This window comes from Mycobacterium hainanense, from assembly GCF_041890355.1.
Lineage (GTDB): Bacteria > Actinomycetota > Actinomycetes > Mycobacteriales > Mycobacteriaceae > Mycobacterium > Mycobacterium hainanense.
Genome location: NZ_CP169059.1, coordinates 3,028,850 through 3,144,192 on the forward strand (window position 1 = coordinate 3,028,850; position 115,343 = coordinate 3,144,192).

The 115,343-nt window shown below is 68.9% G+C and carries 91 protein-coding genes (2 of these 91 running past the window's edge); 38 read left to right on the top strand and 53 right to left on the bottom strand.

The genetic code is table 11. The features are described 5' to 3' along the window. The 5 genes from ACEL92_RS14190 to ACEL92_RS14210 form a co-directional block, all read right to left on the bottom strand. On the bottom strand, positions 1–2,085 hold the 5' portion of the coding sequence (locus ACEL92_RS14190; protein WP_374021379.1) for a CaiB/BaiF CoA transferase family protein. Its footprint begins 249 nt before the window's first position; only the first 2,085 of its 2,334 coding nucleotides appear in the window; its start codon is at positions 2,083–2,085; its stop codon lies off the left edge, out of view. Between the two features lie 19 nt (positions 2,086–2,104). Continuing rightward, positions 2,105–3,073, bottom strand: coding sequence for an enoyl-CoA hydratase/isomerase family protein (locus tag ACEL92_RS14195; RefSeq protein WP_374021380.1), 969 nt, complete (start codon positions 3,071–3,073; stop codon positions 2,105–2,107). Between the two features lie 30 nt (positions 3,074–3,103). Continuing rightward, complete coding sequence (locus ACEL92_RS14200; RefSeq protein ID WP_374021381.1) at positions 3,104–3,952, bottom strand: mycofactocin-coupled SDR family oxidoreductase; 849 nt, start codon at positions 3,950–3,952, stop codon at positions 3,104–3,106. Then, a complete protein-coding gene (locus tag ACEL92_RS14205; protein ID WP_374021382.1) occupies positions 3,952–5,154 on the bottom strand; it encodes a cytochrome P450 in 1,203 nt (400 codons plus the stop codon). The genes ACEL92_RS14200 and ACEL92_RS14205 overlap by 1 nt, the downstream gene beginning before the upstream one ends. A 204-nt stretch (positions 5,155–5,358) precedes the next feature. Continuing rightward, positions 5,359–6,045, bottom strand: coding sequence for a TetR/AcrR family transcriptional regulator (locus ACEL92_RS14210; RefSeq protein WP_374021383.1), 687 nt, complete (start codon positions 6,043–6,045; stop codon positions 5,359–5,361). A 120-nt stretch (positions 6,046–6,165) separates the two neighbouring features. Here ACEL92_RS14210 and ACEL92_RS14215 point away from each other — a divergent pair, with 120 nt between their 5' ends. Next, positions 6,166–6,780 carry a preprotein translocase subunit SecD gene (locus tag ACEL92_RS14215; RefSeq protein ID WP_374021384.1) on the top strand — a complete coding sequence of 205 codons (615 nt, stop codon included), beginning with the start codon at positions 6,166–6,168 and terminating at the stop codon, positions 6,778–6,780. Between the two features lies 1 nt (position 6,781). Next, on the top strand, positions 6,782–7,615 hold the full coding sequence (locus tag ACEL92_RS14220; RefSeq protein ID WP_374021385.1) for a sugar phosphate isomerase/epimerase family protein: 834 nt from the start codon (positions 6,782–6,784) through the stop codon (positions 7,613–7,615). On the opposite strand, the gene ACEL92_RS14225 is transcribed toward ACEL92_RS14220, so the two are convergent. Continuing rightward, positions 7,608–8,840 carry an FAD-dependent oxidoreductase gene (locus ACEL92_RS14225; protein WP_374021386.1) on the bottom strand — a complete coding sequence of 411 codons (1,233 nt, stop codon included), beginning with the start codon at positions 8,838–8,840 and terminating at the stop codon, positions 7,608–7,610. The two genes, ACEL92_RS14220 and ACEL92_RS14225, sit on opposite strands and share 8 nt — an antisense overlap. 10 nt (positions 8,841–8,850) lie before the next feature. Beyond that, positions 8,851–10,452, bottom strand: a complete 1,602-nt coding sequence (locus ACEL92_RS14230) for an arylsulfatase (protein ID WP_374021387.1) — start codon at positions 10,450–10,452, stop codon at positions 8,851–8,853. 110 nt (positions 10,453–10,562) lie between these two features. Between ACEL92_RS14230 and ACEL92_RS14235 the strand changes: the two genes are divergently transcribed. Continuing rightward, complete coding sequence (locus ACEL92_RS14235; protein WP_374021388.1) at positions 10,563–11,582, top strand: NAD(P)H-dependent flavin oxidoreductase; 1,020 nt, start codon at positions 10,563–10,565, stop codon at positions 11,580–11,582. On the opposite strand, the gene ACEL92_RS14240 is transcribed toward ACEL92_RS14235, so the two are convergent. From ACEL92_RS14240 to ACEL92_RS14270, 7 genes are all read right to left on the bottom strand, one after another. Next, positions 11,577–12,401, bottom strand: coding sequence for a class I SAM-dependent methyltransferase (locus ACEL92_RS14240; protein WP_374021389.1), 825 nt, complete (start codon positions 12,399–12,401; stop codon positions 11,577–11,579). The genes ACEL92_RS14235 and ACEL92_RS14240 overlap by 6 nt on opposite strands. Then, on the bottom strand, positions 12,388–12,867 hold the full coding sequence (locus ACEL92_RS14245) for a GbsR/MarR family transcriptional regulator (RefSeq protein ID WP_374021390.1): 480 nt from the start codon (positions 12,865–12,867) through the stop codon (positions 12,388–12,390). Before ACEL92_RS14245 ends, ACEL92_RS14240 begins: the two co-directional genes overlap by 14 nt. A 59-nt stretch (positions 12,868–12,926) precedes the next feature. Beyond that, positions 12,927–13,922, bottom strand: coding sequence for an alpha/beta fold hydrolase (locus tag ACEL92_RS14250; RefSeq protein WP_374021391.1), 996 nt, complete (start codon positions 13,920–13,922; stop codon positions 12,927–12,929). A 128-nt stretch (positions 13,923–14,050) separates the two neighbouring features. Next, positions 14,051–15,319 (bottom strand): amidohydrolase family protein, encoded by a 1,269-nt coding sequence (locus ACEL92_RS14255; RefSeq protein ID WP_374021392.1) that lies wholly within the window; start codon positions 15,317–15,319, stop codon positions 14,051–14,053. A 116-nt stretch (positions 15,320–15,435) separates the two neighbouring features. Beyond that, complete coding sequence (locus tag ACEL92_RS14260) at positions 15,436–16,209, bottom strand: class II aldolase/adducin family protein (protein WP_374021393.1); 774 nt, start codon at positions 16,207–16,209, stop codon at positions 15,436–15,438. Then, the gene (locus ACEL92_RS14265; RefSeq protein WP_374021394.1) at positions 16,196–17,803 is read right to left on the bottom strand and encodes a class I adenylate-forming enzyme family protein; all 1,608 of its coding nucleotides are present in this window, start codon (positions 17,801–17,803) and stop codon (positions 16,196–16,198) included. The genes ACEL92_RS14260 and ACEL92_RS14265 overlap by 14 nt, the downstream gene beginning before the upstream one ends. A 36-nt stretch (positions 17,804–17,839) precedes the next feature. Next, on the bottom strand, positions 17,840–18,151 hold the full coding sequence (locus tag ACEL92_RS14270; protein ID WP_374021395.1) for a hypothetical protein: 312 nt from the start codon (positions 18,149–18,151) through the stop codon (positions 17,840–17,842). Positions 18,152–18,697: 546 nt separating this feature from the next. Between ACEL92_RS14270 and ACEL92_RS14275 the strand changes: the two genes are divergently transcribed. Further along, positions 18,698–19,057, top strand: a complete 360-nt coding sequence (locus ACEL92_RS14275; protein WP_374021396.1) for an SHOCT domain-containing protein — start codon at positions 18,698–18,700, stop codon at positions 19,055–19,057. Here the strand turns inward: ACEL92_RS14275 and ACEL92_RS14280 are convergent. From ACEL92_RS14280 to ACEL92_RS14310, 7 genes are all read right to left on the bottom strand, one after another. Beyond that, complete coding sequence (locus ACEL92_RS14280) at positions 19,034–20,053, bottom strand: LysR family transcriptional regulator (protein ID WP_374021397.1); 1,020 nt, start codon at positions 20,051–20,053, stop codon at positions 19,034–19,036. The genes ACEL92_RS14275 and ACEL92_RS14280 overlap by 24 nt on opposite strands. Positions 20,054–20,079: 26 nt before the next feature. Continuing rightward, on the bottom strand, positions 20,080–20,556 hold the full coding sequence (locus tag ACEL92_RS14285) for a hypothetical protein (protein ID WP_374021398.1): 477 nt from the start codon (positions 20,554–20,556) through the stop codon (positions 20,080–20,082). After that, the gene (locus tag ACEL92_RS14290; protein WP_374021399.1) at positions 20,549–21,913 is read right to left on the bottom strand and encodes a molybdopterin-dependent oxidoreductase; all 1,365 of its coding nucleotides are present in this window, start codon (positions 21,911–21,913) and stop codon (positions 20,549–20,551) included. The genes ACEL92_RS14285 and ACEL92_RS14290 overlap by 8 nt, the downstream gene beginning before the upstream one ends. Before the next feature lie 52 nt (positions 21,914–21,965). Next, complete coding sequence (locus ACEL92_RS14295) at positions 21,966–22,688, bottom strand: SDR family NAD(P)-dependent oxidoreductase (RefSeq protein ID WP_374021400.1); 723 nt, start codon at positions 22,686–22,688, stop codon at positions 21,966–21,968. 89 nt (positions 22,689–22,777) lie between these two features. Beyond that, entirely contained in the window at positions 22,778–23,518 is a 741-nt protein-coding gene (locus ACEL92_RS14300; protein ID WP_374021401.1) for an SDR family oxidoreductase, read from the bottom strand. Between the two features lie 58 nt (positions 23,519–23,576). Then, positions 23,577–24,971, bottom strand: a complete 1,395-nt coding sequence (locus ACEL92_RS14305) for a fatty acid desaturase (RefSeq protein ID WP_374026217.1) — start codon at positions 24,969–24,971, stop codon at positions 23,577–23,579. Between the two features lie 28 nt (positions 24,972–24,999). Beyond that, the gene (locus ACEL92_RS14310) at positions 25,000–26,097 is read right to left on the bottom strand and encodes a ferredoxin reductase (RefSeq protein WP_374021402.1); all 1,098 of its coding nucleotides are present in this window, start codon (positions 26,095–26,097) and stop codon (positions 25,000–25,002) included. Between the two features lie 244 nt (positions 26,098–26,341). Between ACEL92_RS14310 and ACEL92_RS14315 the strand changes: the two genes are divergently transcribed. Continuing rightward, a complete protein-coding gene (locus ACEL92_RS14315) occupies positions 26,342–27,226 on the top strand; it encodes a DMT family transporter (protein WP_374021404.1) in 885 nt (294 codons plus the stop codon). On the opposite strand, the gene fadD1 is transcribed toward ACEL92_RS14315, so the two are convergent. The 9 genes from fadD1 to ACEL92_RS14360 form a co-directional block, all read right to left on the bottom strand. Continuing rightward, the gene (fadD1, locus tag ACEL92_RS14320; protein ID WP_374021405.1) at positions 27,205–28,791 is read right to left on the bottom strand and encodes a fatty-acid--CoA ligase FadD1; all 1,587 of its coding nucleotides are present in this window, start codon (positions 28,789–28,791) and stop codon (positions 27,205–27,207) included. The two genes, ACEL92_RS14315 and fadD1, sit on opposite strands and share 22 nt — an antisense overlap. Beyond that, a complete protein-coding gene (locus tag ACEL92_RS14325) occupies positions 28,788–30,380 on the bottom strand; it encodes a flavin-containing monooxygenase (protein WP_374021406.1) in 1,593 nt (530 codons plus the stop codon). Before ACEL92_RS14325 ends, fadD1 begins: the two co-directional genes overlap by 4 nt. Continuing rightward, positions 30,377–31,333 (bottom strand): alpha/beta hydrolase, encoded by a 957-nt coding sequence (locus ACEL92_RS14330; RefSeq protein ID WP_374021407.1) that lies wholly within the window; start codon positions 31,331–31,333, stop codon positions 30,377–30,379. Before ACEL92_RS14330 ends, ACEL92_RS14325 begins: the two co-directional genes overlap by 4 nt. A gap of 30 nt (positions 31,334–31,363) precedes the next feature. Further along, a complete protein-coding gene (locus ACEL92_RS14335) occupies positions 31,364–31,765 on the bottom strand; it encodes a Zn-ribbon domain-containing OB-fold protein (protein WP_374021408.1) in 402 nt (133 codons plus the stop codon). Between the two features lie 2 nt (positions 31,766–31,767). Further along, positions 31,768–32,970 (bottom strand): thiolase family protein, encoded by a 1,203-nt coding sequence (locus ACEL92_RS14340; RefSeq protein WP_374021409.1) that lies wholly within the window; start codon positions 32,968–32,970, stop codon positions 31,768–31,770. Beyond that, positions 32,967–33,365 (bottom strand): acyl dehydratase, encoded by a 399-nt coding sequence (locus ACEL92_RS14345; protein ID WP_374026218.1) that lies wholly within the window; start codon positions 33,363–33,365, stop codon positions 32,967–32,969. Before ACEL92_RS14345 ends, ACEL92_RS14340 begins: the two co-directional genes overlap by 4 nt. Before the next feature lie 97 nt (positions 33,366–33,462). After that, positions 33,463–33,918 carry a MaoC family dehydratase gene (locus tag ACEL92_RS14350; RefSeq protein WP_374021410.1) on the bottom strand — a complete coding sequence of 152 codons (456 nt, stop codon included), beginning with the start codon at positions 33,916–33,918 and terminating at the stop codon, positions 33,463–33,465. Beyond that, complete coding sequence (locus ACEL92_RS14355; protein ID WP_374021411.1) at positions 33,915–35,036, bottom strand: acyl-CoA dehydrogenase family protein; 1,122 nt, start codon at positions 35,034–35,036, stop codon at positions 33,915–33,917. The genes ACEL92_RS14350 and ACEL92_RS14355 overlap by 4 nt, the downstream gene beginning before the upstream one ends. Positions 35,037–35,058: 22 nt before the next feature. Beyond that, positions 35,059–36,237 carry an acyl-CoA dehydrogenase family protein gene (locus ACEL92_RS14360; protein WP_374021412.1) on the bottom strand — a complete coding sequence of 393 codons (1,179 nt, stop codon included), beginning with the start codon at positions 36,235–36,237 and terminating at the stop codon, positions 35,059–35,061. Positions 36,238–36,495: 258 nt separating this feature from the next. Here ACEL92_RS14360 and ACEL92_RS14365 point away from each other — a divergent pair, with 258 nt between their 5' ends. Then, a complete protein-coding gene (locus ACEL92_RS14365; protein ID WP_374021413.1) occupies positions 36,496–36,660 on the top strand; it encodes a hypothetical protein in 165 nt (54 codons plus the stop codon). A gap of 12 nt (positions 36,661–36,672) precedes the next feature. Here ACEL92_RS14365 and ACEL92_RS14370 read toward each other — a convergent pair whose 3' ends face one another. After that, the gene (locus tag ACEL92_RS14370) at positions 36,673–39,351 is read right to left on the bottom strand and encodes an FHA domain-containing protein (RefSeq protein ID WP_374021414.1); all 2,679 of its coding nucleotides are present in this window, start codon (positions 39,349–39,351) and stop codon (positions 36,673–36,675) included. Between the two features lie 363 nt (positions 39,352–39,714). Further along, positions 39,715–40,743, bottom strand: a complete 1,029-nt coding sequence (locus ACEL92_RS14375) for an alpha/beta hydrolase (RefSeq protein ID WP_374021415.1) — start codon at positions 40,741–40,743, stop codon at positions 39,715–39,717. 184 nt (positions 40,744–40,927) lie between these two features. Between ACEL92_RS14375 and ACEL92_RS14380 the strand changes: the two genes are divergently transcribed. Beyond that, on the top strand, positions 40,928–41,773 hold the full coding sequence (locus ACEL92_RS14380) for an SDR family NAD(P)-dependent oxidoreductase (protein WP_374021416.1): 846 nt from the start codon (positions 40,928–40,930) through the stop codon (positions 41,771–41,773). A gap of 15 nt (positions 41,774–41,788) precedes the next feature. On the opposite strand, the gene ACEL92_RS14385 is transcribed toward ACEL92_RS14380, so the two are convergent. From ACEL92_RS14385 to ACEL92_RS14400, 4 genes are all read right to left on the bottom strand, one after another. After that, entirely contained in the window at positions 41,789–42,292 is a 504-nt protein-coding gene (locus ACEL92_RS14385) for an isoprenylcysteine carboxyl methyltransferase family protein (protein WP_374021417.1), read from the bottom strand. A gap of 10 nt (positions 42,293–42,302) precedes the next feature. After that, a complete protein-coding gene (locus tag ACEL92_RS14390; protein ID WP_374021418.1) occupies positions 42,303–43,403 on the bottom strand; it encodes a type III polyketide synthase in 1,101 nt (366 codons plus the stop codon). Between the two features lie 107 nt (positions 43,404–43,510). Continuing rightward, positions 43,511–45,754: a molybdopterin-dependent oxidoreductase gene (locus ACEL92_RS14395; RefSeq protein WP_374021419.1), complete on the bottom strand. Its 2,244-nt coding sequence runs from the start codon at positions 45,752–45,754 to the stop codon at positions 43,511–43,513. A gap of 45 nt (positions 45,755–45,799) precedes the next feature. Continuing rightward, positions 45,800–46,225 carry a PPOX class F420-dependent oxidoreductase gene (locus ACEL92_RS14400; protein WP_374021420.1) on the bottom strand — a complete coding sequence of 142 codons (426 nt, stop codon included), beginning with the start codon at positions 46,223–46,225 and terminating at the stop codon, positions 45,800–45,802. 213 nt (positions 46,226–46,438) lie between these two features. Between ACEL92_RS14400 and ACEL92_RS14405 the strand changes: the two genes are divergently transcribed. The 4 genes from ACEL92_RS14405 to ACEL92_RS14420 all read left to right on the top strand — a co-directional run bounded on the left by ACEL92_RS14405 (position 46,439) and on the right by ACEL92_RS14420 (position 49,594). Beyond that, positions 46,439–46,621, top strand: coding sequence for a hypothetical protein (locus ACEL92_RS14405; RefSeq protein WP_374021421.1), 183 nt, complete (start codon positions 46,439–46,441; stop codon positions 46,619–46,621). Positions 46,622–46,666: 45 nt separating this feature from the next. Beyond that, the gene (locus ACEL92_RS14410) at positions 46,667–47,110 is read left to right on the top strand and encodes a nuclear transport factor 2 family protein (protein WP_374021422.1); all 444 of its coding nucleotides are present in this window, start codon (positions 46,667–46,669) and stop codon (positions 47,108–47,110) included. 198 nt (positions 47,111–47,308) lie between these two features. Further along, positions 47,309–48,703, top strand: a complete 1,395-nt coding sequence (locus ACEL92_RS14415) for a wax ester/triacylglycerol synthase family O-acyltransferase (protein WP_374021423.1) — start codon at positions 47,309–47,311, stop codon at positions 48,701–48,703. Positions 48,704–48,721: 18 nt separating this feature from the next. Then, positions 48,722–49,594 (top strand): alpha/beta fold hydrolase, encoded by an 873-nt coding sequence (locus ACEL92_RS14420; protein WP_374021424.1) that lies wholly within the window; start codon positions 48,722–48,724, stop codon positions 49,592–49,594. 67 nt (positions 49,595–49,661) lie between these two features. On the opposite strand, the gene ACEL92_RS14425 is transcribed toward ACEL92_RS14420, so the two are convergent. Continuing rightward, positions 49,662–50,144, bottom strand: a complete 483-nt coding sequence (locus ACEL92_RS14425; RefSeq protein WP_374021425.1) for a nuclear transport factor 2 family protein — start codon at positions 50,142–50,144, stop codon at positions 49,662–49,664. Between the two features lie 385 nt (positions 50,145–50,529). Here ACEL92_RS14425 and ACEL92_RS14430 point away from each other — a divergent pair, with 385 nt between their 5' ends. After that, the gene (locus tag ACEL92_RS14430) at positions 50,530–54,993 is read left to right on the top strand and encodes an HAD-IC family P-type ATPase (RefSeq protein ID WP_374026219.1); all 4,464 of its coding nucleotides are present in this window, start codon (positions 50,530–50,532) and stop codon (positions 54,991–54,993) included. Positions 54,994–54,998: 5 nt separating this feature from the next. Here ACEL92_RS14430 and ACEL92_RS14435 read toward each other — a convergent pair whose 3' ends face one another. The 3 genes from ACEL92_RS14435 to ACEL92_RS14445 all read right to left on the bottom strand — a co-directional run bounded on the left by ACEL92_RS14435 (position 54,999) and on the right by ACEL92_RS14445 (position 58,070). Further along, positions 54,999–55,595, bottom strand: coding sequence for a PaaI family thioesterase (locus tag ACEL92_RS14435; protein WP_374021426.1), 597 nt, complete (start codon positions 55,593–55,595; stop codon positions 54,999–55,001). Between the two features lie 61 nt (positions 55,596–55,656). Continuing rightward, complete coding sequence (locus ACEL92_RS14440; RefSeq protein WP_374021427.1) at positions 55,657–56,457, bottom strand: mycofactocin-coupled SDR family oxidoreductase; 801 nt, start codon at positions 56,455–56,457, stop codon at positions 55,657–55,659. Continuing rightward, positions 56,454–58,070 (bottom strand): flavin-containing monooxygenase, encoded by a 1,617-nt coding sequence (locus tag ACEL92_RS14445; RefSeq protein WP_374021428.1) that lies wholly within the window; start codon positions 58,068–58,070, stop codon positions 56,454–56,456. Before ACEL92_RS14445 ends, ACEL92_RS14440 begins: the two co-directional genes overlap by 4 nt. Before the next feature lie 167 nt (positions 58,071–58,237). Between ACEL92_RS14445 and ACEL92_RS14450 the strand changes: the two genes are divergently transcribed. The 6 genes from ACEL92_RS14450 (at position 58,238) to ACEL92_RS14475 (ending at position 63,714) form a co-directional block, all read left to right on the top strand. Beyond that, positions 58,238–59,422: an acyl-CoA dehydrogenase family protein gene (locus ACEL92_RS14450; protein WP_374021429.1), complete on the top strand. Its 1,185-nt coding sequence runs from the start codon at positions 58,238–58,240 to the stop codon at positions 59,420–59,422. A gap of 9 nt (positions 59,423–59,431) precedes the next feature. Continuing rightward, the gene (bphC, locus tag ACEL92_RS14455) at positions 59,432–60,340 is read left to right on the top strand and encodes a biphenyl-2,3-diol 1,2-dioxygenase (protein WP_374021430.1); all 909 of its coding nucleotides are present in this window, start codon (positions 59,432–59,434) and stop codon (positions 60,338–60,340) included. Further along, entirely contained in the window at positions 60,337–61,803 is a 1,467-nt protein-coding gene (locus ACEL92_RS14460) for an FAD-dependent oxidoreductase (RefSeq protein WP_374021431.1), read from the top strand. Before bphC ends, ACEL92_RS14460 begins: the two co-directional genes overlap by 4 nt. Positions 61,804–61,950: 147 nt before the next feature. Then, complete coding sequence (locus ACEL92_RS14465) at positions 61,951–62,748, top strand: IclR family transcriptional regulator (RefSeq protein WP_374021432.1); 798 nt, start codon at positions 61,951–61,953, stop codon at positions 62,746–62,748. Beyond that, entirely contained in the window at positions 62,745–63,095 is a 351-nt protein-coding gene (locus ACEL92_RS14470; protein WP_374021433.1) for a hypothetical protein, read from the top strand. The genes ACEL92_RS14465 and ACEL92_RS14470 overlap by 4 nt, the downstream gene beginning before the upstream one ends. Continuing rightward, positions 63,088–63,714 carry a Dabb family protein gene (locus tag ACEL92_RS14475; RefSeq protein WP_374021434.1) on the top strand — a complete coding sequence of 209 codons (627 nt, stop codon included), beginning with the start codon at positions 63,088–63,090 and terminating at the stop codon, positions 63,712–63,714. Before ACEL92_RS14470 ends, ACEL92_RS14475 begins: the two co-directional genes overlap by 8 nt. Positions 63,715–63,738: 24 nt before the next feature. Here ACEL92_RS14475 and ACEL92_RS14480 read toward each other — a convergent pair whose 3' ends face one another. Both ACEL92_RS14480 and ACEL92_RS14485 read right to left on the bottom strand, forming a co-directional pair. Next, entirely contained in the window at positions 63,739–64,626 is an 888-nt protein-coding gene (locus ACEL92_RS14480; RefSeq protein WP_374021435.1) for an SDR family NAD(P)-dependent oxidoreductase, read from the bottom strand. After that, a complete protein-coding gene (locus tag ACEL92_RS14485) occupies positions 64,623–66,554 on the bottom strand; it encodes a flavin-containing monooxygenase (RefSeq protein ID WP_374021436.1) in 1,932 nt (643 codons plus the stop codon). Before ACEL92_RS14485 ends, ACEL92_RS14480 begins: the two co-directional genes overlap by 4 nt. A 102-nt stretch (positions 66,555–66,656) precedes the next feature. Between ACEL92_RS14485 and ACEL92_RS14490 the strand changes: the two genes are divergently transcribed. From ACEL92_RS14490 to ACEL92_RS14520, 7 genes are all read left to right on the top strand, one after another. Continuing rightward, complete coding sequence (locus ACEL92_RS14490; protein ID WP_374021437.1) at positions 66,657–68,240, top strand: acyl-CoA synthetase; 1,584 nt, start codon at positions 66,657–66,659, stop codon at positions 68,238–68,240. Positions 68,241–68,358: 118 nt separating this feature from the next. Beyond that, positions 68,359–68,838, top strand: coding sequence for a nuclear transport factor 2 family protein (locus ACEL92_RS14495; RefSeq protein ID WP_374021439.1), 480 nt, complete (start codon positions 68,359–68,361; stop codon positions 68,836–68,838). Next, the gene (locus tag ACEL92_RS14500) at positions 68,835–69,668 is read left to right on the top strand and encodes an SDR family NAD(P)-dependent oxidoreductase (protein ID WP_374021440.1); all 834 of its coding nucleotides are present in this window, start codon (positions 68,835–68,837) and stop codon (positions 69,666–69,668) included. The genes ACEL92_RS14495 and ACEL92_RS14500 overlap by 4 nt, the downstream gene beginning before the upstream one ends. Continuing rightward, the gene (locus ACEL92_RS14505) at positions 69,665–70,609 is read left to right on the top strand and encodes an alpha/beta hydrolase (RefSeq protein ID WP_374021441.1); all 945 of its coding nucleotides are present in this window, start codon (positions 69,665–69,667) and stop codon (positions 70,607–70,609) included. The genes ACEL92_RS14500 and ACEL92_RS14505 overlap by 4 nt, the downstream gene beginning before the upstream one ends. 84 nt (positions 70,610–70,693) lie before the next feature. Further along, the gene (locus ACEL92_RS14510; protein WP_374021442.1) at positions 70,694–71,770 is read left to right on the top strand and encodes a hypothetical protein; all 1,077 of its coding nucleotides are present in this window, start codon (positions 70,694–70,696) and stop codon (positions 71,768–71,770) included. 17 nt (positions 71,771–71,787) lie between these two features. Further along, positions 71,788–72,570 (top strand): SDR family NAD(P)-dependent oxidoreductase, encoded by a 783-nt coding sequence (locus ACEL92_RS14515; protein WP_374026220.1) that lies wholly within the window; start codon positions 71,788–71,790, stop codon positions 72,568–72,570. Positions 72,571–72,592: 22 nt separating this feature from the next. After that, the gene (locus tag ACEL92_RS14520; RefSeq protein WP_374021443.1) at positions 72,593–73,036 is read left to right on the top strand and encodes a nuclear transport factor 2 family protein; all 444 of its coding nucleotides are present in this window, start codon (positions 72,593–72,595) and stop codon (positions 73,034–73,036) included. A 46-nt stretch (positions 73,037–73,082) separates the two neighbouring features. Here ACEL92_RS14520 and ACEL92_RS14525 read toward each other — a convergent pair whose 3' ends face one another. Together ACEL92_RS14525 and ACEL92_RS14530 are read right to left on the bottom strand one after the other, a co-directional pair. Continuing rightward, entirely contained in the window at positions 73,083–73,367 is a 285-nt protein-coding gene (locus tag ACEL92_RS14525) for a ferredoxin (protein ID WP_374021444.1), read from the bottom strand. Beyond that, positions 73,367–74,503, bottom strand: coding sequence for a Rieske 2Fe-2S domain-containing protein (locus ACEL92_RS14530; protein WP_374021445.1), 1,137 nt, complete (start codon positions 74,501–74,503; stop codon positions 73,367–73,369). The genes ACEL92_RS14525 and ACEL92_RS14530 overlap by 1 nt, the downstream gene beginning before the upstream one ends. A gap of 102 nt (positions 74,504–74,605) precedes the next feature. Between ACEL92_RS14530 and ACEL92_RS14535 the strand changes: the two genes are divergently transcribed. Next, positions 74,606–76,318, top strand: coding sequence for a 3-ketosteroid-delta-1-dehydrogenase (locus ACEL92_RS14535; protein ID WP_374021446.1), 1,713 nt, complete (start codon positions 74,606–74,608; stop codon positions 76,316–76,318). 52 nt (positions 76,319–76,370) lie between these two features. Here ACEL92_RS14535 and ACEL92_RS14540 read toward each other — a convergent pair whose 3' ends face one another. After that, positions 76,371–77,060, bottom strand: coding sequence for a helix-turn-helix transcriptional regulator (locus tag ACEL92_RS14540; protein ID WP_374021447.1), 690 nt, complete (start codon positions 77,058–77,060; stop codon positions 76,371–76,373). A 114-nt stretch (positions 77,061–77,174) separates the two neighbouring features. On the opposite strand from ACEL92_RS14540, the gene ACEL92_RS14545 reads away from it, so the two are divergent. Next, positions 77,175–78,095: a TIGR03619 family F420-dependent LLM class oxidoreductase gene (locus ACEL92_RS14545; protein WP_374021448.1), complete on the top strand. Its 921-nt coding sequence runs from the start codon at positions 77,175–77,177 to the stop codon at positions 78,093–78,095. 4 nt (positions 78,096–78,099) lie between these two features. On the opposite strand, the gene ACEL92_RS14550 is transcribed toward ACEL92_RS14545, so the two are convergent. After that, positions 78,100–78,897: a hypothetical protein gene (locus tag ACEL92_RS14550; protein WP_374026221.1), complete on the bottom strand. Its 798-nt coding sequence runs from the start codon at positions 78,895–78,897 to the stop codon at positions 78,100–78,102. Between the two features lie 161 nt (positions 78,898–79,058). Here ACEL92_RS14550 and ACEL92_RS14555 point away from each other — a divergent pair, with 161 nt between their 5' ends. Further along, complete coding sequence (locus ACEL92_RS14555) at positions 79,059–80,183, top strand: FAD-dependent oxidoreductase (protein WP_374021449.1); 1,125 nt, start codon at positions 79,059–79,061, stop codon at positions 80,181–80,183. 6 nt (positions 80,184–80,189) lie between these two features. Here the strand turns inward: ACEL92_RS14555 and ACEL92_RS14560 are convergent, their stop codons facing one another. After that, positions 80,190–81,641, bottom strand: coding sequence for a multicopper oxidase family protein (locus ACEL92_RS14560; protein WP_374021450.1), 1,452 nt, complete (start codon positions 81,639–81,641; stop codon positions 80,190–80,192). A 1-nt stretch (position 81,642) separates the two neighbouring features. Further along, positions 81,643–82,377 carry an ArsR family transcriptional regulator gene (locus tag ACEL92_RS14565; RefSeq protein WP_374021451.1) on the bottom strand — a complete coding sequence of 245 codons (735 nt, stop codon included), beginning with the start codon at positions 82,375–82,377 and terminating at the stop codon, positions 81,643–81,645. 64 nt (positions 82,378–82,441) lie between these two features. Between ACEL92_RS14565 and ACEL92_RS14570 the strand changes: the two genes are divergently transcribed. The 9 genes from ACEL92_RS14570 to ACEL92_RS14610 all read left to right on the top strand — a co-directional run bounded on the left by ACEL92_RS14570 (position 82,442) and on the right by ACEL92_RS14610 (position 90,407). Continuing rightward, positions 82,442–83,683, top strand: coding sequence for an APC family permease (locus ACEL92_RS14570; protein WP_374021452.1), 1,242 nt, complete (start codon positions 82,442–82,444; stop codon positions 83,681–83,683). A 39-nt stretch (positions 83,684–83,722) separates the two neighbouring features. Beyond that, positions 83,723–84,049, top strand: a complete 327-nt coding sequence (locus tag ACEL92_RS14575) for an ArsR/SmtB family transcription factor (protein WP_374021453.1) — start codon at positions 83,723–83,725, stop codon at positions 84,047–84,049. Beyond that, the gene (arsB, locus tag ACEL92_RS14580; protein ID WP_374021454.1) at positions 84,046–85,521 is read left to right on the top strand and encodes an ACR3 family arsenite efflux transporter; all 1,476 of its coding nucleotides are present in this window, start codon (positions 84,046–84,048) and stop codon (positions 85,519–85,521) included. The genes ACEL92_RS14575 and arsB overlap by 4 nt, the downstream gene beginning before the upstream one ends. Positions 85,522–85,547: 26 nt before the next feature. Further along, entirely contained in the window at positions 85,548–85,967 is a 420-nt protein-coding gene (locus ACEL92_RS14585) for an ArsI/CadI family heavy metal resistance metalloenzyme (RefSeq protein ID WP_374021455.1), read from the top strand. A 57-nt stretch (positions 85,968–86,024) separates the two neighbouring features. Continuing rightward, positions 86,025–86,522, top strand: a complete 498-nt coding sequence (locus tag ACEL92_RS14590) for a flavin reductase family protein (RefSeq protein ID WP_374021456.1) — start codon at positions 86,025–86,027, stop codon at positions 86,520–86,522. 2 nt (positions 86,523–86,524) lie between these two features. Then, positions 86,525–87,208, top strand: coding sequence for a pyrimidine reductase family protein (locus tag ACEL92_RS14595; RefSeq protein WP_374021457.1), 684 nt, complete (start codon positions 86,525–86,527; stop codon positions 87,206–87,208). 144 nt (positions 87,209–87,352) lie between these two features. Continuing rightward, complete coding sequence (locus ACEL92_RS14600) at positions 87,353–87,694, top strand: hypothetical protein (protein ID WP_374021458.1); 342 nt, start codon at positions 87,353–87,355, stop codon at positions 87,692–87,694. Positions 87,695–87,794: 100 nt separating this feature from the next. Continuing rightward, positions 87,795–89,579, top strand: a complete 1,785-nt coding sequence (locus tag ACEL92_RS14605) for a protein kinase (protein ID WP_374021459.1) — start codon at positions 87,795–87,797, stop codon at positions 89,577–89,579. 6 nt (positions 89,580–89,585) lie between these two features. After that, positions 89,586–90,407, top strand: a complete 822-nt coding sequence (locus ACEL92_RS14610; protein ID WP_374021460.1) for a DUF1707 domain-containing protein — start codon at positions 89,586–89,588, stop codon at positions 90,405–90,407. Positions 90,408–90,421: 14 nt separating this feature from the next. Here ACEL92_RS14610 and ACEL92_RS14615 read toward each other — a convergent pair whose 3' ends face one another. From ACEL92_RS14615 to ACEL92_RS14630, 4 genes are all read right to left on the bottom strand, one after another. Then, the gene (locus ACEL92_RS14615) at positions 90,422–92,599 is read right to left on the bottom strand and encodes a glutamine synthetase III (protein WP_374021461.1); all 2,178 of its coding nucleotides are present in this window, start codon (positions 92,597–92,599) and stop codon (positions 90,422–90,424) included. 107 nt (positions 92,600–92,706) lie between these two features. Next, entirely contained in the window at positions 92,707–94,188 is a 1,482-nt protein-coding gene (locus ACEL92_RS14620) for an MFS transporter (RefSeq protein ID WP_374021462.1), read from the bottom strand. A 54-nt stretch (positions 94,189–94,242) separates the two neighbouring features. Then, positions 94,243–96,039: an N-acetylglutaminylglutamine synthetase gene (gene ngg / locus ACEL92_RS14625; RefSeq protein WP_374021463.1), complete on the bottom strand. Its 1,797-nt coding sequence runs from the start codon at positions 96,037–96,039 to the stop codon at positions 94,243–94,245. Next, on the bottom strand, positions 96,036–97,841 hold the full coding sequence (locus ACEL92_RS14630) for an N-acetylglutaminylglutamine amidotransferase (RefSeq protein ID WP_374021464.1): 1,806 nt from the start codon (positions 97,839–97,841) through the stop codon (positions 96,036–96,038). Before ACEL92_RS14630 ends, ngg begins: the two co-directional genes overlap by 4 nt. 466 nt (positions 97,842–98,307) lie before the next feature. Here ACEL92_RS14630 and ACEL92_RS14635 point away from each other — a divergent pair, with 466 nt between their 5' ends. Then, entirely contained in the window at positions 98,308–98,625 is a 318-nt protein-coding gene (locus tag ACEL92_RS14635) for a DUF732 domain-containing protein (RefSeq protein ID WP_374021465.1), read from the top strand. Positions 98,626–98,634: 9 nt separating this feature from the next. On the opposite strand, the gene ACEL92_RS14640 is transcribed toward ACEL92_RS14635, so the two are convergent. Further along, a protein-coding gene (locus ACEL92_RS14640) for a non-ribosomal peptide synthase/polyketide synthase (protein WP_374021466.1) crosses the window boundary here: on the bottom strand, positions 98,635–115,343 show its 3' portion. 14,389 nt of this gene lie beyond the right edge of the window; 16,709 of the gene's 31,098 nt are visible here — the last part of the coding sequence; its start codon lies beyond the right edge, outside the window; its stop codon occupies positions 98,635–98,637.

Below are 115,343 nucleotides of genomic sequence, written 5' to 3' on the forward strand. Positions count from 1 at the left end.
CTCGGCGTCGTGGCTTTGGGTGAGCCGCCCGAGGTCGGCGTCGAGTGTTGCCGCGTGGCGGCGCCGCCCGTCCATGCCGGCGTACCGGGGTTCGCGAGCCAACGAACCGGCGCCGAGCGACTCGCACAACGCCCGCCATTGCGTGTCGTCGGCGACGGCCACCGAGATCCACGCGTTGTCGGCGCAGGGGTAGCAGCCGTGCGGGCACATGTCCGGGTGATCGGTGCCGCTGGGACCGAGGCGCCGGCCAGTGAGCGCCTGCTCGAGCAGGCAGTCGCCGACCATCGACGACAGGGTCTCCACGGCCGATACGTCGACGAATTGCCCCTCGCCGGTCAGTTCGCGATGCAGCAACGCCACCAATGCGGCGTACGCGGCCGCCGCACCGACGGTCGAATCGCCATAACGCATGCTCATTCCGAGCGGCGGCCCGCCGCGATAGCCGACCAGCGAGGCGAGCCCGGCCAGGGCGGCGAAGCAGGGCGCGTACCCGGTCTGATGGCCCAGCGGCCCGTCGTTGCCCCACATTTTGATCGACACCGAGATGATGTCCGGCTTGATTTTCCTGAGCTGGGCGTACCCCAGCCCTTGGCGCTCCATCGCGCCGGGGCGAAGGTTGTTGATGACGATGTCACTGCGGCCGACGAGCTCCCGTAACCACGACATGCCCTCGGCGGACTTGATATCCAGGTCCACACTGAGGATTTCGGGATTGATGCTCAGAAAGTACGGTGCGTGGTTGATGTCGGTGCCGCCGTACGCGCGCATCTCCTCGGGGCTGCCCGCCGTTTCGATCTTGATGACTTCGGCGCCCAGCATCGCCAGCAGCTTGCCCGCATACGGGCCGGCCCACACCTTGGTGAGCTCGACGACCCGCACCCCTTCCAGCGGTCCGCCGCGCGGAGACATCGGGGGTTTGAGTTGCGGCGACGTGACCCGCGGCCGTGGCCGCGCGGTGTCGATGCGGTCCAGGACCTGCCGGGTGTGCTGACCGAGACTCGGTGCGGCATCGGTGATTCGCGCCGGCGACGCACTGAACGCGTACGGCACCGTCGGGTATGCCGCATCCCCGAGCACGGGGTGGTGCACCCGCTGGAAGAACCCCCGATGGCGATACTGCGGCGAGTCCTGCAGGTCGGCGGCGCCGTTCACCGGCACCAACGGCACCCCCAGGCGCTGGGCCCGGTCGGAGGCGTCGTCCTTGGCGAGGTCCCGGATCCACGCCGCGAAGCCGCGTTGGAATGCCGCGACCTTGTCGGCGGTCACGGAGAACTCCAGCCAGTCGTCCTCGAACGCGCCCAGCCAGCCCGGATGACCCATCAGTTCTTTCAGGCCGAGCCAGTGGGCCCGGCTGGTCATGTACAGGTAGACGAAGCCGTCGGCGCACGCGAAAAACGCTGCGGGACCGGCCTGGTCGAAGTCGCCGCGGTGGCCCTCGGCGGTCACCTCGCCGGTGATGAACCGACCCAGGATGCAATCGGCGCGGGAGGCCAGCACCGCGTGCTCGGAGATATCGATGGACTCGCCACGGCCGCTGTGCAGGCGCCCGAAGAGCGACGCCGTCAAGCACAGCGCGGCATCGAGTCCGGCTTCGTAGTCGGCCAGGAACCGGCCGGGTCCTTGCAGAGGCGGCTTGGTGGGATCCGGGTGACTGGGCGTGTGGTAGCCCCAACCGCTGGCATGGAACACGTTGATGCTCGTCGCGTTGTCGAATTCGGCTGGCGCCCCGCGCCCGAACGGCGTGACCGAACAGAACACCACATCCGGATGCTGGGCGGACCAGTCGGTCGCGCCGTCGCCGATCACCGCGTCGGCCGTGCCAATGAGCGTGTGCAGTATCGCGTGGCCGCAGGGGGTTCCGCGATCGAGTACGACTGAGCGCTTGTTGGTGTTGAGGTATGCGAACAGCGCGCTGCCGTCGCACCCGTCGGCCAGGATGGGAGCCATCGCCCGGGTCGGGCTGCCGCCCTCCGGCGGCTCGACCTTGACGATCTCGGCGCCGAAGTCGGCCAACAGTTTTCCGCAGTACTCGCCCGCGACAGACCCGACCAGCTCAACGACCCGGAAACCCGTCAGCGCCGACATCCAAGCCCTCCCAAGGCGGTCAGGGCTTCGCGCGGCCTGAGCGGCTGAGGCGCCACTCCGGCGGGAAGTTCAGGTCGTTGTCCTTGACGACGTTGTTGAGGCCCTTCTCGAAGGTGCCCTCGGTGAGGTCGACTTCTTCCGCATCGTTCTTGATCATCGGAAGCATGCCCTCGACCATGCCCGTGAGCAGGCTGCCGAAGTATTCGCCCTTGTGCTGCTTGTAGAGCTCCAGGAAGGTCTTCTGCACCGCGACGGTGTCGGTGGGGCGGGAGCGCGAGCATGCCATCGCGTACTTCAGAGTTTCGTCTTCCAGCTTCTCCCGGGGTACCACACTGTTGAGGAAGCCGCACTCGTACATTTCCTTGGCGGTGAAAGGCCGGCCGGTGAACAGCATTTCGGAGAACTTGCGCAGGCCCATCGTCTCGGCCCACCACCACAGGCGTGGTCCCCAACCCACGTACCGAAACGCGGGATGACCGAAGAGGGCGTCGTCCGAGGAGATCACCAGGTCCGCGTCGCCCGCCTGATAGAAGTGCCAGCCGTAGCAATACCCCTTGGCCTCGATGATGCTGATCTTGCGCAGCTCCTGTAGCGGCCGGTTGCCCGCGCGGGCCTTGGCGTAGAAGTCGGTGACGGTGGACAGGTAGCGATACGACCCACCCGGCGGGTATTTGACGTCGTCGTCGTTGATCGCGAGCTCGTGGTGCAGGGGCAGGCCCGGATTCTCCAGCATCGGCCGTTGTTCGGGCAGGTCGCCTCCGCTGCCGAAATCCTGGCCCTCGCCACGGATCACGACGACCTTGACGTCGTCGTCGACGTTGCATTTGTGGATCAGGTCCGCGTAGTTCTGCCGCATTCCCAAGGTCGTGGAGTTGAGCTCCTCGGGGCGGTTGAAGGTGATGTAGGCGATCCGGTTCTTCTTGTCCTTCTCGAACTTGATGTACTGCTCGGCTTCCTTCTTCAACTTCTCGTAGTCGTATTCGGGCATCGGCTTCTCCAACTTCTCTTGTATTGGCGCTTATTTGAGCAAGCTGCCCGCGTCGACGGGAAGCGAAACGCCAGTGACATAACGCGATTCGTCAGAGGCGAGGAACAGGACCGCGTTGCTGATGTCCGCGGGTTCCACCCACGGCACCGGCAGCGTGTGCATCATCTGGGAGATCGGGGCGAAGTCGTCCGGCCCCGGATTCTCCAGGTCGGGGCGGAAGAGCCGGAACGTGTTGTCGTTCATCACCATCGTGGTGCTGACCTGGGTGGGTAGCACCGAATTCACGCGGATCATGTGCTGGCCGAGCTCGACGGCGAAGGCGCGCATCAGGCCGATGACGCCGTGTTTGGCCGCGATGTAGTGGCCGGTGTTCGGGTATGCCTTGCGCCCACCGACCGAGCTGGTGAGCACGATCGATCCACCGCGCCCACCGGAAAGAATGTGTGGGACACCCGCTTTGACCGTATGCCAAACGCCGGTCAGGTTGATGTCGATCATGTCCTGCCAGACGTTCTCCCGAATCTTGTGCAGCTTCCTGCCATCGGTGCCCACGCCCGCGTTCGCGACGATGATGTCGAGCCGCCCGAGCTGTTCCACGCCGCCGTCCACCGCGGATTTCAGCCCCTCGTAGTCGCGAACGTCCACCTGCGCGGTGACGATGCGGCGGTCCTGGGCTTTCACCAAGTCGGCCGTCTCGGCCAGGTCTTCCGGCGTCGAGTGCGGATAGGCCAGGTTCTCGATCGGCCCGCAGACGTCGATCGCGATGATGTCGGCGCCCTCCTGCGCAAGGCGCACGGCGTGGCTGCGACCCTGACCGCGGGCGGCGCCACTGACGAACGCGACCTTTCCCGCCACCCGGCCAGAGACGCGGCCGGTCATCAGGGCACCACGGTGGGAAGTGTTTCCCAACCTCGCACCGACGACGTCGGGCTCAGCTTCGCGTTGGCCAAATCCGGCTCCCATTCCGGGAAGCGCTTGAGGATTTCCTCGAGGGCGACACGGCCTTCCAGCCGGGCCAGCGCCGAACCCAAGCAGAAGTGGGCGCCGACGCTGAACGTGAGGTGCGGCCGGGCGGCGCGATGAATGTTGAATTCGCCTGCGTCGGGGCCGAACTGGCGCTCGTCGCGGCAAGCCGACCCAATCAGCATCAGCATGACGCTGCCTTCCGGCACCGTCTGGTCATAAATATTGACGTCGCGCGTGACATAGCGGGCCATGTGCGGTGCGGGCGGCTCGAAGCGCAGCAGCTCCTCAATGGCCTGCGGGATGAGTGCAGGGTTCTCGACGAGTTCTCGACGCTGATCGGGATGTTCGGCGAGCACCTTGCCCGCCCAGCCGATCAGCCGCGTGGTCGTCTCGTTGCCCGCGCCCGCCACCACGTTGAGGTACACCAGGATCTCCTCGCGCCTCAGTTTGCGCGTGGCGCCGGTCTCGTCGACGAACTCGACGTTGAGTAGCTCGGTCATGATGTCGTCGGACGGATTTTGGGCACGCCAATCGATGTAGGCCTCGAACTGCTCCCCCAGCGACAAACCGTGTTCGGCGGCGCTCATCGGCTTGCCGGGCTCGGTGCGCAACTGCGCGTTGCCGCGGTCGCGGATGTATTCCTGATCTTCTTCAGGAATGCCGAGCAATGCGCTGATGACCTTCATCGGCATGATCGCACCCAGGTCGGTGACGAAGTCGAACCGCCCCGACCCCACCAGCGGATCCAGCGATTGTGCGCAGAACTCGCGGATCATCGGCTCCAGCGCGGCGATCTTGCGCGGGGTGAACATGCGGGACAGCAACTTGCGGTGCACGTCGTGGATCGGCGGGTCTTCGAAGATCAACATGCCCGACGGGATTTCGAGGTTGGCCTTGATCAGTTCCATGATCACGCCCCGCGCGGAGCTGTACGTGCCGTGGTCGATGATTCCCTTGTTCACGTCGGCGTATCGGCTCAACGCATAGAAATCGTATTCGGAGTTGTAATACAGTGGCGCCTCGTCGCGCAGGCGCTTGAACATGGGGTATGGGTCTGCGATCAACTCGACATCGTACGGATCGAAACGCACGTGGCTATCGGTGCTCGTCGTCACGAAATCCCTCCTCCGCCTGCCTTTTACCGGGCATCCCCGCCACCTGGCAGTGCCGGATCCGGATCGGGCAATTTATACACTCCGCTTAATTGCATTGCAGTGACTTGCGCATGGGCTGGATTGAAATCGGCCCGTCAGCGCGGCTCAACTCTATTCTCGTAGAGAACCACACGGGCAATGGTCTGGCAAGACCCCATGCCGTGCTCATCCGAGCGCCGTGGCCCGGTGCCCGCCGGCGGGACGACGCCCGCCGGCGTCGGTCAGCCTGCCCCGGTGCGGACTGTGCAGGATGCCGGCCGCGATGGCCGACAAGATGCCGTCCAGTTGCTCGGGTGTGTCGACGATCCGGTCGCCGTGGGCGAACCGCACCAGCAGGCCGTTGATGAACGTCAGCGTCACGTTGCTCAGATCCTCGACGACGGCGGGGTCCAGGTCCGCGCCGTGCGGCATCAGCTGCACCAGGATTTCGCGGTGCAGCTTGGTGAATTCGTCCGTGGCGCGCTGCAGGATCGCGGCGAGCGACGGATCGCGCGCCGCCTGCATCGTCAGCTCGTAACGCGCCTTGGTCCGGAACAACTGCGGCTGGTTGCCGGATCGGATGACCACCTGGGACAGCCGCGAGGGCGAGGGGTTTTCCCCCCTGCCGTCGGAGTCGTCGGCGACGGACTGCAGGTCGGCGAGGTCCAGCGCGGCCAGCCGCTCGGCCACCGCGCGCAGCAGCGCCGAGCGGGTGCGGAAGTAGAACGACGTGGTGCCGTCGGGGACGCCGGCCTTGCGGTCGACCTTGAGATGGCTTAGTCCCTTGGCCCCGTCTTCGGCCAACAGCTGGATGGCCGCATCGCACAAGTCGCGGCGGCGCTCCCCTGGGTTGGGCTTTCGGCGTTTGTCCATCGTCTTGCAGCGACACGCTACTCTATATTTGTAGTGTCCGTAAAGGCGTGACGCGGGGTGCCGTGCCACCCCCGAACACGCAACAACGCGGCCCCTCTCTCGACTGGAACAATGGGTCCAATGACTCAATGGCGAGGTGACGGGAGGGTCGGCGCGCCGGCCGCTTGGCTGATGTGCGCCGGGCTGCTCTTAGCGCCGGTGTGCGGCTGCCACTCCGCGCGGCACGCGGCCGGGCCCACCACGTCGACCACGGCCGCCGCAACCACCGTGGTGCCCGCGACGAGCGCGCCGGCCGCACCGGTCGTGAAGATCGCGCCCTTGCCCGTCCGCCCGGTCAACAAGTCGCAGCCGACCAGCCCGCAGAAGTGCCCGGCCGCCGACTCGAATCATCCGGTGGCGCCGACGGATGCCTTCACCGCGTGCGATATCGGCCGAACCACCCTGTACACGCTCGGCCCCGAGACGATGCAGCTCGGGCTGATGCACGTGGAACCGCCGAAGTCGCTGACGGCGGGCTTTTACGACGTCACGCTTACCCTCGACCCCCCGTCGGCGTCCGCGTGGGCGTCGTACACCGGCGGGCATCTACAAGACCATGTGGCCTTCATCCGCGGCAATCTCGTGCTGGAGGCGCCGATCATCGAAGACCCCGTCACTTCGGGCCGCATCGCGCTGACCACCCAAACGGCCGAGGGCGCGGCACAATTGGCGCAGCTCGCCGGCCAGCCCGTGTGACATGACCACACCGGGGATGGACCGGCTCGGCATCGGCATGCTAAGCGTATTCGGGCTTCCCCCAGTCGAATTGGTGAATTTGGCGGCGGACCTCGGTTGCCGCTTCGTCTCCGCCGCGCTGCAGGGGATGCCGCTGGTGCCGCTGGGCTACCCCCGATTCTCCCTGGCGGACGACGCCGGCCTGCGACGGACCGTGCTCGCCGCGATGGATGCCCGGGGCGTCGCGATTTCGCTCGGTGACGGCTTCCTCGTGCTGCCCGACGCCGAGATGACCGCGTTCCGCGCGGATCTCGACGTGCTCGCGCAACTGGGCGTTCCCCAGATCAATGTGGTCAGCCTCGACCCCGACCTTGCCCGCAGCTTCGATCAGTTCGCCGCGCTGACGGAGCTCGCCGCCCACCGCGGCATCCAGACACTCGTCGAACCGGTACCGGGGCTGACCGTCGGCGACCTGCCGACGGCGCTGGCGGCGGTCGAACACGTGGGGCGGCCCGACTTTCGCGTGCTGATCGACACCATGCATCTCATCCGCTCGGGATCGGGCGCCGCCGATGTCGCCGCGATCGACCCGGCTCGCATCGGTTATGCCCAACTCAACGACACCACGCTGCGTCCGCGCGGTGGAAATTACATGGAGGAAGCCATGTTTGAGCGCATGGTTCCCGGCGAGGGGGAGCTACCCCTGCGGGACATCCTCTCCGTGCTCCCGTCCGACATCGTCATCGAACTCGAGGTGCCGCGAAGGCAGTTGGCGTTGGACGGCGTCAGCCCGATCGACCGGCTGCGACCGTGCGTCGAGGCGGCACGGCGGTTGTTGTCCGAGGTCCCTAGCTAACGGGTCCGTTCCCGCGACGGGCGAACGCCGGCGCGTGCTCGGGCAGGACACCCACGCCGATGAAGTAGGCCGGCACGATCGACAGCCACGGCAGCCGCCGCATCACGCCGAGGAATGCCGCCGGCGGCGTGGGGTCAGCCCCGCGCAGCAACGGCCCGAGCAGCATCCGGTGCAGCACCTGCTGCACCAATTGCGTCACCACCGTGGGGAAGACGCGCCGGCGGTGCACGGCGGCGAGTTCGCGGTCGCCCACGCGGTGTCGTCGCAGCGGTTCGGCCAGCACGGTCGCGGCCGCGACGGCATCCTGGATCGCCAGGTTGATGCCGACGCCGCCCAGTGGCGACATCGCGTGCGCCGCGTCACCGATGCACAGCAGTCCCTTGGTGTGCCAACGACGCAGCCGATTCACGTGCACGTCAAGATGTTTGACGTCGTCCATGGATTGCAGCGCCGCCACCGACTCGGGCATGTCGGGTAGCAACTCTTCGACGTCGCGACGGAACGCCTCGATGCCGCGTGCCCGCAATTGGGCGTCGGTGCCCTTGGGCCCGAGGTAAGCGATCTGGAAGTAGCGTTCCCGTGGGATCACGGCAAGACCCTTGCCCGGACCGAGCCGAGGGAGGAAGGAGTATTCGACGTCCTCCTTGTGCGGCAATCGAAACCACCACACGTCGAACTTCACCGGGAACTCCCGCGCCTTCAGTCCCGCCTCCTGACGAGCGATCGACCACCGGCCATCGCACGCAACCGTCAACTCGGCCCGCAATTCGCCCGGGCCGTCGGGCCCGTGGTAGCGCACTCCGGCGACCCGGCCGGCCTCCCATACCAGCCCGGTGACTTCGGTGTTCATCCGCAGCGAGAAGCTGGGCTCCGCCCGAGCCGCATCGGCCAGCAGATTGAGCAGGTCCCACTGCGGCACCATCGCGACAAAGGGATGGGGCTGGCGTAGCCGCTCGAAGTCGACGTAGGTCACCGACCGCCCATTGGACTCCAGTTTCGCGGTGCGGACCTCGGTGAAAGGCAAGGCCGCGAAAGGTTCCCACAACCCCAGCTCGTCGAGCAGGCGCATGGTGGTCGGATGGACCGTGTCGCCGCGAAAATCACGCAGGAAGTCGCCGTGCTTCTCCATCAGCGTGACCTGCACACCCGCCCGCGCCAGTAGCAGCCCCAGGACCATGCCGGCCGGGCCGCCACCGATGATTGCGCAGGTCGTCGTCTCAGCCATCAGACGGCCATCACAACTCGACGTCGAAGACCGAGACGGGATCGAGGATCACCCCGGTTTCCTCGACGTAGCGATCCCACAGCGTCAGCAGCTCGGCTAGCTTGTCGGGGTGCGAACCGGCCAGGTCGTGGATTTCGCCGGGGTCCGCCGCGAGGTCATAGAGCTGCCAGCTGCCCGGCCCGTACGGCGCCGGCAGGTGCAGCGCCTTCCAGTCTCCCTGACGAATCGCCCTGCGGCCGAAGAGTTCCCAACCCGTGCCGGTTTGGGCGTCGTGAACGGTTTCCCCATCCCGCGACAGGTAGCCCACCAGGGAACGGCCGCGCATCGGCGCTACCTCGCGCCCGCGGTAGGACGTGCCGGGGTGCGCCGCGCCCGCCAGTTCCAGCACGGTCGGGGCGATGTCCATGACGGTGCTGAACGCGGTGCCGATCTCGCGCTGCCGCTCAAACCCCGGCCAGGTCACGAAACCGACCACGCGGATTCCACCTTCGGTGGTGAATGCCTTGTGCAAACGCGATGGCGCGGTGGCGGCTTGCGCCCACCGCGGCCCGTACCAGATGAACGAGGAGGGCCGGCCGAGGTTGTCCAGGCTGTTGTCGCAATGCTTTTCGATCTGCGCGACGATTCGGGCACCGACCAATGGCATCGCCTCGACGATCGCTCCCTCGGCGCCGTTGTCGGACAAGAAGATAACGACGGTGTCGTCCAGTTCGCCGCAGTCCGAAAGGTAGTCGAGCACCCGGCCGATATTCCAGTCCATCCGGTCGACCATCGCGGCGTAGACCTCCATGCTGCGGGCCGACACCGCGCGCTGTTCATCGGTCATCTCGGCCCACTCGGGGGCCCCGTCGGCGACGACCGGGTGCGCCTCGACATCCGGCGGGCACAGGCCCAGCCGCTTGAGCGCGGCCAGTCGCTCCTGGCGCAGCGCGTCGGGTCCGGCGTCGTAGCGGCCACGGTATTTCGCGATGGATGCGTCCGGGGCCTGCAGCGGCCAATGCGGCGCCTGGAAAGGCAGATACGCGAAGAACGGCCGGTCGTCACCGGGCGCGCGTTCGCCGAAATACTGCAGCAACTTGTCGGTGTAGAAGTCCGACGAGTAGAAGTCATCCCCCACGCTGACGAACTGGTCGTCCTCGGTGTAAAGCGTTGGCACGGGCGAGAAACTGCGTGCACCGCCGCCCCCGAAATGGCTCGCCCCGGCCGGCAGCAGCGCGAACGAGCGCTCGAAACCCCGCGCCCAGGGTGACCGGTCGATCGTGGCGCCCAGGTGCCACTTGCCCGACATCAGTGTCAGGTATCCCGCGTCGCGCAGCAGTTCCGGCAACGCCACCACCCGGTCGTTCAGGTAGCCCTCGTAGCCGGGCGCGCCGTGAAACCCGGGGCCGGCGACCTCCAGCATGGTGCCGATGCCGGCGATGTGGTGGTCCGTGCCCGTCAGCAGCATCGCCCGGGTGGGTGAGCAGGCCGGGGCGGAGTGGAAGTCGGTGAGCCGGATTCCCGCGTGGGCCAGCCGATCGAGGTTCGGCGTCTCGATTTCGCCGCCGAACGCACCGATATCGGAAAACCCGAGGTCGTCCGCCACGATCACGAGGAAGTTGGGCCTCTTCACGGTGAAGCATCCTGCCAGGTCCGGCGCCCGGGCGGAATGCCGCCGCGAGGGCGCGCCGTTATTGTCAGGGCGGCGCGATCCGCGCACGGCTAGACCGGAAGGGCTCTGACATGCTGGCAGGTTTCGAAATGTCCATTCCGTTGGTCGCCGCCCCGATGGCGGGCGGTCCGACCACCCCCGAAATGGTGTCGGCCGCGACCCGCGCGGGTGGCCTGGGCATGCTCGCCGCCGGCTACAAGACGGTGGAGGCCGTGGAGGCCGAGGTCAAACAGGTTCGTGCCGAGGGAATCCCGTTCGGTATCAACCTGTTTGCGCCCAATCCGCTGCCGGTGGACCCGGCGAGCTACCGCACTTACGCCGCGATCGTCCAGCGCGACGCCGAGCAGTTCGGGCTGACGTTGCCCCCGGAGCCGATCGAGGACACCGACAGGTTCGACGAGAAGGTCGCGCTGCTGCTCGACGACCCGGTTCCCATGGTGTCGTTCACCTTCGGCATCCCGCCGCGCGCGGTGATCGCGGCGCTGCGCAAGGCGGGCAGCGTCGTGGCGCAGACGGTGACCACGCCAGAAGAGGCGGTGCAGGCGCGCGACGCCGGCGTCGACATGCTCGCCGTGCAGGCGGCGGCCGCCGGCGGTCATTCGGGCACACTGTCGCCGCGGGAGCCGCTGAGACCGGTGCCGATCGCCGAACTGGTCGAACGGATCGTCGCGGCCGTGCCGCTCCCGGTGATCGCCGCCGGCGGGCTCGCCACCCCCGCCGCGGTTGCCGAGGTGATCCGCGCGGGCGCCGCTGCCGCCGCCGTCGGGACGGTTCTGCTGCGCGCGGACGAGAGCGGCGCCTCCGCCACGCACCAGGCGGCCCTGACCGATCCCGCGTTCACCGAGACGGTGCTCACGCGCGCGTTCACCGGCCGGCCCGCCCGCGGGCTGCGCAATGCGTTCATCGACGCCCACGAGGCTCAGGCACCGTTGGGCTATCCGGCCATCCACTACCTGACCAGCCCGCTGCGCAAGGCCGCGGCCGCGGCGGGCAAGCCCGACTACGTGCACCTGTGGGCCGGCACCGGCTACCGGAATGCCACCGCCGAACCCACCTCCGAGATTCTGCGGCGGCTGGCTTCCGATTTATGAGAATTCGAAGCGGTTCAGCACGTCGTAGTTGCGGGCGCCCGCCACCCACATGACCTGATAGATCAGCCGCACCACCGTCGAGTCGATCTGCCGGTAGCCGGCCAGCGTGGACGTCCGCTCGAGTAACCGCAGCCTCGGGTTCCACGACTCGAGCTCCCGCGCATCGCGGATACCCCAGTTGATGATCCCCCGGGTGAACAGCTTGGACAGCAACGGCGCCAGCGCCGAGAGCGTGTCGAAATGCATTTCGCCGCTTTGGAATCGGTCCGTCAGACGCTGCAACAGCTCGCGGACCTGGTGTTCGGTCAGATACATGAGCAGGCCTTCGGCGATGACCAGCGTCGGGCGACCGGTCGGTACCAGCTCCATCCAGCCCGGATCGGTCACCGACGAGCCGATCATCCGGTAGCGCTCGGTGTCGTCGTAGAGCCGCCGCCGCAGCTCGATGACATCGGGCTGGTCGACGTCGAACCACGAGACGGTCGGCGGCACGGCAAGGCGGAAGGCCCGGCCGTCGAGGCCGCAGCCCAGGTGCAGCACCACCGCCTGGGGATGGCGCCCCAAGAAATCCGCGCACCAGTCGTCGAGTTGCTTGGCTCGCAGGGCGACCAGGTACTGGTTCGACGCCGGCAGCGAACTCCGGTGGATGCGCTTGAAGTCGTAGTCGATCCGCTCCACCGCTTCCGCCGCCGCTTTATCGTCCAAAATAGGCCGGCGCGAACGGCTTTCGTGAGCGCGCAGATAAAGCGTGACGAGGTTCGTCCATTCCACCGAGCCCCACCGCACGGATTTGAAGTCGACCTTATCAGTCGATCTCATGCCTTCTCCTTGCCGCCCGATATTCGGTCCACATCCCCATGAGCTGGTCGCGATAGGCGTTGGTGCAGAACTCGCAGAAGTCGCGGAAATCCTCGACGCGCTGCCGTTGTTCCGCACGGTCCTCGTCCAGCACGGAAAGGGCGAACTCAGCGGGCTCGATGCCCAGCCGCATGAGCGAGAGCTGGGTTTGAAGAACGCTGGTGAACCCGCCCGGCGTGACCCGATAGAGGTGTTGACGGTTCGGGCTCGGCAGCCGCTCCACCATGCCGCCCTCCAGGAGCTGCCGGGCGACGGTACTGATGGAGGCCTTGCTGACCGATAATGCGTCGGCCAGCTGGGTCAAGGACTGCTGCGGCGGATGACAGATCAAGAGCCAGCCGTACAGCCGGCCCATGGTCCGGGTGGCACCGAGCAGTTCGAAGAACAGGCCGAGGCGGTCGACGAACTCAGCCTCTTCCGGCGACATGATCTCCCGCCTCCGCAACGTTCAGTACATACTAAACGTAATTTACCGGTATGTGGTTTTCAACTGGCCACTCCCTGGGTCGGCACGGTGGACGTGCCCAGCACGCGGTCGATCGCGTCGTTGACGCACTCTGGGTGCTCCTGGAGCAGCATGTGACCGGCGCCGGGCCGGTGCAGATGGGTGGCACCCGGGATGGCCTCGGCAATGTCGCGGGCGTGTGCGACCGGAGTGGTCATGTCGGCACCGCCGCTGATGACGATCGTGTCGGCGGCAATCGAGGCCAGCGCCGGATACTGGTCGTACCGCTTCAGGCTGGGCAGAAAACCGACGGCGGTCGGCAATGGCGTGGTGCGAACCGCGGATAACGTGAGCGCTGCGGCGTTGCGCCAATCCGCACCCGAAAACCGGCTCAGCCCCGCGCAGACCGGCCGCACCAGTCCATCGAACGCCTTGTCCATGACACGTCGCGGCAGGTGGTGAACGACCTCGAAGAGCGCGTCGGTGGCCCGGGTGCCCAGCAAGCGACCAAGTCCCCGCTCCCCGAGCCGGCCAGCGGCGGTGGCGACCAGCACGAGGGCCTGCGGATCCACCGGACGCTGCGCGGGGGGACGGCCCAGATACGCCAGCGCCGTCATGCCGCCCATCGAATGTCCCGCCAGGGTGAGAGGGCCGGTCACGCGCAAGGCGACGAGGACTTCGGCGAGGTCGGCTGCGAGCCGGTCGATCCGGTAGGTGCGCATGTCGGCGCCGGTCGAGTGGCCGTGCCCGCGGTGGTCGTAGGTGATGATCCGCACGCTATCGCCCCACCGGCGCACCAGGTGCCGGGTCTGCAGCGCCCAGCTCGCTTGGGTCAGGCAGAGACCGTGGAGCAGGACCACGGTGTGCTTGCGGGAACCCGACGAACCGTAGTCACGCACCGCCAGCTCAACCCCATCGCTGGTGACAACCGTGTGCTCGACATAGCCATTTCGCTTGTCGGCCAACGATTGCGGGGCCGCCACCGCGGCGGCGCGATATGCGTTTGTTCCCGTTGTGAATTCCGGCTGAGTGAACACGGTGGGCTCCTAACTTCGTTGTGCTCGAAGTTACGGAGCGGCGGCGGCTATGACTCGCTTGTGCGCAATACGCACGCAACCGGCGATTTCGCGGTTTTGCGCATTGTGCTCGTTGGCGCCGATCTGGGTTAGAACGCGTCCGGATTCCGCTGAACTTGTTCGGGTACGGGGTGGCGATACAGGCGAGAGGCGTTCTCCCAGATGAACTTTCGGATCACATCAGCGGGCAGGTCGCCGATTTGCTCGTGGATCGTCTGCTGGGTGTGGGGCCAGGTGGAGTCGCAATGCGGATAGTCGGCCTCCATCATGATGTTGTCCACGCCGATCCGGTCGCGCTGCACGAACGAGGATTTGTCCTCCACCGCGCAGAACCAGAAGTTGCGGGTGAATACCTCTGCCGGCGTGAGGCTTTCGCCCAGCGCCGCCCAGGTGCCATACATCGCGTGATAGCTGAGCATGTGGTCGAGGCGATCCAGCAGGCCGGCCACCCACCCGATGCCGCCTTCCGACAAACAGATCTTCAGGTTCGGGAACCTGCTGGGCAGCCCGGAATACAGCCAGTCGACCGCCGCGGAGATGGCGTAGGCGAAGAACAGTACGCCCTGCACGTCCGGTGGCGCGTCGTCGGTGGTCGACGGTGAGGACCCCGACGAGCCGATGTGCAGGTTGACGACGGTGTCGGTCTCGGCGCAGGCCGCCATCATCGGGTCCCAGTGTTTGGAATGAATGCTCGGCAGCCCCAGCATTGCCGGGTTCTCGCTGAACGTGACGGCGTGGAATCCCCGCTCGGCGTTTTCGTAAATCATCTTCGCGCCGAGGTCGGGGTCCAGCAGCCACGGCAATTGGCACGGGATGATGCGTTCGGGATACGAGCCCGCCCACACCTCGAGGTGCCAGTCGTTCCAGGCGCGCACCGAGGCCAGCGCCAGGTCGCGATCGTCGGTCACCTGCTGCAGCCGCTGGCCGGCGAAGCCGGGCAGGAAGGACGGGAAGTTGAGCGACGCGTAGACGCCGTTGAGGTCCATGTCCTTGACTCGCTCATGGATATCCCAAGCGCCCCTGCGCATTTCGTCGAACCGGACGGGTTCGAAGCCATACTCGGCCACGGGCCGGCCGACGACGGCGTTGAAGCCGACGTTGGGCAGCTCCCGCCCGTCGTACACCCAGGTCTGTCCCCCGCCGTCGGTCTCGACGACCTTGGGCGCGCGGTCGGCGAACTTGCGCGGCAGCCGCCCGGCGAAGGTGTCCGGCGGTTCGACGATGTGGTCGTCGACGGAGATCACCGTGTAACGCCGCGGCGCGCGGGGCGGATCGGGCAGGAATGTGACCGAACGTTGTTCGCCGGTCTTCGCGGTGGTGAAGTTCAGGTCGCCGGCCAGCTCGTCTATCGATTTCACTAATCAATCTCCTTGCGCTGCGGCGGCTTTGAGCGTGCGGTGGCGGCTTTCAGTGTGCGGTTGGGGCGACGTCTGTCGGCGTGTCGCCGCCGTGCACGCACCGGCGACGGCGCGGTTCACGTCAGCACGTCGGGGCCGGCCTTGATGGTCATCCGCGCCGCGCCCGCCCAGTACACGTCGGCTGCGCGCTCGACGAGCGACCGCTGCATGCCCGCCATGTCGGACCACTTCATGGCCACCGGCTCCTTGCCGGTCAACAGGACGTCGTAGGCCAGCTTGCAGACCCGTTCGATGGAGGCCGCGCGGTAGACCGCTTCGGGCAGGTTGCGCCCCGTGGCGATGACGCCGTGGTTGGCCAGGATGGTCAGGTTCGCGGCCCCGATGCGGGCAGCGAGCTCGGCCGCGCGGGCCGGGCTGTCGATCTCGCCGTCGTAGGTGTCCACCAGGCACAGGTCGTCGAGGAAGAGCGAACCGGTCTGGTGCACCAATTCGGGCAGCCGGCCCAGCGCGGCGAGCACGCAGACGTAGTACGGGTGGTTGTGGATGACCACCCGCGCGTCGGCGCGGACACGGTGCAACTCGGTGTGGATGTGGATCGCCGGAGTGACATCCCACCGGCCGCGCAGCACTCGGGCGTCGGCGTCCACCACGCAGATGTCGGACGCCGTGATCTCCTGCCACCACAGCCCCCACGGATTGACCAACATCTCCGTCTGGCCCTCGGGCTGCCAGGTGATGTGTCCGGCCATGTTCTCGGCGAACCCGATGCCGGCCAGGTGGCGGAAGGCCACCGCGAGCGCCTGCTCGTCGGACAAGTCGACCCCGATCGGGGGAACCACCGACGGCGCCCAGACCTCCAGGCCGCCCCGGCGCGCGTTAGGAGCATTCATCTTCGGCCTCCGTTCTGGCTCGAATATCCTCGCGGAGCCGGCCTTTGGCAACCTTCCCGCCCGACGACCGGGGAAGCTCGTCGACCACGATGAGCCGCTCGGGCAACAACTCCTTGGAAACGCCCAGCGCCAGCAGGTGTTCGACCAATTCGGCCAGGTCGATCGTGGCTGAGTCGACGAGTTCGGCGTAGAGGCATACCTTTTCGCCGAACACCGGGTCGGGCATCGCGACCGCCGCCGCCACCGCGATCGCCGGGTGGGTGGCTACGGCGTCCTCGACCTGCGTCGCGCTGATGTTCTTCCCGCCACGAAGGATGAAGTCGGAAGTTCGTCCGGTGACGGTCAGATACCCGTCTGCGTCGATTTCGCAGATGTCACCCATGCGCATCCAGCCGTCGCGGGTGAACAACGTGTCGTGATCGCTCCCGCCGAGGTAGCCCAGACTGGTCGCCGGGCCGCGGCAGGCCGGCTGGCCTTTGCCCGTCGCGGTCACGTCCCGTTCTCCGTCGAAGAGCCGGACCGCCATTTCGGGCACGATCCGCCCGCTCGTGCGCAGCCGGCGTTCCCGCGTGTCGTCGACAGTGGTGGCGCTCAGCATCCCGGTTTCGTTGGAGCCATAGAACTGCAAGATCGTGGCGCCGGTGAGTTCCTCGAACTCTGCGGCCGGCCGGTAAGGCAGCGCCTCGCCGCCGGTGAACACGACGCGCAGCGAACTCAGGTCGTGGTCGCGGGTCGCGGGATCGGCCATAAGCATAGTCAATTGCGTGCTGACACAACACAATACGGTGACCCGGTGGCGGGTTATCGCCTCGCAGGTCGCCCCCGTGCTGAACCGCCCCAGGATGGCGGCGGTGGCGCCGAGATAGATCGGCGTGGTGTGGCTGGTCCATAGCCCGAAGCCGAACGGCGTCGGGATGACCGGCAGGAAAACGTCTTCCGGCGTCAGCAGCCCGTTGGCGACGGCCTTCTGGTGGAAGTAGTACCAGCGATTCTGGGTGTGTACCACGCACTTTGGCAGGCCGGTGGTCCCGGATGTCGAGTTGATGAGGAAGACATCGTCGGGCCCGAGTCGGGATTCGGGGGCAAGCGCCCTGGGCGTCGCCCGAACGTCGAGTCGTGGCGCGCCGGCGTCCGTGCCCAGCGTCAGCGTGGGCAGCGCAAGCTGCTCGGCGACGGACGCCGCGGTGGCGCCACGCTGTTGGTCGCTGATCAGGATGTTCGGCTGGGCGCTGCGCAGTATCGCCGCGACCTCACGGGCCCCGGCGCGCGCGCCGATGCCGACGACGACGGCCCCGCACCGCTCGATCGCGACGAACAGCACGTGCAGGGCCGCGCAGTCGCCGTGCCACACCGCCACTCGTTCGCCGGGCTCGATCCCCGCGCCGGCCAGCCTGTCGGCCAAAGCGCTTGCGGCAGCGTCGAATTGGCGCCAGCTCAGTGCCGCTCCGGGATGGTCGACATAGGCAAGGCGATCCGGCGCCCGTTCTGCGTTGCGGCGCACCGCGTCCGACAACGTCGCGTTCGACCAGAAGCCGGCGGCATGGAACCGGGCCGAGTCCTCGTCGGTGAACGCCGGCGAGGACTCGATCTCCATCAGCCGATGATAGGAAAGCCGCCGGCTGACGCGCCGCTAGGGGTTTTGCGGGACGGGAGCCGGGGCGTCGTGTTGCGGGTCGGCGACGGGGTCCGGCGGACGGGGGCGGGGTTTATGGCAATTGCGCGTGCAACCGCAGTTGAGGCCGATGATGCAGCCACCGCCGCCGGCGGGTTGCACCGGCAGGGCGCCGCCCGGGGCAGGCGGGGGCGCCGGCGTCGCGCTCGACGACGGCGCGGGCTTGGCGGCCCGGGTGACCATGTCGGCGTCCGACCAGCCGAACGCCAAGACGAGTGCTGCGAAGACACCGCAAACCGCGGCCACGGGCTGGGCCTGGCGAATCTTCACATTCTCCTCCAGTGTGCTTCTCGCCGCGGGGCGGACAATCGATGCGGCCGGACTAGGGGTTTGGCGGTGTGGAGGCGGGCGGGGCGTGCTGTGGATCGCCGGCTACGTCCGGCGGACGCGGGCGTGGCGGTGATTGGCAGTGTTGAACACATCCGCAGTTCAGGCCGATGAAACAGGGCGAGCTGGGCAGTCCGAGGGCGCTGTCGTGGATCGATGAGGACGGGGACGGCGCAACGGTCTTTGTCATCTCCGTCGTTGCGGTGGCACCGAATGGCGTCAGGGCCAGTGCGGCCAGGCAGGCGCATAACGCCCTCGCCGTCCCGGTCCGCCCGTTTCCCATGCTGACCAGAGTAGTTAGTCGCCGCCGCGCGCGCAGAAGACGCGGGAGTTTCGAAGAACACTCCAAGAAGTCACCAAGGATCCTTCAAGCGCCGCCGGGGACGGTGAACGCGCTGAGCGCCCTTGGGATCGGTAGCGGCTCCGCCGGGTTGCACTTGCCACACCACCGCTGCGCCCAGCAGCGACCGACACGGAGGTTCATGGCGGATGAAGAGCAAGGTGATTGTGCTGCTGGCCGGCGGAATGCTCGCGCTGGTGTTGCTGACGCGTTATTTCGCGCTGAGCCGGGCCGGCGTGTCGCTGGGGTGGATGCTCTACCTCGGGCTGCCGATCACCGGCGCCGGCGTGCTGTTCGCGCTGCGACTCATCGACATGGGCGCGGGGTGGACCACCAGGAGGGGCACGGCGCCGCGCACCGGCGGCATCCGCGCTCGCCCGGGCGCGCTCCCGCGGCCCGAGCCGCCGCTGTTCGACCGCCTCAAACAGCTCGAGGACCTGCACGCCAGGGGCGCGATCACCGACACCGAATACAGCGCGCAGCGCCTACAGATCATCGCCGACATGTAGGTCGGCGCCGTTTTCCATGGCGGCAACGAGGTGGGCGAGATCGCGCCGCCTCGACGCGGCCGCCCATGCCGCCCAGGTGCGCCGCACCAGTGGACGGCCGGCAAGGTTAAGCCAGCGCACCGACTTCGGTAGGGGTTCGAGCCGCCCGGCCGGTGCAAGCGCGAATTTTCCGCCCGCGCTGACGGCCGCCAGCTTCACCTCTGGCACCAGGTCCTGGTCGTAGGAAGCCGGCGGTCCCGCGTCGATACCGTGGCCGCGTAAGACGGCGGTCAGTTCGTCGTACCAGGCCGGGCTGCCCGCACGAGGAAAACCGAGCCAGTGCAGACCCGCCAATCGGTCCAGGCGCACCGCCCCGTCGGCCATTTGCATGGCGTCGGCTTCCGCGGCCGCGAGCAGCACACCCAGCGGTTCCTCAATGACGATCGAGACATCGAGACGCGCACCGACCGGTCGTTCGCGGACCAATCCCACGTCCAGTTCCCCGGCGTGCAGTGCTTCTACCTGCTGGGCGGTCGACAGGTGACGGATGTCCACGACCGTCGAAGGGAACGCCGTCGACAACGACGCGAGTGCACCCGACAGCGGTTGCGGCGGTAACTCGAGCGGGACGCCGACCCGCAGCGACCGACCCACCTGCGCCGAGTGCCTCACCATCGCGGCGACCGCTTGGTCGTAACGCGCGATCACCGCCCGTGCCTCGCCCAGCAGTGTCATCCCTGCGGGCGTGGGCGCCACGCCCGCGCTACTGCGGGTCAACAGTCGAACGTCGAGGTGCTTCTCGAGGGCCTGGATAGTCTGGGACAGCGACGGCTGGCTGATATGCAGGCGACGGGCCGCCGCCGAAAGGCCCCCCTCCTCCACGACCGCGACGAAGGCGCGCAGGTCCGAGATGTCCATGGCGTGTTCCAACGCGACGTCGGCCCGCGGCTGTTCCATTGCGACGTCCGATGACGCCCATTGCGGATCGGAATGGGCGACGCGGTCGCCGGCGTCCAAGCATCCGGTTGTATCGCCGCGGCGGTTCATCGCCTGACAACGCGGACAGCGTAGATCGCGGCGCTCACCGCGAACATCGTGGCGGTCAGCAGGAACCAGCGGCCAAGAAAGGGGTCCTGCGTCTGGCCGGTCGCGGCCGCATACGTGGCGGCGCCCTGCTTGATGATGCCGGGCAGGAACACCAGCAGCGTCAGGCCCGCCCCCAGCGCGGGCACTCGGATGTGGTTGATGACGGGCACACCCCGCGGTGCGGGCCGGGCGACGGACCGTGACAGCAGCCGGTCGAGCAATGCGTAGACCGGGAACAACACCAGGTCGTGGGCGACGATGGCCGCGGCGAACCACACGATGATGGACTGCCACCACACGTGGGGGTTCCACAGCGTGACCGGTTTGATGGTGACCACGACATAGGCCAGGAGCGCGAACCCGGCGATCAACGTCAGCAGATGCCACGGGCCAGAGCCATAGAGCCGCACGAAAGCCGCTCGCGCGCTAGGCATTTGGGTTGGCCCTAAAGGCGATGGATTCCACCCATTTGGTGTTGTGCACCCCTGGCAACGCCGGCACGATGATGCGCGCCGGGTAGCCATGATCCGGGGACAGGTCGGCCCCGTTGACGCGCAGGGCCAGCAGGGCATGGGGGTGCAGTACCTGACTGCTCTGCAGCGTCGCCCGGCCGAACGCGCCCCCGCGCTCCAACGATGAGACGTAGGCCGACTCGGGTGCGGGAACGCCGGCGAGCCTGGCCAGCTCCGCCAGCCGTACGCCGGTCCAGGTCTGGGTGGTGGACCAGCCTTCCACGCAGGCGATCGGCAGCGTGGCGGTGTGCTGCGGCATGGCGAGCAGGGCGGGGCGATCCAGGACGACGGCGTGGGATCCTCCGCTCAGCGTGAGCCGCCAGCGTTCACCGGCGTTTTCGGAGGAAATGCCCGCCGCTGCCGCGGTTCGGTTGACCTGGAAGTCGCCGGGCCCGTCCCCCCGGGTGCGGCCGCGCGGGAGCAGCAGGGCCGCGGGCCGTGTGAAGCCACCCAGCGTCTGCCCCGCGGTGATGACCGCCATGAACAGCGCGCCGCCGCCGACCAGCGCCAGGGCGCCGCGGCGGCTCATCGTCGCGGGGTCCGGATCCGCGGCGACCAGCCCGTCCGGCTCCCAGGGTTCCGCCCGGGTCTCGGCCCGCCCGGTGCGCAGCACGTCGCGCGCGGAGATCGAGCGCAGTCCGGACCACATGGCCGGGATTTTGATCGCGATATGCACGACGAACCCGGCGATGAACACCCAGGCGCCGAAATAGTGCGCGGTGTAGAAGCTGAAACCGAAGATGTAGTCGTACTGGATGTTCAGCACGCCGGTGACAATGTCGAACAGGACGCCGCCGACCAGCATCAGCAGCGAAACCCGTTCGAGCAGTTGGGCTATGGACCGGGCGGGCGGCCACGCGAACAGCCGCGGGATCACCGACCACAGCTTGGCCAGCACCACCGGGATCAGGATCAGCCCGAGTCCGACGTGCAACCCCTGGGTCAGCCGGTACAGCCACGACGGGTTGGTGGGCCAATCGAACGTCGGCAGCTTCAGCCACCCGACGTCGCCGGGGATGGCTTGGCCGAACCGCGGCCCGTAGGCGATGTACGACAGGAGGCCGGTGACGATGACGATCGGCATCGTGACCAGCAGCACCGAGCCGAACAGGGAAGTCAGCCACCGCCCCCGCAGGGGGCTGCGCCAGCGCTGCGCCCGGCTGACGCCCGGCGGCGGATGCTCGTCCAGCAGGCGCCACAGTCGCGCGGGAAACCCGTAGCCGCCGGAATCGGTCGGCTCGGTGTCTGCGGTGCCGGAGCTGTGGATGCGGCGCATCATCGATGATCATCCACGAGCGGGTGCCGAAGATGGTTCAGATTCAGGCGCGCGTTCAGACCGCCGCACCGCCGCCGTCGACGTAAAGCGTCGATCCCGTCACGTAGCTGGCCCGCGGTGATGCCAGGAACAGCACCGCCTGCGCGATCTCGGCCGGGCGGGCGGTGCGGTGCAGCGGGAGACCAGCGCCGATGTCCTCGATGGACTCACCCCACTCGGCCAGCACGCCCGCGGTCCGGGTGGGCCCGGGCGAGACGCTGTTCACCCTGACACCGTGCACGCCGAATTCGGCGGCCCATGTTCGAGTCAGCGACGCCAGCGCCGCCTTGGTCGCCCCGTAGACCGACGCCCCCGGCATCCCTTTCGCCGCCGCCAGCGAGGTGATGTTCACGATGCTGCCGCGCCCCCGCGCCACCATGCCCCGGGCGAGCGGCGCGACCAGGAAGTAGGCCCCGCGCACGTTGGTGTCGAAGACGAGCCCGAAGGAGCCCGGGTCCTGCTCCACGGTGGGTCTGACCGGGAAGGCGCCCGCGTTGTTGACCAATATGTCGACCGGACCGGCTTGCTCAACCAGCTCGGCGACCGAATCCAGGTCGCCGAGATCGGCCCGGACGAACCGCACCTTGCCGTCGATTTCCGCCACCGCCTGGGCGCCGCGCTCGGCGTCGCGCCCCGAGATCACCACCTCGGCGCCCTCGCGAGCCAGCAGGCGGGCCGATTCCAGGCCGATGCCGGCGGTACCACCGGTCACGAGCGCGATCTGAGATTCGAGTTCCATGACCACATTCAAGCGGTCGGCCGCCGGAAAGAATCGGTACCGGCCATTGGCATCGCCAATGCCGGCCATCGACATTCCCGATGGCGGGTTCAGCCCTGGACCGTCGGCCGGATGGTGATGTCGCCGATCTCGACGTCGGGCGGTTGCTCGATGGCGAACGCGATGGCCCGGGCCACCGCCGCCGGCGGCAAGCCGAACTCGGCCATGTTGCGCCGGATCTGAGCGCGCACCGCCGCGTCGTCAATGGAGCCGTCCAATTGGGTGTCGACGAATCCCGGCGAGATCGACGTGGTCCGGACGACGCCATCGGTCGATTCCTGACGCAAGCCCTCCATGACGGTACGAACGGCGTTCTTCGTGGCGGCGTACACCGCCATCGTGGGGACGATCTTGAGCCCCGCGGTCGACACCGTCGTCACGAAATGCCCGCGGCCCTGACGTCGAAACACCGGCAGGGCCGCGGCGATCCCGTGCAGCACTCCCCGCAGGTTGACGTCGATCATCGCCGACCATCCGTCGACGTCGAGGTCGGACATCGGTCCGATCTTGCTGATGCCGGCGTTGCTCACCAGAACATCGAGCCGCCCGAATTCGTCGGTGGCCGTCGCGACGAGCCGCTGCAGGTCTTCGGGTCGCGAGACGTCGGTTCGGCAGGTGACGGCGGATCCACCCCGACCGCGTATTCCCTCTGCGATTTCATCGAGTCGCTCGACGCGGCGCGCGCCCATGACCACCCGGGCGCCGCGCTCGGCCAGCAGCAACGCGGTCGCCTCGCCGATCCCACTGCTTGCCCCCGTGATCGCCACGACCTGCCCGTCGATCCCCGTCATCGCGCAAAGGCTACTCAGCGGCCCGGCGACGGCAAATCAATGAGCTCGGCCTCGAGCGTCAGTCCTTGCCGCGCGGGGGCGGCTGCACCTCGACGCCGGTGGAGTCGTGTTCGGGGCCCGCGGCCGGGTGTTCGGCCGGGACACGGTCGCGGAACCGGGTGCCCTCGCTGGGCCGCTCGGGATCAGGCCGATGGACGTTGCCGTGGTACGGGCCGGGCTTCGGCCGGGGCTTACCGCCCGGGAACGCCAGCCGGAAGATGCTGCGGTGCACCATCGCCCACTGCTTGGAGAACCGGCCCGAGTTGTACGGCAGTTCGTAGCGCTCGCAGATCTCCTTGACCTGCGGCGCGATCTCCGAGTAGCGGCTGCTCGGCATGTCCGGGTAGAGGTGGTGCTCCACCTGGTAACCGAGATTGCCGCTGATGATGTGGAACAGCGGGCTGCCGTCGATGTTCGCCGCACCGAGCAATTGGCGCACATACCAACCGCCGCGCGTTTCGTTCTCGACCTCTTCCTGCGTGAACGTGTAGGTCTGGTCAGGGAAGTGGCCGCAGAAGATGATGGCGTGCGCCCACACGTTGCGGATCACGTTGGCCAGCGCGTCGGCGGCCAGGGTGCGCAGGTAGGTGCTTTCGACGCCCGGCGCGACCTTGTCGAGGAAGTTCGCCGCGGCGCCGACGCGGCGGCCCTTCGACACCCGCCGGAGCCTTCCGGCGATGCGGGATTGCGCCGGCTGTTCGAGCCGGCCGCGCAACGCCAGCTGGGTGAGCCCAAACGCCCCAGCGCTGATCAACGGCCAGCCGAGGTAGTCCTTGACGATCTGCGCGCGCGCCTTGACCCCGATGCCTTTGAGGTCCTTGCGCACCTCCGACCACGGCTTCTCGCGCTTGCGGATGGCGTCGATGTCCATGTCGTGGACGGCCACGCCCCACTCGAACAGCAGCGTGAGCAACAGGTTGTAGATCGGCTGGAACAGGAAGCGGGGTTCCCATTTCTGGTTGGGGTCGATGCGCATGATCTCGTAGCCGAGATCTTTGTCCTTGCCGAGGATGTTGGTGAAGGTGTGGTGGATGTAGTTGTGGGAGTGCTTCCACGACTCGGCGGTCGACGCCGTGTCCCAGTCCCAGACCGAGGAGTGGATGTCGGGATCGTTCATCCAATCCCATTGGCCGTGCATCACATTGTGGCCGATCTCCATGTTCTCCAAGATCTTCGCCATGGAGAGGCAGGCGGTGCCCAGCAGCCACGCGGTCTTCGAGCGCGACGCCAGCAGCAGCACCCGGCCGGCCACCACGATCTGCCGTTGTGCCGAAATCACGTTCTTGATGTATCGGCGGTCGCGGTCGCCGAGATCGGCGAACACCTCGTCGTGGATCGCGTCGAATTCCTTCGCGAGCTTTTCCAGTTCTTGTTCCCCCAAGCGGGAAAGCGGGGACTCCACAGTCCTTTTCACGGCAGTCGTCACAAGCCGCTCCTTTCGTTCAGAGTTCGAGTTTGACGTCGCCCTCGGCGGTGTTGATGCAGATTCGGACGTCTTGCTCGGTCGGTTCGATCACGTCACCCGAGCGCAGGTCGCGCAGCTTGCCCGACTTCAGCGTCCCGACGCAGGTATGGCAGATCCCGATGCGACAGCCATAGGCGAGGTTGAGGCCGGCTTTCTCGCCCGCCTCGAGAATCGATGTGCCGCCATCACATTCGACTTCCTTGTCGCTGTCGAGGAAGCACACCGTGCCGCCCTCGCCGGCGTTGGCGTCGCCGCCGATCTTCGGCTGGAACCGCTCGAAGTGCAGGCGATCCCGGTCGCCGTTGTCCTCCCAGTGCTCGATCAACGCATCGAGCATCTCACCGGGCCCCGAGCAGAACGCCTCGCGTTCGCGCCAGTCGGGGCACACGTCGTCCAGCTCGCCGGGCGTGAGCCGCCCCTGTTCGGAGGTGAAGCGCAGATCCAGCCGCATGCCCTCGTGGCGTTTCTCGAGCTCTTCCAGCGCGGGCAGGAACATGGCCTGCTCGCGGGTGCGGGCGGAATGAATGACGACCGTGTCGCGCATTTCATCGCGGTGGTCGAGGTCGCGCAGCATGCTGATGATCGGCGTGATACCGCTGCCGGCGCTGATGAACAGCATCTTGTCTGGCACGGGCTCCGGCAGGGTGAAGACGCCTTCGATCTCGCCGAGCCGCACCAGGTCCCCCGGCTGAATCTTGTGCACGAGGTACGGCGACACCACGCCGCCGTCGACCCGCTTCGGCGTGACGCTGATCAGCCCGTCGTCGGGCGTGGGATCCGATGTCAGCGAATACGCGCGCCAGTGGTACACACCGTCGATGACCACCCCGAGACGCACGTACTGACCGGGCTTGTGCCCCGGCCACTCGTATCCCGGGCGGATCAAGACGCTGGCGGCCTCCGAGCCCTGCTGCTCGATGGCCTCGACCTTCCCACGCAGCTCCTTGGTGGTCCACAGGGGGTTGATCATCTCGAGGTAGTCGTCCGGCTGCAGCGGGCTGAACAACCGGCGCACCGCGCGCAGGAAGAGCCGGCGCCCGCGTGGGACCTGGGGTTCAGCGCCGCGTTCCGCCATGCCGTCAGAGTACACAGGTGTACACCGAGTTTAAACGTCCATCTTGAAATATGCTGCGCTACCTGGGAACACTCGCGTATCCGGGCGACATGAATGAAGCATGGCTGTTCACTATTACGAATACGGTGTGATCGAGGCCGGCGCCATGCGTACCCCCAGTCGTGCCCCGGCGGCGCCAAGCCCAAACATTTGTTCAAAGGATTCTCAGGCGACGGTGCGAAGCGCTGTGTGACCGGGACGCCTAATGTTTTCAGACGTGCTGATCGGCTTCCTCCTCGCGCTGGGCTGCTCGGTCTGCTACGGCACGGCGTCGGTGCTGCAGGCGGCGGCGACACGGTCGGTGGAGGCCGGCAGCGGCTCGGGCGTCGACACCGTGCTGCTGATGCGGGCCGCCCGGCAGTGGCGGTACATCGTGGGCGTCGGCCTGGACGGCGTCGGATTTCTCCTTCAAGTGGGGGCGTTACGTCTGGTGCCCATCTACGTGGTCGCCGCGGCGCTGGCCGCCTCGATCGCGGTCACCGGCATCGCGTCGGCGTGGCTCCTGTCTGCGCGGTTGTCGCGGGCCGAGTGGACGGCGGTGGGCGTCGTGTGCGCGAGCCTGATCGTGCTCGCTCTCGCGGCCGGTCCAGGGCACTTCCGACGCGCCCCGGCGGGGCTCGGCTGGGCGTTGCTGGGCGTGGTGGCCGCGATATTTCTCGCCGGCGCCGTCGTAGGTCGGCTACCGGACCGGCCGCGCGCACTCGCGCTGGGCCTGGCGGCCGGAACCGGGTTCGGGGTCATCGAGGTGGGGGTGCGGCTGATCGAGGTGATCAATCCGACCCACCGCGCCTTCTACACCAATCCGGCGCTGTACGCAGCGGCCGCGGGCGGGGCGGCCGGATTCTTGCTGCTGACCTCCGCCTTGCACCGCGGATCGGTGACCACGGCGGTCGCCGGGATGGTCGTCGGCGAAACCATTGCGCCCGCGTTCGTCGGCGTGGTGTGGCTGGGCGACAGCGCACGCGATCACCTGGGCTGGCTGGTCATCGCGGGCCTTGTGGTGGCCGTATCGGCCACGCTCGTGCTGGCGCGGTTCGGCGAAGCGCCGCAGGAACTTTCTGAATCGGCTCAGGGCGAAGCCGTCAGTTGACGATAGGACGTGCCGCGCGCCGGGCGTGTCCACAGCACGCCGCCCTCCGCGCTGACGCCCGCGGCCATCAGCGCGCGCTTGAGGATCTTGTTGGTCGCGGTCGTCGGCAGATCGGCGTTGATGCGCACGTAGCGCGGCCAGGCCTTGGGCGACAAGTCCGGTTGTGCCGCAAGGAAAGTCGCGAAGTCGTCGGGCCCCAGCTGCGCCCCGTCGCGCAAGACCAGGGCGGCCATCACCTGGTCGCCGACCCGGTCGTCGGGCACCGCGTACACCGCGACCTGGCTGACCCCGGGCAACCGTTCCAGGATCCGCTCGATCGGGCCTGCCGCCAGGTTCTCGCCGTCGACCCGCATCCAGTCCGCGGTGCGGCCGGCCAGGTAGATCCAGCCCTCGGCATCCCGGTAGGCCAGATCCCCGGACCAGTACATCCCGTGCCGCATGCGCTCGGCCGTCGCGGCCGGGTCGTTGTAGTAGCCGACGAAGGGGCCGGCGCCGGCGGTGTTGACAAGCTCGCCCACCGCGGCGTCGAAGTTGGTCAGCGCCCCGTGTTCGTCGAATTCCGCGACGGCGCACTCCCGCAGCGTCGCCGGGTTGTAGATGCCGACCCCCGGGTACGGCCTGCCGATCGATCCCGGCGGAGTTCCGTCCTCCCGGACGACGATCACCGCGAACTCGCTCGAACCGAAGCTGTCCACCACCCGGCAGCCGAAACGCCTTGCGAATTCGGCGATGTCGCGGTCGGTCGCCTCGTTGCCGAACGCCACCCGCAGGGTGTTTTCGGCGTCGTCGGGATGCTCGGGGGTGGACAGGATCAACGCGAGTGGTTTGCCCACATAGTTGAGGTATGTGACGTGATAGCGGCGCACGTCGTCCAGGAAACGGGACGGCGAGAACCGGGCCGGGACCATGGTGGCGCCGGCGCCGATGGCGACCGCCCATCCGGCCGCGACACCGTTGGAATGGAAGAGCGGCATCGACAGGTAACACACGTCGTCGGCGGTGACGTCGTATTGGAAGACCAGGCTGGCGCCGCACATGATCGTCATGGCGTGGGCGAGCCGCACGACCTTCGGGTCACCACTGGTCCCGGAAGTGAAGATCATCATCAAGGTGTCGGCGCCGGTGACCTCGCGATGCGGTACCAGCGGCGGCGCGGCGGCCACCAGCTCGGCGTAGCGGCCGCCGGTCACGTCGAGCACCTGAATCCCGTTGAGGTCCAAGCCGTCCAGCAGGGCGAGGTGGTCGGGGTCGACGAGCAGCAGCTGGCAGTCGGAGCGCCGGATGTCGGCCAGCAGGCCCGCCCCGCGCCGAGTCGTGTTGATCCCGCACAGCACGTAGCCGCCCAGCGCGGCCGCGGCCATGGCGCGCAGCATCGCAGGGCAGTTGGGCAACAGGGCACCGACGTGTAGCGGTCGGGTCGGATCGGCCAGCGCGATCAGCGCGGCGGCCTCCGCCTCGGCCTCCGCGAGGTGTTCCCCCCAGGTCCAGACCCGTTCGCCGCAGGCAACGGCCGGACCCTTGTCGTTGCGGCGCTGTCGCAGCAGCTGTTGAACCGTCTCGATCATCGGGTGGTTAGCACCAGCCCCGCGTAGTGCCGGCGTGCCACGTCGTCGCAGTGGCGACGATAGGTGCCGAACCCGCCGGCGTAGGGCATGAAGACCCGTTTCTTGCCTTCGATGTTCGCGCCCAGGTACCACGACGAGCTCGCCTTGGGGAAGAGCGTCTGCTCGGCCGCCTTCGCGACATGGTCCGTCCAGGCTTCCGCCGCGTCCCGCCGCGGCTCCACTTCCGTCACCCCGAGCCGGCGTACGGCCAGCACGAGTTCGATCACCCAATCGACCTGTACCTCGGCGTGCAGGACCATATTGGCCAGCACCGACGGGCTGCCGGGCCCGCTGATGGTGAACATGTTCGGCAAGCCGGGCACCATCAGGCCGAGGAACGTCAGCGGCCCGTCGGCCCACACGTCGCTCAGCCGCACTCCCCCTGCGCCCCGGGGATCGATCCGGGTCAGTGCGCCGGTGAGCGCGTCGAAGCCAGTGGCGAAGATCAGCACGTCGCAGGGATAGGTGGCCGCGCTGGTGCGGACACCGCCGGCGGTGATCGCCTCGATGGGCTCGCGGCGCAGGTTCACCAGCCGGACATTGTCGCGGTTGAACGTCGCGTAATAGCCGCCGTCGGTGCAGATGCGCTTCGTCCCGATCGGGTGGTCGACGGGGATGAGGTCGGCGGCCACGACCGGGTCGGCGACGATCTCGCGGATGCGCTGCTCGGCGAACTCCCGGGCGATGTCGTTGGCCGCCAGGTCGGAGTTCTGGTCGGGGAAGGTCTTGGCGAACAGCACGCCGCCCTCCCGCCAGCGCCGCCACAGGGCTTCGGCGCGTTCCTGCGGTTCGGTGTCCACCGCCTTCTTGTGGTAGGTGCCGTGCGGGGTGCCCGCGGCCGCATAGGCCGATACGCGGCGCCGCTCGGGATACTCCTCGCGGATCCGGCGTTGCTCCTCGGGTGTCCACGGGCGGTTGGGCATCGGGATGCTGTAGTTGGCCGATCGCTGAAACACCACCAGCCGGTCGGCCTGCTCCGCGACGATCGGAACCGCTTGGATGCCTGAGGACCCCGTGCCGATCAGGCCCACCCGCTTGCCGCTCAGGTCGGGGTCGTCGCGCGGCCACGCGGCGGTGAAGTACACCTCACCCGCGAAATCGTCGACGCCGGGGATGTCGGGGCGGTTGACCGCCGACAGGCATCCCGTCGCGCAGACCAGGAACTGCGCGGCATGGGCGTGGCCGTCCTTGGTGCGGACCCGCCATCGGCCGTGCTCCAAGGCGGCGCCGACGACGTCGACCTCGAATCGGTAGTGGCGGCGCAGAGCCAACCGGTCCGCGACGTGGCGCAGGTAGGCCAGGATCTCCGGTTGCGCGGCGAAGCGCTCGCTCCACGTCCAGCTCCGCTGCAGCTCCTCGTCGAAAGAGTAGGAGTAGTCGACGCTTTCGACGTCGCAGCGGGCTCCCGGGTACCGGTTCCAATACCAGGTTCCGCCGACGTCGGGGGCCGCCTCGAGCCCGAGCACCGAGAGGCCCGCGGACGCGGCCCGGTGCACGGCGTAGAGCCCGGCGAAGCCCGCGCCGATCACGATCATGTCGGTTTCGGTCATGCCGACTCGCAGAGGGTCGGCTCCAGCAGGGCCCGCAGGTCGGCACAGACCAGGTCGCGGGCCGAGACCGCGGGCGGGAAGGACGCGATGGTTAGGAAGCCGTGGAACAGGTCCGGGAAATCGCGATGCACCACGCGCACCCCCGCGCCGCGCAATCGGCGCGCATAGTCGCAGCCCTCGCTGTGCAGGGGATCGAGCCCGGCGGTGACGATCACCGCCGGCGGCAGGTCGGCGTGGGACTCCGCCCGCGCCGGCGCCACCAGGTGGGGCGGCTCCAAAAGCGTTTCGCCGCCCAGGTATTGGGCCCAGTACCACCGCATCGCGGCGCCGGTGAGGAAGCAGCCGCTGGCGCAGCGCAGGTAGCTCTCGGTGTCGAAAGACGGGTCGATGACCGGATACAACAGGATTTGCGCGGCCGGGCCGGCGACCGCCCTTTCGCGGCACAGGATCGCGGTGACCGCGGCGAGGTTGCCGCCGGCGCTGTCACCGGCGACGGCGGCGCGCGCCGGGTCGACGCCGAGCTCGGGCGCGTGGTCGAGCACCCAGCGGAACGCCGCAAAGGCGTCCAGCGCGGCCGCGGGGGCCGGGTGTTCGGGCGCGAGGCGGTAGCCCACCGAGACGACGACGGCCTGGGCGCCGCGGGCGAGGGCGCGGCAGAAGCCGTCGTGGGATTCGATGTCGCACAGCACGAATCCGCCACCGTGATAAAACACGATCGCGGCGCGGTTGTCCTGAAGGTCGCCGTGCGGGTAATAAACCCGCGCGGGGATGTCGCCGGCGGGCCCCGGGATCGACCGGTCCTCGGTGCGGCGGACGTCGTCGATGTTGGTGACGGGCTGGCGTCGCTGGGCGACGGCGGCGCGGGCCCGCTCGGCGGTCATGGTCTCCACGGGCGGGAATCCGGCGTTCAACTCGCGCAACATCGCCGGGACGCCGTCAAACGGGTCGTCCATGTGACGCCTCCGCGCGCATCGGTGGACCGATCATGCCGGCCGGTACTTCAACAAGGTGATTCCGTCTTCGGGCAGATCGTAGAACACCGGCTCGACCCGCATGCCGATTACGACGTCGCCGGGTTCGACGTCGACCAGCTCGGTGCTGAATTTGGGTCCGGCGTCCCACTGCACGACCGCGGGCAGCTGCGGTAGCGCCTCCGCCCAGGGGGGACCGGTTGGCCGTCGGGCGATCGTGAACGTGTAAAGCGTTCCGGCGCCGTCGATTTCGCGCCATTCCAAATCGTCGGCCAAGGTCCCCGGGGCGAGGGTGCGCGGGTAGAAGACGTAGCGCCCGGCCGACGGTGAGTACTGCACCAGGATGCGGTGCCGGGCCAGTGCGTCCCAGAAGGGGCGCGACACCGGTGTCGGCTCGGGGACGGGGACGTCCATCGCTAGTCCCCCCGCATCAGCAGTGCGACCTGCTCGCTCATGATTCCGCCGTTGCCGGTGACGAACGCGGTGTGGCAGTCGGGCACCTGCGCGTCACCGGCCCGGCCCATGACCTGCCGCGCGCCGTCGACGACGTGGTGCATGCCGCCGGCCATGCCGGCCTGCCCGAAGGACAGTTGGCCGCCGGCGGTGTTGAGCGGAAAGTCACCGCGGTGGGTCAGGTCGTGGCCGGCGATCCACGACATTCCCTGGCCCTTGCCGCAGAAGCCGGCATCCTCGAGGCTCATCAGCACGGTGATGGTGTAGCAGTCGTAGATCGACGCCATGTCCACCTCGGAGCGGTTGAGGCCGGCCATCGCGAACGCCCGGTCGGCGGCCCGGGCGATCGGCGTGCGCAGCAGGTCCTCGGCGTAGGTGGGCGTCTTGAACGCGATGTGCTCGCCGAAGCCCTTGACCCAGACCGGGCGGTGGCGGCCGCGCCGGGCGATGTCGGCGTTGGCGATCAGGACGCCCGCTCCCCCGTGCACCCGCATCACGGTCTCCAGCATGTGAATGGGGTCGGCGATCATCGGGCTGGCGAGGACGTCGTCCACCGTGATCGGGGTGCCGTAAAAGACCGCCCCCGGGTGGGCGCACGCGTTGGTGCGCTGGTCGACCGCGATCTTCGCGACAGCGGCGGGGTCATAGCCGAACTCGGCCGCGTAGCGCTGGGCGATCTGTGCGTACGGCGCGTTCTGGCCGACGTTGCCGTACGGGATCTCGAACTCCGCCTGCGGCGACCCGTAGTTATTCGACGACGCCCCATACCAATTCGGTGTCGGCGGTGGCCGCTTCTGCGACTGCGGCTGCGACGCCGAGCCGGGAACCACCGCCAGCACCGCGTCGCAGATGCCGAGCTCGACCGCGGCCGCACCCCGCCAGATCATGCCCGCGGCGGTGGCCCCGCCCAGGTCGACCCGTTCGCCGAAATCCAATGACAGGCCGAGGTATTCGCACAGCGTGGCGGGGGCGAACATCGTTGACTCGGCGATGCCGTGGGTCAGCAGGCCGTTGACGCACGCGGCGTCGATACCCGCGTCCTCGATCACCGTCTTGGCCAGCAGCGCGTATTGGTCGAGGGTGAACATCGGCGGGCCGGTGGGCCGCCGCTTCGCCGGCAGCTCCGCGATGCCAACGATCGCCGCCTCGCCGCGCAGGCCGGTCACGCCGGCGTTCCGCGTCGGGGCAGCTCGACTGTCGCCGTACCGGGCATCAGCACGGTCTCACCGCGGCGACCGGCGATGTCGAGGTCCACCAGGCCGGCGCCCTCGCCGGAGAGTCGTTTGCCGGTGATTGTGCCGCCGAAGCTCAGGGCTTGGCCCGGATGGGCGACCGCCCGGTTCTGGACGGAGAAGGACAGCAGGCGGCCGCGGCCGCCGATCCAGTCCCCGATGGCCCGGCCGAGCAGCGCGGCCTGCAGCGGGCCGTGGACCAGCACGTCGTCGTAGCCTTCGACCGTGCGCGCCCAGTCCTTGTCGTAGTGGATCCGATGACCGTTGTAGGTGGCGGCGCTGAAGAAGAACAGCTGCGTTTCGTCGACGGTCACGGTGAGGTCGGGCATCCGGAGGCCCACCTCGACGTCCTCGTAGAAAACTTGGTCGGTCACGGCGCTCCTAGGGACGGGCGATCATTGACGTGGACGCCTCGGCGAGCAGGTCTTAATGCTGGTTGCGGTACACCGTGTTCCAGGTCACCAGAACGAATCTGCCGGAGCGGCCTTGCTTTTCGACGATGGCGGAGATGGTGCGGACCATTTCGACGTCGTCGCGGTGGTACGCCGGCAGGTGGAAGGTGAAGCTTTCACCGCCGGCCATTCGCTTGGGAGCGCGGGGAAACGCGAGGCTGCCCGAGATGGCGCCGGAGGAGCCATCGGGACGCAGGGCCTCGAGGTGGCTGACGCCAAGCACGGCGTACTGCAGGAAAAGCGGGGGGCAGATGACGTCGCGAAAACCGTTGGCCCTGGCGTAATCCGCGTCGAACCACAGCGGGTTGTGGTCGCCGATCGCCGCCGCCCAGCGTTGCCAGTCGCGCCGGTTCACCTCGCCCGTCGCGGCCGCGGCGACGGTGCCCACGCGTGCGGCTGACTCGGCGTCGATCAAGCTGTCCTCATTCACCGGCTCTCCTCTGAGTCGTCCAAGGTCTCCTCCAGCCACGATGCCGCGACGTCCGCCCCGCCACCCCACGTCGAACCCAGACGGGCCCGCTCGGTCCACAGATGCAGATCGGTCTCGGTGACATAGCCCATGCCGCCGTGCAACTGATGCGCGTCCAACGTGATGAGCCTGGCCGCGGTCGCGGCGTGCATGCGCGCGATCGCGGTCTCGCGGGTCGCCGTGCTGCCGCGCCCGATCCAAAAGACCGCCGCATGCGCGGCCAACCGCGCCGCCGCCAGGGCGATGTGCATGTCCGCGACCAGGTGCTGGGCGGCCTGGAAAGACGCGATGGGCCGGCCGAATTGGTGGCGCAGCTTGGTGTAATCGACGGTGCGGTCGATGACAGCCTCTCCGACCCCCACCAGGTCGAGCGATCCCAACGCCACCGCCAGGTTGGCCACCCGGCGCAGTGCACCCGCGGTGACGTCGCCGAGCAGCGCGTCGGCGCTGAGCGTGACGTCGTCGAAGCGAACGGTGAACGCCCGATGCCCGCCCGCCATCGCGAGCGGTTCCAGGGTCACACCAGGCGCCGCGGTGCTGACCACGAACGCCAGCGTGCGGTCCTGCGCCGCAGCGGAAGTCACGACGACGTCGGCGACGTCGGCGTCGGCGACGTAGTCCGCGGTGCCGTTGAGCCGCCAGCGCCCCGACACGGAATCTGCGCGCCGGGCGGCCGTCACCACGGCGGCGTCGCGGGCGCTCCACAGGGCCGTGGTGCCGCGGGTGGTGCCCCGCGCCAAAGCCGGTAGCCAGCTGGCCTTGGCGTCTCGGGAGCCGAGCTGGTCTACGGCGAGCGCGGATTGAATGCTGCTGTGGATCGTCGTCGGGCACAACGCGCGGCCGGCCTCGACGTAAAAGACGGCGAGATCACCCAGCGAGCCGCCCGAGCCGCCGTATTCCTCGGCGACGGCCAGCCCGAGAACACCCGCGTCCGTCAACGCCTTCCATAGCGCCGGAGCGCGTCGGTCCGCGCCCGGTTCGGTCAGCGCACGCACCAACGGGATCGGGCTCTCGGCGGCCAGCAGGGCACGCAACGACGAGGCGAACTCGCGTTGTTCGGCGGTGGGTATCACTTTCATCGGTACGCGGCGCGGTTCCTTCTCAGCGCCCGTAGCTGGGCATCGTGTGCCCGCGCTGGGCGATGATGTCGCGGAGCACCTCGTTCGTGCCGCCGCCGAAACGCATCAGCGGCGCGGCCCGGTACAGCCGCTCGAACTTGCCGGCCAGCGGCGCCCGCTCGCTGCGGTGCGCGAGTAGCCCGTCGGGACCCAGCACGTCGAGCGCGAGCACGGCGATGCGCTGGCGCAGTTCGCTGGTGAAGATCTTCTCGACGCTGACCTCCACCGTCGGGATCAGCCCGCTGTCGAGAATCGACGCGGCCTGGTAGCCCATCAGGGTGGCCACCGCCACGTCGGCCTCGGCTTGCGCCAGCCGCCGCCGCAACGACGGGCTGTCGGCGGGCACCGTGCCATCGCGGCGGGGCGCCCGTGCGAGCTCACGCAGCTCCTCCACGGCGCGACGCAGGTCGCCGGCGTTGGTGAGGGCGCCGCGTTCGAGGTCGAGTGCCCCCGTGATGTATGTCCAGCCGCGATTGACCTGGCCAACCAGGTTCGTGGCCGGCACCCGCACGTCGTGGAAGTGGACCTCGTTGGTGCGATAGCCCGACCACGCGTACAGCGGGCGGATCGTGACGCCGGGAGTGTCGATCGGGACGATGATGACCGAAATGCCCCGATGGCGGTCACCATGGGGATCGGTGCGCACACAGAGCCACTCGTGGGTGGCGCGTTGTGCGCCGCTGTTCCAGATCTTGGTGCCGTTGATCACCCAGTCGTCGCCGTCGCGGACCGCACTGGTGCGCAGGCTGGCCAGGTCGGTGCCGGCGTCGGGCTCCGAATACCCTACGGCGCAAACCATTTGGCCGTTGGCGATCAGTGGCAGCCATTCGGACTTGTTCCGTTCGGTGCCGTGGCGCATGATCATCGGCGCCACGGACGTGACCGTCAGGTCAGGCCCCGGCACGCCCCAGTACTCGAATTCGCTCATCAGCAGGTGCAGGTGGATTGCGCCGAGGCCGCGTCCGCCGTATTCACGCGGCCAGTTGAGCCCGAACCAGCCCTTCTCCCCGATCTTGCGCCGGAACCGGGCCACCTCGCCGCCGGGGAATTCCAGGTCGTGCTCGGCGAGTTCGGCGCGTAGCTCGGCGGTGACGTTGTGGTGCAGGAACTCGCGAACCACGGCCAACCACGCGCGCTGCCCGGCGTCGAGTTCGAAATCCATTCCGGCGCCACTGCCTTTCCCCAAGCCTTGGAAGGCCTTTCCACCGAGCAGCGTCAGCGTAACGCCGCGGCGAGATTGCGCCCGGGATTTCGCCACAGCGTCATGCCCGGGCCCCGCGCTGACTGTAAATACGCTGTCAAACTCCCGTTAATTCGGATCGGCGGTCTCGCGGTTCTGCGGCGGGGCTGGGACGCTATCTACATCGGCTGGTCGACGCGGACCAGGCACTCTGCCCAGCCCCAGCCTGAGGGAGATGTCATGCCCACTCTTGAGACGCGCCTTCGGGAAGACTTACGCAACTATGCGGTCGAACTGCGGCAATTGGCGTACACGCTGCCCCTCGGCGTGGGCGAGCACAGCCTGCTCCAGTTGTCGGATCGCATGCGCGCCGCGGCCGACCAGGTGATCCGCAAGGGCGCCTGACCCGCGGCGGGTTCAGCCACCCCTGAGCCGGATCTTCCAGCGGACGAAGCTCAGGTAGAAGGCGCTGATCACCACCAGCATCGCGATGTCGAACCACCACGCCCCCGGCGTGTGATGCCAGTGCGAGTCCTTCGGGCTGAGCGGGCCGGGCACCAGCTTGCCAAGGTCGGCGGTAGAGGCTGAGGCCGCGAACCCCCAACGCGCTGGAGTCGCCCAGGACATCTGATCGAGCCCGAGGCGTCCGGTCACGGGGATCATGCCGCCCGAGAACACCAGCTGCGACATGACCGCCACCACCAGGAGCGGCATGATCTGTTCGTTCGACTTGGCGATGGCCGAAAGCGCGAGCCCGAGCATCGCCGAGGCCACGCACGTCAAGGCGACGTCGACGAACAGTTCGAGGCCCGGCCGCCCCAGTGCCACCGCCCCCTGGGTCGGGCCGCCCTTGCCGAGCAGCACGATGATGGTCACGATTGCCGATTGGATAACCGCGAAAACCGTGTAGACACAGACCTTGGCCAGCAGGTAGGCGGTCGTGGACAGCCCGACCGCCTGTTCACGCAGAAAGATCGGGCGTTCCCCGATGAGGTCGCGGATGGTGAGCGCGGTCCCCATGAACACGGCGCCGACGTTGAGCAGCACCAGGATCTGCCCCGGTTCGTTGGGCGCGGCGCCGTATGGGTTGGGGATGCCGAAGCCGACGGTGCCGGGCACCGACATGGACAGCGATCCCATGATGAACGGCAGCACCGCCAGGAAGACGAAGTAGCCCCGGTCGGAGAAGATCAGACGGACCTGCCGCCTGGCGATCGTGGAGAACTGCCGGCCCAGGCTTGTGTGTGAGGGGTCGCCCAGGTCGGCGGGCCGCTGCGCGGGGGGCGGTGGCGGTGGTGGGCCGGTGCGCGCCAGGTAGCGCGCCTTCGCGCCGTCCGGGTCGCCCGCGACCGAGCTGAAGATGTCGGCCCAGTTTGTCGTGCCCATAGCCGGACCGATCTGGCTGGGCGGCCCGCAAAAGGCCGTCTTGCCGCCGGGGGCCAGCAGCAGGACCTGGTCGCACACGTCGAGGTAGGTCAGCGAGTGGGTGACCACCAGCACCACGCGGCCCGCATCGGCGAGCTGGCGCAGCATGGTCATCACCTGGCGGTCCAGCGCGGGGTCCAGCCCCGACGTCGGCTCGTCCAGGATCAGCAGCGACGGCCCGGTCAGCAGCTCCAGGGCGACCGATGCGCGCTTGCGCTGTCCGCCGGAGAGCTTGTCGACCCGGGTGTGCAGGTGCTGCGTCATCTCGAGTTCCTCGAGCACCCGGGCCACCACCTGGGCCCGGTCTTCCTTGGTGGTGTCCGGCGGCAGCCGCAGCTCGGCGGCGTACATCAACGCCTGCTGCACGGTCAGCTGCCCGTGCACCACGTCGTCCTGCGGCACCATCCCGATCCTGCTACGCAGCGAGGCGTACTCGGCGTGGACGTTGTGGCCCTCGAACGCCACCGTGCCCCTGGTCGGGTGCGTGTACCCGGCGACCAGCCGGGCGAACGTCGACTTGCCCGCGCCCGAGGGTCCGATCACGGCCGTCAGTGTGCCCGGCTGCGCGCCCAGCGAGATGTCGTCCAGCAGCGTCTTGTTGTTCTCGATCGTCCACGTCACGCCGCGCACGTCCAGGCCGCCGGTGCGGGTCGCGGACGCGCTCTCGTCGCGGCGGGCCAGCGTGCCGCCGGCGAAGAGAAGGTCGATGTTGCCGATGGTGACGACGTCGCCGTCGTGCAGCACGGCCGATTCGACCCGCGCCCCGTTCACGAAGGTGCCGTTGATGCTGCGGTTGTCGTGGATCTCGGTGCCGTGGGGCGTCGGGATCAGCGTGGCGTGGTGGCGCGACGCCAGCACCTCGGGAATGACGATGTCGTTGTCGTTGGCCCGGCCGATCGTGATCGCGCCCGGTGCCGACTCCAGCCCGGCCCTGCCCGGCCGCAGGATCTTCATCATCGAGGTCGCCAGGTTCGACGCGTCGCCGGCGACGCGGCTCGTCTCGGGCCCCGCAGGCTGCGCGGGGGGCACGTTCGGTGGTGTGCGATAGATCTGCGGGGCGTGTTGTGGGCCGCTGGGCGGCGCCGCCGGTTGGCCACCCGTCGGCTGTCGCGGCTGCGGGCCCGACGGGTAGCTCGGCATCGACCCGCTCGGCGGATGGACCGGTGTAGGACCGCTTGGCGGGTGCGCGGGCTGCGGACCGCTCGGCGGGTGCGTGGGCTGGCGGAATGAGGCCGACGCCGGCGGCTGGGGCTGGCCGGGCCATGACGCACCGGAGGGCGGCGCGGCCCGTGGGCTCGCCGCGGTGGCCGGATTGACGATCGGAATCGACGTCGTCAGCGGCGGCCGCCCGGCCGTCCCCTGGTGGCGGCCCACCTCGAAGGTCAGCGCCGGGCCGTCCGGATTCCCGATGTTGACGCGCATGCCGTCCTGGATGTCGACCACAGGCACGCGATGATGGTTGACGAATAGCCCGTTGAGGCTCCCGTTGTCGATGGCGACCCATCGGCCCTGGTCGAACCGGACGATCAGGTGGGTGCGGGAGATCAGCGGATGCGCGACGCGGACGTCGGCCCGAAGGTCACGCCCGATCGCAACATCGTTGCCGGGGGCGAACGTGCGCTCGGATCCGTCGTACCGCACGGTCAACACGGGCGGGGCTGCTCGGCTCATCACGACCAACTGTATCGGCAGCCGCGCGGATCAGGACGCCGAATCTCTACCGGACCGCCGCTCCCGGACGTCGCGCCGGTTTTCGACGGATGGACGGCGGGTAACCCGCCGTCCATGCCTGACAGCGACGATGATTTCGCCGACGACGTTCCGGTCGCCGACGCCGTGGAGCAGCAGCGCACCACCGCCGACGCTCCGCCGGCCGACGACCCGGAAACTGCGCCACCGCTCGAAACGCCGTCGCCGGACTGGCAAGAGCAGCATGAACCGCTGCTGACCGATCGCGAACCCGGCGACGGTGCGGCCGTAACCTCGGCGATCATTTCGCATTTCGATTGCGGCACAGCCGCTTTCAGCAGCTTGTCAGCCCGCGGCGGCGTGCAGGCCACTGCGCCAAGAGTTCGGCGCGGCAGTGACTTCCTTGATGAAATCCCCGATGAGGCGAATGGCCCGCCTGCCCTCGGGCAGAACGTCCGCAGCTATCGGGAAGTCATGGATCTGCCCGTCCCACAGATGCAGGTCGCAGGGAATTCCGCTGGCTTCCAAGCGCTTCGCCATTAGCTCGGCATCGGGCAGCAGCAATTCGTCGGAGCTCGCATGGATGGTGACCGGCGGTAAGGCGGACAGGTCGGCGTCCACCGGAGAGGCGACGGTGGACTCCCCCCGCCCCTCCACGAGCTGCGCCTGGCTGAGGTATCGGGCGAACATCGACAGCGCGCCGCGGGTGAACATCGAGCACCGGCGCGCGTTGCGGTGCCTGAGCTTCCGGGCCGGGTCGGCATCGGTGAACGGCGAGATCGTCGCGATGCCCGCGGGCCGCATGAGGTCGCTGCTGATGGCGAGCAGCGTGGTCATGAACGCCAGGTACCCGCCGGCCGAGTCGCCGGCGACGACTATCCGGTCACCGTCGAAGCCGCGATCCTGCAGCCAGCGAAGGCCGCTCATGCCGTCCTCGATTGCGTCGGTGATCTGATGGGTGGGCAGCTTGCGGTACCCGACCGTGAGGACCGCGGCATCCGCGGCCCTGGAAAGGCGCGTGACGACCGAGCGATGCGTGTTGAGGCCACAGGTGAGGAAGGCGCCGCCATGCAGGTACAGGATCGCCCGATCCGTCGAGACGCCCGGCGCGCAAACCCATTCTGCCGCGCAGTTTTCCAGTTGCACCGGTTCGATCTTCGCGGAGATGCCGACCCGCGGCACCAATCCCGCCAAGCCGTCGACATATCCGAACGGCCAGCGCAAGTTTGGGGTGAACGCCCACGCGCGAACAGTGTTCTTCACGATCAGCCTGCTGGCCAACGCGACCGCGAACGATTGCGGGCTATGGCGATGGTGGACTCGCCGCTTCATTGCGCCACTTGGCAATAAGCGATGCGGATCGGTGCTCACCATTGGGCTCCCTCCTCAGTGCGCACCGAATACCCGTCCATGAGTGCGAATAACTTCCGGTGAAGGCGGCGCGAATGTTGGGTACATCACGGTTTACCGGCAGTGGCCGGTGGGTACTGACAATGATTCTGCGGTTGGTTGGCCCAGGCCATCGACCGGATTCGCCCGGTGGCCCAAGATATGAGCGATGAACGACGAAACGCGCTCTGACGCGCTGCTGGGCGACCGGGTGGCCGTGGTGACCGGCGGTGGCGGTGGCATCGGCGCGGCCACCGCGCGGCTATTCGCCCACCAGGGCGCACACGTGGTCATCGTCGACATCGACGGCGGGCTTGCCGCACGGACGGTCGACGAGATCGCGGACGCGGGCGGGTCCGCGGTGGCGGTGGTCACCGACGTCCGCGATGCGACGGCGGTCGACGACCTGGCGCGATCGGTGTTGGAGCGCTACGGCCGGGTAGATGCGCTGGTCAACAACGTGGGCCACTGGCTGCGGCATCCCGGGAACTTCGCCGACACCGAGCCCCAGCTCTGGGACGACCTGTACCGGATCAACCTGCACCACGTCTTTCTGGTCACCCATTCGTTCCTGCCCGCGATGGTCGCCCGGCGGACCGGCGCGATCGTCAACGTGTCGTCCGTCGAGGGGTTGCGCGGTTACCCCGAAGATCCCGTCTATGCCGCGTTCAAGGCCGCGGTCATTCAGTTCACCCGAAGCCTCGCGGTCCAGGTGGGCGGGCATGGAGTGCGGGTCAACGCGATCGCGCCCGATGTCACCGAGTCCCTCCAGGTGCCCTACTCGCAGTGGCTGTCCCCCGACGAGCAGGCCCAGTGGCCGCAATGGGTTCCGGTCGGCCGCATGGGCATGCCCGAGGACCAGGCCCGCGTGATCTTGTTCTTGGCCTCGGACTTGTCCGCATTCGTCACCGGCCACACCATCCCGACCGACGGCGGCACCGGCGCGGCGGGCGGCTGGTTCCGCTCGTCGCGCCGGCCCGACCGCGAGTGGACGAATCGTCCCATCGCGCCGTGATCGCCGGATCTGCCCTCACACCAAGGCCAACGCGGCGTTCTCGGCGCGGATCCGCACCCTGAGCACGACCGCGTTCGCGATGCTGAACGCGATCGCCGTGAGCCATGCCGAGTGAACGAGCGGCAGCGCCGCCACCTCCGCCGCCACCGCCGCGTAATTCGGGTGGCGCACCCAGCGATACAGTCCGTCGCGGACCAGTGGTGCGCCCGGGATCACGATCAGCCTCGGGTTCCAGCGCTTGCCCAGGACGGCCACGCAGCGCCAGCGCACCACCGTGCTGAGCACCACCACGCCGAGCATCGGCCACCCCAACCACGGGATGAACGGCCGGCCGAGGGCCCAGGTTTCCACGACGCACGAGGCGAGCAGCAGCGCGTGCATGCTGACCATCGCCGGGTAGTGGTCCCGGCCGAACTCCTTGCCCCCGTGGGCCAGCGACCATTTGGTGTTGCGGTGCGACACGGCTAGTTCGACCAGGCGCTCGGCGCCGACGGCCAGGATGAACAGGTAGTAGTACATGGCCTCGCCCTCACCACTGCAACAGGAGCAGCTCGAAGCTGAACCCCGGCCCCATCGCCAGCATGACGCCGAGCGACCCTGCGGCCGGCGGATCCGCGAGGGTCCGCCGCAACACGTCGAGCACGGACACCGAGGAGACGTTGCCGTTGTCCCGCATCGAATTTCGGCTGTGCAGCATCGTCTCCGGCGGTAGGTCGAGCGCTTCCTCAATCGAGTCGAGCACTTTTGGGCCGCCGGGATGACACACCCAGGTCGCGATGTCCGCGAGAGACAACCCCTGGTCGGCGAGGAACTCTTCGACCTCGTCCCTGAGGTAGGTTTCGGCCATTTTCGGGACCTCGCGCGACATCACGAGCTGGAATCCGCTGGAGCCGACGTTCCAGCCCATCACGTCGACCGTTTCCGGAATCACGCGGCTGCGGGTAGCGAGAACTTGCGGACCGGCGTTGCGGTTCAACGGGTTTCGATCGGCGCCCGCGACGACTACTGCGGCGGCACCGTCACCGAACAGGGACACACCGATGAGTGCGGGGATGGAGGTGTCGTCGCGCTGCAGCGTAAGGGAGCACAACTCGACCGACAGCAGTACCGCCACGTCGCCGGGGTAGCCGTGCAGGTAGTCGTGCACGCGCGCCATTCCGGCCGCGCCGGCGACGCAGCCGAGGCCGAACAGCGGAACCCGTTTGACGTTGGGTCGCAGACCGATCCGGGTCATCAGCCGCGCGTCGATGGTGGGCACCGCGATACCGGTGCTCGAGACCACCACAATCGTGTCCACCTCGTGGGGTTCGATGCCGGCCTCTGCCAATGCCGAACGTATCGCGCGCTCGCCGAGGTCGACCGCGACCTCGAGGTAGGCGTCGTTCGCTTCGGTGAAGCCGCTCAATCGTGGGTAGCGCGACAACGGCAGCGCGAGGCTGCGCTGGTCGACCCCCGTTGTCTGCGCGAAGCGCAGGAACTCCGGGTCGGTGAATTCGGTTAACTCCCGGGCGACTTCGTCCTGGTTGTAGCGGTGCGAGGTGAATGCCACCGCGGCCCCGGCGATGTGCGGTGCGCCGCGTCCACGCTGAGCGGCCCCGCTGGGCGATGTGAGATGCGTTGTTGCAGTCATGCCTATGCCGACGTGCGGCACCACCCGACGGTTCAGTCGAAGGCGGCCGAGGTGAGATGAACCACAGATTGGCGCTTGCCGTTAACCAAGCGATAGGGGATTGGGGGTTATCCGCTTTCGGCGGGTTGTGCCGGACGGAATCGGGCCTGATCGTCGATGATCGTCACCGGTATGCCGTTGAGCGCGCCGTTGCCGGACGGCTCGTCGATAAACGTTGGCGGGGAAAGCACATTCGTGTTTGCCCCCGGCGAGCCGTTGGCCACGGCCATGCGGGTGCCCGGCTTGCCATGCCCCCAGCCGTGGGGCATCGACACCACGCCCGGTTTGATCGATTCGGTAACCTCGACGGGCACTTTGATTTCGCCGGCCGCCGATTTGACGGTGACGACGTCATCGTCCGTGACGCCGCACCTGGCCGCGTCCTTCGGGTGAATCAGCAACGTGCACCGGTCCTTTCCCTTCATCAGCGCCGGCACGTTGTGCAGCCAGGTGTTGTTCGAGCGAAGGTGCCGACGGCTCACCAGAACCAGCGGTTCGGCCGGTCGTTCCATTCTGGCCGCCAGCCGCGGCAGATCATCGAGGAGGTATTGCGGCGCCAGCCGGATCTTCTTGTCGGGGGTGCCCAGGATGTCCGGCAGTTGCGGCACCATCGGCCCGAAGTCGATGCCGTTCGGGTTCGCCTTGAGCAGATCCAGCGTCAGGCCGCCGGGATTCTTGCCGTACTGGTCCCCGAACGGCCCGGTTCGCAGCGTCAGGTCCAGCATGCGTTCGGGGCCACCGTGCTCGTACAGCTTGCGGATCTCTGCGCCGTCCAGGCCTTGGGTGAAGGCCAGGTAATCGAAGAACCCGTCGTCGATCGCGGCGACGTCGACGTCTTCGGCCGGTGTGCCGGTGCACAGGCCGGTCAGCCGGATCAGGATCTCCCATTCGTGCGGGCGGTCGCCCGGATCGAACACCGGCGGCGAGTAATTCGCGATGCTGTGGATGGCGAACAACAGGATGAGATCGTCGTGGTGCGGTTGCTCGAGCGGGGATAGACCGGGCAGAATCACGTCGGCGTGCCGCGTCGTCTCGTTGAGCCAAAGGTCAACGGAGATCATCGCTTCCAGCATCGGCAGCACCTCGTCGAGCTTGTCGCCGCCGGGCGTGGACAATACCGGGTTGCCGGCGACCGTGATCAACGCCTTCAGTTGCCCGTCGCCTGCAGTGGCGATCTCCTCGGCCATGCAGGACACCGGGGCCTGGCCGAGCACCTCCTTCGCCCCGCGCACGCGGGTATGCCAGCGGCCGAATTCCGGGCGGCCACCCTCCAGGCCGGGCAGCGGCTGCGTGGTTATAGACCAGGCCGCCGGCTTGGGGAACATCGCTCCCCCGGGAACGTCGAAATGTCCGGTCAGGATGTTGATGACGTCGACCAGCCAGCTGGCCAGGCTGCCGAACTCCTGATTGCACAACCCAATTCGGCCGTACACCACCGACTTCTCGGTGCCGGCGAGCTCGCGGGCCAAACTTCGGATGCGGTCCTCGGCGATGCCGGTGACCGCGCTGACGCGCCCCGGTGGCCAATCCGCCGCGACCCGGCGCATCGTGTCGACACCGTCCACGTGCGGTCCCGGGCGGACCAGATCTTCGTCAAACAGCGTGTGTGCCACGGCCAGCAGCAGCGCGGCGTCGGTTCCGGGCACGATGGGAAGCCATTCGTCGGCGCGGGCCGCGGTCTGCGTGCGCACCGGGTCAATCACGATGACCTTGCCGCGCTTGCGAACCGCCTCGATGAGGCCCATCACGTCGGGAGCGGCCAGCAGCGACCCCTGCGACGCGGCGGGGTTGGCGCCCATGATGACCATCAGGTCGGTGCGTTCGATGTCGGGCACGGGGAAGTTCCACCAGAGGCCGTACATCAGATGCGACGACAAATTCTTCGGCCACTGGTCGACGGTGCCCGGCGAATAGGTGACCGGCATCCCCGACATGCCCATCAGCACGCCCGCGTAGCGAGCCAGCGAGAAGGAGTGCGCCAGCGGGTTGCCGGTGTATGCGGTGACCGCCCCGATCCCGTACTTCTCGATCACCGGCGTCAGCAACTCGGTGCAGCGGCGGAACGCCGCGTCCCAGCTCACCTCGTGCCATTGTCCGTCGACCTTGATCATCGGTTGGCGGATGCGGTCCGGGTCGTCGTGCAGCGCGGCCAGTGAGACGCCCTTCGGGCAGATGTGCCCACGGCTCCACACGTCATCCCGGTTCCCCCGGATGCTGGTGACCCTGCCGCCGTCGACGTGAATTTCCAAGCCGCACATGGCCTCACACAAGGGGCAGGTGCGCACGTGCCTGCCGTCTGCGCCCGTCGTCACCCACCCACTGTATTCCGCTACCGACCGTCGCGGAAGCCCCCGTCCTCAGGACGCCCAGGGGCCGATGCCGCCGACCTTCTCGATGCGAATGCGGGTCAGGAATCCGGGCGGCGCGCCGTCCGGCGGGAACTTACTGTTCGGGTCACCCAGAATCGGGTTGAGTTGGGCGAGCAACTCGGGTGCGCCGCCCTCGACGACCCGTGCCGTCCCGGTGATCGAGAGGTAGGGCCGCATCCCGGCGTGCGCCCCGTCGAGCGCGACGATGGTGACGGCGACCCGGGGATCGTTGCGGACGTTGCGAACCTTCTTGTGCGCCGCGAGATGCGCGCTGACGAGTTCGTCTCCGTCGGGTGTGGACTGCAAAGCGACCCACACCAGGCTGACTTGCGGGCTGCCGTCGGGGTTCAGGGTGACCAGGGTGGCGTCGGCGCCCTTGCCGATGAGTTCGCGGGCCGCGTCATTGAGTTCCATGCGTTGTTCTACGGCCCCTGGCAGGGATTCATTCCCGCACGCGGAATGAGCCGCGTTGGACGGTGGAGTCGGTCTTTCCAACACATTTGAATTTGACCAGTTGGCTGTACAAGTGCGAGGCGGCGGTCCTAGCGTCGACGCCAGCAACTCGTCGCGGAAGGAAGCTGGCTCGTTGAGCACCGAACCGGATCCCGTGTGCCGTCGGGATGTGCGATGAGCGACCCTCCACACCCTTCCGGCATCGAGTATTTGCGTGGCGAAGTCCTCGATCGGCTGGACGCGCAACCGTTCGAGGACTGGTCCCCCGCGCTGCTGCGCGCCCTGATCGCGATCTTCGACCTAAACGGCGTGACACCGTCCAACCGCCGCGGTTTCCGGCCCCACATCGTGAAGTAGCGGTTGCGCTTTCGCGTATTAGGCTGCGGCCGAGGAGTCACGACGGTGGAGATCTGGGAATTGGTCGCGCGTGAGCGGATCCGCGACACTCTGGCGCGCTACAACTGGGCGGGTGACGCCGGCGACCTGAACGGCCTCGCCGAAACGTTCCGCGCCGACGGTGTCCTGGAGATTCGCGGCTTCGAGCCGCTGCGCGGGCGTTCGGCGATCGCCTCGTTCCTCGGCGGCCTCAACGTCGACCGGCCGGCGGGCGTCAAGCCGATCGTCCGGCACAACCTCACCAACGTGCTGATCACCGCACTGGCGCGCGACGTGGCACAGGTGTCGTCGTACTTCACGGTGCTCACCCACGTCGGACTCGACCATTTCGGCCGGTATCGCGACACCTTGGCGCCTGACGGCGACGCATGGCTGATCAGCCATCGCAAGGTGTCGACCGACTGGGCCGCCCCCGACTCGGCCATGGCCCGGCGGTCGACGGAGGACTGACTCCGCGCTCAGATGAACACCGGTGGCGATTTCGTGAATTGTCCGGCTCACATGTTTGCCCGAGACCGTCCAACGGCTACAGATAGGAATCACATCTAGAGATTGCGGTCGACCCTGATTGCGTTCGCCGGTGGGGCCCGGTGCTGACCAGAGGTCATGTGACCAGCGGTCAGAGCACGCGACAGAGACGAGCGGATGATGCAACGACTTAGTGGGTTAGACGCTTTCTTCCTCTACCTGGAATCGCCGACGCAGCCGCTAAACGTTTGCTGCGTGTTGGAGCTAGACCCGGGTGGCATGCCGGGCGGCTACACCTTCGGCCAGTTCCGGCAGGCGCTGTCAGCGCGAGTGGACGCGGTGCCCGAATTCCGTCTCAAGCTGGCGGACAGCCAGTTCAACTTCGACCACCCGGTCTGGGTCGACGACGATCGTTTCGACCTGGCCCGCCACCTGCACCGGGTTGCCCTGCCGTCCCCTGGGGGGTCGAGGGAGTTAGCGGAGATCTGCGGGCACGTCGCCGGGCTGGCGCTGGATCGCGATCGCCCGCTGTGGGAGATGTGGGTGATCGAGGGCCTGCACGGCGGTGATGCACTCGCCGTCGTCCTCAAGGCCCACCATGCGGTGGTTGACGGGATCGGTGGGGCCAACCTCCTGGCCCAGTTGTGCAGCACCGCGCCCGACGCCCCGGCCCCGGAGCCCGCCGCCCGCTCCGGCGGGGCGAATTCCCTGCAGATCGCCGCATCCGGCCTCGTCGCCGCCGGGTTGCGGCCGTGGCGCCTGGCCAAGGTAGTGCCGTCCACCGCGCTGACGCTCGCGCAAACGCTGCTGCGCGCCCGCGGCGGTGGGCAAACCATGGCCGCCCCGTTCGCGGCGCCGCCGACGGCGTTCAACGGCACCTTCACCCGGCGCCGCAACGTCGCCCTGACCACCCTTGACCTCGACGACGTCAAGAAGGTCAAGAACAGGTTCGGAGTCACCGTCAACGACGTGGTGACCGCCCTGTGCGCGGGCGCGTTGCGGCAGTTCCTGGTGGACCGCGGCGAACTGCCGGACAGCCCGATGGTGGCCAGCGTGCCGGTCTCGGTGCGGGGCAAATCCGATCGGCCGGGCCGCAACCAGACGACGTGGATGCTGTGCCGGCTGGAGACACACATCGACGATCCGAGCGAACGGTTGAGCCGCATCGCCGAGGGCAACGCCGCGGCCAAGGACCACGCCGCCGCGATGGGGTCCAGCCTGCTGCAGGACTGGACGCAAGTGGCCGGACAAACCATGTTCGGCGCCGCGATGAAGCTGCTGCCGCGGATGCCGCTGCCCGAGAAACCACCGCACAACCTCGTGCTGTCCAACGTGCCGGGACCGCAGGAGCAGCTCTACTTCATGGGCTGCCGGGTCGACGCCATGTATCCGCTCGGCCCGATCATCGCCGGCGCCGGACTCAACATCACGGTCATGTCGCTCAACGGCCGCCTCGGCATCGGCCTCATCTCCTGCCCCGACCTGGTTGCCGACCTGTGGGATCTCGCCGACATGTTCCCCGCGGCGCTCAAAGAGCTGCTGAACTGCTGCGAATCGAGCCACCAGCAGAGCTGACCGCCGCGGCATGGCAAGGTGACACCCGTGGCAGACATCGTTACGCAGCAGGACCTGCGCGAAATCAGCACTCCCAAGGGCGCTTTGCGCTATTACGTCTGCGGCCCGGAATCCGCTCCCGTGTTGCTGTTCCTACATGGCTCCGGACCGGGCGTCACGGGGTGGCGCAACTTCCGCGGCATACTGCCCACGTTCGCCGAGCGGTTCCGCTGCCTGATCCTGGAGTTTCCCGGGTTCGGCGTCAGTGACGACTTCGGCGGTCACCCGATGGTGACCGCGTTCGGCACCGTGGCGCCCTTCCTGGACGCGCTCGACGTTCAGCGGGCGCACATCGTCGGGAACTCGATGGGCGGTGGCGTCGGCATCAACTTCGCCACCGGACACCCGGACCGCGTCGATCGGCTGGTCACCATCGGCGGCATCGGCACCAACATCTTCAGCCCGAGCCCCAGCGAGGGCATCCGGCTGCTGCAGGAGTTCGTCGAGGATCCCACCCGGCAACGGCTGGTCGACTGGCTGAAGTCGATGGTGTACGACCATGCGCTGATCACCGAGGAACTGGTCGAGGAACGCTGGGAGCTGGCCACCGACCCGGACACACTGGCCGCCGCCCGCCGCATGTACGGGAAAGCGGCCTTCGGCGCCATGAACGCCGCGATGGCCGCCTCCGATCGGCCGATGCCGTGGGCCGTCATGCACAAGCTGACCGCACCCACCTTGCTGACCTGGGGGCGCGACGACCGCGTGAGCCCGCCGGACATGGCGCTCATCCCGATGCGCACCATCCCCAATGCGGAGCTGCACATCTTCCCGAACTCCGGACACTGGGCGATGATCGAGGCCAAGGACGCGTTCGAGAGCACAGTGCTGGCGTTTCTGTCCCGGGGTTAGCGGCGATCGCGAGCGCGGCGGAGCCGGGCGATGCGGGTCGCCGCCACGGGGGTTAGCGGGCGCGCCGTCAAGGCCGGGCAGACCCCGTCAGGCCCGCGGTGAGCAGCCCGTGGGCGGCGGGATTGCCGTCCAGAATCCGGCTGGCGCGCGCGCCGATCCGCCATTGCCCCTCGACCCGCCGCAGCACGAAATGATTTGCGGTGCAACGCCATACGCGATAGCCGTCACCGTCGCGGATCAACACCAGCGACTCACAGACCGCCACCGCCGCATCGCCGGTGACGGTGACCACGCACGGCCCCAGGAAGTGACAGCACCCCCTGGCCACCAGTTTTTGGTGGGCCGACGACTCGACCATGGCGTGCACGGCAGCCCGGCCCTCCATGCGCCAGCCGTCGACGTCGTAGCTGCCGTCACTCGCCCAAAGCCCCGCGGTGACCTCGGCATCCCCGGCGTCCACGGCCGGACCGTACGAGGCGATCAGCCGGGCGATGTCGCGCTCGTCCTCGAGTCGGCGCAACCGCGCGGACAGCTCGTCGATGTCGCTCATGGTTGCTCCTCATCGTCGGGATCGCGGCAGCGGACCACTATCGATCCCCACACGGTAGGACGGCCGGGCCGCGCTTGAAGGGCTGACGGGTTCGACCCGGGCGGGCCGTAATCAGAAAGAGCCCATTTTTGGGTTTGCTCAATCCATAAATCAGCCGACCCGAAAATTTTGATCGAGGCCCCCTAACAGCAGCGATCACTTTTTACATGTTCTTTACGCGCGCCGTTCTCAAGTTGCTGGGCCCTTGACCTCGGGTTAGGTTGGTCAGGTTTGTGGTCGCGGCCAACGTTGGTGGGCGGCCTCCCTCGCGGGAAAACCGCGAAGCCACCATTCGTCATGTGCGTGAAAGGGGTTGCGCGTGCGACAGCTTTCGGCACTGCGGGTGATGTCTACGGGGCTCGGCGCCGCCGCGGGACTCGGCGACGCCGTCGGCCGGCTGGCCGCCGCCGGTCTCGATGTTGTCGCGCTGCCGGTCCGGGTGGGCGCACAGGTGCTCTCCGGCGAGGTGTCCCGCTCCACCCTGACCCGGCGATGCGGGCGCGGCGACGGCCGCCTGTGGATCGAGGTGCGCGGACTCGACGGCACGGGCGGGGCGGAACGCGGCCGCGCCGCCGTCGATGCGCTGCTGGCCCAACCCGGCGTCACGAAGGTCAGCCTGAACCGTCCACTGTCGCGCGTGGTTGTCGAGGTCGATGACGGTGAAGCGTCCCTCAATGCCCTCTGCTCCGCGCTGGACAATCTTGAAACGGCTTACGGCGCAGCCGATTCCACGCGCAGCGGCAGCCTCCCCGGCGATGGGCTGTTGTTGGCCACCCGCGGCGCGATGGTGGCCGTCAACGCCGCCGGGTTCGCGGTCGCGGTTGCGGGGCGCGCATTGCGGTTGCCGGCGGCCCCGATCGCCGTCGAGGCGGCGTCCGCGATCGCCAATCATCAACCGTGGCTGCGTCGCCTGCTCGAGGGCGGAATCGGCCCCGGCGCAACGGATACCGCGTTATCGATGTTCGGCACCGCCGCGCATGTCGTCACGCTGTCGCCGGCGAAGCTCTCGGTCGACGTGGCGATGCACGCTTTCAAGGCCGCCGAAAGCCGGGCCGCGGCACGGGCGTGGGCCCGTTATGAGCCGGAATTGGCCCGGCATGCCGACTCCTGGGAGGCGCACGGTTCACCGCGCCCGGTTCCCCCACCGGCCGGCCCGATCGAACGTCATGGGAACCGCGTGGCGTGGGTGCAGCTGATCGGCATCGGCCTGACCGGGGTCCTCACCCGCAACGTCACCATGGCGTCGAACGCCGCGCTGGCGGCCTCGCCGAAGGCGATGCGCACGACGCACGAGGCGTTCGCGGCCACGCTCGGCCGCGGCCTGGCAGACCGTCACGCGGTGCTGGTGCTGAGGCCGGAGAGTCTGCGCCGAATCGACAAGGTCGATGCCCTGCTGATCGATCCGCGCGTGCTGTGTGGCGCTCAGATGCGGGTGGTCAGCGTCCGCGGCGCCCGCGACGACGACACGCTTGCGGCCTGGGCCCGCGCACAGGAGCTGCTCGACGAAGGCCTGGCCCCGGGCTGGCACTCGATTGCCCCAAAATCCCACGACGACACTGATGTTGGCGATGCGGTCAAGGCGCTCATCGCCCCGGCCCCGCACCCTCTCGCGTCGGCGCTGATCGCCCGCGCGCGCGAATCAGGCGTGCGCCTGGTGTCCGTTGACAGCGACCTGCTCGGTGAGCTGCGCCCCGCGTTCGACGACGTCCACGCGGTCGGCGGCGGCGACGTCGACGGCGCGCTCGCCGACGCGGTGTCCGTGCTGCAACGGGATGGGCATACCGTCGCAGTTCTTTCATCCTTTGGCGCGCAAGCCCTTTCCGGGGCCGACGTGGCGCTGGGCATCAGGCCGGCCGAGGACGCCCCGCCGCCCTGGACCGCCGACCTGATGCTCGACGACCTGGCCGGAGCGTGGCGCGTGCTGCACGCGTTACCGGCGGCCAGGAGGGCGAGCCAGCAGGGCATCGCCATCTCGGTGGGCGCATCGGCGCTGGGCGCGTTGTTCATGGTGCCTGGGGTGCGCAGGTTGCGCGGACCCGGCCCGGTGACCGTTGGTGCCGTCGCGGGGCTGCTGTCGGGATACCTGTTGGCGCTCGGCACGATTCGCACGCCCATCCCCCGGCCGGCACCGGCGTTCGAGTGGCACGCGATGTCGGCAGAGCGGGTCGGCGAAGTGCTGGCCGCGCTGCGTGACCCCGACGAGCCCCCAGCCGCAACGGATTCCGAGCGAGACACCACACGGTTCCCCGCCGCGGCGTTGGAATTCGCCAGGGCCGCCGTCACCGAATTGACCGGTGACCCGTTGACGCCGATCCTCGGGTTGTGTTCGGCGGCCACCGCGGTGCTGGGGTCACCGACCGACGCGGTACTGGTCGGCACCGTGCTGACCGGGAACGCGCTGCTGTCGACGGCCCAACAGCTCCGGGCCGAGAATCGGCTGAACCGCCTGCTCGCTCAGCAGACCCCACCGGCCCGCATTCTTATCCAGGGGTCCGACGGCGCGCGCAGCTACCGAGAAGTCGTCATCGAGCAGCTGCGGCCCGGCGACCTGATCGAAGTACGCAGCGACGAGGTGGTGCCCGCCGACGCTCGGGTGATCGAGTCACACGACCTCGAGGTCGACGAATCATCGCTGACCGGTGAATCCTTGTCGGTCCAGAAGCAGGTCGAGGCCACGCCCGGGGCCGAACTGGCCGAGCGCCGCTGCATGATCTACGCCGGCACCACCGTGGTGGCCGGCACCGCGGTCGCTTTGGTCACCGCCGTCGGGGCCGATACCCAGAGCCGGCGCGCGGCCGAACTTGCGTCCGGCGAGCTGCCGACCGTCGGCCTGCACCATCAGCTCAGCCAGCTGATGAGCCGCGCGTTCCCGTTCAGCGCGGGCGGCGGCGTCCTGGTCGGTGCGCTCGGCCTGCTGCGCGCCGGCGGCCTGCGCCAAGCCCTCGGCAGCGCCATCGCCGTCGCCGTGGCGGCCATTCCGGAGGGCATGCCCCTGATGGCCACGCTCGCCCAATCCGCGTCGGCCCAGCGGCTGGGCGAATGCGGGGCGCTGGTGCGCGTGCCGCGCGCGGCCGAGGCGCTGGGCCGCGTCGAGGTGGTCTGCTTCGACAAGACCGGAACGTTGAGCGAGAACCGTCTCCGCGTCGCCGAGGTGCGGCCGGCGGAGGGACATTCCCGCGACGACGTCCTGCGGTGCGCCGCCCAGGCCGCGCCGGCCGACGACGGCAATCCGCACGTCCACGCCACCGACGAAGCCATCGTCAAGGCGGCGGACGCGGTGGCCGGGGCCGGACCACGACCCGAGCCCGACGCGCACCTGCCGTTCCGGTCCGGCAGGGCATTCTCGGCCTCGGTGACGGGCACGCAGTTATCCGTCAAGGGCGCCCCGGAAGTGGTTTTGGCCGCGTGCCGGGAGGCGGGCCCGGAGGTGGACGACGCCGTCGCGGCCCTGACGACGGCGGGGTTGCGGACCATCGCGGTGGCCCAGCGCCGGCTGAGCGCGGCACAGGCGCGAGCGGTGCGAAAAGACCCCGACAGCATCACCGGATTGTGCGAGACGGGACTGACGCTCACCGGATTCCTGGGCCTCTCGGACACCCCACGCCCCCAGGCGCCGCAGTTGCTGGCGGGCCTCGCCCAGCGGGGCGTGGCCATCCGGTTGATCACCGGGGACCACCCCGTCACCGCGACCGCGATCGCCCGCGAGCTGGGGGTGTCGGTGAGCGCCGACCAGGTGATCACCGGCTCGGAATGGAACGCGCTGTCACGGGCCGACCAGCAGCGGGCGGTCTCCGAGCGGTTGATCTTCGCCCGGATGTCACCGGAGAACAAGGTGCAGGTCGTCCAGACGCTCGAGCGCACCGGGCGGGTGTGCGCCATGGTCGGCGACGGCGCCAACGACGCCGCCGCGATCCGGGCGGCAAGCGTCGGCGTCGGTGTGGTCGCCCGCGGCAGCGACTCGGCCCACACGACCGCCGACCTGGTCCTGACCGACGGACGCATCGAGACGCTGGTGGCCGCCATCGACGAGGGACGCCGACTGTGGCGCGGCGTCCAGGCGGCCGTCGCGGGCCTGCTCGGCGGCAACGCCGGCGAGGTGATTTTCTCGGTCATCGGCACCTCGCTCACGGGGACCTCGCCGCTGAACACCCGGCAGTTGCTGCTGATCAACATGCTCACCGACGCGTTACCAGCGACCGCGGTCGCCGTCAGCGCCCCGGCGGGGCCGGTGCAACGCGTCGGGCGCGGCATCGACGAACGCGCGCTACGCCGGACCGTGGCCGCCCGCGGAGCGCTCACCGCCACCGCCGCCACGACCGCCTGGGCGATGGCCTCGGTCACCGGGCTACCGGCGCGGGCCTCCACCGTCGCGCTGATCTCGTTGGTCGCGGTCGAGCTGGGCCAGACGGTGGTCGACTCCCACGCGCCCCTGGTGCTGCTCACCGCCGCCGGGTCCTTCGCCGCATTCACCGGGATGATTAGCACCCCGGGGATCAGCCAACTCCTGGGCTGCACGCCGGTCGGCCCCCTGGGCTGGGCGCAGGGGCTGGGCACCGCCACAGCCGCCGTCCTCGCCGTCGCCGCCGCGAACCGGTTCCGGCCGGCCCACCCGACCGAGGAGCCACCACTCGCCGACGACCCGGAACTCGACGAGCCCGGCCAGAGCGCCCCGCCAGCCCCGCGGCAAAACGGATCCCGGGCACCGCATACCGCGGTCCTCGCGGCTCCCGCCAAGGCCGCCCGTGCGCTGAAGTTGGTGGACCGACACCAGCATCGGATTTCGGCGGAGGCCGTCACCGATCACCCGTGAGGCCATCAGTCGCGGGCACCGCGCGGCTTGATGAACACGCCTTCCGCACCGACCGTGAGTCCTTGGCTATCGGTGATCTGCCCCTTCGCGAAGGTCTTCACGCCCTCGACGCGCTCGACCCACGCTTCGGCCCGCACCAGACCTAACGGGGTCCCCCGGACATAGCGCAGCGTGAGCGTGCCGGTGTAGGCCGGTCGACCGGGCTCGTGCGCGGTCGCGCCCAGGACGTGGTCGAGGACCAACGCGCACACTCCGCCATGGACATGTCCCGGAGGCCCTTCGTAGGCGGCGCCCAGTGTGATCTCGGTCCACACGGCGCCACCGGCGTCGCGGTGAATGACCAGCGGGGGTGCGACCGGGTTGCGTGCGCCGATCATGACGTTGCCGGAAGCCAGGGGTTGGCCGTCGAACGGATGGCGAACACCGAACGAACCCGACATCAGGCTTTCGCTCAATTGCTCTATCGCGCAATCGATGTGCGTCTTGGCCGCCGCAACGGTACCGGCGCCGGCCTCGGTACGGATGGTCGCGTCGATCAGCCGGCGAACGGACTGGGTGAGCGCTTCATACGCCGGTGCACCGCTGCCGTCGTTTCCCGTCATCCCCACCGTCCCGTGCCGTGCGACGTGCGCCGACCGCGCGACCGTTCAGGCGGTCGCCTGATCACGTCGCCTTCTGCGTCAGTCCGGCGTCGACGACGAGCTGCGTGCCCGTGATGTAGCGGGCCTCCTCCGAGGCCAGGAACACCACCGCATTGGCGACGTCGACGGGCTCCACCCACGGCACCGGCAGCAGGTTGCGCGCCCGCAGCACTTCCGCGGCGTCCGCGGCGGTCGGGTTTTCGAGATCCGGGCGTAAGCGCCGAATCGTTCCGTCGTTGAGGATCATCGGGGTCGCGACCGGCCCGGGATGAAGGGTGTTGACCCGGATGCGCGACGGCCCGAGCTCGTTCGCGAGGGTGCGCGCCAGCCCCACCACCGCGTGCTTGCTCGCGGTGTAGGCCGCGGAATTTGGCGTCCCGCGAAGACCGTTGGTCGAGCTGATGATCACGATGGCGCCACCCTCGCCCATATGCGGTACACCGGCCCTGATCGTGTGCCATACGCCGGTCAGGTTGATGTCGAGCGTGCGCTGCCAGTCCTGGGGGTCGAGTTCCCATGTCCGCCCGCCGGCAAGGTGAATTCCGGCATTCGCGACGACGAAGTCGAGGCGCCCCAGTGCCGCGACGCCGTGGGCTACGGCGCGCGTTACGGCCTCCAAGTGACCCACGTCGGCAACACCCGTCACGCAGCGTCGACCGCGGCTTTCGACATCCCTTGCGGTGTCGGGCAATTCGTCGCTCGCCGCGGTGGCGTCGAGCGCGATCACATCTGCGCCCTCTTCGGCGAAGCGCTGACAATGCACCCGTCCCGTGCCCCTCGCCGCGCCGGTGACCAGCACCACCTTGCCGAGCAGTCTCTTCATCGCGGCATCTTAACCAGATCGAAGCCCGGGTAGCCTGTCCTGGCCACTTCGTCGCAGATGTCGTTGTATGTGGCGAAGCCGCCGACGAACAACATGAATCCCCTTGGCTTTCCGGGCACGTTGGCGCCCATGTACCAAGACTCCGCCTTGGTGAACAGCGTCGCCTCGGCGAGGCGGGCACATTCGGCCCCCCAGCCGTCGACGGCATCGGGGGTCGCCTCGATGGCGGCCAACCCGTGGCCGTCGAGGTAGGCAATGGTTGCGGCGATCCAATTCACCTGCGCCTCGGCGTGCAGCACCATGTTCGCCAGCACGGCGGGCGCCCCGGGACCGGAGATCAGGAACAGGTTGGGGAATCCGTCGACGCCCAACCCCAGATAGGTGCGTGGCCCCTGCGCCCAATCGTCCCGCAACCGACGACCGCCGCGTCCGATGATGCCGATTTTGGCCAGCGCACCGGTGAGGGCGTCGAAACCCGTTGCCAGCACGATCATGTCGACGTCGTAGTGCACGCCGGCGGTTTTGATCCCGGCGGTGTCCACGGCTTCGATCGGTGTGTCGCGCACGCTGATGAGCGACACGTTCGGCCGGTTGAAGGTGCTGAAGTAGTTGCTGTCGGTGCAGATCCGCTTCGTGCCGATCGGGTGATCGTTGGGGATGAGCAGGTCCGCCAGCGCAGGGTCGTCGATGACCGCGCGCACCTTCTCCTCGTAGAACTTTCGGGCCTCGTCGTTGGCGGTCAAGTCGGTCAGCTGGTCGGGGAACGTCTTCGAGAACAGCACACCGCCCAGCTGCCAACGCTTATCGAACGCGGCCCGACGTTCCTCCGGCGTGAATTCCATCGTCGGCTTCGGCGCCGTGATGTGTGGTGACCCGCCACCGCTGCGCCACGAGAGGCGCCGCCGTTCTGCGTAGTTCGCCTTGATGTCGTCGAGTTCCCGTTCGGTCAACGGCTTGTTGCCGGCCGGGACACTGTAGTTGGGCGTGCGCTGGAAGACAAAGAGGTGCTTGGCGTGTTCGGCGATGATCGGAATCGATTGAATGCCAGACGAACCGGTGCCGATGACGGCAACCCGCTTTCCGGTGAAATCGACGGGATCCTGCGGCCACGCGGCAGTGTGGTAAACCTCGCCCGCGAACGACTCGAGGCCGTGAAAGCTCGGCGTCAAAGCCGCTGACAGCGGGCCCGTCGCCATCAGGCAGAACCGGGCGGACAGGACGTCACCGTCCTCGGTGGTAACCAGCCAGCGCAGCGCGGTTTCGTCGAGCGCCGCGGTGACGACGCGGGCGCGGAATGTGATGTCGCGGCGCAGGTCGAGTTTGTCGGCCACCCAATTCAGATAGGCGAGGATCTCGGCCTGGGTGGCGTACTTCTCGGTCCAGCTCCACTCTTGCTGCAGTTCATCGGAGAAGGAATAGGAGTAATCGACGCTTTCGACATCACAGCGCGCCCCCGGATAGCGGTTGTAGTACCAGGTGCCGCCCAGCTCTGGCGCCGCCTCCAGGACCCGCACGGACAGCCCCTGACCGCGGAGCTTGTGCAGGGCGTAGAGGCCGGCGAACCCGGCGCCGACCACGACGACGTCGACCAGCTCCGCGCTATTCACAGGCACCGACGGTAGGTCCTGTCACCCCGACCGCCGGGGCTGGTTCCCGGTGACCGGACACTGCGGTGACGGTGAATTCTGACCGCTTTTGCGTCCGCTCATCGGGAACGGCTTCGGCTGAGGCACGAACTGCGGTAGACCATTACTAGGCCCCCAGACGTAAGGACACCAACATGAGCGAGCGGGTACTCGACCGGGTCGTGGCGATGGCGGATCAGTTGCGCGACCAGGCCTCCGAGGCCGAGCGGATCGGCCGGCTCACCGATGACACGGTCAAGCTGATGAAGGGCGCCGGCCTAATCCGGCTGCTGCAAACCAAGCAATATCAGGGTTTCGAGGCCCACCCCCGCGAGTTCGCCGAGACGACGATGGCGACCGCGGCGCTGGACCCGGCGGCCGGCTGGATCGTCGGCGTCGTCGGTGTGCATCCCTATCAGTTGGCGTACGCGGACCCGAGGGTCGCCGCCGAAATCTGGGCCGAGGACGTCGACACCTGGATGGCGTCACCGTACGCGCCGCAAGGCGTGGCCAAGCCGGTCGACGGTGGCTACATCTTCAACGGCCGCTGGCAGTTCAGCTCGGGCACCGACCACTGCGACTGGATCATCCTGGGCGCGATGCTCGGCGACGACAAGGGCATCCCGATCATGCCGCCGCAAATGCTGCACATGATCCTGCCGCGCAAGGACTACGAGATCGTCGAGGACTCGTGGAACGTGGTGGGGCTGCGCGGGACCGGCTCCAAGGACGTCATCGTCAAAGACGCGTTCGTCCCGTCCTACCGGACGATGGACGCGACGAAGGTGATGGACGGCACCGCCCAGCGCGAGGCCGGCATGACCGAGCCGCTCTATCTGATGCCGTGGTCGACGATGTTCCCGCTGGGCATCTCGGCGGCCACGATCGGCATCGCCGAGGGCGCCCTGGCCGCGCACCTGGCCTACCAGCGCGAGCGCGTCGGCGCCACCGGAACCGCCATCAAGGACGACCCCTACGTCATGTTCGCCATCGGCGAGGCGGCCGCCGACATCAACGCCGCCCGCCAGGAACTGCTGGCCAACGCCGACCGCATCTACGACATGGTCGCGGCCGGCAAGGAGGTGTCGTTCGCCGACCGCGCGGCCGGTCGGCGCACCCAGATCCGCGCGGTGTGGCGCGCGGTCGCGGCGGTCGACGAGATCTTCGCCCGCTCGGGCGGCAACGCGGCCCGCATGGACAAGCCGCTGCAGCGGTATTGGCGCGACGTGCACGTCGGCCAGCTGCACGCCATCCACATGCCGGGCACCACCTATCACGCGTCGGCGCTGAGTTCGCTGGGTATCGATCCGCCGGAGGGCCCCCTGCGGGCCTTGATCTAGGAGAGCACGTTGACCGACTTGAAAAGCCTGGGCTACATCACCATTTCGACGAACGACATCGACCGCTGGCGGCAATTCGCCTTCGGTGTCCTGGGTTTCGCCGAGGGTAAGGGTCCCGACCCCGACGCGCTGTACCTGCGGATGGACGAGCGCGCCGCCCGGCTCATCGTGGTGCCCGGTGAAACCGACCGGGTGCTCACGGTCGGCTGGGAGGTGCGCGACCGCCCGGCGCTGCAACGGGTCAAGGCGACCCTGGACGCCGCCGGGACCCCATTCAAGCAACTGTCGGACGACGAGGCCGAGGCCCGCCGCGTGGAAGAGGTCATCACCTTCGAGGACCCGGCCGGCACCACGCTCGAGGTCTTCCACGGTGCGGTGCTCGACCACAGCCCCGTCGTCACCCCGTTCGGCGCGAAATTCGTCACCGGCGACCAGGGCATGGGCCACGTCGTGGTGCCGGCGATGGACCCGAACGGGCTGTTCGACTTCTACACCGAGGTGCTCGGTTTCCGCGCCCGCGGCGCGTTCCGGGTGCCGCTGCCCAAAGAGTTTGGGCCGGTGCGGGTCCGCTTCCTCGGTATCAACGAACGCCATCACAGCCTGGCCATCGTGCCGGCCGCGCACCTGCGTGACCCGCGGCTGGTGCACATCATGGTCGAAGTCGACAGTCTGGACGCCGTCGGGCAGGCGCTGGACCGCGTGAACGCCGAGGGCTTCCAGCTGTCCTCCACGCTCGGCCGGCACACCAACGACAAGATGGTGTCGTTCTACGTCCGCGCCCCCGGCGACTGGGACATCGAGTTCGGCACCGACGGCATGCGCGTCGACGAAACCTATTACACCGCAGAGGAAATCACCGCCGACAGCTACTGGGGCCACCAGTGGATCGGCGACATGCCCGCGGCCATGCGGCTGTGACGCAGGATACCGACGTCACGCCGGTCCCGGCCGCGTCGATCACAACATGGGGTGACGAGGCTGACGTGGTGATCGCCGGCTATGGGGTGGCCGGCGCCGCCGCGGCGGTGGAGGCGGCCCGGTCCGGCGCCGACGTGCTGGTCTTGGAGCGCACCGGGTCGTGGGGCGGTGCCGCGGCGATGGCCGGCGGCTTCATCTACCTCGGCGGCGGCACGCCCCTGCAAAAGGCTTGCGGCTTCGACGATTCCGTCGACAACATGGCCGCCTTCCTCAACGTGGCGATGGGGCCGGGCGCCGACGCGGACCGGATCGCCGACTACTGCGCCGGCAGCATTGCGCATTTCGACTGGCTCGTCGGCTGCGGCGTCCCGTTCAAGGCGGAGTTCTTCTCCGAGCCCGGCTGGGAGCCGATGGGTGATCAGGGCCTGATGTACAGCGGCGGCGAAAACGCCTACCCGTTCAACACCATCGCCTCCCCCGCCCCGCGCGGACACGTCCCGCAGATGTCCAACAAGAAGCAGGGCGAAGCCAGCGCGGGCTACATGCTGATGAAGCCGCTCGTCGAGACCGCCACCGCCGCCGGCGCACGCGCGCTCTACGACGTGCGGGTGCAGCGCCTCATCGTGGAGGCCGACGGCCGGGTGGTGGGGATCCGCGCGCGCCAGTACGGCAACGACATCGCGGTCCGGGCCCGCAAGGGCGTGGTGCTCGCGACCGGCAGCTTCGCTTACAACGACGCGATGGTGGCCCGCTACGCGCCGCGGATCGCGGGCCGCCCGGCCGCCTCGATCGAGCAGCACGACGGGCAGGCGATCCGCATGGCCCAGGCGTTGGGCGCCGATTTGGCACACATGGACGCAACCGAGGTGGCGATCTTCATCGACCCCCAGCAGCTGGTGCGCGGCATCCTGGTCAACGACCGCGGCCAGCGCTACGTCGCCGAGGACACCTACCCCGGCCGCATCGGCCAGCTCACGCTCTACCAGCAGGACAACATCGCGTTCCTGATCATCGACGACGACGCCCAGCAAGAGGCCATGGCGTCGTGGTCGCCGAAATTCATGCTGCGCCCGGCGACCTGGGTGGCGGACACCGTCGCCGACCTCGAACGTGACATGGGCCTGGCGCCGGGATCGCTGCAGGCGACCGTCGCCGCCTACAACGAGGGCGCCGCCCGCGGCGAGGATCCGCTGCTGCACAAGAAGCCGGAGTGGTTGAGGCCCATCGGTTCCCCGGTCGGCGCCATCGATCTGCGGGAGAACACCGGCGGGTTCACCCTGGGCGGCCTGGCCACCACGCTCGACGCCGAGGTGCTCCACGTCAACGGAGAACCCATCCCCGGTCTCTTCGCCGCCGGGCGCTGCACCGCCGGGCTGGCCGCGTGGGGCTACGCCAGCGGCATCTCGCTCGGCGACGGCAGCTTCTACGGCCGGCGCGCGGGCCGATCCGCGGCCAGGGGTTGAGCCGAGCCGCATATCCCACCGCCGCGACCACGCAACTTCCACGCTTCCCAACGGCCCGCGTCCACCATGCGTGACAACCGCCACACAGGCGTGCTAGAACTATCTTCCTAATAGGAATATATCGATCAGGCACAGCTTGGAGGATCGATGTCCGGTAGCGCTGAACCCGCCACCCCCACGGCCGTCATCGACCGCATATCGCTGGTTCTCGACGCCTTCGAGGGTCCGGGGCGGCTCACCCTCGCGCAGATCGTCAGGCGAACCGGCCTGCCGCGCTCGTCGGCGCATCGGATGCTCGAGCGCCTGGTGCAACTGCGCTGGCTGCGCCGCAGCGGCCGGGACTACGAGTTGGGCATGCGCCTCGTCGAACTCGGCTCGCTCGCCGTGCATCAGGACCGGCTGGTGCGGGCGGCCGGCCCGCTGTTGGGTGAATTGCACCGCGCCACCGGTCTTGTCGTGCACCTGGCCGTGCTCGACGGCCCGGACGTGGTGTACCTGGACAAGATCGGCGACCAGAGAATTCCCACCCGGGTGGGTGGTCGCCAGCCCGCCCACTGCACCGCTGTCGGCAAGGCGATCCTCGCGTATCGCGACGAGGATGCCGAGATCGATCTGCGAGTTCGGAAGACGAGGTACTCGATTTCCAGCGGCACCCAGCTGGCGGTCGAGTTGGCCAAGGTGCGCGCGCACGGCGTCGCGTTCGAGCGCGAGGAGTCGCTCCTCGGATTCGGCTGCGTCGCAGCGCCGATCGGCGGGCCGGGTGAGGCGGTGGCCGCGGTGTCGGTGTGCGGTCCGATGAACCGGATGATGTTCGACCAGCGGTTGACCTCGCCCCTGCGGATGACCGCGATGGGCATCTGGCGCAACGTCGAGGACGGCCCGCAGCGCGTCGCGCCGACCCTGAAGCCGCTGCGCCCGCTGCGTGCCGCCCTTCAGTACGCGTGAACACATGCGGCCAGGTTTTCGTGATCGACCGGGTGGTCACCCGGCCCGGCTGCGCTCGGCGGTTCGTGGACGCCTACCTCGCCGAATACGCCCCCGGCGCGCGGCAGCGCGGGATGACGTTGCGCGACGTTCTGGTCAGCCCGCCGATCTGGTTCGATGACGACACCAACACCGTGACGATCACCTGGACGCTGCCCGACGTGCGGGCGTGGTGGGAGATGACGTGGAAGGGCAGGCCGGACCCGGCCCTCGGCGAATGGTGGTCGCGGATCGGCGAGTTCGTGCAGGAGCGGTCCCGATCCTTCGCCGCGAGCGCCGAGGACGTGGACCGGCTGTGCGATGTATAGCGTCACCAGGTTGCTCGACGTCGTCGCCGACGACCGCGACCGACTGCTCGACGCGATGCGTGCCGCCGCGGCCGACAGCGGCGCTCTGCGCTGGGTGGTGGCGCCGACGCTGCCCGGCGCGCGCAACGGCGGTGACGTGCTGGTGCATCTGCGGTTCGGCGCGCCCGCCCAATGGGACTGTGCGGCACCAATCTTCGATGCCTTGACGGCCGACCCGGCGGTTACCGGCGTCAACGGCGCGAACTACTCGGGTCGGGCCGTCGGATCCGGCGGGCCGAGGGGCACGGTGTACCGGACGCTGTTGCTTCGCGCCGCACCCCAGGCCGCGCCGGCCACCGTCGCGCGCTTCGAGCACGAACTGTCGTCGATGGCGCGCTACGTCTCGTCCATCCGCGCATGGCAGCTGAGCCGGGTGTCCGAGGGTGTCGGCACCTCCGCCTGGACTCACGTGTTCGAGCAGGAGTTCTCCGACGTCGACGGGCTGCTGGGGCCCTATTTGATGCATCCGATCCACTGGGCCGTCGTGGACCGCTGGTTCGACCCCGAGTGTCCCGACGTCATCGTCCAAGACCGCGTCTGCCACAGCTTCTGCGCCTGCGACGAACCGGTTCTCGGTTGACAGGCGGGCGCTGTAGGCAGCGAGCTAAAGCCCCGCGGGGAGGATATTGGGGTTGGCCGTCGGCGGTGGCGGCAGCGGCGGCAGTACCGCGGTCCCATCCAGGCTGTGCACCGGCAGTTGCTGCGACCACGGAAAGTGCAGGCTGAACGCGACGAGCCCGGTGCGCTCGGCGGCGGGCAGGTGACACATCGCGAGCACAGTCTCGGCGAGGTATTCCACCGGTTCGGTCGGGAAGTCATTCGGAATGAGCTGCGCCGCACCGGGCGTGCGAACGGCCGTCGACGGGCCGACGCAATTCACCGCGATGTTGGCATCGAGCAATTCGGCGGCGACGCCCTGGGTGAAGCGATGCAGCGCGGCCTTGCATGACGCGTAGATCACGTCGCCCGAGGTCTTGTTGTAGTGGCGATAGGGTCGCACCGGGGCGACACCGGTCACCGAGCCGATGTTGACGATCCAGCCGGCCCCCTGCTTGCGCATCTGCGGCACAACGGCTTTCGTCAGGGCGAACGGCGTGCGCAGGTAGTGCTCCACCGTGCGGTCGAACGTTTCCAGGCTCATGTGCTCGACCAGCGAGTAGTCCGCGAAACCCGCGTTGTTGACCAGGATGTCGATCCGGCCGGCGCGGTCGAGCACCGCGTCGATCAGCCCGTCACGCTGCCCGGCGTCCTCGAGATCAGCGGCGACGGCGAATGCCTTACCGCCGGCGGCCTCGATCAACTCGACCGTCTCGCCAACGGTGCCGGGAAGCGTGGTGGCCGCTCCCCCGCGGACCGACGTCGACGCGGCGTGGGAACGGGCCGTGACTGCCACGGTGGCGCCTTCGGCAGCCAAGCGCCGGGCGATGGCCCGGCCGATACCGCGACTACTGCCGGTGACCAAAGCCGTTTTCCCGCAGAGTAACTCGCTCATCGCAACTCGAAATCATCCTCGACCGGTGCACGGTGATCACGCCATACGTCGAGCAGCCGGTATGGGAAGGCCGTCACGATCCGCCCGCCGCCCGAACGGTAGTACGTGTGCGCGGACGGGGTGTGGCACCACACGGTGCCCTGCATCGTCGCGTCGATGTCTGCGACGTAGGCGTCGTAAGCGCGCCGCGTCACTTCGATGGTCGACGCCGCTCGCAGCGCCATGAGCTGGAGGCATTCCATCACGTAGTGCACCATCACCTCGACGCCGAAATTGTGGCCCGCGCCGTGTCCCGGGCTGTAATTGGGCGCCGACGAGATGAACAAGTTGGGGAACCCGGGGACGGTCCCACCGCGGTAGGCCCGTGGTCGGTCGCCCCACTCGTCGGCCAGCTTCCTGCCGTCTCGCCCCCGGATGTCCATGGTGGACAAGAAATCCAGATGGTAGCCGGTCGCGTAGACGATGACGTCGAGATCGATCTGCCGACTGTCGGCCGTCACGATGCCCCCCTCGTTGACCCGGGCCGGCTCGCTCGCTTCGACGTCGACGTGCTCGCGAGCCAGCGCCGCGTAGTAGCCACCCGGATCGCGGATGATTCGCTTGCCGTACGGCGCGAAGTCCGGCGTGACCTTCCGCGCGAGTTCGCTGCCGGCGCCGAAGACGTCGTCGATGTACTTCAGGCACATCTGCAGCAGCGCATCGTTGGCCGGCGAAATGGACAGATGGCCGCGCGCCCATTCGGGGTCGTACAAGATCACGGGGTAGTTGTTGTCCGCTGTTCCCCAATAGGATTTGAGCCGAATCCAATTGGCGTAGAACGGCAATCGAGTGCCAAGCCATCGCTGATAGTCGGGCACGTCATCGGTCAGCCGTCGCTGCGGCGCCACCCAGTGCGGCTGGCGCTGGAACACCGTCAGGTGCGACACCTGGTCCACGCATGCGTCGACGATCTGCACCGCGGTGCACCCCGCACCGATGATGGCAACCCGCTTGCCGGTCAGATCCAGACCCCGGTCCCACTGCGCCGCATGAACTTCGGCTCCCGCGAACGTCCCCCTTCCGTCCAGTTGCGGCCAGCGTGGCCGGTTGAGGTACCCGGCGGCGGGGATCACCACATTGGCGTAGCTGATCTCGCGGGCACCGCCGGGGCCCACCGCACGGATCTGCCACTGTTGACGCTCCTCGTCCCACCGAAGGGCTTCGACTTCGGTACCGAAGCGGGTGCGTTGCCGCAGTTGGTACTTGTCGGCCACCGACACCAGATACGACTGATATTCCGGCCCCATCGGGTAATAGCTGGACCAGTCGCCGTTGATGTCGCGCGACAACGAGTAGTAGGCCGACGGGGTGTCCACACCGATTCCGGGATAGGTGGTCGTGTACCAAGTGCCGCCGACCTCGTCGTGGCGGTCGAAGATCTGGTAGTCCACGCCGGCGTCGGCTAACTCTAACGCGGCGGTCAATCCCGCAATGCCTGCGCCGATGATCGCCACCCGGAAGTCGTCGGGGAGCTTCGCGGTGCGTGGCAGCACCGGCTGCGGCGGCTGGAATCCGCCCTGCTCCAACAGCAGCGGGATGTACTCGGGGTCGATCGTTCCGCCGAGTGCCACCGGCGCGATCCGTGCGAACAGGTGGCGGTCGTCGGCACGGGCGGCGTGAACAGACCGGGGCAGCTGCAGCGCGCTGACCACGGCCTCGACGATGGCCGCCCTCGTGTCCGGGTCGGTCGTGCCCGCCTGCTCCGGCGGGTCAGGCACGTGGGTGATCTTCGGCGCGAAGCGGTCGACCACCCCGGTATCACCGGTGAGTTGAACCAGCACCGCGACGAGCACGCCGGGGTCGGCCCGAAGCAGGTTGGCCCGCAGTTCGTCGGGGTTCACATCCGCCCGTCCGGGGCTGTCGGTCCTGACGGACGCGCCGGTGCTCATGGCCCCGAGTATCCGGGGCATTCGCGACTGTGGGCGGCCCGTTGTCTACTCAGCGGGACATCGGCGCGAGACCACCGGGCATCGGCGCTTAGCGTAACGGGCATGCAGCCCCAGGGCGTCGACGCAATGACTGCGCGGGCGCGTAGCCATGCGCTCGGCGACATCCCCCGCCGGTCGGCGCGCAGGCACCCGGACAAGATCGCGATCATCGACGACGATGTGGTGCTGACCTTCGGCCAGTTCGAGAATTTGGTAGACCGCGCGGCCGCCGCATTGCACGACAACGGTTTTCAGCCCGGTGATCGGCTTGCGCTGCTGTCGCACAACTGCTGGCAATACGCCGTACTGGTATTCGCCACCGCCCGGGCCGGGGTGGTTCTCGTCCCGGTCAACTTCATGCTCACCGCCGAGGAGGTTGCCTACATCCTGGGCCACAGTGGCGCACGGGGATTCATCGTTGAAGCCGCCTTGACACCCACCGCTGACCAAGCCATGCGGCTGGGTGTATCGGCAACGACGAAGGCGGCGCTGCTGCCGCCCGGGCGGTCCGCTCCGGCGGGCTGGCCCGACTTCGCCGAGTGGCTGAGCACCACGTCGAGTGCCCCACGCCCCCACATCGACGACGACCAACTGCTGCGCCTGATGTACACCAGCGGCACCGAATCACGACCCAAGGGCGCCATGCACACCAGCCGAAGCCTGATGTGGAACTACGTCAGCACGATCCTGGCCGGGGACATGTCCGCCGACGATGTCGAGATCCATTCCCTGCCGCTCTATCACTGCGCACAACTCGACAACTTCCTGGTCACCGATGTCTATCTCGGCGCCACCAGCATCATCTTGCCGCGGCCGGATCCCGAACTCGTCCTGCGCGCTATCGAGCGCTACGCCGTCACCAGCTATTTCGCCCCACCGACGGTCTGGATCTCGTTGCTGCGGTCACCCGCCTTCGACACCGTAGACCTGTCCAGCCTGCGCAAGGGGTATTACGGCGCCTCGGCGATGCCGATCGAGATCCTCAGCGAGATTCGGGAGCGCCTGCCGCGCCTGAGGTTGTGGAACTTCTACGGCCAGACCGAGATGGCGCCGCTCGCCTCCGCGCTCGGGCCCGACGAACAGGACGCGCACGCAGGTTCGGCGGGGCGTCCGGTCGCTAACGTGGAGACGGCGATCCTCGATGACGACGGCGTCCACCTCGCCGCCGGCGCCGTCGGTGAAATCGCCCACCGCAGCCCGCATTTGATGCTGGGATACCTCGACGACCCACAGAAGACAGCCGAGGCCTTCCGGGGCGGCTGGTTCCACTCCGGCGACCTCGGCTACTACGACGAGAACGGCCTGCTTCACGTCGTGGACCGCAAGAAGGACATGATCAAGACCGGCGGGGAAAACGTCGCGAGCCGAGAAGTCGAAGAAGTCATCTACCGGCACGGCGGCGTCGAAGAAGTCGCGGTGTTCGGCCTGGCCCACCCGGTTTGGGTCGAGGCCGTCGTCGCGGCGGTGATGCTGCGCGACGGCGTCGACCTCGCCGAGGACGACATACTCGCGCACTGTCGCGTGCACCTGGCCGGGTTCAAGACACCCAAGCGAATCTTCTTCGTCGATTCCCTACCGAAGAACCCCAGCGGCAAACTGCTGAAACGGGAGTTGCGAGAGCGTTTCAGAATCTCCAGCGATTGCTGAACGGACCGCGGCTACCGGTCAGACGCCCGGACCCTTAGCGCCGGTTGACGGTAAACCGTGTTCCACTGACTGGGCAACCCCCGCGTAACGGGGGCCGCATCGAGGTTGACTCACTGTTATGGACAACGACGTCACGCTCGCCGAGCTGCAGGAGTTCATCGCCGAGTTCTGGTATCACTACGACGAGGCACACTACGACGAGCTGGCGGCGCGCTACGCCGAGGACATCCGCTACGTGAGCCGAAGCGATTCGGGCGCCAGCCCATTCGAGGAACTGATGTCCCCGGAACTCAACGGGCGCGCCGCCGTCATGGAGTGGCTCATCGAGCACCGCAAGCAGAGCCCGTACCCGTTGCGCCACCACGCGACCAACGTGCACCGCACCGGCGGTGAGGGCGAAGCCACCCGCGCGCGCTTCTACCTCTTCGTCAACCAGGTCGCCAACTTCGTACCGTTCGCCGTGTCCAGCGGCGTCGCAAACGTCGCGGTGCGCCGCGCCGCCGGGGGTCTCGAGTGCACCGAGATGGAGGTCGTCCTGGACACCACCAACTCGGTCCCGCTGTCCGAGCTGCATGCCGGCAGCGCCGCCGGTTCGTGAGCGCACGCGACACCTTCTCCGGCGGCGTCGCCGTCATCACCGGAGCCGGCTCGGGCATCGGCGCCGGGCTCGCGCGGCACGCCAGCGGGTTGGGCATGACCGTGGTGCTCGCCGACATCGACGCCGACGCCGTCGCGGCGCTGCGCCGTGAGCTAGGCGGGGCGACGGTGGACGCCGTTTGCGATGTGCGCGATCCCGATGCGCTGCACGAACTCGCCGACACGACATACGAAACCCTCGGCCCGGTACGGCTTTTGGTGAACAACGCCGGTGTCGAGCAGTTTGGCTACCTCTGGGACACACCGGTGGCCAATTGGCGTCGCGTGCTGGACATCAATGTCAGCGGGGTCTTCCACGGTGTGCGGGCGTTCCTACCTAAGATGATGGCCACCGATGAACAGGCGTGGGTGTGGAACCTGTCGTCCGTCGGCGGGGTGGTGGCGATCCCGCTGCAAGCGCCTTACATCGTGAGCAAGCACGCCGTCCTCGCAATGACCGAATGCCTGTATCTGGACGTCCAGTCCGCCGGCCATGGTCACCACATTCACGTGCAGGCGGTGCTGCCGGGAGCGGTGGTGTCCAACATCTTCGAGTCGGCGGGCGGCGTCGAAGCCGATCGAGCGACCGACGTCGGCGCGGCCGAGGCGCAGCGCGCGGCCATGCTCGACATCAAGGCCGGCGCCATGGACCCCTTGGCGGCCTCCGAGACGGTGTTCGAGCAGGCCGCCAAGGGCCGGTTCTACCTGCTGACCCAGCCCGACTACGTCGGCGCGGCGATGACCCGACGCGCCGAAGTGCTTGCCGCACAACGCCCCCCGACCCCGCGATGACTCGTCCCCCGTTGGATCCCGACGCCGCCGCGCGGCTCGCGTCGTTCGGTGAGATCCCCCCGATGCGCCAACGCGGCCTGGCCGCCGTGCGCGCCGCGATCGAAGCCGCGCCGCTGCCCGACGCGATGCCCGAAATGGCCCGCGTCACCCAGGCTTCGATCCCGGGCCCGGCCGGCGCGATCCCGGCGCGCATCTATCGGCCCATCGACGCCGCCGCACAACCGGCGCTGGTCTACTTTCACGGCGGCGGACTGGTGATGGGGTCCAACCACTCGTTCGAGCCGCTGGCCCGCGAGCTGGCGTCGGCCGCCGCTGCCACGGTCGTGGCCGTCGAGTACCGGCTGGCCCCCGAGTCGCCGCCGCCCGCACAGTTCGACGACGCCTACGCCGCGACCGAATGGGTGTCGCGAAACGCCGGCGACCTCGGGGTCGACGCCCGGCGAGTGGTCGTGATCGGCGACAGCGCGGGCGGATCGCTCGCCGCGGCCGTCGCGCTGGCGGCGCGCGATCGGAGGGGACCGGCCATTTTCGCGCAGGTGCTGCTGTACCCCGGGTTGGACCGCGACATGTCCGCCCCCTCAATCACTTCCCTGGCCGACGCCCCGATGCTCTGCCGCGACGACATCGACTACCTGCACGCGCTGGCCGACGGCGACGCGGGGCCACCCACCGACCGATATCTCGTCCCGGCCTACGCGAAGGACCTGTCCGGCCTGCCCCCGGCGATCGTGGTGACGGCGGGTTGCGACCCGATCCGCGACTGGAGCGAGCGGTACGCTGCCCGGTTGCGCGACGCAGGCGTCCCGACGATCACCGCCCGATACCCGGGGATGTGCCACGGGTTTCTGATGCGGTCGGACGCCACGGCGAGGGGTCGGCTGGCGGTCGCCGAGCTCGGTGCGCTGCTCCGGGCGAAGTTCGACAATCCGCTGCCGTTTTGACGTCCCATTCACCGGGCCGGACCCGAGCGGACGCATTCGCGCCGAATGACAATCGCATTCACGAACTGCAGAAGGAGACAACGGATGCTCACCGACGAGCGGCGGATGCAACTTTCCGACGTGTTGCGCCCGGTCGCGCCGCCCCGGGAGATCGACGACGTCTACACCGACGATCAACGCGAGCGGCTCCTCGACGTGGTGCGCACCGAGGGGCCGTGGAAGCTGATTATCGCCCAACACTTTGCGTCGGCCGACGAACTGATCGCGACCATGAGTGGTGCCTTCCCGGAGGGATACCCGCCGTCGCTCGACCTGTTTTTGACGCCGACCTTCCGCGGTTACCTCGCCAACTACGGCGCGGTGCTCTACCCGCAACTGCACGACTGCTTTTACAACGCCCAATTCCTCGAGATGGCGAAAAACTATTGGAACGCCGGGTACGCCAAACCGCAGCTCATGCTGTTCAACATCAACGGACCGTGCGCGAATCGCGACCCCGGGCACCTGGATTCGCCGAGCTTCCGCGGGGTGCGCCACGAAAACGCGCCGACGTGGCTGACCAGCGTGATGGGCAAGTCCGGCCTGTTCGGGGACTACCTGATCAAGATGGCTCAGGTGATCACGTGGTTCTCGCTCGATGCCGGTAGCGGATTCACCTATTGGCCCGACGGTCCCCTGCGCGCGCCCGGGCGATTGCTGCCGCCGGTATACAACCGCGGCATCGTCGTGCAGAACGAGATGATGGTGCACCGCGGCGAAGCCAACGGGCCACTGGACCAACAGGTTCCCGCCGGATTGGCGTTCGACACCGTGTTCGCCGGCGATCCCGAGAACCGCGACCAGTGGCTGCTGAAAAACGGTGATGAGGTCATCGCGCGCCACCACACGGATCAGCTGCGGTTCCTGGTGCACTGGTCGGCCGAGGTGTTTTCCGATTTCGACGAGCTGAAGAAAAACATGGATGGCTCCGACGACCTGACGATCGAGCGGGCGATCGACATCATGGTCGACGACGTCAACTCCAAAGGCATCAAGCTCGACATACCGAGCGAACCGTTGCACAACCCCGCGTTCATCGGTGCCCTCAACGCCGCCTACGACCTGGGCGGGCCCGCCGTCTACCCCGAAGAGGCGCCCATCAGCGCCTTCCAGCTCGCATGACCGGAACTCATTGTGGGCTGAGGCGTTTTGCGGATCACCGCGTCATCGTCACGGGCGCCGGCTCCGGCATCGGGCAGGCAACCGTCGCCCGACTGCTCGACGAGGGCGCGACGGTGGTCGGGTTCGACATCTCCCCCGACGGCCTGGCGCTCACCGAGGCGGCCGCGGACGACGCCGGGACGAAAAAGCGACTGACGACCGCGGTCCTTGACGTGTCGTCGGAAGACGCCGTGGTCACGGTGGTCGACGCGGCTCTGGCCGACCTCGGCGGCCTCGACGTGCTCGTCAATGCGGCTGCAATCCAGCGCTGCGGGCACACCCACGAGCACTCCCTTGACGACTGGAACGCGACCCTGGCGGTCAATCTCACGGGGACCTTTCTGATGACCCGTCAGGCGCTTCCGGCGCTGCTGGATTCCGGTCGGGGCGTGGTGGTCAACTTCACCTCCACCGCAGCGTCTTTCGCGCATCCCTACATGGCGGCGTACGCGGCAAGCAAAGGAGGGGTGTTGTCGTTCACCCACTCGTTGGCGCTCGAATACGCCAAACAGGGCCTGCGCGCGGTCAACATTCAGCCCGGCGGCGTGGCGACGGCCCTGGCGCTCAGCACACTTGACAAGATGCCGGAGGGATACGACCTGGGTTTGTGGGCCAAGCAGACACCCCTGCTGCATGGTGAGGAGAACGACGTGCTGGGCGACCCGAGCTCGGTTGCTGCGGTAGTCGCCATGGTCGCCTCCGATGACGGCGCCTTCATCACCGGCACCGAAATTCGCGTCGATGGGGGGGCTCACGCCTGAAACGCGTCGAAGGGACTACACCATGCACGGCGACCGATTGCGGAATCTCTGCGATGAACGCGACGTGCAGCGTGCGCTGATTCTGTTCGCCCGCGCGATGGACGACCGTGACTGGGATCGGATGGCCGAGCTTCTCACCCACGACGCCCACGGTGATTTCGGGATGGGCCGGGTTCAGGGAAGCCACGCGATCATCGAACTCATTCGCGGGTTCCTCGATGCTTGTGGCCCTACCCAGCACCTGTTGGGAAATATCGTGATTGACGTCGAGGGAGACACGGCGGTCAGTCGTTCGTATGTGCGTGATGTGCACCTGACATCGACGGCCGATCCTTCAACACGCTTTTACACCATCGGCGACTACCGTGACACGTGGCGGCGCCGCACTGATGGATCGTGGTGCTTGACCGAACGAATCAAGGACAATCGCGCCCATGTTGGACCCCTTGCCGTATTCGGGAGCTGAATCACGCCCGACGCCAAGGCTTTCGGGTCCCGATCACGGCGCAGCGTCAGGCGTCGTCGACGATCGCCAGCTCTCCGGCCGCGACGGCGCCCTCGATCGATTCCCGCAGCGCCGAGCAGGCCAGGAAAACTACGCGGTGGTTGCCGGCGATCCGGGCGGCGTCCGCACGCTCGACGCACCGAGTCGACGCATCGACGTTCCACTGCACGCTGGTCTGGTTCCAACTGCTCTTGCGGGCGAGCACCTGCGCCCCGCACCTGCGACACCCCACCGGGCGCATCGGCATCTCGTCGAGGCGATTGTCTTGCCGGACAGGCGAATCGAGCGCCATCACACCGGGCCGGCACCCTGCGCGGCCATGTTGGCCTCGACCTCTTTCATCCACGCCTCGTAGGGCCGGGTGGTGTCGAGCTCGAACTCGAAGCGGTCCACCATGTCCGGCTGGACGTCGGCGGCGTCGACGTAGAACTGCTGGTACCAGCGACGCAACTGGTAGACCGGCCCGTCCTCCTCAACCAGAAGCGGGTTGTCGATGCGCGTCTTGTGCCGCCAGATCTGCACGTCCTGCTCGAAGCCGATCTTGACGAAGTCGCCGAGGCTGATCGCGGTCTTCAGCGCCTCATCACCAGGCAACGTGTCCGACTTCTTGACGATGATGCCGTATTGCAGCACAAAGGAATTCGAGTCAATCGGATAGTGGCAGTTGATCAGGATCGTTTTCGCGTCGCCGTCCGTGTAGTGGTAGGTCAGGTCGTCGATCATGAAGGACGGCCCGTAATAGGACGCCACCGACGTGGTGCCCAGCATCGTGGTCCCCTCGGGGCTACCGATGTCGGGACGGCTCCCGCCGTTCATGTACTGCGTGGCCACGTGCCCTTCGAAGATGTTCTTGAAATACGTGGGCAACGAGCCGTGGATGTAGAAGAAGTGGGCCATGTCCACCACGTTGTCGATGATCTCGCGACAGTTGCTGTGCACGACCGTGGTGTACCAGTGCCAATCGGTCCACTCGTCGCTGGTGGCACCCTCGATGCGCGGGATCGTGACCTCCGCGGGCGGCGGTTTACGCTCCGGGTCGTTCCACACGAACAACATCCCGTCCTGCTGCAGCGTGGTCCACGCCGCGGTGCGCGCCAGCCTCGGCGTGCGCCGGCTGTAGGGCACCCGCTTGCACCGCCCGTCACCACCCCAGCGCCAGTCGTGGAACGGGCAGGCGATCTCGTCGCCCTTGACTTCGCCCTGCGAGAGATCACCGCCCATGTGCCGGCAGAAGGAGTCGAGGACGTTGATGGTGCCGTTCGCGCTGCGGAAGACAACGAGCTTTTGTCCGAAGGCGTTGATCGCGTGCGGCTCGCCGTCACCGAAATCCCGAATCAGGCCCAGGCAGTGCCAGCCGCGGGCGAACCGCGTCGGCACGGCCTGCGCTTCAATCTGGCGAACTTCGTCGACCTCGGACTGCGTCGTCATAGGGATGATTAAACTCCCGTCGCCCCGTTCGCGGGACCGCTTGTTCCCACTGATCAGGACGGCTCTTCCGTCGCCGCGCGGCCTGGGCATACGGTTTTGCGCGTGAACCCCCACAGCACGACGATCCCCGCCGGGCGTCCGGTGGCCGATATGACGGTCGACCTGCTGGTGGTCGGGTCCGGGACCGGCATGGCCGCGGCACTGGCCGCCCGCGAACTCGGGCTGTCGGTGCTGATCGTGGAGAAGTCGGCATACGTGGGCGGGTCGACCGCGCGGTCGGGCGGCGCGTTGTGGCTACCCGGCAGCCCCGTGCTGCGAGATGCGGGCGCCGGGGACTCCCCCGAGCGCGCCGCCGCGTATTTGGACTCGGTGGTGGCCGGGTCGGCGCCGCCGCAGCGATCGGCCGAATTCGTGGCTCATGTCCCGGCGACGGTCGACATGCTGCGCCGGACCACCCCGCTGCGGCTGTTCTGGGCCCGCGACTATTCCGACTACCACCCCGAGGAGCCGGGTGGCAGCGCGGCGGGCCGGACGTGCGAATGCCACCCGTTCGACACGTCGATCCTCGGCCCGTACCGCACCCGGTTGCGGCCCGGCGTGCTCGAGGCCGGCGTCTCGATACCCACGACGGGCGCCGACTACCGGTGGATGAACCTCGTGGCCCGAGTGCCGCGCAAGGGCATTCCGACGTTCGGCAAGCGGGTGGCGCAGGGGTTCGGCGGGAGGCTGATCGGTCGGCGCTACGCCGCGGGCGGCCAGGGTCTGATGGCCGGGCTGTTTGCCGGGGTGCTGCGCGCCGGTATCCCGGTGTGGACCGACTGCCCGCTCGTGCGGCTGGAGGGCGACGGAAAGCGGGTGACTGGCGCGGTCGTCGGCCATGACGGCCGCGAGGTGACGATCACCGCCCGGCGCGCAGTGGTGCTGGCAACGGGCGGTTTCGACCACAGCATGGACATGAGGTGGAAGTTTCAGTCCGAGTCGCTGGGCGCCAATCTGAGCCTTGGTGCTCAATCCAATACGGGCGACGGCATTCGTGCCGGGCAGGAATTCGGCGCCGACATCGCGTTGATGGATCAAGCCTGGTGGTTTCCCGCCATCGCGCCCCTGCCGGGCAAGGCGCCGGCGGTGATGCTGGCCGAACGTTCGCTGCCCGGAAGTCTCATCGTCGACCACAACGGGCACCGATTCGCAAACGAGTCCGCGGATTACATGTCGTTCGGTCAGCGATTGCTCGAGCTGGAGCGGTCCGGCAGCCCCGTGGACACGATGTGGATCGTCTTCGACCAGCAATACCGCAACAGCTATGTCTTTGGCGCCGAACTGTTCCCGCGCATGCGCATCCCGCAATCCTGGTACGACGCGGGCATCGCGGCGCGGGCGGACAACCTGGGCGAGCTGGGCGCCCGGATGAAGGTTCCGGTGCCGGAGTTCTGCGAGACGATGACTCGCTTCAACCAAAATGCCGCCACCGGTGAGGATCCCGACTTCGGCCGCGGGCGCAGCGCCTACGACCGCTACTACGGCGACCCCACGATCGCGCCGAACCCCAATCTGCGCCCGTTGGTCAAGGCCCCGTTCTACGCCGTGAAGATGGTGCTCAGCGACCTCGGCACGTGCGGCGGGCTGAAGGCCGACGAGCGCGCACGGGTGCTCGGCGAGGATGGCAGCGTGATCGCCGGCCTGTATGCAATCGGCAATACCGCCGCCAACGCGTTCGGCACGACGTATCCGGGTGCGGGGGCGACGATCGCGCAGGGTTTGGTGTACGGCTTCATCGCGGCCCACGATGCGGCGGGCCGGGACGCGACGGGCTAGCGGCGATCGCGACGGCGGCGAGGCCGGGCGAAGCGGGTCGCCGCCATCAGGATCAGTCCGCTTTGCGTTTGGCCTCGACCTGCTTCTCGACCTCACGCCAGTAGCCGGGCATCGGGCGGGGCTGTCCGAAGCCCCCCTTGGCCGCCTTCTTCAGGACGGCGTCCGCCTCGTCGATGTCCTTCATCAGTTCGAGCGCGAATTCGCGCTCCGCGGCGTAATACTTGGCCGCCCAGCGCAGCGCGATCACCGAATACGCCCACGCGGGCTGGGCCTCGGCGCCGTCGGCGTCCTCGACCGCTTTGCGGTGCCTGGCCTCGGCGTAGGCGACGTGTTCGGCCAGCAGTTCCTTGAGCCGGGCCGGGTTGCTGAGGTGACCAAACGTCACCCGCAGCATGACGCTGTGCTTGAGCACCGGGGGGTCCACCGGGGCGTTGTTGGTCCAACCGGTGACGGCGGCCATCCCCGCTGCCGTGATCCTGTAGAGCCGGCGGCTGCGGGTGCCCTCGTCGTGCTCAACCCGCGAGGTCACCAGGCCCAGCCCCTCGAGCTTCTTCAGCTCGGTGTAGATCTGGCTGTACGACGGACTCCAGTAGTACAGATCGACGCTCCAGTCGATCCACTTTTTCAGGTCGTAGCCGGAGACTTCCTCCTCGTAGGACATCATGCCCAGCAGCGCCCAACTCGTTGCGGCAAGCGCCGCCTTCGACTTGTTTTCGCCGGTAGGGTCCGGTTCGGAGTCCACGGCGCAAGGTTAACAACCCCCGCCGGGGATGTGATTGACGCAGACCGCTAGGCGGGATGCAGACGGTCGCAGGAAGACACCCGACATGCGTGATGGCTTTGGAGGAAACCCACCATGAAATTCGCGTTCCCCGTTCCCCACACGGTGCGCCTGCCGGCGATCACGCAACCCTGGGAAGCCGCCGTCACGGGACCCGACCAGACCCGCATGGTCAAATGCGCCGACCGGTGGGGCTACGACATGATCGCCGTCCCCGAACATTTCGTGATCCCGGCCGAGCACGTCGAGCTGTCCGGGCCGCACTACCTGCATTCGACGGCCGCCCAGGCCTACATCGCCGGGGCGACCGAACGGGTCGTGGTCAACTCCTGCGTCACCATCCTGCCGTTGCATCAGCCGATCGCCCTGGCCAAGGCGCTGGCCACCGCCGACTGGATGAGCGGGGGCCGGATGATGGCCACCTTCGGGGTCGGCTGGCTGGCACCCGAATTCGAGCTTCTCGGGGTGCCGTTCGGCGAACGGGGCCGCATCGCCGACGAATACCTGGCGGCCATCATCGAACTGTGGACCAGCGACTGCCCTCGATTCGAGGGCCGCTACGTGTCGTTCGACGGCATCGCGTTCGAGCCGAAACCGGTTCAAAAGCCCCACCTTCCGATCTGGATCGGCGGAGACGCCGACGCCGCGCTGCGGCGGGCGGCCAGGTACGCGTCCGGCTGGTGCCCGTTTTTGACCCCACCCGAACAGATCGCCGAAAAGCTCGACTACATCAAGTCCCAGCCCTCCTACAACGGACGGCCGTTCGAGGTGATGCACGGGATGAGCACCAACCGGGTCGGCGCAGGACACGTCGCACGCGACGATCCGAGTGGGCGGCCCGGTATGAGCGCCGGCGAGATCGTCGACCGGTTGGGCTGGCTGGCCGGACAGGGCGTGACGATGAGCGCCGTGCCCATCCCCGCCGTCGGCGGCGTCGACGAATACCTCGATTACGCGCAATGGGTGATCGAGGAGATCAAGCCCCAAGTGCCGTAATCGATTACCTGATCGTCAACCCGCGCTTGCGCACCCACAGCACCGCGGCGGCCGTGCCGACGACCCAGACCGCCACGGCGATCGCCAGGTGCACGAAGCTCTTGGTGTCGCGCCCGAACACCGGCCACATCATGGCGGGCACCTTCGTCCACAGCACCTTGTGCTCAATCCCGTTCATCGGGTCAGCGACGTAGTACAACGCGTACGGCAAGGTCAGGACCGCCAGCCAGCTGCCGGTGCGGCGCCGGTCGCCGCGCTGGCGCCAGCGCCGGATCAGCGGCTCGACGCTGACCGGGTGCAGCACTGAGATCAGGTTGCCCACCCCGAGCCAGGACACGATGGGCACGGCGACGGTGGGGATCGTGATCCCCAGCCGCCCCGGCGTTTCCAACCACAGCGTCAACACGATCGCCGCCACCAGGGTGGGCAGCCCGACGATGGCAAGCAGGGCGAGGTTCTTGACCAACAGGATCCGCCAGAACGGCACGCCGCCAGACAGGCCGGACAGCACTCGGTAGTGGTCGGCGCCGAGCAGATTGGTGGTGGTCACGTCGGCCAGCACCCACGACGAGAAGTACGTGCCGACCAGGATCACCCAGTCGGTGTGATGACGGCCGACGGTCAGCGGCTGCACCAGCAGCCAGGCCGCGGCGAAGATCACGTTGGCGACCACGCCCATCAACCAGGTGCGCGGTGCGGTGAACGCCCATCGGATCTCCGCGAGCACCGCCGCCGGGCCTGGCTTGTGGAAGTCCTTGGCGGCGCGCCGGGCGGCGTCGGGGCGGGGGGCCGACGCTCGCACAGCGGCGTGCAGGGCGGCACGCGCGCGGGGGTGCATCGACCGGCGCAATTCCGCGACGCGGTCGACGCGATCGCTGTGGGGCGAGGCGACCAAGGGACGTGCTCCTGGCAATCGATCGGTCAGTGGACAGGCCCGAATTCCATCCAAGGCAGGATAGCGACATGAACCGCAAGCGTGTCGTCATCGCCGGCCTCGGAGATGCGGGAGTTCTGGCCGCGATCCGGCTGTCCGCGCACGCCGACGTCGTCGGCATCTCCGTCAAGCCCGCGCTGGTCAGCGGTCAGGAACTCGGTGTCCGGCTGTCCCGCCCGGACGATTGGGCCCGCGACTACTGGATTCCGTTCGACCGGTTCCGGCGCCTGGATCGGGTGCGCACGGTGCAGGCGCAGCTGACCGGCCTGGACCTGGCGGCCCGCGCCGTGCTGGGCAAACACCCCGACGGCACGACGCTCGCCGAGGAGTTCGACGCGCTGATCATCTCGACCGGGGTGAGCAACGGGTTCTGGCGTCGGCCGACGCTGCAGTCGGCCGGCGAGGTCGGCGCGGAGCTGCGCGCGGCGCACGGCCGGCTGGCGGCCGCCGAGTCCGTCGTCGTCGTGGGCGGCGGCGCGGCGGCGGTGAGCAGCGCGCTGAATCTGGCCACGACCTGGCCGGGCAAGCGGGTCGACCTGTACTTCCCCGGGCCGCGCGCGTTGAGCGAGTACCACCCGCGAAGCTGGAACCGGATTCGGCGACGACTCACCGGCCTGGGTGTCGGCATCCACCCCGGGCACCGCGCCGTGCTGCCCGACGGTTTCACCGGCGAGGAGATCACCGGCGACCCGGTGCGCTGGAGCACCGGGCAAGCCCCGGCGTCCGCCGACGCCGTGCTGTGGGCGATCGGGCGGGTGCGGCCCAACACCGACTGGCTGCCGCCGGAGCTACTCGACGAGCGCGGGTTCGTGCGGGTGACCCCGGAGCTGCGGGTGCCCGGCCAGCGCGGCGTCTTCGCGGTCGGTGACGTCGCCGCGACCGATCCGCTGCGCAGCTCGGCCCGCAACCGCGGTGATGCGCTGGTGGCCCGCAATGTGCGCGCCGAGCTCGGCGGCGGCCGGCTGCGGACTTACCGGGCGCCGACGCGACGGTGGGGTTCGCTGGTGGGCGTCCAACCGAACGGGCTGGAGGTCTTCCTGCCCAGCGGCCACGCGTTCCGATTCCCGACGTGGTCGGTCGACAAGGTGGTAATGCCGTGGATCGTGCGGTGGGGCATGTATCGCGGTGTGCGGGAGAACAATCCGCTGGCATGACCCGGTTCAAGCGCTGTTGAGCAGCAGCATGAGTCCGTAGTCCATGTGGATCTGCTGGTGGCAGTGCAGCAGCGACAGCCCGGGCTGGTCGGCGACGAAGTCGACGTCCATGCTCTGGTAGCCGCCCAGCATCGCGACGTCCTTGCGGACACCGGCCGTTGGCGTACCGGCGAATCGGGTGATTTCGAACGTGTGCCGGTGCAGGTGCATCGGGTGCAGGTCGTCGCTGGCATTGCGGAAGCGCAGCCGGTAGCGCCGGCCCCGCTGCACGTCGAGCACCGGTCGGTTGCCGTCCATGGAAAACGGTGTGCCGTTGAAGGTCCAGACGTTGAACCCGTTGTCGGCGGCATTGCGCTTCTCGATCAACAGCTCGATGGTGTGGTCGGGCGGCGGGACGGGCGCGGGCCGCGCGAACAACCGGTAGTCCCACTTGACCGGCGGCGGCGCGGTCCACTGCGGTTCCCCGCCCCGGCCGGCGTATTCGACGACCACCCCCATGCCATGCCCCCGGTCGTCGTCGGACAGATCGCCCAGCACCCAGACCCCCGGATTCGTCATGTCCACCAGCGCGCAGACGCGTTCACCCGCGCCGAGCCAGAGCACCGGCACCGGCGCCGGGGTGGGCACCCGGTTGCCGTCCAGCGCGATCACGTCGAAGGTGTGCCCGGGCAGCGCCAGGCTGCGGGTCTCGGTGGCGCTGCCGTTCAGCACGTGCAGCAGTACCCTTTCGCCGGTTCGCACGCGGATCGGATCGCCGTGGCCGAGCATGCGGCCGTTGACGGCGAACGCCCCGTAACTCACCTCGAAGCCGTGCGGGTCGCCGCGGCCCAGTGACGCCGCCATCGCCGACTCGCCACGCTCTTTGAGTTCCGGCTCCTGCTCGCCGGGCAGGAAATCACTGGCCATGTCGCCGCCGCGGCTGAACGAGGGCTCGAACTCCTTGAGCGTCAGGAAGACTTCCCGGTCGTAGCCGCCCGTGTTCTGCCGGGGCTCGATGTAGACGGGACCGACCAATCCGCTGTATTGGCCGCGCGACAGGTCCGAGCGCGGCACCACGTGCGTGTGGTAGAAGCGGAATCCCGCCGGGCCGGGGACGAAGGAGATCCGTCGCATGCCATGCGCGGGCACGTAGGGCGTTCCCTCCTCGGCCGCGCCATCGACGTCGACGTCCAGTTGCTGACCGTGCCAGTGCAACTGTTCGGGGGAATCGGTGTCGTTGAACACGTCCACCGTTGTCCGCTGGCCCTCCTTGAACCGCAGCAGCGGCCCGGGAAACTGCCCGCTGTAGGTCAGGGTGGACACGACGCGGCCTGGCGCCAATTCGACTGTCCCCGTGCCGATTCGCAGCGTGTAATCGGCCTTGTCGCCGGGCGGCGCGGGCCGTGCGCACGCGGCTCCGCTTGCGGTGAGCGCGGCCAGGCCGCCCCATTTGAAGAAGTCACGCCGATCCAGCGACACGTCATCGCCCTCGCGGGTAGGCGTGCAGAGTGGGCAGGAGGAAGTCGATGCGGTCGTCCAATTCGGCTGCCACCCGGGCGAATTCGGAATACGTAGCGCCCGATGGGTCAGGCACGCTCCAGTGCATCGTGGTGGTCACGCCATGGTCGCGCGCGTACTCGCGCACCCTGTCGCACAGCGTGATCACGCAGTCGAAGCGGCGGCGCGCCACCGCGGTCAGCGGCCGCGGCCGCTGCGCACCCAAGTCGATCCCGTACCGGTCGCGCATAATGCGGATCGCGTCGCGGTGTAGGTGCGGTTTGGGATGGCTGCCGGCGCTGGCGGCTCGGATGCGGCCCTGGCCCCGGCGCCCAAGCAGCGCCTCGGCCATGGGCGAGCGCGCGCTGTTGCCCGAGCACAAAAACAACACCGAGCGCGCCGGCGGCCTGGCGACGTGCGTTGGCGCCAGCGCCGGATGCAGCGCCGCCGCCGCCTCGCGGAACGCCCCGGCGCACCCCGACCGATTCAGCCGGTAGTAGGTGTCGCGGCCATCGAAACTGCTGCGCCGCGCGTCGACCAGGCCGGCCGAGCGCAGCAGCCGCAGGTGATACGAGATCAGGTTTTGCGGCTCGTCAACGGCGGCAGCCAATTCCCGCACCCGCAGGTCGCTGCCCGCCAGTTCGGTCAGCAGGGCCCAGCGCACCGGGTGCGACGCCATCCGCATCAGCGACGGAACCGCCGTCTTGCCTGCCGCCACTCCGCCGAGAATACATCAAACCAATTTGATAGGTTTGGCCACTGCGTAGCGGTGAGGAGACCGAGTGGCGGACAGCAACACCGGCGAGCTTCGCCGAAGCCTGGGATTGTTCGACGCGGTGACGATCGGGCTGGGCTCAATGATCGGCGCCGGGATTTTCGCCGCGCTCGGCCCGGCGGCGCGCGCCGCGGGCTCCGGGCTGCTGCTGGGCCTGGCGGTCGCCGCGGTGGTGGCCTACTGCAACGCCACCTCGTCCGCGCGCCTGGCCGCCCGCTACCCCTCCTCCGGCGGCACCTACCTGTATGGCCGCGAGCGGCTCGGCGAATTCTGGGGATACCTCGCGGGTTGGGGCTTCGTCGTCGGCAAGACAGCTTCGTGCGCGGCGATGGCCCTGACCATCGGCGCCTACGCGTGGCCGTCGCACGCCCACCCGGTGGCCGTCGCGGCGGTGGTGGCGCTGACCACGGTGAACTACACCGGGGTGCGGAAGTCGGCGTGGCTCACCCGCGTCATCGTCGCCCTGGTCTTGGCGGTGCTGGCCGCGGTGATCGTCGCCGCGTTCGCGGCCGGAGCGGCCGGCGCCGAGCCACTCCGGCCGGCGGGGACCACGCTGGGTGGGGTGGTCCAGGCGGCCGGGCTGTTGTTCTTCGCGTTCGCCGGCTACGCCCGCATCGCCACGCTGGGCGAGGAGGTGCGCAACCCGGCGCGCACGATCCCGCGCGCGATACCGATCGCGCTCGCCATCGCCCTGGGCGTCTACGCGCTGGTGGCCGTGGCGGCGCTCGCGGTGCTCGGGCCGCGACGCCTCGGTCGGGCGTCGGCGCCGCTCGTCGACACGGTGCGGGCGGCCGGCACGGGCTGGCTCGTTCCCGTGGTCCAGGTGGGCGCGGCCGTCGCGGCGCTGGGCTCCCTGCTGGCGCTGATCCTGGGCGTCTCGCGGACGACGCTGGCCATGGCCCGGGACCACCACCTGCCCCACGCTCTCGCCGCCGTGCACCCGCGCTTCGGCGCCCCCCACCGCGCGGAATTGCTGATCGGCCTGGTGGTGGCGATCCTGGCCGCCACCGCGGACCTGCGCGACGCGATAGGTTTCTCCTCCTTCGCCGTGCTGATCTACTACGCCGTGGCCAACGCGTCGGCGTTCACCCTGGGGCGCGACGAGGGCCGCCCCCACCGCGCGATCCCGATCACCGGGCTGGTGGGATGCGTGCTCCTCGCGTTCGCTATGCCCCTGTCGTCGGTGCTGTCGGGCCTGGCGGTGCTGGCCATCGGCGTCGCCGCCTACGCGGTTCGGCGCACCCGCTGAGGGGTGGCGCCTTGATTCGATAAATGCTTATATAGAAGAATGTCGAATCAAGGGACCGCCTGTTGTCCGTCGCTCGGGACGGCCGCCATGGCCGAATCCCAGGCCACGGAGTTGGCGGCGATGTTCAAGGCGCTGGGCGACCCGGTGCGCCTGAGGTTGCTCAGCCTGATCGCCAGCCACCCCGGCGGCGAGGCTTGCGTCTGCGAGATCTCGGCGACCTTCGACCTGTCGCAGCCGACGATCTCCCATCACCTCAAGCTGCTGCGCGCCGCCGGGTTACTGGACTGCGAACGGCGCGGCACGTGGGTGTACTACTGGGTGATCCCCGCCGCGCTGCAGCGACTTTCGTCGGTGCTCACGCCATGACCCAAACCCGCGCCCCGGCGCCCACCGCGGCGACGACCCGCCTGCCCCTCCTTGACCGGCTGCTGCCGGTGTGGATCGGGGCGGCGATGGCCGCAGGCCTGGTGCTCGGCCGAGTGGTTCCAGGCCTCGGTTCAACCCTGAGCGCCGTTGCCGTGCAGGGCATTTCGTTGCCGATCGCGATCGGCCTGCTGGTCATGATGTATCCGGTGCTGGCCAAGGTTCGCTACGACCGGCTCGACGAAGTCACCGCCGATCGCAAGCTCATGGTCTCGTCGGTGTTACTGAATTGGGTGGTCGGGCCGGCCGTGATGTTCGTGTTGGCCTGGTCGCTGCTGCCGGACCTGCCCGAGTACCGCACGGGCCTGATCATTATCGGGCTGGCCCGCTGCATCGCGATGGTCATCATCTGGAACGACCTGGCTTGCGGGGATCGTGAGGCCGCGGCCGTGCTGGTCGCCTTGAACTCGCTGTTTCAGGTGCTCATGTTCGCCGCGCTGGGCTGGTTCTACCTGTCGGTGCTGCCCGGCTGGCTCGGCCTGCCGCAGACCGGCATCCGGGTCTCCCCCTGGCAGATCGCCAAGGCGGTGCTCATCTTCCTCGGCATCCCGCTGCTGGCGGGATACCTGTCGCGTCGACTGGGCGAACGGTTCCGGGGCCGCGACTGGTATGAGGCGCGGTTCCTGCCCCGCGTCGGGCCGTGGGCCCTGTACGGGTTGCTGTTCACCATCGTGATCCTGTTCGCCCTGCAGGGCCACGAGATCACCTCCCGGCCGTGGGACGTGGTCCGCATCGCGATCCCGCTGCTGGCGTACTTCGCGATCATGTGGGCCGGCGGGTACGCCCTGGGACTCCTGCTGCGCCTGGGCTACGCCCGCACGGCCACCCTGGCTTTCACCGCCGCCGGTAACAACTTCGAGTTAGCCATCGCGGTGGCCATCGCGACCTACGGCGTCACGTCCGGGCAGGCCGTCGCCGGGGTGGTCGGCCCGCTGATCGAGGTGCCCGTGTTGGTCGGGCTGGTCTACGTGTCGCTCGCGTTGCGTGCAGGGTTTTCGCCGATGACCGGTAAGCCCAGCGTCCTGTTCGTCTGCGTGCACAACGCCGGCCGCTCCCAGATGGCCGCCGCCCTGCTGAGCCGGATGGCCGACGACCGCATCGAAGTCCGTTCCGCCGGAACGCAACCGGCCGACGAGGTCAATCCCATGGCGATCGCCGCCATGGCCGAGCTGGGCATCGACATCACCATGGCCAGCCCGAAGATCCTCGCCGGCGATGACGTGCAGACGTCCGACGTGGTGATCACCATGGGCTGCGGTGATACCTGCCCCTACTTTCCGGGGGTGTCCTACCGCGACTGGAACGTGCCCGACCCGACCGGTCAACCGCTGGCCGCGGTGCGCGCCATCCGCGACGACATCGCCGGACGCGTCGAGGCGCTGATCGCCGAACTGCTGCCCACCTCGACCCCATAGCCCGCACCCCAAAGAAAGGACACCTCGTGTCTCGTGTGCAACTCGCCCTCAACGTCGACGACCTCGGAGAGGCGATCGCGTTCTACTCCAAGCTCTTCAACGCCGAGCCGGCCAAGGTCAGGCCCGGCTACGCCAACTTCGCGATCGCCGAGCCCCCGCTCAAACTGGTGCTGCTCGAAAACCCCGGCCACGGCGGCAGCCTCAACCACCTCGGCGTCGAAGTCGCCTCCAGCGACACCGTGCACGCCGAAATCGCTCGCCTGGCCGAGCGCGGGCTGCTGACCGAGGAGGAGCTCGACACCACTTGCTGCTTCGCCAACCAGGACAAGGTGTGGGTCACCGGCCCCGGCGGGGAACGCTGGGAGGTCTACACCGTCATCGCCGACTCTGACACCTTCGGCCCGGGCACCGACGAAACCCCGCAGAGCTGCGCGTGTAGCGGGTGACGCGCCGGAAACGGGCCGGTGCGGTTCCCGCGCGGGCCGAACGGGAAGACTGAGCGGATGGCCGATCCGGGAGAAGACGCGTTCGAACAGCTGGTCGCGGTGCTGAACTACCCGATGTTCGTCGTGACGACGCGGGCCGACGGCGTCGCGGCGGGCTGTCTGGTGGGCTTCGCGAGCCAGACCAGCATCCACCCACCCCGCTTCCTGGTGGGCCTGTCCCGCAAGAACCACACGTTCCGCGTCGCCACCACGGCGACCCACCTGGCGGTGCACGTGTTCGACCACGACCACCTCGACGTCGCGGAGCTGTTCGGCAGCCAGACCGGTGACACCGTCAACAAGTTCGAGCGCTGCTCGTGGCACAGCGGCCCGGCGCAGCTGCCCATCCTCGACGACGCGGCCGCCTGGTTCGCCGGCGAGATTCTCGAGCGGTTCTCCCTCGGCGACCACGTCGGGCATCTGCTCGCGCCGATGGATGGCCGCCCGCCGCGGGAGCTGGAAAGCTGGGTGTCCTTCGGCGACGTCCGGCACCTGGAACCCGGCCACGAGGCGTAGCCGTGGCTCCCCGCGTGGGCGCCGTCGCCGACATCACCGAGCTTGCATCGTTCTACGCCGACCCCCCGCCGGGGGTGCGGGTCAACATGATCTTCAGCGCCGACGGCGCCGCGGCGTTCGGCGGCCGGGCCGGGCCGCTGTCGTGCCCCACCGATCAGCAGCTGCTGAAAATCCTGCGGGGCTTCGCCGACGTGGTCCTGGTGGGCGCCGGCACCGCCCGCGCCGAAAACTACGGCCCGGTCCGCATCACCGACGCGGGCCCGACCCCACCGCCGCCGATCGCGGTGGTCAGCCGCAGCGGCCGGCTGCCGGCCAGGCTGCTCAGCGACCCCGATCAGCCGCCGATCGTGGTGACGTGCGGGCAGTCGGCGCCGCGCGAGAACCACGGCGACGGGCGGCGGCTGCTGGTCGCGGGCGACGATGCCGTCGACGTGGCACAAGCCGTCGCGCTGCTGCGCGAACGAGGCATGCACCGCATCCTGTGCGAGGGCGGCCCCACCCTGCTCGACGAGTTGGTCGAGGCCGACGCCGTCGATGAGATCTGCGTGACTCTGGCGCCCAAACTCGCCGCGAGCCAGCCGGTGGGAAGGCGCCCGACCGCGTCGCCGCTGCCCGCACCGGTGACGATGCGCCTCGAGCACGCGCTGGTCTGCGACGGCTACGTGTTCCTGCGCTACCGCCGCTGATTCCGCTCGACATGCAGCCGGGGAACGGCCTTCCTATGATGGAAATGCCGGTTTGAACACCCGTATCGAATCGCCTGCGCGGCATGGTTTTCAGATCCTCGCCGTCTACTTTCTCGAGCCACACAGAGGAGGACTATCGGCCAGGTGAGCAGCTCAAACGACGACCATGACTATCGCAATCTGGCGGTGAACCGGCTGCGGCCGAGCGAGGTTGAGTGGGCACTGAATCACGACGCCGTGCACGGGATCGCGTACGCCTTCCGGCATCCCGTCGCCGTCGCCGAATCCCTCGACGATCCGGACGACGACAGACTGACCTACCTCATCCGCGTCAAGCGCGACGACCTGGCCAACGCTTTCGGCAAGATCAACGACTGGATCACCGAAAACCCCGGCCCCGCCGGGATGCAGGCCTTCGGCTTCGTCCGCGCGCTGTCCCGCGAAGGGCTGACCGAACGCGCCGGCGGTGAGGACGAACTCCGTTGATCCCGCCGTCCGATTAGCTGGCTTTCGTTATTCGCCGTGCCCAGCGGCCTGCGAAACCTTAGCCTTATGCCTGCGCACGGTCGGTGACTGAGGAGTCGGGATGGGTGACACGACCGCGGATTCGCGGGAGGGTTCGCAGTTCGGTCCATACCTGCTGCGGCGGCTGATCGGTCGCGGGGGCATGGGCGACGTTTACGAGGCCGAGGACACGGTCCGGGAGCGCACGGTCGCGCTGAAGCTGATGTCACAGACGCTGTCCAACGACCCCGTCTTCCGCTCCCGCATGCAGCGCGAGGCCCGCACGGCGGGCCGGTTGCAGGAACCGCACGTGGTGCCGATTCACGACTTCGGGGAGATCGACGGCCAACTCTACGTCGACATGCGCCTGATCGACGGAAAGGACCTGGCCGGCATGCTGAGCCGGTACGGGCCGCTGTCCCCGCCGCGGGCGGTGGCGATCGTCCGCCAGATCGGCTCGGCGCTCGACGCCGCGCATGCCGCCGGGGTCCTGCATCGCGACGTGAAACCGGAGAACATCCTGGTGAGCGGCGACGACTTCGCGTACCTGGTCGACTTCGGGATCGCCAGCGCGACCGCGGACGAGAAGCTGACCCAGATCGGCACCACCGTGGGCACGGTCAAGTACATGGCCCCGGAGCGGTTCAGCGACTCCGACGTGACCCATCGCGCCGACATCTACGCGTTGGCCTGCGTCTTGTACGAATGCCTGACCGGATCCCCGCCGTACACCGGTGACCAGATCGGCGTGATGGGCGCCCACCTGCACCAGGCGATCCCGAAACCCAGCGCCGCGCGGCCCGGCATCCCGGTCGCCTTCGACGGGGTGATCGCCCGCGGCATGGCCAAGGATCCCGCGGACCGCTACGCCACCTGCGGTGACCTGTCGGCGGCCGCCTACGCGGCGCTCGCCGAACCCGACCAGGACCGGGCCACCGACATCCTGCAGCGCAGCCAGGTGGCGCGGATGCCGGCCGCGTTCGCCAGCCACCAGTCCGCCGGGATCGCCCAGGCCGCCCCCGCACACGCCCCCTCGTCCGGCCCGATGTGGGCGTCGACGCCTCCCGGCGGCCCGGCGCCCCAGCCGACGGGATGGGGCGGCGCCCCCACCTGGGGACCCAGCACCCCTGGGCCGATCGGGGCGCCCTGGGGTCAACCGCCGCGGCCGAGCAGGAAACCCTGGCTGTGGGTCGGCGTCGCCGGCACCGCCCTGGTGGCCATCGTGGGCGTCGCGCTCGCCGTAATCCGGCCGTGGGAACCGTCGGCTCCGCCGGAGCCGACGAAGCCCCCGCCCCCAGCGGACGCCGTCGCGCTGCGGGTGCTCGATGACGGCGTGTTCGTGGGCAGCTCGGCCGCGTCGACAACGATCGACATCTTCAACGAGCCGATCTGCCCGCCGTGCGGCAGCTTCATCCGGTCGAATGCGGGCGACATCGACACCGCCGTGAACAACAAAAAGCTCGCGGTGCGCTATCACCTGCTCGACTTCCTCGACGACAAGTCGCACAGCAAGAACTACTCGACCCGGGCGGTCGCGGCGTCGTACTGCGTCGCGGCGCAAAACGACGCCAAGACATACACCGCCTTCTATTCGGGCTTGTTCGCCAGCAATTTCCAGCCGGCGGAGGATGCCCCGGAGGACCGCACCGACGGCGAACTGGCCCAGTTGGCCAAGAACGTCGGGGCGGACGCCGACGTGTTGACGTGCATCAAGTCCGGCGACGACGTGGGCACGGGCAAGGCGAAATCCGCGGCCGGGTACGCGACGTTGTCCGGGCTCAACGCCAATTCGACACCCTTCGTGTGGGACGGCACCGCGTCGGTGAACTACTCGGACCCGACCTGGCTGACCAAGCTCATCGGGTAGCGGGCGATGATCGATGACACCCGGGCGAGCGACAACGACCGAAACCGGACCTGCGAGGCGCTCGACGCGGCGCTCGGTGACGGGCAGCTGTCGACCGAAGAGCACCGCGAGCGAGTAAGCGCCGCCACCAGGGCCACGACGCTGCGCGAGCTGCAGTCGCTGGTCGCCGACCTGCAGATCCACCCGGCCGCCGAGCGGCCGCCGTCGTCGCCGCCCGGGATCACCAGGCGCCGGGCCTGGGCCGGGCTGGCCATCGCTCTGGTGCTGGTCGGCGCCGGCGTCGCCTGGGGTCTGCAGCGCGACACCCCTTCGGCGCCAGCGCCTTCCGCCGCGCCCACGGCCGCCCCCAGCAGCGCCGCCATGACCACCACGCCGGCGCCCCCAATGCCGCAGCTGCTCACCCTGAGCGGGGTGAGCGGGGTGCTGGCGCAGATGCGGACGCAGTTCGGCGACACGCTGGGCTACCAGCTGAACATCTACCAGACCCAGGTGGTCGTCATGCGTCCGGACACCGCGAACCCCCGGAAGGTGGTGAACTGGCTGGGCCGCGACGGCAATTGGGCAACCGTCGGCCCCGAGAACGCGGTGTCATCGCGCTTGGTGGTCGGTGACCTCAGCAAGTTCGACATCCAGGCGGTCGTCGACGTGCTGCAACAGGCGCCCCAGACCCTGCACATCTACGACGCCAACCGGATCTTCCTGGCGATCGAGTCCCGCAAGGACGGCGGCTTGCACCTGCAGATCAACGCCAGCGACGGCGCCCTCAGCGGCACCATTGTGCTGGCCCCGGATGGCTCGATCACCCAGGTCGCTCCCCCGGTGCACTGATCCGCGGCCGACGCCTACAGGATGTAGAGCATTTCCTGGTAGGTCGGCAGCGGCCACAGGTCGTCGGCCACAATGCCTTCCAGCGCGTCGGCGGCCGTGCGCACCGCCTCCATCGCCGGCAGCAGCGCCTCCTGGGCGTGCTTGGCCTCATCGAGCCCCGATTCCGCCGAGTGCTTCGACAGCGCCGCTTTCAGCGTTGTCAGCGCGGCGGTGAGGTCGGCAAGCGGGGCCGAAACCGCTTCCAGCGCAGTCGTGTCCGGCTCCATCCCGGCGGCCTTCAACGTCGCGACGTTGCCGGCCAGCTCGGTCTGGTAGCGCAGCGCCGCGGGCAGGATGACCGTGGTACCGATCTCGAGGGCCAGCTTCGCCTCCACCCCGATGGTCAAGGCGTACTGCTCCAGGCGGACTTCGTAACGGCTGTGCAGCTCGCGTTCGTTGAAAACCCCGTACTTCTCGAACACTTCGACCGATTCCGGCTTGATGAGCTCCGGGATGGCGTCCAGCGTGGTCTTGAGGTTGGGCAGTCCGCGCTCGGCGGCCTCGATCTGCCAGTTCTCCGAGTACCCGTCCCCGTTGAACACCACGGCGCCGTGATCGGTGATGATCTCGGTGAGCAGCTTCTGCACGGCCGCGTCGAAGTCCTCGCCGTCTTCGACGGCCTTCTCCAAAGTCGTTGCGATGTAGTCGAACGAGTCGGCCATGATCGTGTTGAGGACGATCATCGGCACGGCGACGGTCTGCCCCGAGCCCGGCGCCCGGAACTCGAACCGGTTGCCGGTGAACGCGAACGGGCTGGTGCGGTTGCGGTCGCCCGGATCGGTCGGCAGCGGCGGCAGGGTGTCGACGCCGATGATCATGGTGCCCTTGCCCTTTGACGAGGTGGCCGCGCCCTTGGCGATCTGCTCGAACACGTCGGCCAGCTGCTCGCCGAGGAAGATCGAGATGATCGCCGGCGGCGCCTCGTTGGCGCCCAGGCGGTGGTCGTTGGTGGCCGACGCGACCGACACCCGAAGCAGCCCGGCGAACTTGTGCACGGCGCGGATGACCGCGGCGCAGAACACCAGGAATTGGGCGTTCTCGTGTGGCGTGTCGCCGGGCACCAGCAGCGACCCCAGCTCCGCGTTGCCCACCGAGAAGTTGACGTGCTTGCCCGAGCCGTTGACGCCGGCGAACGGCTTCTCGTGGAACAGGCATTCCATGCCGTGCTTCTTGGCGACCGTCTTGAAGACCGTCATCAGTAGCTGCTGGTGGTCGGAGGCGATGTTGGCCCGCTCGAACATCGGTGCGATCTCGAACTGGCCGGGGGCCACCTCGTTGTGCCGGGTCTTGGCGGGGATGCCGAGCTTGAACAGCTCACGCTCGGTGTCCATCATGAAGCCGAGCACTCGCTCGGGCACAGCGCCGAAGTAGTGGTCGTCGAATTCCTGTCCCTTGGGCGGCTTGGCGCCGAACACGGTCCGCCCGGCGTTGATCAGGTCGGGTCGCGCCAGGAAGAAGTGCCGGTCGACGAGGAAGTATTCCTGCTCCGGACCGCAGAACGAGACGACGTGGTTGAGGTCCTTGTGGCCGAACAGCGTCAGGATGCGCTCGGCCTGCGTGCCCATGGCCTGCTGGCTGCGTAGCAGCGGCGTCTTGTAGTCCAGCGCCTCCCCGGTCATCGAGACGAACACCGTCGGGATGCACAGCGTGTTGCCGTTCGGGTTTTCCAGGACGTAGGCGGGGCTGGTGACGTCCCAGCCGGTGTAACCCCGCGCCTCAAACGTGCTGCGCAGGCCGCCGGACGGGAAGCTCGAAGCGTCGGGCTCGCCCTGGATGAGCGTCTTGCCGGCGAATTCGGCCAAGGTCTGCCCGTCGGAGACGGGCTCCAGGAAGCTGTCGTGCTTCTCGGCGGTCAGGCCGGTCATCGGGTAGAAGACGTGGGCGTAGTGGGTGGCGCCCTTCTCCAAAGCCCAGTCCTTCATGGCGACGGCGACCGCGTCGGCGACCGCGGGGTCGAGCTTGGCGCCCTTGTCAATGGTCGCGACGATCGACTTGTACACCGCCTTCGGCAACCGCGCCTGCATCTCCGCCTTGGTGAAGACGTTGGAGCCGAAGATCTCCCCGGGCAGTTCGCCCGGGACGAAGCTGACGGCAGGGGGAACGTATGCCTCGACATTGTTGATCGCCTGGAGGCGGACCGCATTACCGCTCAATGGAATTCCTATCGCTGAGGGGGCCCACGACTAGTGGACCGACTCACACTAGGAACTCTCGATGGCGGATTTGTTACGTCCGCGTCACCGCTATCGCCGCGATGGTTTCAAACAGAAGACGGCCCGCGGTCGTTTGGCTCGGCGTCGTCCACCGTCAACGGCAGGGCCAACTCTTCGAGCGGCCGCCGTTCGGCCGCGACGCCGAGCCGCAATTCGACCAGGCCGGCGATCGCCATGACCGCCGCGCCCGTCAGGAACGACCACATCACCTGGCCGCGTTCCCCGGAACTGATCAGCTGCCCGAACAGCAGCGGGCCGGTGATGCCGCCGATCGCGGTTCCCACCGCGTAGAAGAACGCGATCGCCAGCGCCCTGGTCTCCATCGGGAAGATCTCGCTGACCGTCAGGTAGGCGGCGCTGGCGCCCGCCGACGCCAAAAAGAACGCGACCGCGAGCACTGCGATGAATGCCCAGACGCCGCCGGTCTGGGTCACGAACAGGATCGCCAGGACGACGGCCACCAGCGCGGACCCGAGGTAGGTGGCGGTGATCATCGGCTTGCGGCCGACGGTGTCGAAGAGGTGGCCCAGTGCCAGCGGCCCGACGAAATTGCTCAGCGCCCACAGGATGAAGAAGAGCGGCACCTTGCCCGACGGCACGCCGTAGAACCCGCTCAACAGGGTGCCCAGGTTGAACGTCACACCGTTGTAGAGGAACGCCTGCCCGGTGAACAGCGCCAGCCCCAGGATCGCGCGCTGCGGGTAGAGCTTGAACGCCACCCGGGCGATCTCCCGGAACGAGATCGTCTCGCGCTGACGGATTTTGAGCCCGCGGCCTTGCGGCGCGGGCAGGGGTTCGCCGGTCTCCCGCCGCACCGCCTCCTCGATCTCGCCGACGACCCGCTCGGCCTCCTTGTCGCGGCCGTGGATGAACAGCCAGCGCGGGCTCTCGGGGACGTTGCGCCGCACGAGCAGCACGAAGATGCCGAAGATGGCGCCGATGCCGAAGGCCAGCCGCCAGCCGATGTTGGGCGCGAAGTTCGACGTGTCAAGCAGGACGAGGGCGCCGGCGGCACCCGCGGCCGAACCGAGCCAGTACGTCCCGTTGATGATCAGGTCGACGCGGCCGCGCAGGCGGGCGGGGATCAACTCGTCGATGGCCGAATTGATGGCGGCGTACTCGCCGCCGATGCCGGCCCCGGTGAAGAACCGCGCGATGAAGAAATACCACGGGGCGAAGGCGAACGCGGTCGCGACGGTGGCGGCCAGGTAGACCGCCAGGGTGAGCATGAACAGATTGCGCCGCCCGAAGCGGTCGGTCAGGTGGCCGAAGAACAGCGCGCCCAGGCACGCGCCGGCGATGTAGAACGCGGCCGCCATGCCGATCTGCGCGGCGTTCAGGTCGATGCCGCTGCCCTTTTCCGTCAGGCGAGCGGACACGTTGCCCACCATGGTGACCTCGAGCCCGTCCAGGATCCACACCCCGCCCAGCCCGATGACGACGCGCCAGTGGAATCGCGACCAGGGCAGCCGGTCCAGGCGCGCGGGCACGTGGGTGGTGATGGTTCCGGTTTGCACGCTTCCGCTCATCTGCCTCCTATCCGAGTGGCTTCAGAAGTACCCAGGCGAGGCGAGGCGCACGCCTCAGCCGCGGTCGGCGCGCGACTCCTCGGGGGTCCAGGGTTGCGGCTGGCCCGGGTGGCCGGGGAACAGGAAGTCGATGAAGGCGGCGGCCGTGGGCTGGGGTTCGTGGTTGGCCAGCCCGGGCCGTTCGTTGGCTTCGATGAAGGCGTACTCGGCGCCGGTGACGTCGGGCACCAGCAGGTCGATGCCGGTCACGGGGATGCCGATCGCCTCGGCCGCCGTGACCGCCACCCGGCACAGTTCCTGGTTCACCACGGCGGTGACGTCGTGGATGGTGCCGCCCTGATGCAGGTTGGCGGTGCGGCGGACGCGCAGGCGGGTGCCCTGGGGCAGCACGTCGTCCAGCGTCCAGCCCGCCTCGGCGACCGTCGACTCGGTGAGGTCGTCGAGCGGGATGCGGGATTCGCCGCCGGTGGCCGCGGAGCGCCGCCGGCTTTCGGCCGCGATCAGGTCGCGGATGCTGTGCTCCCCCGTGCCGATGACCTCGGGCGGCATCCGCAGCGCGGCGGCGACCACCCGGCCGTCGATCACCACCAGCCGAAGGTCGTCGCCCTGCACCCGCTGTTCGATCAACACGTCCGGGTATTGCTGGCGGGCACGGGCCAGCGCGGCGGCCAGCTCTTCGGGACCGTTATCGGCGGTCACGCCGACGGTGATGCCCTTGCCCTGCTCGCCGCGGGTCGGTTTGACGACGACCTCGCCGACCTCGGTGAGGAAGTTGTAGTCGCCCTCGTCGAAGGTGGCCAGGCGCGCCCGGGGCACCGTGATGCCCGCCTCGGAGACCAGGCGCCGGGTCAGCCGCTTGTCGTCGCAGCGGCACATGGCGACCGCCGAGGTGTATTCGGACAGCGATTCACGGGTGATGACGCTGCGGCCGCCGTGGGTGAGGCGCATCTCGCCCGTCTCGGCGTCGAGCACCTCGACCCAGATGCCGCGGCGCAGCGCCTCGTCGGCGATGATCCGGGCGTAGGGGTTGAGGTCGTCGACCGTCTCGGGCGGCGGACTGAACAGCGGCTCGTTGATCGCGTTCTTGCGCTTGATCGCCAACACCGGCACGCGGACGAAACCCAGCTTCTCGTACAAGCCGATGGCGGCGGCGTTGTCGTGCGCGACGGACAGGTCCATGTAGGCGCGGCCCGCGTTTCGGAAGCGCTCGGCCAGCGCGCGGGTGAGGGCCGCGCCGATGCCGGGCAGCCCGGCCGCCGGGTCGACGGCCAGCGTCCACAGGCTCGATCCCTGCTCGGGATCGTCGAACAGCAGCTCGTGGTCGACGCCGGTCACGGTGCCCACCACGGCGCCGTCCGTGTCGCGCACCGCCAGCAGGTAGGTCACCGCGGGGACATTCAGGTGGTTGTTCCAGATGACGTCGACGCCGGCCGGGACCATCCCGCAACGCACGTAGACACGGTTCATGGCGTCGGCGTCGATCGGGTCGTTCAGCGTGCGCACGGTCACGCCGACCGGCGCCGGCGAGGAGTCCTCGCTTTTCCTCGCGTCGGTGAAGCGCAGCCGGTACGTGTGGCTGGGGTCGATGAAGAGCTCGGTCGGCGCCTCCGCGACCACCACGTGGGATTCGCGGGCGTAGATGCAGATGTCGCGGCGACCGGGCCCCTCCCGGCGCAGCGCCTCGACCAGATGATGGGCGTCGGCGAAGGTCTGGCCGAAAATCAGTCGGCCCCAGCCCAATTCGAGCTCGACATCCTTGGCCATCACCTCGACCAGTTCCGGCGGCGAGGCGTCATGCAGGCCCATCGTGATCGCCTCGGTGTGGTCGCCAGAGGGATCGATTTCGGTCATGCCACCGGACCCGTGATGCCGTGCCGCTGCAGCCACAGTTCGAGCAGGGCGATCTGCCAGAGTTCGTTGCCGCGCAGCGGGGTCAGCTTGCTGTTCGGGTCGGCCAGCAGCGCGTCGACCGCCTCGGTGCGAAACAGGCCGCGCTCCTTGGCCACGGGCGCGTAGAGGGCGTCGCGCACCATGTCGAGGTAGGGCCCCTCGAGGTGGGTCAGCGCCGGAACCGGGAAATAGCCCTTGGGCCGGTCGATGACCTCCGACGGAATCACCCGTCGCGCGGCCTGCTTGAGGACGCCCTTGCCTTCGTGGGCGATCTTCAGCTCCGGCGGGCAGGTCGCCGCCAGCTCGACGAGCTCGTGGTCGAGGAACGGGACCCGGCCCTCCAGCCCCCAGGCCATGGTCATGTTGTCGACCCGTTTCACCGGGTCGTCCACCAGCATCACGGTGGTGTCCAGCCGCAGCGCGCGGTCGACGCCCGTCTCGGCGCCGGCGCGCGCGAAGTGCTCGGTGACGAAGCGCTCGCTGGGGTCGTCCGGGGCCATGATGCCCGGCCCCAGCAGGCCCGCCATCTCGGCCGAGTCACGATCGAAGAACGCGCCGCGGTACTCGGCGACCGAGCCCTGTAGCGAGGCCGCGGCCGGCGAGCCCATCGGCGGGTACCAGTGGTAGCCGGCGAACACCTCGTCGGCGCCCTGGCCCGACTGCACGACCTTGACGTGCCGCGCCACTTCCTGGCTGAGCAGGTAGAAGGCGACGCAGTCGTGGCTGACCATCGGCTCGCTCATCGCGCCGATGGCGCCGTCGAGCGCGGGCAGCATCCGCTCGGTGCCGATGCGGATCTGGTGGTGATCGGTTTCGAAGCGCCGGGCGATGATGTCCGACCACCGGAACTCGTCGCCCCCGACGCCACCGGCCGACTCGAAACCGATGGAGAAGGTCATCAGCCCGTGCTGGCCGGCCTCGGCGAGCAGGCCGACGATCAGGCTGGAGTCGACGCCACCCGATAGCAGGCAGCCGACCGGCACGTCGGCGACCAGCCGGCGCTTGACCGCGACCCGGAGCGCGTCCAGCACCGCCTCTTCCCAGTCGGTTTCCGACCAGCCGGCGCGGTCGTCGTGCCGGGTGAAGTCGGGGGTCCAGTAGGTGGTGATGGTGCGCCGGCCGTCGGGCTCGATCGCCACGAGCGACGCGGGCGGCACCTTGCGAACCCCGCGCAGGATGGTCAGCGGCGCCGGAACCACCGAGTGGAACGTCATGTAATGGTGCAGGGCGACCGGGTCGATGCGAGTGTCCACGCCGCCGCCGGCCAGCAACGCCGGCAGGGCCGAGGCGAACCGGATCCGGTGGCCGTCTTCGGTCAGGTAGAGCGGCTTGATCCCCAGCCGGTCACGGCCCAGCAGCACCCGGCCGCTGTCACGCTCGACGATGGCGAAGGCGAACATGCCGTGCAGGTGGCTGACGAAGTCGTCGCCCCAGTGCCGGTAGGCCTTGATCAGGACCTCGGTGTCACTGTGCGAGAAGAACCGGTAGCCGTGTCCGGTGAGTTCGCGGCGCAACTGCTTGTAGTTGTAGATGCAGCCGTTGAAGGCGATCGCCAGGCCCAGCTCCGAGTCGACCATCGGCTGGGCGCCGGCCTCGCTGAGGTCGATGATCTTGAGCCGACGATGACCGAGCGCTACCCGCCCCTGTGACCAGGCGCCGGACGCGTCCGGCCCCCTTGGGGCCATCACGGCGGCCATTGCGGACACCGCTGCTACGTCGGGGACCCGCCCGTCGAGCCTTACCTCCCCGGTGACTCCGCACACTCCTTGGACCATACCGAAGGCGGTCGCCGCGCGCCCGAACGGCCACTGTGAAATACGTCGTCGCCGTGCGGGTGGCCCGGGCGATGCGGCTCCCACCGGCGGGCCGAAGACCCACGACAGGCGGGCGCAATCGCGGGCCGGAGGACCGCTTTTGGGTCGCGGCGAATGCCCCGACTGTAAATTTTCGGTTGCGCTCTGCTCTCGCTTCCCGAGCCGCGAGCGCCGCGATTCGCGGCCGCTGAACCCCACCCGGTCGCGCGATTCGGTCGCGGCGACATCGCAGTCGTGGCAAATCAACGGGTTTTGCGGCGTTCCCGACGCGGCCGCCCCGCGTGTTGCCGCGTCGACCGCCCGATTCCTGTGAGGTGGCGGGCTTGGCGACGGCGAGAAAGATGCGCCGGTTCTCCGTTACTGTGCAGCCACTCTTACGACACCCCGTCATCACTTTGAGGAGACCGCGAGCCGAATGAATGCGCGTGCCGGGATGTTTCTGACGCTCGCCGCAGGGGCCGCACTGTTTTTCGCGGCGCCGGCGTCCGCCGACCCAAAAGACGATTCCTTCATCGCCGAAATTCAGCGGAACGGGATCGTCTTCACCGATCGGGGCGCCGCGATCGCCGCGGGGCACAACATGTGCGCCGGACTCGACCAGGGCAAGACGCCAACCTCGTTGGTGCTCAACGTCGTACGGGCCACCGACCTGTCGGCGCACGAGGCCGGCTACCTGCTGGGCGCTTCCGTGGCGTCGTATTGCCCGCAACACAAGGCCGCTGTCGGCAACTAACGCCGCGGCTTATCCGGCGCGCTCGCCGTGCCGCTTGTCGTCCCGAGCGCCGTGCCGGCCACCGTGGGCCAGCTCGAGCCGGCGTTCCGCGGGGACCAGCAGGTGCCTGAGCCGTTGCCCGTACAGGGCCACCGAATTGGCCGTCAGCATGTCGTCGTGCGCGCAGTCGATCGAGTAGGCGAGGATCTCTCCGGAGGCGTGCGGTCGCCACGACCGCGACAGGAACGCGGCGCGGCCGGCCTCACCTCTTGTCGCGGCGACGATGGTGACGTCGCCCTGGAAAACCCTCGGCCGGTGGGATCGGTACCGGTCGATGTTCTTGCGCAGGTTTTGGGTCAGCAGTTCGAAAAGCCGCTGCGACGACGAGGCCTCGGCCATGACCTGTTGCTCGCCCAGATCGTCGTCCGGCGAGGCGACACCGTCGTCGACCGCGGGTTGGGCGTCGAGCAGGATCAGCCGGTCGACGACGCATCCGCGGCGTTGCAGTTCGACCGCGAGTTCGTGCGCGACGACGCCGCCGAACGACCAGCCGAGCAGGTTGAAGGGCCCGGCCGGGTACGCCTCTTGCAGCCGGTCGGCGTAGGCCTTGGCCATCTCGCGGATCGACCCGGGTTCGGCTTCGCCCTCTACCTGCTGGATCCCGATGATCGGGCAGTCCAGGTAAGTGCCGAGAACCTGATACGGCCAACTCACGCCGCCCGCGGGGTGGATGCAGAACAGCGGAACGCCCGCGCCCCGCTTCAGGGTCTGCACGGCGACGATCTCGTCGGCGGCCGTGCCCGTGCCGAGGCGCTGGCTCAGGCTGCGCACCGTGGGCGCGTCGAACAGGGTGCGCACCGCAAGGTCGACGGCCAGCGCGGTGTTGATCGTGGCGATCAACCGCATCGCGGAGATGCTGTCGCCGCCCAGGTCGAAGAAGGAGTCGTCGACGCCCACCCGCTCGACACCGAGCACGCCGGCGAAGATGCCGGCCAGAATCTCCTCGCTCGCGTTCGAGGGGGCCCGGTAGCCGCGGCCGGTGTACTCCGGTGCGGGCAGGGCGCGGGCGTCCAGCTTGCCGTTGGGGGTGAGCGGCAGCGCGTCGAGCGCGAGCACGGCCGCGGGGACCATGTAGATTGGGAGCCGCCCGGCGAGAGTGGTGCGCGCCTCGGCCGGGTCGGTCGTTCCGGTGATGTAGCCGACCAGCCGTTTCTCGCCGGGACGGTCCTCGCGGGCGATCACCACCGCCTGGTCGACGCCGTCGAGCCGGGCCAGCGCGGCCTGGACCTCGCCCAGTTCGATGCGGTAGCCGCGGATCTTGACCTGTTCGTCGGCGCGGCCGACGTACGCCAGCTGACCGTCGGCGCCCCAGAGCACCAGGTCGCCGGTGCGATACATCCGTGTCCCCGGCTCGCCGAACGGGCACGCCACGAACCGCGACGCGGTCAATCCGGCGCGGCCGGCATACCCGGCGGCCACGCCCGTGCCGGCCACATACAGCTCGCCGACCACCCCGGGCGCCACCGGGCGCAGCCAACCATCGAGCACGAACAAGCCCGCGCCGGCCACCGGCGAGCCGATGGGCGGCGTCCCCGAGCCCGCCGTGAGCGGCGCGCTGATCGCGACGCACATCGTGGTCTCGGTCGGGCCGTAGGCGTTGACCATCACCCGTCCCGGCGCCCAGCGATCGACGACCTCGGCCGGGCAGGCCTCACCCGCCATCACCAGCGCCACGGATTCCAGCCCCGCCGGATCCAGCGTCGCCACCGCCGACGGCGTCTGGGTCAGCACGGTCACCCCCTCGTCGATCAGCAAGGCGCGGAAGTCATCCGGCGAACGCACCACCGACTCGGGCACCACCACCACACGCCCCCCGCGCAGCAGCGGCGCGAAGATCTCCCACACCGACACGTCGAAGGCGTACGAGTGGCACTGCGTCCACACGCCCGGGTTGGGCAGGCCGGCGTCGAGGGAGCCGATCAGCTGCGTCACGTTGCGGTGCGTGACCGCCACACCCTTGGGCACGCCGGTGGTTCCCGAGGTGTAGATGACGTAGGCGACGCCCTCGGCCGACGGCGCCGGTAGCGGGGTGGACGGATAGCCGTCGATCGCCGGGTCCTCGATGTCGACGACCCGCACGTCGCGCTCGTCCAGCCGCGAGCGCAATCCCCCGGTGGTGATCGCGGCGATCGGCGCCGCATCGTCGAGCATGAACCTGATCCGCGCCCCCGGAGCGGCCGGGTCGATCGGCAGGTACGCCGCGCCTGTCTTGAGCACCGCCAGGATCGCCACGATCGCCTGGGCCGAACGCGAAAACAGCAGGGCCACAGACTCTCCCGGGCCGGCGCCCGCCGCGATGAGCAGGTGCGCCAACCGGTTCGCCGCCTCGTCCAGCTCCCGGTAGGTCATCGAGAGGTCGTCCCAGCCGATCGCCACGGCGTCCGGCTGGTGCGCGACGTGCTCGGTGAACGACTCCACGATCGACTTTGCGGCCGGCGCCGGCCCGACGAGCGCCGCCCGGTTGCCGAGCGCGTCCAGGTGCGCTCGCTCCGGTGCGTCCAGCAGGTCCACCGAGGACAGCCGCCGGGCCGGGTCGGTGGTCATCGCCACCAGCACCCGCTCCAGCCGCTCGGTGAGCGCCTCGATGGTGCGCGCGTCGAACACGCCGGCGTCGTACTCCACGCGGAAGCCGAGCCGGTCCCCCGACAGGGCGGCCTGCATTGTCAGCGGGTAGTGGTTGCGTTCGAAGACGTTGAAGCCGGTGATGGACAGTTCGTGGTTGACCGCCATCGCGGACGTTTCCAGCGGATAGTTCTCGTAGGCGAACAGCGTGTCGAACAGCTGGTCGTGGCCGGTCATCCGGTGGATTTCGGTCAGCGACAGGTGCTCGTGCTCGAGGGTGTCGCTGTGCGCGCGCTGCAGTTGCTCGAGCAGGTCCGTGGTGCGGGTGGCCGGCGTGATGCGGGCGCGCACCGGGATCGTGTTGATCAGCAGGCCCACCATCGACTCGGCACCGACCACGTCGGCCGACCGGCCGGAAACGGTGGTGCCGAAGGCGACGTCGAAGTTGCCCGTCAGCCAGGTGAGCAGTTGCGCCCACGCCGCCTGCAGCACGGTGCTGACGGTGCTCTGGCTGGACCGGGCGAGCTCACCGAGCGCCTGGGTGGTCTCGGCCGACACCGCGAACGTCGCCAGGCCCCGGGCGCCCGGCTCGACCTGCCGAGGCGGCCCGACCAGCGTCGGGGTGTCGAAACCGGCGAGCACCTCGCCCCACGCCGCCCGGGCGGCGTCGAGGTCGCGGCCGGCCAGCCACGTGACGAATCGGCGATACGGCGGCGGCGGGGCCAGTCGCTGGTCGGTGAGGCTGGCGAATGTCTCGTTCACCAGGATCGGCACGGACCAGCCGTCGAGCACGATGTGGTGAATGGTGAGCACCAGCCGGTGACGGTCCCGCGCGGTGCGGATCATCGCGACCCGGAAGGCCGGCTGGTCGGCCAGGTCGTAGACGGCGGCGCGTTCGGCGGCGCAGAGCTGCCCGACTTGTTCGTCGGTGCCGTCTTGTTCGTCGGTGCCGTCGCCGGCGTCGAGCTCGACGTACCGCCACGCCATTGCCGGATTCGCGGGGATGACCTGCACCGGCTCGTCGAACTCCTCGCAGAATCGGGCGACCAGGTGCGGGTGACGGTCCACCACCGTCTGCACCGCGGCCCGCAGCCGCTCGGGGTCCAGCGGGCCGCTCACGCTGATGTCCAGCTGCACCACATACAGGTCGTCCTCGCGGGCCCGGGTGGTGGTGGCGTGGAAAAGCAGCCCCTCCTGCAGCGGCGTCAGCGGCAGCACATCGGCGGTCGGGTTCCGCAGCTCGAGCTCGTCGATCTGCCGCTGGGTCAGCCGGGCCGGCAGGACGTCCGACGGGGTCAGGCCGCCGCCCCCGGCGCGCACGTGGGCGCATATCCCGCTCAGCGCCTCGAACCAGAGCCGACTCAGCCGGGTGACCTGCTCGCGGTCCAGGGCCGACGGCGCCCACGTCCAGTTCGCGTGCAGCTGCGGGCCGGCCTCGCCGTCGGCCGTGCCCGCGTTGAGGTCCACGGTGTGCATCAGCGGCATGGGCACCGCCGTGCTGGTGGCGGTGACCGCGGACCCGTCCCGGGAGATCCGCCACAGCTGGTCGGACATCTCGGCCGCCGCACCGCCCAGCCGGCCCAGGTAGTTGAAGCCGATCGTCGGGTCGGCGCCGTCCAGGTCGGCCTCGGCATTGAGGTAGCGCAGCAGCCCGTAGCTCAGCGGGTCCGGCAGGGCCCGCAGCTGTTCCTTGGCGCGCTTGAGCACCGCGCCCAGCGCCGGTGCTCCGGAAAGCACTTGCGCCCAAGGCAATTCGTCGACCGCCAGCGACACCGGGTACTTGGTGGTGAACCAGCCGACGGTGCGCGAGAGGTCGATTCCGGCGGCCAGCTCCTCGTGCCGCCCGTGGCCCTCCACGTCGATGCCGACCGGCGCGCCGTCGGTGCCCAGGAACTCCGCCCACGCCAGGGCGTACCCGATCAACAGGATGTCGTTGACCCCGGCGTGGAACGCCGCCGGCGCCTCGCCGAGCAGGATGCGGGTGGTCTCCACGTCCAGTTCCACCGACAGGTGCTCGGCGGTCTCGTACGTGTCGGTCCCGGGCCGGACGGGGGGCAGCGCGGGCGGGGTCGCAGCGACGCGCCGCCAGTCATGGGCCCGCTCGACCACCGCCGGGGCGTGCGCGTGCCGGCTCAGCAGGGCGGCCCAGCGGGCGAACGACGTGCCGCCCGGCGGCAACGCCACCGGCTGCCCGGCGCGGCGCTGGGCCCAGGCGATGTTCAAGTCCTCCAACAGGATTCGCCAGGACACGCCGTCGACGGCCAGGTGATGAATGATCAGCACCAGCTGCCGGGTGGAGGTGACCCACAGCGCGCTGAGCATCACCCCGTCGGCGGGGTTCAGCCGGGACCGCGCCGCCACCACCGCCGCATCGGACAGCGCCTCGACCGTGCGCACGTGGTCGGCCGCGTCCACCGCCGCCGCCTCGGGCACCGTCAACGACCAGTCGTCGCCGGCGCGCAGCCGCAACATGGCGTGCCGGTCCAGCAGGGCCTGCAGCACCGCCACTACGTCGGCCTCGCTGACCCCGGCGGGGGCCTCGAGGACCATCGTCTGGTTGAACTGGTCGACCGGGCCGTTCACGCTCTGCAGCCAGCGCATGATCGGGGTCGCCGGCAGTTCCCCGGTGCCCTCGTCGGTCTCGCCGGCGGCGCCGTCGGCGGCGGCGACCACGCGGGCCAGCCGGGCGACGGTCTGCTCGACGAAGATGTCACGGGTTCGGCACGCCAGGCCGGCGGCGCGCGCCCGGGTGACCACCTGCATCGACGAGATGCTGTCGCCGCCCAGGTCGAAGAAGGAGTCGTCGACGCCGACCCGCTCGACGCCGAGGACCTGAGCGTAGATGCCGGCGAGGGTCTCCTCGACCGGGGTGCTGGGCGCGCGGTAGCGCTCGGTGTCGGAGTATTCGGGAGCCGGCAGGGCGCGGGCGTCGAGCTTGCCGTTGGGGGTCAGCGGCAGCGCGTCGAGCGCCACGACGGCCGCCGGCACCATGTAGGCGGGCAGGCGATCGGCCAGGCGGGCGCGCAGTTCCGCCGGGTCCGCTGCCCCGGTGACGTAACCGACCAGGCGTTTGTCACCGGGACGGTCCTCGCGGGCGACGACGGCCGCCTGCCGCACCCCGGGGAGTTCGGCCAGCGCCGCCCGGATCTCGCCGAGCTCGATGCGGTAGCCGCGGATCTTGACCTGTTCGTCGGCGCGGCCCAGGTATTGCAGCTGCCCGTCGGCGCCCCAGCGGACCAGGTCGCCGGTGCGGTACATGCGTGCCCCGGCCCCGCCGAAGGGGCAGGCGACGAACCGCGACGCCGTCAGCGCCGCCCGCCGCCAGTAGCCGCGGGCCAGGCCGGCGCCGGCCACGTACAACTCGCCGACCACGCCGGAGGGCACCGGCCGCAGCGACTCGTCGAGCACGAACAGCGCCGCCCCGGCCACCGGGGAGCCGATCGGGACCACGGCGGACCCGGGCCTCAGCGGCGCGCTGATCGCCGCGTACACGGTGGCCTCGGTGGGCCCGTAGGCGTTGATCATCACGCGGTCCGGCGCCCACCGGTCGACCAGCTCGGCCGGGCAGGCCTCGCCGGCCACCACCAGCGCCGCGGACTCCAGCCCGCGCGGGTCCAACGTCGTTGCGGCGGAGGGGGTTTGGCTCAACACGCTGACCTTTTCGGCGACCAGGAGCGCGTGCAAGTCCTCCGGGGACCGGACCACCGCGTCGGGGACCACCACCAGGCGGCCGCCGCGCAGCAGCGCGCCGAAGATCTCCCACACCGACACGTCGAAGCCGTAGGAGTGCCATTGCGACCACACGCCGGCGCCCGGCAGGCTCGCGTCCACGGACGCCATCAGCTGGGTCACGTTGCGGTGGCTCACCGCAACGCCTTTGGGCACACCGGTGGTCCCCGAGGTGTAGATCAGGTAGGCGATGTCCTCGGCGCTGGGGGGCGGCAACGCCGTGGCGGGCTGGGTGTCGAGGGCGGGGCCGTCCACGTTGACGACGGCCACGTCGTGCCCGTCCAGCCGGGCGGCGAGCTCGGTGGTGGTGAGCGCCGCGACCGGGGCGGCGTCGGCGAGCATGAAGCCAATCCGGGCCGTGGGGTGCGCGGGATCGATCGGCAGGTAGGCGGCGCCGCTCTTGAGCACCGCGAGGATCGCCACGATCGCCTCGGCCGAACGGTGGAAGAGCAGGGCCACGCATCGTCCCGGGCCGGCGCCGCGGCCGACCAGCAGGTGGGCCAACCGGTTGGCGGCCTCGTCGAGCTCGCGATAGCTCCACGTCGAGCCGGCGCAGCTGAGCGCCAACGCATCCGGTGTGCGCGTGACCTGGGCGGCGAACGCGTCGGGAATGGACGCGGGCACGGTGTCCGGCGCGGTGAGCGCCGCCCGGTGGCCGATCTCGTCCAGCCAGGCGTGTTCCGCCGCGTCGAGCAGGTCGACGGACGAGACGGATCGGGTGGGCTCGGTGGTCAGCGTCGACAGCACCCGCTGCAGCCGCCCGACCAGCGTCTCGACGGTGTCGGCGTCGAAGACGTCGGTGCGGAATTCGACCCGCCCGCCGATGCCGGCGGGCTCGTTCGACTCGGTCCAGCGCTCGGCGAGCGAGAACGTCAGGTCCATGCGGGCGGCCTGGGTGTCCAGCGGGATCGAGGTGACCCGGACGTCGCCCAGCGCCAGTCCGGTCGCGGGGTCGCTGTCCTGGCCCCCGAAGTTCTGCCAGGCCAGCATCACCTGGATCAGCGGGTGATGGGTGAGGCTCCGGGTCGGGTTGAGGCGCTCCACCAGCACCTCGAAGGGCACGTCCTGATGCTCGAAGGCTTCCAGGCTGCGTGTTCGCACCCGGTCCAACAGCTCGGCGAAGGTGGGGTCCCCGCCCAGCTCTTTCAGGTCGACCCGTAGGACCAGGGTGTTGACGAAGAACCCGACCAGGTCGTCGAGGGCGGGGTCGCGGCGGCCGGCGATCGGAAAGCCCACCGCCACATCGCTGTTGGCGCTGACCTTGGACAGCAGCACCGCCAGCGCGGCCTGCACCACCATGAAGCTCGTCGCGTTGTGTTCGCGAGCGACCGCCGTGATCTGCTGCTGCAGGTCGGCCGGCCAGTCGACCGGAACGGTCGCGCCGCGCTGGTCGGCGACCTGGGGATAGGGCCGATCGGTGGGCAGCTGCAGCCGCTCCGGCATGCCGGCCAGGGTCTCTTCCCAGTAGGCCAGCTGACCGGCGATGCGGCTGTCGCGATCCTTCAGGTCCCCGAACTGGTCGCGCTGCCACAGGGTGTAATCGACGTATTGGACGGGCAATTCGGGCCACCGGGGCGCCTCCCCCGCGCACCGGCTGGCGTACGCGACGCCCAGGTCGGCGGTCAGCGGCCGCAGCGACCACCCGTCGGCGGCGATGTGGTGTACGACGGCGACCAGCATGTGTTCGTCGTCGGCGACGCGGAACAGCCAGGCACGCAACGGGATATCGGCCGACAGGTCGAAGGTGTCGCGGGCCGCGGACTTGACGGCGTCGTCCAGCCGCTTCGCCGACCAACCGGTGGCGTCGATGACGTGCCAGCCGAAATCGGCTTGCTGCACGGGGATGACGACCTGCTGCGGTGTTCCGTCGGGCGCCACGAATACGGTCCGCAAACTCTCGTGGCGGGCCACCACGTCGGCCAGGGCCGCACCGAGAGCCCGCGCGTCGAGCGGGCCCTGCAGCCGCATGGCCGCCGCCATGTTGTAAACCGGTGAGGGGCCTTGCAATTGGTCGAGGAACCACAGCCGGCTCTGCGCGAAGGATAGCGGGACCACCGCGGGCCGCGGACCGGCCACCAGAGGCTCGAGCCTGCCGGATCCCTCACCGATACGGGGCGCCAGCTGCGCGATGGTGGGGGCCTCGAACACGGCGCGCACCGATAGGTATTGGTCGAGGTCGGTGTTGACGGCGGCGATCAGGCGCATCGCCGAAATGCTGTCTCCGCCAAGGTCGAAGAACGATTGGTCGATGCCGACGCGGTCGACGCCGAGCACCTGGGCGTAAATACCGGCCAGGATCTCCTCGGTGGGATTGGTCGGGGCGCGGTATCCGGACGCGGTGTATTCCGGCGCCGGCAGCGCACGGGTGTCGAGTTTGCCGTTGACCGTGGTCGGCAGCGCCGGCAGCGCCACGATGGCGGCCGGGATCATGTAGGCCGGCAGCCGGTGGGTGAGGTTGGCGCGCAGTTCGGCGGGGTCGGCGGTACCGGTGACATAGCCCACGAGGCGTTTGTCGCCGGGGCGGTCTTCGCGCACGAGGACGACGGCGTCCTCGACGCCGTCGAGAACCGCCAGGGCCGAGCGGATCTCGCCGACCTCGATGCGATACCCGCGGATCTTGACCTGCTCGTCGGCGCGCCCCACATAGCGCAGCTGCCCATCGGGACCCCAGGACACCAGGTCCCCGGTGCGATACATCCGCGCCCCCGGCGCCCCGAACGGGCACGCCACAAACCGCGACGCGCTCAGCCCCGCCCGGCCCAGATAACCCAGGCCCACCCCACGCCCGGCCACATACAATTCCCCGACCACACCCTCGGTTACCGGACGCAACCAGCCATCCAGGACGAATAACGCCGCCCCTGGCACCGCCGCCCCAATCGGCGGCGGCCCCGAACGCGCCACCAACGGCGCACTGGCCGAGGACAAGATCGTGGCCTCGGTGGGGCCGTAGACGTTGATCATGGTGCGCCCGGGCGCCCAGCGGTCCACCACCTCCGGCGGAACCGGCTCGGCCCCGATCACCAACGCCGTGCCCTCGAGGCCCTGCGGGGACAGCATCCGCACCGCCGCCGGGGTCTGGCTCAGCACCGTGACGCGCTGCTCGACCAGAAGCGCATGGAAGTCCTTGGGTGAACGCGCCACCGCCTCGGGCACCACCACCAACCGGGCGCCGTGCAGCAGCGCCCCCCAGATCTCCCACACCGAGAAATCGAAGGCGTAGGAATGGAACTGGGTCCACACCTGCCCGGGCCCCAACACCACCCCCACCGCGGGCGCGTCGAACAACCGGGTCACGTTGGCGTGACTCACCGCCACCCCCTTGGGCACCCCGGTGGTGCCCGAGGTGTAGATCACGTGCGCGACGTCCTCGGGGTCTGGACCCGCCGGCGCCGTGGCCGGCTGGGCGGCCAGCGCGGCACTGTGCACATCGACGATCGGCAGCACGTGCCCGGCCAGCTTCTCGGCCAGCTCGGCCGTGCTCACCGCGGCCACCGGCGCGGTATCGGCCAACATGAATTCGATACGCGCCGTCGGCAACCCGGGATCGATCGGCAGATACGCCGCCCCCGACTTGAGCACACCCAAAATCGCCACGATCGCCTCGGCCGAGCGCGGCAACACGAGTGCCACCACCGCGCCCGGGCCCGCGCCCCGCGCAATCAGCGCATGCGCCAACCGATTCGCCGCCTCGTCGAGCTCCCGATAGCTCATCGAGCGGCCCTCAAACGTCACCGCCACCGCGCCCGGAGCCCGCACCACCTGCGCGGCGAACAACCCCGGAATCGACGCCGGCACCCACGCCTGGGCCAGCACCGCCCGGTTCCCGAAGGCGTCGAGCCTGCGGTGCTCGTCGGCGTCCAGCGCGTCCGTCGCCGACAAACGCTGTTGCGGGTCGGTGGTCATGGCCACCAGGACCCGGCGCAGCCGCTCGATCAGCGTGTCGATGGCCTGGGCGTCGAAGACGTCGGTGTCGTATTCGATGCGGAGGCGCAGTTCATGCCCCGGCTGGGCCTGGATCGTCAGCGGGTAGTGGGTGGATTCGCGGCTGGTGATGTCGGTGATGGACAGCTCCTGATTGCCGGACAGGGCGGCCGCGTCGATCGGATAGTTCTCGTAGGCGAACAGGGTGTCGAACAGCTGGTCCTGGCCGGTGATGCGGTGAATCTCGTTGAGCGCCAGGTGCTGGTGGTCCAGCGTGTGGTTGTAGGCGCGCTGCAGCTGCTCGAGCAGGCCGGCCCCGGTGGTGGTAGGCGTGATGTTCGCCCGCACCGGCACGGTGTTGATCAGCAGGCCGACCATCGATTCCGCGCCGGGAATCTCGGCCGGCCGGCCCGAGACGGTGGTGCCGAACGTGACGTCGTGCTGGCCGGTCAGCCAGCACAGCAGTTGCGCGTAGGCGGCCTGCAGCACCGTGTTGACGGTGGTGTGGCAGGAGCGGGCCAGCTCGCCCACGGCGCGGGTGAGGTCGGCCGGCAGCCCCAGCATCCGAACGCCCTGCTCCCCCGGCTGCAGCCGGTCCCGGCGGCCGACCAGCGTCGGGGTGTCGAAGCCGGCGAACACCTCGGCCCAGGCGGCGCGGGCGGCATCGCGGTCGCGGGCCGCCAACCAGGTGACGAAGCTGCGGTACGGCGCGGCCGCGGGCTGGTGCTGACCGTAGTAGGCGGCAAAGATGTCGCCGAGCAGGATTGGCATCGACCAGCCGTCGAGCACGATGTGGTGATTGGTCAGCACCAGGTGGTGCCGGTCAATTCCATTGCGCATCAACGCCACCCGGAAGGGCGACTGGTTGGCGAGGTCGCATACCGCGGCGCGCTCGGCCGCGCACAGCTGCCGGACCTGCTCGTCGACGTCGGCGTCGTCACGCAGCTCGATGTACTGCCAGGCCGCGGCGGGCTCGGCCGCGATGACTTGCACCGGCTCGTCGAACTGGTCGATGAAGCGGGCCACCAGGTTTGGGTGTCGCTTGACCACGGCGCGCACGGCGGCGCCCAGGCGGTCGGGGTCGAGGGGGCCCGTGATGCTGATGTCGAGCTGTCCTGCGTAGAGGTCGCTGGGATCCTGGTCGGCGCCCTGGACGGTGTTCGCATGGAAGAGCAGCCCCTGCTGCACGGGGGTCAGCGGTAGCACGTCGGCGACGTCGTGTTGCTGCTGCAGCTGGTCGATCTGCTTCTGGTTGAGGCGGGCCGGCGCGACGTCCGAGGGCGTCAGTCCGCCGCCGCCGGATCGCACGTGGGCGCAGATCCCGGCCAGGGCCTCGAACCAGAGCCGGCCCAGCCGGGTGACCTGTCCGTCGTCCAGCGCGGAGGGCGCCCAGGTCCAGTTGGCGTGCAGGTGCGCGCCGGTGTCGGTGTCGACGGTGGCCGCGTTGAGCTCCAGGGTGTGCATCAGCGGCATGGGGATGGCCGCGGCCGCGGCGCTGACCGAGCCCGGTACCGGCCGCCATATCTCCTCGGACAGCTCGGCCGTAGCGCCTTGGCGCCCAAGGTAATTGAACCCGATCGGCGGGTCGGCGCCGTCCAGGCCGGCGTCGGCGTTCAGGTAGCGCAGCAACCCGTAGGTCAGCGGGTCCGGGAGGGCGCGCAGCTGCTCCTTGCCGTCCTTGAGGGCCGCGCCGAGCGCGGGGTCACCGGCGGCCACCTGTGCCCAGGACAGCCCTCCGACGTTCAGGGCCACCGGGTATTTGGCGGTGAACCATCCGACGGTGTGCGACAGATCGATGTCGCGGCCCAGCTCCTCGTTGCGGCCGTGGCCCTCCACGTCGATGCCGATCGGCGCGCGGGGGTCGCCCAGGAATTCGCCGACCGCCAGCGCGAACGCGACGAGCAGGACGTCCTGGATTCCGGCGTGGAACGCCGCCGGCACCTCACCGAGCAGCATGCCGGTGGTCTCCGCGTCCAGCTCCATCGACAGGTGTCCGGCGGTGGCGAAGGTGTCCACGTCGGGGTTCACCGCGGGCAGCGCCGCGGGGGTGGCCGCCACCTGCTGCCAGGTGCCCAGCTGGCCCAGAACGTCCGGGTCGCCAGCGCGCTCGGCCAGCCGTGACGCCCACCGGGCGAACGACGTCCCCGCCGACGGCAGCGCTACGGGCTGCCCGAGCCGGTGCTGCGCCCAGGCGATGTTCAAGTCTTCCAACAAAATTCGCCAGGAAACCCCGTCGACGGCCAGGTGATGGATGATCACGACCAGCTGTCTGGTGGTGGTGACCCACAGCGCGCTGAGCATCGCCCCGGCGGCGGGGTTCAACCGCGACCGGGCCTCGACGAGTGCCGCGTCGGACAACTCGTCCACTGTGTGCAGGCAGTCGCGGGCGTCCACCGAACCGGGCTCGGGCACCGTCAGCGACCAATCGTCGTCGAGGCGCAGCCGCAGCATCCCGTGCCGGTCGAGCAGGGCTTGCAGCACCACCAGTACGTCGGCCTCGCCGACCGCGGCGGGGGCCTGCACCAGCATCGTCTGGTTGAACTGGTCGACCGGCCCGTTGACTCCGCGCAGCCAATGCATGATCGGGGTCGCCGCGACGGGACCCACGCCCTCGTCGATCACGCCGGTTTCCGCCTCGGCCACCTCGGCCACCCGCGCCAGCCGCGCGACGGTCTGCTCCACGAACAGGTCGCGTGTGCGGCAGATCAGGCCGGCGGCCCGCGCCCGGGTCACCACTTGCATCGACGAGATGCTGTCGCCGCCGAGGTCGAAGAACGAGTCGTCCACCCCGACGCGGTCGAGCCCGAGCACCTGGGCGTAGATGCCGGCCAGGATCTCCTCGACGGCATTGCCCGGGGCGCGGTATTGGTCCGCGTCGGAGTACTCCGGTGCGGGCAGCGCGCGGATGTCCAGCTTGCCGTTGGGAGTCAGCGGCAGGGCCGGCATCGCGACCACGGCCGCGGGAATCATGTACGCCGGCAACCGCTCCGCAAGCGCGGCACGGACCTCGGCCGGATCGGCCGTTCCGGTCAGGTAGGCGACCAGGCGCTTCTCGCCGGGACGGTCCTCGCGGGCGATGACCACCGCCTGCTCCACCCCATCCAGCCAGGCCAGCGCCGCGCGCACGTCGCCGAGCTCGATGCGGTAACCGCGGATCTTGACCTGCTCGTCCACGCGGCCCAGGTAGTCCAGCTGCCCATCGGCGCGCCAGCGCACCAGGTCCCCGGTGCGGTACATGCGCGTTCCGGCGCCGCCGAACGGACAGGCCACGAACCGCGCCGCGGTCAGACCGGCGCGCTGCCAATAGCCGCAGGCGACACCCGAACCGGCCACGTACAACTCGCCGACGACGCCGGCGGGCACCGGCCGCAGCCGCCCATCGAGGACGAACAACGCGCCGCCGGGCACCGGCGACCCGATCGGCACCACACCCGACTCCGCGGACGCCGCCGTCAGGGGTTCGCTGACCGCCGCGTACACGGTGGCCTCGGTGGGGCCGTAGGCGTTGATCATCGCCCGGTCCGTCCCCCACCGGTCGACCAGCTCGGCGGGGCACGCCTCACCGGCGACGACCAGGGTGACCGATTCCAGGCCCTCGGGTGACAACATCGCCGCCGCGGACGGGGTCTGGCTCAGCACGCCGACCTGTTCGCTTATCAGCAGCGCGTGGAGGTCTTCCGGCGAGCGGGCGACCGACTCGGGCACCACCACCAGCCGTCCGCCGTGCAGCAGCGCACCGAAGATCTCGTGGACCGAGACGTCGAAGGCCAGGGAGTGCCACTGCGACCACACCCCGGCGCGCGGCAGGCCGGCGTCCATGCGCGCCAGCAGTTGGGTCGCGTTGCGGTGCGTGACCGCAACGCCTTTGGGGACACCGGTGGTGCCGGATGTGTAGATCAGGTAGGCGAGGTCGTCCGGGTCGGGCGCGCTGGGCGCCGGGCCCGGCTGGGCGGCGGCTTCCGTGTGACCGACGTCGATGACCGGGACGTCGTGGCCGACGAGCCGGTCGGCCAGGTCTGCGGTAGTGATGACGGCCGTCGGCGCGGCGTCGGAAAGCACGAACCCGATGCGGGCCTCCGGCAGCGCGGGGTCGATCGGTAGGTAGGCCGCGCCGGACTTGAGCACCGCCAGGATCGCCACGATCGCCTCGGCGGAGCGCGAAAACATCAGCGCCACAAAGTGCCCCGGGCCGGCCCCGCGCCCGGCCAACGCGTGCGCCAGCCGGTCCGCTGCGGCGTCGAGCTCTCGGTAGGTCATGGACCGGTCCCCGCACACAAGTGCCACCGCCTCCGGCGTACGGGCCACCTGCGCGGCGAACAGCTGCGGAATGGACACCGGCGCGGCCGCCGGGCCGGTCAGCGCCGCACGGTTCCCGATCTGGTCGAGGCGGGCGTGCTCGGCCGCGTCGAGCAGGTCCAGGGTCGACAGCGGGCGGGCGGGATCCACGGTCATCGCGGTCAGCACGCGCTGCAACCGTCCGACGAGCGCCTCGATGCTGTCCGCGTCGAACACGTCGGTGCGGAACTCGACCGTCCCGCCGATCCCGGCGGGCTTACCCGCCTCGCTCCAGCGCTCGGCCAACGAGAAGGTCAAATCCATGCGGGCGGTTTGGGTGTCCACCGGCATCGGGGTGATCTCGACGTCGCCGAGGGCCAGTCCCGCGACCGGGCCGCCGCCCTGCCCGGCGAAGTTCTGCCACGCCAGCATCACCTGAACCAGCGGGTGATGGGTCAGGCTGCGGGCGGGGTTGAGCCGTTCGACCAGCACCTCGAAGGGCACGTCTTGGTGTTCGTACGCCGCCAGGCTGCGCTGCCGCACCTGCGCCAGCAGGTCGGTGAAGGTGGGGTCGCCGTCCACGTCGACCCGCAACACCAGGGTGTTGACGAAGAACCCGACCAGCTCGTCGAGTGCGGGGTCGCGCCGCCCAGCGATCGGGAACCCCACGGCCACATCGGAACTCGCACTGATCTTGGCGAGCAGCACCGCCAGCGCGGTCTGGACCACCATGAAGCTGGTCGCGTTGTGCCGGCGGGCCAGCTCGCCGACCCGCTGTTGCAGCTCGATCGGCCAGTCGACTTCCACGGTGGCGCCGCGCTGATCGGCGACCAGGGGGTAGGGCCGATCCGTGGGCAGCGGCAGCCGGTCGGGCATGCCGGCCAACGCCTGTTCCCAGTAGGCCAGCTGGGCGGCAATGGGGCTGGTGCGGTCGTCGAGATCGCCGAGCTGCGCGCGCTGCCACAGCGTGTAATCCACGTACTGCACCGGCAGCGGCGTCCAGTTCGGGGCGTGTCCGTCACACCGGCTCGCATACGCGACGCCCAGGTCGCGCACCAGCGGGGTGATCGACATCCCGTCGGCCGCGATGTGGTGGACCACGGCCACCAGCACGTGCTCGTCGTCGGCGATGCGGAAGAGCTCTGCACGCAAGGGGATTTCGGTCGCGAGGTCGAAGGTGTAGCGCGCCGTGGCGCCGATGGCCTCGTCGAGCTGGTCGGCGGACCAGCCGCCCGCATCGACGACCGACCACCCGAAGTTCGCCTGGTCGAGTGGGGTCACCAGCTGCTGGGGCCTACCCTCGGGTGCGGCGATCAGGGTGCGCAGGCTCTCGTGGCGGGCCACCACGTCGGCCAGCGCCGCGCCGAGCGCGTCGGCGTCGAGGCGCCCGCTCAGCCGCAGCGCCGCCGCCATGTTGTAAACCGGTGACGGTCCTTGCAATTGGTCGAGGAACCACAAGCGGTTCTGCGCGAACGACAGCGGAATGATTGCGGGCCGTTCGACGGCCACCAGCGGCTCCAGGCCGCCCGTGCCCTCGTCGATCCGCAGCGCCAGCTGGGCCACCGTGGGCGCCTCGAACACCATGCGGACCGGAATGCCGGCACCGAGGCTGCTGTTGATCGCGGCGACCAGGCCCATCGCCGAGATGCTTTCGCCCCCGAGTTCGAAGAAGGAGTCGTCGGTGCCGACGCGTTCGAGACCGAGGACCTCGGCGAAGATGGTGGCCAGGATCTCTTCGACGGGATTCTGCGGGGCGCGGTAGCTCCCGGCGCTGTATTCGGGGGCCGGCAGCGCCCGGGTATCCAGCTTGCCGTTGGCGGTCAGCGGCAGCGCCTCGAGCGCCACGATCGCCGCCGGCACCATGAACCCGGGCAACCGCTCGGAAAGCTGAGCACGCAACGCGACCGGATCGGCCGCGCCGGTGACATACCCGACCAGCCGCTTATCGCCCGGGCGGTCCTCCCGAGCGATCACCACCGCCTGCCCGACACCCTCCAAACCGCTTAACGCCGTTTGGATTTCACCCAACTCGATCCGATACCCGCGAATCTTGACCTGCTCATCGGCGCGACCCAGATAACGCAACTGCCCATCGCCACCCCAGCACGCCAGATCCCCGGTGCGATACATCCGCGTTCCGGCCCCACCGAACGGACACGCCACAAATCGCGACGCGGCCAGCCCGGGCC

Excerpts from the sequence above, each read along its gene's own strand:
- ACEL92_RS14195 (WP_374021380.1), bottom strand. The coding sequence starts at position 3,073 with ATGCCCGAATACGACTACGAGAAGTTGAAGAAGGAAGCCGAGCAGTAC.
- ACEL92_RS14200 (WP_374021381.1), bottom strand. The coding sequence starts at position 3,952 with ATGACCGGCCGCGTCTCTGGCCGGGTGGCGGGAAAGGTCGCGTTCGTC.
- ACEL92_RS14210 (WP_374021383.1), bottom strand. The coding sequence starts at position 6,045 with ATGGACAAACGCCGAAAGCCCAACCCAGGGGAGCGCCGCCGCGACTTG.
- ACEL92_RS14215 (WP_374021384.1), top strand. The coding sequence starts at position 6,166 with ATGACTCAATGGCGAGGTGACGGGAGGGTCGGCGCGCCGGCCGCTTGG.
- ACEL92_RS14220 (WP_374021385.1), top strand. The coding sequence starts at position 6,782 with ATGACCACACCGGGGATGGACCGGCTCGGCATCGGCATGCTAAGCGTA.
- ACEL92_RS14225 (WP_374021386.1), bottom strand. The coding sequence starts at position 8,840 with ATGGCTGAGACGACGACCTGCGCAATCATCGGTGGCGGCCCGGCCGGC.
- ACEL92_RS14235 (WP_374021388.1), top strand. The coding sequence starts at position 10,563 with ATGCTGGCAGGTTTCGAAATGTCCATTCCGTTGGTCGCCGCCCCGATG.
- ACEL92_RS14240 (WP_374021389.1), bottom strand. The coding sequence starts at position 12,401 with ATGAGATCGACTGATAAGGTCGACTTCAAATCCGTGCGGTGGGGCTCG.
- ACEL92_RS14245 (WP_374021390.1), bottom strand. The coding sequence starts at position 12,867 with ATGTCGCCGGAAGAGGCTGAGTTCGTCGACCGCCTCGGCCTGTTCTTC.
- ACEL92_RS14260 (WP_374021393.1), bottom strand. The coding sequence starts at position 16,209 with ATGAATGCTCCTAACGCGCGCCGGGGCGGCCTGGAGGTCTGGGCGCCG.
- ACEL92_RS14265 (WP_374021394.1), bottom strand. The coding sequence starts at position 17,803 with ATGGAGATCGAGTCCTCGCCGGCGTTCACCGACGAGGACTCGGCCCGG.
- ACEL92_RS14275 (WP_374021396.1), top strand. The coding sequence starts at position 18,698 with ATGAAGAGCAAGGTGATTGTGCTGCTGGCCGGCGGAATGCTCGCGCTG.
- ACEL92_RS14285 (WP_374021398.1), bottom strand. The coding sequence starts at position 20,556 with ATGCCTAGCGCGCGAGCGGCTTTCGTGCGGCTCTATGGCTCTGGCCCG.
- ACEL92_RS14290 (WP_374021399.1), bottom strand. The coding sequence starts at position 21,913 with ATGATGCGCCGCATCCACAGCTCCGGCACCGCAGACACCGAGCCGACC.
- ACEL92_RS14295 (WP_374021400.1), bottom strand. The coding sequence starts at position 22,688 with ATGGAACTCGAATCTCAGATCGCGCTCGTGACCGGTGGTACCGCCGGC.
- ACEL92_RS14300 (WP_374021401.1), bottom strand. The coding sequence starts at position 23,518 with ATGACGGGGATCGACGGGCAGGTCGTGGCGATCACGGGGGCAAGCAGT.
- ACEL92_RS14310 (WP_374021402.1), bottom strand. The coding sequence starts at position 26,097 with ATGGCGGAACGCGGCGCTGAACCCCAGGTCCCACGCGGGCGCCGGCTC.
- ACEL92_RS14315 (WP_374021404.1), top strand. The coding sequence starts at position 26,342 with ATGTTTTCAGACGTGCTGATCGGCTTCCTCCTCGCGCTGGGCTGCTCG.
- fadD1 (WP_374021405.1), bottom strand. The coding sequence starts at position 28,791 with ATGATCGAGACGGTTCAACAGCTGCTGCGACAGCGCCGCAACGACAAG.
- ACEL92_RS14325 (WP_374021406.1), bottom strand. The coding sequence starts at position 30,380 with ATGACCGAAACCGACATGATCGTGATCGGCGCGGGCTTCGCCGGGCTC.
- ACEL92_RS14330 (WP_374021407.1), bottom strand. The coding sequence starts at position 31,333 with ATGGACGACCCGTTTGACGGCGTCCCGGCGATGTTGCGCGAGTTGAAC.
- ACEL92_RS14335 (WP_374021408.1), bottom strand. The coding sequence starts at position 31,765 with ATGGACGTCCCCGTCCCCGAGCCGACACCGGTGTCGCGCCCCTTCTGG.
- ACEL92_RS14345 (WP_374026218.1), bottom strand. The coding sequence starts at position 33,365 with ATGCCCGACCTCACCGTGACCGTCGACGAAACGCAGCTGTTCTTCTTC.
- ACEL92_RS14355 (WP_374021411.1), bottom strand. The coding sequence starts at position 35,036 with ATGAAAGTGATACCCACCGCCGAACAACGCGAGTTCGCCTCGTCGTTG.
- ACEL92_RS14360 (WP_374021412.1), bottom strand. The coding sequence starts at position 36,237 with ATGGATTTCGAACTCGACGCCGGGCAGCGCGCGTGGTTGGCCGTGGTT.
- ACEL92_RS14365 (WP_374021413.1), top strand. The coding sequence starts at position 36,496 with ATGCCCACTCTTGAGACGCGCCTTCGGGAAGACTTACGCAACTATGCG.
- ACEL92_RS14370 (WP_374021414.1), bottom strand. The coding sequence starts at position 39,351 with ATGAGCCGAGCAGCCCCGCCCGTGTTGACCGTGCGGTACGACGGATCC.
- ACEL92_RS14375 (WP_374021415.1), bottom strand. The coding sequence starts at position 40,743 with ATGGTGAGCACCGATCCGCATCGCTTATTGCCAAGTGGCGCAATGAAG.
- ACEL92_RS14380 (WP_374021416.1), top strand. The coding sequence starts at position 40,928 with ATGAACGACGAAACGCGCTCTGACGCGCTGCTGGGCGACCGGGTGGCC.
- ACEL92_RS14385 (WP_374021417.1), bottom strand. The coding sequence starts at position 42,292 with ATGTACTACTACCTGTTCATCCTGGCCGTCGGCGCCGAGCGCCTGGTC.
- ACEL92_RS14390 (WP_374021418.1), bottom strand. The coding sequence starts at position 43,403 with ATGACTGCAACAACGCATCTCACATCGCCCAGCGGGGCCGCTCAGCGT.
- ACEL92_RS14400 (WP_374021420.1), bottom strand. The coding sequence starts at position 46,225 with ATGGAACTCAATGACGCGGCCCGCGAACTCATCGGCAAGGGCGCCGAC.
- ACEL92_RS14405 (WP_374021421.1), top strand. The coding sequence starts at position 46,439 with ATGAGCGACCCTCCACACCCTTCCGGCATCGAGTATTTGCGTGGCGAA.
- ACEL92_RS14415 (WP_374021423.1), top strand. The coding sequence starts at position 47,309 with ATGCAACGACTTAGTGGGTTAGACGCTTTCTTCCTCTACCTGGAATCG.
- ACEL92_RS14425 (WP_374021425.1), bottom strand. The coding sequence starts at position 50,144 with ATGAGCGACATCGACGAGCTGTCCGCGCGGTTGCGCCGACTCGAGGAC.
- ACEL92_RS14430 (WP_374026219.1), top strand. The coding sequence starts at position 50,530 with ATGTCTACGGGGCTCGGCGCCGCCGCGGGACTCGGCGACGCCGTCGGC.
- ACEL92_RS14435 (WP_374021426.1), bottom strand. The coding sequence starts at position 55,595 with ATGACGGGAAACGACGGCAGCGGTGCACCGGCGTATGAAGCGCTCACC.
- ACEL92_RS14440 (WP_374021427.1), bottom strand. The coding sequence starts at position 56,457 with ATGAAGAGACTGCTCGGCAAGGTGGTGCTGGTCACCGGCGCGGCGAGG.
- ACEL92_RS14450 (WP_374021429.1), top strand. The coding sequence starts at position 58,238 with ATGAGCGAGCGGGTACTCGACCGGGTCGTGGCGATGGCGGATCAGTTG.
- ACEL92_RS14465 (WP_374021432.1), top strand. The coding sequence starts at position 61,951 with ATGTCCGGTAGCGCTGAACCCGCCACCCCCACGGCCGTCATCGACCGC.
- ACEL92_RS14475 (WP_374021434.1), top strand. The coding sequence starts at position 63,088 with ATGTATAGCGTCACCAGGTTGCTCGACGTCGTCGCCGACGACCGCGAC.
- ACEL92_RS14480 (WP_374021435.1), bottom strand. The coding sequence starts at position 64,626 with ATGAGCGAGTTACTCTGCGGGAAAACGGCTTTGGTCACCGGCAGTAGT.
- ACEL92_RS14485 (WP_374021436.1), bottom strand. The coding sequence starts at position 66,554 with ATGAGCACCGGCGCGTCCGTCAGGACCGACAGCCCCGGACGGGCGGAT.
- ACEL92_RS14490 (WP_374021437.1), top strand. The coding sequence starts at position 66,657 with ATGCAGCCCCAGGGCGTCGACGCAATGACTGCGCGGGCGCGTAGCCAT.
- ACEL92_RS14495 (WP_374021439.1), top strand. The coding sequence starts at position 68,359 with ATGGACAACGACGTCACGCTCGCCGAGCTGCAGGAGTTCATCGCCGAG.
- ACEL92_RS14505 (WP_374021441.1), top strand. The coding sequence starts at position 69,665 with ATGACTCGTCCCCCGTTGGATCCCGACGCCGCCGCGCGGCTCGCGTCG.
- ACEL92_RS14510 (WP_374021442.1), top strand. The coding sequence starts at position 70,694 with ATGCTCACCGACGAGCGGCGGATGCAACTTTCCGACGTGTTGCGCCCG.
- ACEL92_RS14520 (WP_374021443.1), top strand. The coding sequence starts at position 72,593 with ATGCACGGCGACCGATTGCGGAATCTCTGCGATGAACGCGACGTGCAG.
- ACEL92_RS14525 (WP_374021444.1), bottom strand. The coding sequence starts at position 73,367 with ATGGCGCTCGATTCGCCTGTCCGGCAAGACAATCGCCTCGACGAGATG.
- ACEL92_RS14530 (WP_374021445.1), bottom strand. The coding sequence starts at position 74,503 with ATGACGACGCAGTCCGAGGTCGACGAAGTTCGCCAGATTGAAGCGCAG.
- ACEL92_RS14545 (WP_374021448.1), top strand. The coding sequence starts at position 77,175 with ATGAAATTCGCGTTCCCCGTTCCCCACACGGTGCGCCTGCCGGCGATC.
- ACEL92_RS14555 (WP_374021449.1), top strand. The coding sequence starts at position 79,059 with ATGAACCGCAAGCGTGTCGTCATCGCCGGCCTCGGAGATGCGGGAGTT.
- ACEL92_RS14575 (WP_374021453.1), top strand. The coding sequence starts at position 83,723 with ATGTCGAATCAAGGGACCGCCTGTTGTCCGTCGCTCGGGACGGCCGCC.
- arsB (WP_374021454.1), top strand. The coding sequence starts at position 84,046 with ATGACCCAAACCCGCGCCCCGGCGCCCACCGCGGCGACGACCCGCCTG.
- ACEL92_RS14590 (WP_374021456.1), top strand. The coding sequence starts at position 86,025 with ATGGCCGATCCGGGAGAAGACGCGTTCGAACAGCTGGTCGCGGTGCTG.
- ACEL92_RS14605 (WP_374021459.1), top strand. The coding sequence starts at position 87,795 with ATGGGTGACACGACCGCGGATTCGCGGGAGGGTTCGCAGTTCGGTCCA.
- ACEL92_RS14610 (WP_374021460.1), top strand. The coding sequence starts at position 89,586 with ATGATCGATGACACCCGGGCGAGCGACAACGACCGAAACCGGACCTGC.
- ACEL92_RS14620 (WP_374021462.1), bottom strand. The coding sequence starts at position 94,188 with ATGAGCGGAAGCGTGCAAACCGGAACCATCACCACCCACGTGCCCGCG.
- ngg (WP_374021463.1), bottom strand. The coding sequence starts at position 96,039 with ATGACCGAAATCGATCCCTCTGGCGACCACACCGAGGCGATCACGATG.
- ACEL92_RS14635 (WP_374021465.1), top strand. The coding sequence starts at position 98,308 with ATGAATGCGCGTGCCGGGATGTTTCTGACGCTCGCCGCAGGGGCCGCA.